Here is a 112,704-nt window from a genome sequence, read left to right on the forward strand (position 1 = left end):
CAAGATTAAATTCCGAAACCCCTATCTGCGTATGCAGGTAGGGGTTTTGTTTTGTCTGCAGGAAAACTGACCTGTAGGGTTTCTATGCAATGGCGCGGGGCATGGCTATCATGCGGGCCTCATTGTGAGGCGAGACTTGCATGCTGACATTGTTAAAGCTTCTTAAGGATGGCCGATTCCATTCGGGTCAGGCCCTTGGTATTGCCTTGGGTATCAGCCGTAGTGCCGTTTGGAAGCAGCTTCAGCATTTAGAAGCTGAGCTGGGATTATCCATTCATAAGGTGCGGGGTCGCGGCTATCAACTGGCTGCGCCATTAACGCTGCTTGATCCTGTCGAGATAAGAGAGCGGGCGCCTTCTTGTGATTGGCCCATCCTGGTTTTCGATTCAATTGACTCCACTAACGCCGAGGCTTTGCGTGCCATAGAGCGGGGGCAGGCGGCACCCTTTCTGGTACTTGCCGAACGGCAAACTGCAGGTCGCGGGCGGCGTGGACGTAAATGGGCAAGTCCATTCGCGGAAAACATCTATTACAGCCTCGTGCTGCGTATTGAAGGTGGAATGCGTCAGTTGGAAGGCTTGAGTCTAGTTGTTGGGCTCGCCGTCATGCAGGCCCTGCGTGAGCTTGGTATTTCGGGGGTTGGACTGAAGTGGCCCAATGATGTTCTGGTTGGTCAGAAGAAGATCGCTGGGATATTGCTCGAGCTGGTGGGAGATCCTGCTGATGTGTGTCACGTTGTGCTGGGTGTGGGAATTAATGTGAACATGCAGATTACCGATGAGGTAGATCAGCAATGGACGTCCATGCGGCTAGAGTCGGGCAAGGTGTTTGATCGAAATCACCTGGTCGGGGAGTTGGGCGCGATGCTCCAGGCATATCTGTGTCGTCATCAAGTCGAGGGATTTTCAGCTATCCAGACAGAGTGGGAGCAAAATCACCTCTGGCAGGGGCGGGCCGTTTCGTTGATCGCAGGTGTTAACCATATAGAGGGCGAAGTGCTGGGTATTGATAGTCAGGGTGCCCTGCGCTTGAAGGTGGGTGGTGTGGAAAAAGTCTTTAGTGGTGGTGAGCTCAGTCTGAGGTTGCGTGATGATTCTTGAGCTCGACTGCGGAAACAGTTTTATCAAGTGGCGTGTGCTCGATGCGGATGTTCGGCGGGTGGTTGGCGAGGGCGTCGTTGATTCGGATGTTGCTTTGTTGGAGAGCTTGAAAGCGCTGAAGGGTCTCACTCTCAAGTTTTGTCGGTTGGTCAGTGTCAGGACTGCCGATGAAACCAGTGCACTGATTTCTCAGCTGACAGCAGCTTTTGGTGTATCGGTGGTATGTGCGGCGCCGTCCCGCGAAATGTCCGGGGTTCGTAACGGTTATGAGGAGTTCGAGCGGTTAGGGCTCGACCGTTGGTTGGCGATGCTTGGGGGATTCCAGCTGGCTTCGGGTGCGTGCCTTGTGCTTGATTTTGGTACGGCTGTTACTGCGGACTTCATCTCCAGCGGTGGAGAGCACCTCGGAGGATTTATATGCCCGGGAATGCCTCTGATGCGAAACCAATTGCGTACCCACACCCGTAGAATTCGTTATGGTGATCTAGCAGCCGAGCGCGCTCTGGAAAGTCTCGTTCCTGGTCGGACAACTGTCGAAGCGGTCGAGCGGGGATGCTCATTGATGCTGAGAGGCTTTGTCCTGACGCAGCTAGAGTTGGCGCGTAGTTATTGGGGGGCTGATTTTGCTGTGTTCCTCACTGGAGGAGACGCAGACCTGGTTTCCGAGATCGTGCCTGAGGCCAGGGTGGTTCCTGATCTGGTGTTTGTAGGTTTGGCTATGGCGTGCCCCTTGTCCTGAGGTTTTTATGCGTTGGTTGTTTCTGCTGCTGCTTGTTCTCAATGTGTTCTATTACATCTGGCACCAACAAGAGGCTCCTCTGCGTGCGAAGGATGTAACCCCTTTGAGTTTGTATAAGGGGGCGCAGCAGGATATTCGCTTGTTGAGTGAGGCAACTGACGCGGCTCGTGATAAAGGAAAGTCTACCCAGACAGACGATGGTTGCCTCTATCTGGGCGGTTTTGCTCGTCAGGACGCAGCTCAGGCGGTCGAGCGGCGGTTGAGTGGCATGGAGATCAAGTTCGAGTCCTTGCTGAGGGCTCCCGCCGGGTCTGACGGTTACTGGGTGCGTGTGGCGCCAGAAAGCCGGCGTTGGCTGGATGACTCGCAGCTGAAAAACCTTTCTAGAGAATTCAATGAGTTAAAACATAAAATAATGCCGTGCGAGGGGGTTGCACCCGCCGAATAGTTTGCATAGAATGGCGCCCGCTTCGCAGTGAAGACCTTTAATGGTTAACACCGCAAAGTGATGTCAATGCAGCTAACCTCAGGTTTTTAATGAGAAAATGCTTGACAGAAGGCTGGCATGATATAGAATGCCGGCTCGCTTAGGAGGGGTTCCCGAGCGGCCAAAGGGATCAGACTGTAAATCTGACGTCTACGACTTCGAAGGTTCGAATCCTTCCCCCTCCACCATTTTTAGCGAGAGCTGCAAGCTCGCGGGTATAGTTTAGTGGTAGAACCTCAGCCTTCCAAGCTGATGATGCGGGTTCGATTCCCGCTACCCGCTCCAAGTTTGCAGATCCTGCATAGTGTTACGCTCTTGTAGCTCAGTTGGTAGAGCACACCCTTGGTAAGGGTGAGGTCAGCGGTTCAAATCCGCTCAAGAGCTCCATATAACAAGGCAGATATGAAAATATCTGCCTTTGTTTTAATGGCTTGTTTGACCTGCTCATTTCTTCTCCTAGGGGTGATTTTGATGGCTAAGGAAAAGTTCGAACGTAATAAGCCGCACGTCAACGTTGGTACTATTGGTCACGTCGATCACGGTAAAACTACTCTGACTGCTGCTTTGACCCGCGTCTGTTCCGAAGTTTTCGGTTCGGCAAAGGTTGACTTCGACAAGATCGATAGCGCCCCTGAAGAAAAAGCTCGTGGTATTACAATCAACACCGCTCACGTTGAGTACGATTCGGCCGTGCGTCACTACGCACATGTTGACTGTCCGGGTCACGCTGACTACGTAAAAAACATGATTACCGGTGCTGCACAGATGGATGGTGCGATTCTGGTTTGCTCGGCTGCTGATGGTCCGATGCCGCAAACCCGTGAGCACATCCTTTTGTCTCGCCAGGTTGGCGTTCCGTACATTGTTGTCTTCCTGAACAAGGCTGACATGGTTGATGATGCGGAGCTGCTGGAGTTGGTTGAGATGGAGGTGCGCGACCTGCTGAGCACTTACGATTTCCCAGGTGATGACACTCCGATCATCATTGGTTCGGCGCTGATGGCGCTGAATGGTCAAGACGATAACGAGATGGGCACTACGGCCGTCAAGAAGTTGGTTGAGACTCTGGATAGCTACATTCCGCAGCCTGAGCGTGCTATTGATAAGCCGTTCCTGATGCCGATCGAGGATGTTTTCTCGATCTCCGGTCGCGGTACTGTTGTGACTGGTCGTGTTGAGCGTGGCATTGTCCGCATTCAGGAAGAAGTTGAGATTGTTGGTCTTCGTGACACTGTCAAAACTACTTGCACTGGTGTTGAGATGTTCCGCAAGCTGCTCGATGAGGGTCGTGCTGGCGAGAACTGTGGTGTGTTGCTGCGTGGTACCAAGCGTGATGATGTTGAGCGTGGCCAGGTTCTGGTCAAGCCGGGCACCGTCAAGCCGCATACCAAGTTCACTGCTGAAGTTTACGTTCTGAGCAAGGAAGAGGGTGGTCGTCATACGCCGTTCTTCAAAGGCTACCGTCCACAGTTCTACTTCCGGACCACTGACGTGACCGGTAACTGCGAACTGCCGGAAGGCGTTGAAATGGTGATGCCAGGTGATAACGTCCAAATGACGGTCACTCTGATCAAAACCATCGCAATGGAAGATGGTCTGCGTTTCGCCATTCGTGAGGGCGGTCGTACCGTCGGCGCTGGTGTCGTTGCTAAGGTTATCGAGTAAATTGTTGTAATGTCTTTTTCGGGCCGGCATAATGGTCGGCCTGATTTTGTTTTAGGTCAGTAGCTCAATTGGCAGAGCGACGGTCTCCAAAACCGTAGGTTGGGGGTTCGATTCCCTCCTGACCTGCCAGATTCACTTGGTGTGTCTGGCTTTCTTTTCACAGGATCTTCATAGATGACTCCTAAAGCTGAAGCTCAAGGCTCTCGCTTCGATCTGCTCAAGTGGCTAGTAGTAGTCGCTTTGGTGGTTGTTGGCGTTGTTGGCAATCAGTATTACTCTGCTTCGCCGATCCTGTACCGCGTACTAGCTTTGCTCGCCATTGCTGCTGTAGCTGCCTTTGTAGGCCTGCAAACAGTCAAGGGCAAGTCTTTCTTTGTACTGGTTAAGGAAGCTCGCACCGAGATTCGTAAAGTCGTATGGCCAACTCGCCAAGAAACCACGCAGACCACGTTGATCGTTGTGGCTGTTGTACTGGTTATGGCGTTGCTGTTGTGGGGGCTTGATTCCCTGCTCGGTTGGCTTGTTTCCTTGATTGTCGGCTAAGGGTGTCCCGTGGCTAAGCGTTGGTACGTTGTGCATGCTTACTCCGGTTACGAGAAGCATGTCATGCGCTCGTTGGTAGAGCGCGTAAAGCTGGCTGGCATGGAAGATGGCTTTGGCGAAATTCTGGTTCCCACTGAAGAAGTGGTTGAAATGCGTAATGGCCAGAAACGCAAAAGCGAGCGCAAGTTCTTCCCAGGTTATGTGCTGGTTCAGATGGATATGAATGAGGGTACTTGGCACTTAGTCAAGGATACTCCTCGGGTGATGGGTTTTATCGGCGGTACTGCTGATAAGCCTGCACCTATCACAGATAAAGAGGCAGAAGCGATTCTGCGTCGCGTTGCTGATGGTAGCGACAAGCCGAAGCCGAAGACGTTGTTCGAGCCAGGTGAGTCGGTGCGTGTCAATGACGGTCCGTTTGCCGACTTTACTGGCACGGTCGAAGAAGTTAACTACGAGAAGAGCCGGATCCAAGTGGCAGTGCTCATTTTCGGTCGCTCTACTCCGGTAGAGCTAGAGTTCAGCCAGGTCGAAAAAGTCTAGCTGAGCAAGCATCCCAACCCCGCAGTCTAGGCTGTGGGGTTTTGTCGTCACTGGGATAAACGCGCAAGTAACCGGGGAGCCTTTCGAGGCGTTCGAACCCGTAATTGGAGTGCCTCATGGCCAAGAAGATTACCGCTTACATCAAGCTGCAAGTGAAGGCCGCTCAGGCTAACCCAAGCCCACCTGTTGGTCCTGCTCTGGGTCAGCACGGCGTGAACATCATGGAATTCTGCAAGGCTTTCAACGCCCGTACTCAGGGTATTGAGCCAGGTCTGCCGACTCCAGTGATCATCACTGTCTACAGCGACCGTAGCTTCACTTTCGAAACCAAATCCACACCTGCTTCGGTTCTGCTGAAGAAAGCTGCTGGTCTGACTAGCGGTTCCGCTCGTCCGAACACCGTTAAGGTTGGCACCGTTACCCGTGCTCAGCTGGAAGAAATCGCGAAAACCAAAAACGCGGATCTGACTGCAGCTGATATGGACGCGGCCGTGCGTACTATCGCCGGTTCTGCTCGTAGCATGGGCCTTAACGTGGAGGGTGTGTAATGGCTAAGTTGACCAAGCGTCAAAAGGCTATCGCCGGCAAAATCGAAGCAGGCAAGTCCTACAACTTTGTAGACGCAGCTGCTCTGCTGGCTGAGCTGTCGACCGTCAAGTTCAGCGAGTCGTTTGACGTTGCTGTAAACTTGGGTGTTGACCCGCGTAAATCCGACCAGGTCGTTCGTAGCGCTACTGTGCTGCCACACGGCACTGGCAAGACCGTTCGCGTTGCTGTGTTCACCCAGGGTCCAGCTGCTGAGGCCGCTTTGGCTGCCGGCGCTGACCGTGTAGGTATGGACGATCTGGCTGCTGAAATGAAAGGCGGCGACCTGAACTATGACGTAGTTATCGCATCCCCGGATGCAATGCGCGTTGTTGGTCAGTTGGGTCAGATCCTGGGCCCGCGTGGCCTGATGCCTAACCCTAAAGTCGGCACCGTAACGCCAGACGTAGCTACCGCGGTTAAAAACGCCAAGGCTGGTCAGGTTCGTTATCGCACCGACAAAAACGGCATCATCCACACCTCCGTTGGCAAGGTTGGCTTCGACGCCGTCAAGCTGAAGGAAAACGTTGAGGCCCTGATCGCTGATCTGAAGCGTATCAAGCCAGCTTCCTCGAAAGGTATTTACGTCAAGCGCGTTACCCTGAGCACTACCATGGGTCCAGGCCTGGTCATCGACCAAGGCTCGCTCGACGCGTAAGACACAGGTTGGCGCAAGTAATTGCGCCAATTGAAAAATTGGGGTCCCTGCCTGGCGGGGGCTATCCAAGACCGTAGGCGACGCAAGTCTTAAACCTCAAGCCTACGCAGATGGTGCTCCCGGTTCCTTACCGAATCAGACACCAAAACGACATCTGGCCTCGGTTGGATGAAACGGTAACAAGCAGGAGTTTTTCCCGTGGCAATTAAACTTGAAGACAAGAAGGCCATCGTCGCTGAAGTCAACAAGGCTGCCCAAGTTGCTCTGTCCGCTGTCGTGGCTGATGCCCGTGGCGTAACAGTAGGCGCTATGACCGGACTCCGTAAAGAGGCTCGTGAAGCTGGTGTTTACGTACGTGTTGTACGTAACACTCTGCTCAAGCGCGCCGTTGCTGGCACTCAGTATGACGTGCTCAACGACGTGTTCACCGGCCCGACCTTGATTGCATTCTCCAAAGATCATCCGGGCGCTGCTGCTCGTATCTTCAAAGAGTTCGCAAAAGGTCAGGATAAGTTCGAGATCAAGGCAGCTGCGTTCGAGGGCAAGTTCCTCGCAGCTAATCAGATCGACGTACTGGCAAGCCTGCCGACCCGTGACGAAGCAATTTCTCAGCTGATGAGCGTGATTCAAGGCGCAACCAGCAAATTGGCTCGTACTCTGGCGGCTCTTCGCGACCAGAAAGAAGCTGCCGCAGCCTAAGGCTGAGCGACTCCTTTCAGCGTTTATTGTTTATTTCGATGGCCGCGTAGGCTGTCACCCCAATACAGGAATTTATAGTCATGTCTCTGACTAACGACCAAATCATCGAAGCAATCGGCGAAAAATCCGTTCTGGAAATCGTTGAGCTGATCAAGGCCATGGAAGAGAAGTTCGGCGTTTCCGCTGCCGCTGCTTCCGCTGGTCCAGCTGCTGTCGCTGCCGTTGTTGAAGAACAAACTGAATTCAACGTCATGCTGCTGGAAGCTGGCGAGAAGAAAGTTAACGTGATCAAGGCAGTACGTGAGCTGACCGGTCTGGGCCTGAAAGAAGCCAAGGCTGTAGTTGACGGCGCTCCTGGCGTTGTTCTGGAAGCTGTTTCGAAAGACGCAGCTGACAAAGCAAAAGCCACTCTGGAAGAAGCAGGCGCTAAAGTCGAGCTGAAATAAGCATCGACTTTGCGTCTCCAGCCCGAGCGTTAAGCGAAAGGCTGATGGCTGGTGGCTCTTGCCACCGGCCTTTTTCCGTTATTGGCGGCCGACTGGGTCGGTGCTGATAGCGAGTTGTAACCACCCGATGCGGTGGCGCAAACCATGGGGTTTGCACGATTTTCTGGCTGCTCCCGTCGGGAGGGGCCAAACAAGCAGGTGACCAAGCTGGGGAACGCTGATGGCTTACTCATATACTGAGAAAAAACGTATCCGCAAGGACTTTAGCAAGTTGCCGGACGTCATGGATGTGCCGTACCTCCTGGCCATCCAGCTGGATTCGTATCGTGAATTCTTGCAAGCGGGAGCGACTAAAGATCAGTTCCGCGACGTGGGCCTGCATGCGGCCTTCAAATCCGTTTTCCCGATCATCAGCTACTCCGGCAATGCTGCGCTGGAGTACGTCGGTTATCGCCTGGGCGAACCGGCATTTGATGTCAAAGAATGCGTATTGCGCGGTGTAACTTACGCCGTACCTTTGCGGGTAAAAGTGCGCCTGATCATTTTCGACAAAGAATCGTCGAACAAAGCGATCAAGGACATCAAAGAGCAAGAAGTCTACATGGGTGAAATCCCCCTGATGACTGAGAACGGTACCTTTGTAATCAACGGTACCGAGCGTGTAATCGTTTCCCAGCTGCACCGTTCCCCGGGCGTGTTCTTCGACCACGACCGTGGCAAGACGCACAGCTCCGGCAAACTGTTGTACTCGGCACGTATCATTCCTTACCGCGGTTCGTGGTTGGACTTCGAGTTCGACCCGAAAGACTGCGTATTCGTGCGTATCGACCGTCGTCGCAAGCTGCCTGCATCGGTACTGCTGCGCGCGCTCGGCTATACCACTGAAGAAGTGCTCGACGCGTTCTACACCACCAACGTTTTCCACCTGAGCGGCGAAACCCTCAGTCTGGAACTGATTGCTTCGCGTCTGCGTGGTGAAATCGCTGTACTTGATATTCAGGACGAGAAGGGCAAGGTCATCGTTGAGGCTGGTCGCCGTATTACTGCGCGCCACATCAACCAGATCGAAAAAGCCGGTCTCAAGACCCTGGAAGTGCCTCTGGACTACGTCCTGGGTCGCACTACCGCCAAGGCCATCGTGCATCCGGCAACCGGCGAAATCCTGGCAGAGTGCAACACCGAGCTGAACACCGAGATCCTGGCAAAAATTGCCAAGGCCCAGGTTGTTCGCATCGAAACGCTGTACACCAACGATATCGACTGCGGTCCGTTCGTCTCCGACACTCTGAAGATCGACTCCACCAGCAACCAATTGGAAGCGCTGGTCGAGATCTATCGCATGATGCGTCCAGGCGAGCCGCCAACCAAAGACGCTGCCGAGACCCTGTTCAACAACCTGTTCTTCAGCCCTGAGCGCTATGACCTGTCTGCGGTCGGCCGGATGAAGTTCAACCGTCGTATCGGTCGTACCGAGATCGAAGGTTCGGGCGTGTTGTGCAAAGAAGACATCGTTGCCGTGCTGAAGACTCTGGTCGACATCCGTAACGGTAAAGGCATCGTCGATGACATCGACCACCTGGGTAACCGTCGTGTTCGCTGCGTAGGCGAAATGGCCGAGAACCAGTTCCGCGTTGGCCTGGTACGTGTTGAGCGTGCGGTCAAAGAGCGTCTGTCGATGGCTGAAAGCGAAGGCCTGATGCCGCAAGACCTGATCAACGCCAAGCCAGTGGCTGCGGCGGTGAAAGAGTTCTTCGGTTCCAGCCAGCTTTCCCAGTTCATGGACCAGAACAACCCGCTGTCCGAGATCACCCACAAGCGTCGTGTTTCTGCACTCGGCCCTGGCGGTTTGACTCGTGAGCGCGCTGGCTTTGAAGTTCGTGACGTACACCCGACTCACTACGGTCGTGTATGCCCGATTGAAACGCCGGAAGGTCCGAACATCGGTCTGATCAACTCCCTGGCTGCTTATGCGCGCACCAACCAGTACGGCTTCCTCGAAAGTCCGTACCGTGTGGTGAAAGACGCTCTGGTCACCGACGAGATCGTGTTCCTGTCCGCCATCGAAGAAGCTGATCACGTGATCGCTCAGGCTTCGGCCACGATGAACGACAAGAAAATGCTGATCGACGAGCTGGTAGCTGTTCGTCACTTGAACGAGTTCACCGTCAAGGCGCCGGAAGACGTCACCTTGATGGACGTATCGCCGAAGCAGGTAGTTTCGGTTGCAGCGTCGCTGATCCCGTTCCTCGAGCACGATGACGCCAACCGTGCGTTGATGGGTTCGAACATGCAGCGTCAAGCTGTACCAACCCTGCGCGCTGACAAGCCGCTGGTCGGTACTGGCATGGAGCGTAACGTAGCTCGTGACTCCGGCGTTTGCGTCGTGGCTCGTCGTGGTGGCGTTATCGATTCCGTAGACGCCAGCCGTATCGTGGTTCGTGTTGCTGATGATGAAGTTGAAACCGGTGAAGCTGGTGTCGACATCTACAACCTGACCAAATACACCCGCTCCAACCAGAACACCTGCATCAACCAGCGTCCGCTGGTGCGTAAAGGTGATCGGGTTCAGCGTAGCGACATCATGGCTGACGGCCCGTCCACCGACATGGGTGAACTGGCGCTGGGTCAGAACATGCGCATCGCGTTCATGGCCTGGAACGGTTACAACTTCGAAGACTCCATCTGCCTGTCGGAACGAGTTGTTCAAGAAGACCGCTTTACCACGATCCACATTCAGGAACTGACCTGTGTGGCACGTGACACCAAGCTTGGGCCAGAGGAAATCACTGCAGACATCCCGAACGTGGGTGAAGCTGCACTGAACAAGCTGGACGAAGCCGGTATCGTTTACGTAGGTGCTGAAGTTGGCGCAGGCGACATCCTGGTTGGTAAGGTCACTCCGAAAGGCGAGACCCAACTGACTCCGGAAGAAAAACTGCTGCGTGCTATCTTCGGTGAAAAAGCCAGCGACGTTAAAGACACCTCCCTGCGCGTGCCTACCGGCACCAAGGGTACCGTCATCGACGTACAGGTCTTCACCCGCGACGGCGTTGAGCGTGATGCTCGTGCACTGTCGATCGAGAAGACTCAACTCGACGAGATCCGCAAGGACCTGAACGAAGAGTTCCGTATCGTTGAAGGCGCAACTTTCGAACGTCTGCGCTCCGCTCTGGTCGGCCACAAAGCCGAAGGCGGCGCCGGTCTGAAGAAAGGTCAGGACATCACCGACGAAATTCTCGACGGTCTTGAGCATGGTCAGTGGTTCAAGCTGCGCATGGCTGAAGATGCTCTGAACGAGCAGCTCGAGAAGGCTCAGGCCTACATCGTTGATCGCCGCCGTCTGCTGGACGACAAGTTCGAAGACAAGAAGCGCAAGCTGCAGCAGGGCGATGACCTGGCTCCAGGCGTGCTGAAAATCGTCAAGGTTTACCTGGCAATCCGTCGTCGCATCCAGCCGGGCGACAAGATGGCCGGTCGTCACGGTAACAAAGGTGTGGTCTCCGTGATCATGCCGGTTGAAGACATGCCGCACGATGCCAATGGCACCCCGGTCGACGTCGTCCTCAACCCGTTGGGCGTACCTTCGCGTATGAACGTTGGTCAGATCCTTGAAACCCACCTGGGCCTCGCGGCTAAAGGCTTGGGCGAGAAGATCAACCGGATGATCGAAGAGCAGCGCAAAGTCGCTGAGCTTCGTAAATTCCTGGACGAGATCTACAACCAGATCGGCGGTCGTAACGAAGATCTGGATAGCTTCTCCGACCAGGAAATCCTGGATCTGGCGAAGAACCTGCGTGGCGGCGTTCCAATGGCCACTCCAGTGTTCGACGGTGCCAAGGAAAGCGAAATCAAGGCCATGCTGAAACTGGCAGACCTGCCAGAAAGCGGCCAGATGCAGCTGACCGACGGCCGTACCGGCAACAAGTTCGAGCGCCCGGTTACTGTTGGCTACATGTACATGCTGAAGCTGAACCACTTGGTAGACGACAAGATGCACGCTCGTTCTACCGGTTCGTACAGCCTGGTTACTCAGCAGCCGCTGGGTGGTAAGGCGCAGTTCGGTGGTCAGCGTTTCGGGGAGATGGAGGTCTGGGCACTGGAAGCATACGGTGCTGCTTACACTCTGCAAGAAATGCTCACAGTGAAGTCGGACGATGTGAACGGCCGTACCAAGATGTACAAAAACATCGTGGATGGCGATCACCGTATGGAGCCGGGCATGCCCGAGTCTTTCAACGTGTTGATCAAGGAAATTCGTTCCCTCGGCATCGATATCGATCTGGAAACCGAATAACACGTGACGCGAATCGAGAGCGGGGCAGGATTGCCCGCTCTCTGCTCCGCCAGGAGGAAAGGCCTTGAAAGACCTACTGAATTTGCTGAAAAACCAGGGTCAAGTCGAAGAGTTCGACGCCATCCGTATTGGATTGGCATCGCCTGAGATGATCCGTTCGTGGTCGTTCGGTGAAGTTAAAAAGCCGGAAACCATCAACTACCGTACGTTCAAACCTGAGCGTGACGGCCTGTTCTGCGCCAAGATCTTTGGCCCGGTAAAGGATTACGAGTGCCTGTGCGGTAAGTACAAGCGCTTGAAGCACCGCGGTGTGATCTGCGAGAAGTGCGGCGTTGAAGTCGCGCTGGCCAAAGTTCGTCGTGAGCGCATGGCGCACATCGAACTGGCTTCGCCAGTTGCCCACATCTGGTTCCTGAAATCGCTGCCGTCCCGTATCGGCTTGCTGATGGACATGACCCTGCGTGATATCGAACGTGTTCTCTACTTCGAGAGCTATGTCGTTATCGATCCAGGCATGACCACCCTTGAAAAAGGTCAGCTGCTCAACGATGAGCAGTACTTCGAAGCGCTGGAAGAGTTCGGCGACGATTTCGATGCCCGCATGGGTGCCGAAGCTGTCCGTGAGCTGCTGCACGCTATCGATCTGGAACACGAGATTGGCCGTCTGCGTGAAGAAATTCCGCAAACCAACTCCGAAACCAAAATCAAGAAACTGTCCAAGCGTCTGAAGTTGATGGAAGCCTTCCAGGGTTCCGGCAACCTTCCAGAATGGATGGTGCTGACCGTTCTGCCGGTTCTGCCGCCAGATCTGCGTCCACTGGTCCCGCTGGATGGCGGTCGCTTCGCGACTTCCGACCTCAACGATCTGTATCGTCGAGTGATCAACCGTAACAACCGCTTGAAGCGCCTGCTCGATCTGTCCGCTCCGGACATCATCGTGCGCAACGAAAAGCGTATGTTGCAGGAAGCCGTCGATGCACTGCTCGACAACGGTCGTCGTGGCCGCGCTATCACAGGTTCCAACAAGCGTCCTCTGAAATCCCTGGCTGACATGATCAAGGGTAAGCAAGGTCGTTTCCGTCAGAACTTGCTCGGTAAGCGCGTTGACTACTCCGGTCGTTCGGTAATTACCGTAGGTCCGACCCTGCGTCTGCACCAGTGCGGTCTGCCGAAGAAAATGGCTCTCGAGCTGTTCAAACCGTTCATTTTCGGCAAGCTGGAAATGCGTGGTCTCGCGACCACCATCAAAGCTGCCAAGAAGATGGTCGAGCGCGAGCTGCCGGAAGTTTGGGACGTTCTCGCTGAAGTCATCCGCGAACACCCGGTTCTCCTCAACCGTGCACCGACCCTTCACCGTCTGGGTATCCAGGCGTTTGAACCGGTACTGATCGAAGGTAAGGCTATCCAGCTGCACCCTCTGGTCTGCGCTGCGTACAACGCCGACTTCGACGGCGACCAAATGGCCGTGCACGTACCGCTGACACTGGAAGCCCAGTTGGAAGCGCGTGCGTTGATGATGTCGACCAACAACATTCTGTCGCCAGCCAACGGTGAGCCAATCATCGTTCCGTCGCAGGACGTTGTATTGGGTCTGTACTACATGACTCGTGAAGCGATCAACGCCAAGGGCGAAGGTCGCGTGTTCGCAGATCTGCAAGAAGTTGACCGTGTGTTCCGTGCCGGCGAAGCCGCACTGCACGCTAAAGTCAAAGTGCGGATCAACGAAACCGTTAATGATCGTGATGGTGGCAGCGTCAAGAACACCCGTATCGTCGACACTACCGTCGGCCGCGCGCTGTTGTTCCAGGTTGTTCCACCTGGCTTGTCGTATGACGTCGTCAACCAGCCGATGAAGAAAAAGGCGATCTCCAAGCTGATCAACCAGTGCTACCGCGTGGTTGGTTTGAAAGAGACCGTGATCTTCGCTGACCAGTTGATGTACACCGGTTTTGCTTATTCGACCATCTCCGGCGTATCCATCGGTGTTAACGACTTCGTTATCCCGGATGAAAAAGCCCGCATCATCAATGCTGCTACTGATGAAGTGAAAGAGATCGAAAGTCAGTACGCCTCCGGCCTGGTAACTCAGGGCGAGAAGTACAACAAAGTGATCGACCTTTGGTCCAAGGCGAACGACGAAGTTTCCAAGGCGATGATGGCCAACCTCTCGAAAGAGAAAGTCATCGACCGCCATGGCGTCGAAGTCGACCAAGAGTCTTTCAACTCGATGTACATGATGGCCGACTCGGGCGCACGGGGTTCTGCTGCGCAGATCCGTCAGCTCGCCGGTATGCGTGGTCTGATGGCCAAGCCGGACGGTTCCATCATCGAAACGCCGATTACTGCGAACTTCCGTGAGGGTTTGAGCGTACTTCAGTACTTCATCTCTACTCACGGTGCTCGTAAAGGTTTGGCGGATACCGCGTTGAAAACTGCGAACTCCGGTTACCTGACTCGTCGTCTGGTAGACGTGGCGCAGGATCTGGTTGTGACCGAGATCGATTGCGGCACCGAGCATGGCCTGGTAATGACTCCGCACATTGAAGGCGGTGACGTTGTTGAGCCGCTGGGCGAGCGCGTATTGGGTCGTGTCATTGCCCGTGACGTGTTCAAGCCAGGTACCGAAGAAATCATCGTTCCTGCCGGCACATTGGTAGACGAGAAGTGGGTCGAGTTCATCGAGCTGAACAGCATCGATGAAGTGATCGTGCGCTCGCCGATCAGCTGCGAAACCCGCTACGGCATTTGCGCCAAGTGCTACGGCCGTGATCTGGCTCGTGGTCACCAGGTGAACATCGGTGAGGCGGTCGGCGTTATCGCTGCCCAGTCCATCGGTGAGCCGGGTACCCAGCTGACCATGCGTACGTTCCACATCGGTGGTGCGGCAAGCCGGACCTCCGCCGCTGACAGCGTTCAGGTGAAGAATGGCGGTACCGTCCGTCTGCACAACCTGAAACACGTTGAACGAGTGGATGGTTGCCTGGTTGCTGTGTCCCGTTCCGGTGAGCTGGCGATCGCTGATGACTTCGGTCGTGAGCGCGAGCGTTACAAGCTGCCGTACGGTGCTGTGATTTCGGTTAAAGAAGGTGACAAGGTCGACGCTGGCGCAATCGTGGCCAAGTGGGATCCGCACACTCACCCAATCGTTACCGAAATGAAAGGTACCGTGACCTACGTGGGCATGGAAGAAGGCATCACGATCAAGCGTCAGACTGACGAATTGACCGGTATGACCAACATTGAAGTACTCGACGCCAAAGACCGTCCAGCTGCCGGTAAAGATATCCGTCCTGCTGTGAAGATGGTCGATGACAACGGCAAGGATCTCTTGTTGCCGGGTACCGACGTAATTGCTCAGTACTTCCTGCCTGCTAACGCCTTGGTCGGTGTAGCGGACGGTGCGAAAATCGCGATCGGTGATGTTATCGCTCGTATTCCGCAAGAGACTTCGAAAACCCGTGACATCACCGGTGGTCTGCCGCGTGTTGCCGACTTGTTCGAAGCCCGTCGTCCGAAAGAAGCCTCGATTCTGGCTGAAGTCAGCGGCACCATCGCGTTCGGTAAAGAGACCAAAGGCAAGCGCCGTCTGGTTATCACCCCGAACGATGGTAGCGATCCGTACGAAGAGCTGATTCCGAAGTGGCGTCACCTGAACGTCTTCGAAGGCGAACAGGTAAACCGCGGCGAAGTTATCTCCGACGGCCCGAGCGATCCACACGACATTCTGCGTCTGCTGGGTGTGAGTGCGCTGGCCAAGTACATCGTGAACGAGATCCAGGACGTTTATCGTCTGCAAGGCGTGAAGATCAACGACAAGCACATCGAGACCATCCTGCGTCAGATGCTGCGTAAAGTTGAAATCGCTGAATCTGGCGATTCCACTTTCATCAAGGGCGACCAGATGGAATTGACTCACGTTCTGGTAGAGAACGAGCGTCTGGCTGGCGACGAGAAATTCGTTTCCAAGTTCACTCGCGTGCTGTTGGGTATCACCAAGGCGTCGTTGTCCACCGAATCGTTCATCTCGGCGGCTTCCTTCCAGGAAACCACTCGTGTACTGACCGAAGCGGCGGTAACCGGCAAGCGCGATTACCTGCGTGGCCTGAAAGAAAACGTGGTCGTGGGTCGTCTGATCCCGGCTGGTACCGGTCTGGCTTATCACAGTGAGCGCAAGCGCCGCCGTGATGCTGACAAACCGTTGCGCGTAAGCGCCAGTGAAGTGGAAGCTGCACTGACCGAAGCACTGAACTCGAGCGGTAACTGAGTTCTGCGGTAAATGAGCGTAAGGCCCTGGCCATTCCGTTCATCGAATCGAGACAATTTGTCGAGGTTGGATGAGTGGGGAGGTCGGGGCCTTGCCTTGACTGGGGGCAAGATCCTCTTTAGACTCTTGTACCCCTAAATTTGGCGGGAATTCGTTCCTGCCATTTTGCTTTTCTTGCAAGACAATAGCGTCGCAAGACAACAGTGGAGCTAGTAGATGGCAACTATCAACCAGCTGGTACGTCAGCCGCGTAAGCGTATCGTCGAGAAATCCGACGTGCCTGCGCTGCAGAACTGCCCGCAACGTCGTGGCGTATGCACCCGTGTGTATACCACCACGCCGAAAAAACCTAACTCGGCACTGCGTAAAGTATGCCGTGTGCGTCTGACCAACGGTTTCGAGGTTTCCTCGTACATCGGCGGTGAAGGCCACAACCTGCAAGAGCACAGCGTGGTACTGATCCGCGGCGGTCGTGTAAAAGACTTGCCAGGTGTTCGTTACCACACCGTACGCGGTTCTTTGGATACTTCCGGCGTTAAAGGTCGTAACCAGGGTCGCTCGAAGTACGGTACCAAGAAGCCTAAGTAGTAGTGGCTTTTTGTAAAAACTGATTTTCTATTTTTCTGAGTCGATAAGAGTAAGGTCGGAGGCGTCCCGAAAGGGCACCGATTCCGAGCGAACCTGAAGACCGTTTGAGGGCTTATCCATGCCAAGAAGACGCGTAGCAGCCAAGCGCGAAGTGCTTGACGATCCAAAATACGGAAGCCAAATCCTGGCCAAGTTCATGAACCACGTTATGGAAAGCGGCAAGAAAGCCGTTGCCGAGCGTATCGTTTATGGCGCGCTGGAAAAGGTTAAAGAACGCAAGAACAGCGACCCCCTGGAAATCTTCGAGAAAGCTCTCGACGCCATCGCTCCGCTGGTCGAAGTGAAGTCGCGCCGTGTAGGCGGTGCTACTTACCAGGTTCCGGTCGAAGTTCGTCCGTCCCGTCGTAACGCCCTGGCAATGCGCTGGTTGGTAGACTTCGCCCGCAAGCGCGGCGAGAAGTCTATGGCTCTGCGTTTGGCTGGCGAACTGTTGGACGCCGCTGAAGGTAAAGGTGCTGCAGTTAAGAAGCGTGAAGACGTGCACCGTATGGCTGAAGCCAACAAGGCTTTCTCGCACTACCGCTTCTAATTTTAGCGTCACTAATTTTGCGAGGGCTTTATGGCTCGTACAACACCGATTAATCGCTACCGTAACATTGGTATCGTTGCTCACGTGGATGCTGGTAAAACCACCACCACCGAGCGCGTCCTTTTTTACACTGGCAAAAGTCACAAAATGGGCGAGGTGCATGACGGCGCCGCGACCACAGACTGGATGGTTCAGGAGCAGGAGCGTGGTATTACCATTACTTCTGCTGCCATTACCGCCTTCTGGCAGGGTTCCGAGAAGCAGCACAAAGACCAATACCGCTTCAACGTCATCGACACCCCGGGCCACGTTGACTTCACTATTGAAGTTGAGCGTTCCCTGCGTGTTCTCGACGGCGCGGTCGTTGTGTTCTGCGGTACCTCGGGTGTTGAGCCTCAGTCGGAAACCGTATGGCGTCAAGCCAACAAGTACGGCGTTCCACGTCTTGTTTATGTAAACAAGATGGACCGTGCTGGTGCGAACTTCCTGCGCGTGATCGGTCAGATCAAACAGCGTCTGGGTCACACCCCGGTGCCAATCCAGCTGGCTATCGGTTCCGAAGACAACTTCCAGGGTCAGATAGATCTGATGGCTATGGAAGCTGTTTACTGGAATGACGCTGACAAAGGCATGGTTCCAGTTCGCAAGCCTATCCCTGCTGAACTGCAGGAATTGGCTGACGAGTGGCGCGGCAACATGGTTGAGGCTGCGGCCGAAGCCAGCGAAGAGCTGATGAACAAGTACCTCGAAGGTGAAGAACTCACCAACGAGGAAATCAAGGCCGCTCTGCGTCAGCGTACTATCGCTGGTGAGATCGTTCTGGCTGTTTGCGGTTCTTCCTTCAAGAACAAGGGTGTTCCCCTGGTTCTCGATGCCGTTATCGACTACCTGCCTGCTCCAAGCGACATTCCTGCCATCAAGGGTACTGACCCTGATGACGAGACCCAGGAAATGGAGCGTCACGCAGACGACAGCGAGCCGTTCTCGGCTCTGGCGTTCAAGATCGCTACCGACCCATTCGTGGGTACCTTGACCTTCGTTCGAGTTTACTCGGGCGTGTTGGCCTCCGGCGACGGCGTGATCAACTCGGTTAAAGGCAAGAAAGAGCGCGTGGGTCGTATGGTGCAAATGCACGCAAACGCCCGTGAAGAAATCAAGGAAGTGCGCGCTGGTGACATCGCGGCCTTGATCGGCATGAAGGACGTCACCACTGGTGAGACTTTGTGCAACGCTGACAAGCCAATCATCCTGGTACGCATGGACTTCCCGGAACCGGTTATTTCGGTTGCCGTAGAGCCTAAGACCAAGGACGACCAGGAAAAAATGGGTATCGCTCTGGGCAAACTTGCTCAGGAAGATCCATCTTTCCGCGTCAAGACTGATGAAGAGACTGGTCAAACGATCATCTCCGGCATGGGCGAGTTGCACCTGGACATCCTGGTTGACCGGATGCGCCGTGAGTTCAACGTCGAAGCCAACATCGGTAAGCCTCAGGTTTCCTATCGTGAGCGCATCACGAAGAATTGTGAAATCGAAGGTAAGTTCGTTCGTCAGTCCGGCGGTCGTGGTCAGTTCGGCCACTGCTGGATTCGTTTTGCTCCTGCTGACGAAGGTCAGGAAGGTCTGCAGTTCGTGAACGAAGTAGTAGGTGGTGTGGTTCCTAAGGAATACATCCCGGCTATCCAGAAGGGTATCGAAGAGCAGATGAAGAACGGCGTTGTTGCCGGCTATCCGCTGATCGGCCTGAAGGCTACCGTGTTTGATGGTTCCTACCACGACGTCGACTCCAACGAGATGGCGTTTAAGGTGGCTGCTTCCATGGCGACCAAGCAACTGGCCCAGAAGGGTGGTGGTGAGTTGCTTGAGCCGATCATGGCGGTAGAGGTTGTTACGCCTGAAGACTATATGGGTGACGTGATGGGCGACCTTAACCGTCGTCGCGGCATGATCCTGGGTATGGAAGACACGGTTTCCGGCAAAGTGATTCGCGCCGAGGTTCCGTTGGGTGAGATGTTCGGTTACGCAACCGACGTCCGCTCCATGTCCCAAGGTCGCGCAAGCTACTCTATGGAATTCAAAAAATACAATACGGCTCCGTCGCACATCGTCGAAACCGTTACCAAAAAACAAGGCTGATTCAGCCCCTTTAGGCTAGGAGTTAATTGTCGTGGCTAAAGAAAAATTTGACCGTACCCTCCCGCACGTCAACGTTGGCACCATTGGTCACGTCGACCACGGTAAAACCACGCTGACCGCTGCTCTGACTCGCGTCTGCTCCGAAATTTTCGGTTCGGCCGTTGTTGCTTTCGACAAAATCGACAGCGCTCCGGAAGAAAAGGCTCGTGGTATCACCATCAACACCGCACACGTTGAATACAACTCGCTGATCCGTCACTACGCTCACGTTGACTGCCCAGGTCACGCTGACTATGTGAAGAACATGATCACCGGTGCTGCTCAAATGGACGGCGCTATCCTGGTTTGCTCGGCCGCTGATGGTCCGATGCCACAAACCCGTGAGCACATCCTGCTGTCCCGTCAGGTTGGCGTTCCGTACATCGTTGTCTTCCTGAACAAGGCTGACATGGTTGACGACGCTGAGCTGCTGGAACTGGTTGAGATGGAAGTGCGCGATCTGCTGAGCACTTACGACTTCCCGGGTGACGACACTCCGATCATCATCGGTTCGGCTCTGATGGCTCTGAACGGCCAAGACGACAACGAAATGGGTACCACCGCTGTTAAGCGCCTGGTAGAAACTCTGGACAGCTACATCCCGGATCCAGTTCGTGTTATCGACAAGCCGTTCCTGATGCCAATCGAAGACGTATTCTCGATCTCCGGTCGCGGTACTGTTGTAACTGGCCGTATCGAGCGCGGTATCGTCAAGGTTCAGGATCCACTGGAAATCGTTGGTCTGCGTGACACTACCGTCACCACCTGCACCGGTGTTGAAATGTTCCGTAAGCTGCTCGACGAAGGTCGTGCTGGCGAGAACTGCGGCGTGCTGCTGCGCGGCACCAAGCGTGACGACGTTGAGCGTGGCCAGGTTCTGGTCAAGCCAGGTTCGGTTAAGCCGCACACTACCTTCGAAGCTGAAGTGTACGTGTTGAGCAAAGAAGAAGGCGGTCGCCACACTCCGTTCTTCAAAGGCTACCGTCCACAGTTCTACTTCCGGACCACTGACGTGACCGGTAACTGCGAACTGCCGGAAGGCGTTGAAATGGTAATGCCAGGCGACAACATCAAAATGGTTGTCACCCTGATCAAAACCATCGCAATGGAAGATGGTCTGCGTTTCGCTATTCGTGAAGGCGGTCGTACCGTCGGCGCTGGCGTCGTAGCCAAAATCATCGCTTAATAAGTGATGACTTGAAAAAGCCCCCGCCTAGCGGGGGCTTTTTTATTGGGTTGACACTGTAGAAACCCGTCTATAGAATTGCGCCTCCTTTTAACGGGCGTATTGCGCTCGCTGGGAATAGCAGCCGGAGTCTGAAATCCAATGCAAAATCAGCAAATCCGTATCAGGTTGAAGGCTTTTGACCATCGCCTGATCGACCAATCCACCCAGGAAATCGTGGAAACCGCGAAACGTACTGGTGCTCAAGTGCGTGGTCCAATTCCACTGCCTACCCGTAAAGAGCGGTTCACCGTTCTGGTCTCCCCGCACGTCAACAAAGACGCGCGTGACCAGTACGAGATCCGTACTCATAAGCGCGTTCTGGACATCGTCCAGCCAACGGATAAAACCGTTGATGCTCTTATGAAGCTTGATCTTGCGGCCGGTGTGGAAGTGCAGATCAGCCTCGGCTAAGACTCGGTCTTAGTCGTGTAACGCTCTGAAATGGGCGGCCATAGCGGGTGAAAGCCCCGTACACTCATGAGGTTTACAACATGACTATTGGTGTAGTCGGTCGTAAATGCGGTATGACCCGTATTTTCACCGAAGAAGGTGTCTCCATTCCGGTCACGGTCATTGAGATCGAACCGAATCGCGTCACCCAGTTCAAAACTGAAGAGACCGATGGCTATCGTGCAGTGCAAGTCACTGTAGGTGAGCGTCGTGCTTCGCGTGTTACAGCTGCTCAAGCTGGCCACTTCGCTAAAGCGAACGTTGCCGCTGGTCGTACCGTAATGGAATTCCGTCTTGAAGAAGGCGAGTACCAGGCCGGCGATCTGATCAACGCTGAAATCTTCGCCGCTGGTCAACTGGTTGATGTAACCGGTCAGTCCAAGGGTAAGGGCTTCCAGGGTACGATCAAGCGTTGGAACTTCCGCGGGCAAGATAATACCCACGGTAACTCCGTGTCCCACCGCGTTCCAGGCTCTATCGGCCAGTGCCAGACTCCTGGTCGTGTATTCAAGGGCAAAAAAATGTCCGGTCATATGGGCGCTGAGCGCGTGACCGTGCAGTCCCTCGAAGTAGTGCGCGTGGACGCTGAACGCAATCTGTTGTTGGTCAAGGGCGCTGTTCCTGGCGCTACTGGCGGCAACTTGGTTGTACGTCCAGCAGCCAAGGCTCGCGGTTAAGGGGAAGCTGACATGCAATTAAATGTAAATGACGCTCAAGCGATCGAAGTTTCCGAACTGACATTTGGCGGCGAATTCAACGAGACGCTGGTTCACCAAGCAGTCGTGGCCTACATGGCCGGCGGCCGTCAAGGTAGCAAGCAGCAAAAGACCCGTTCCGACGTACGTGGTGGCGGTAAGCGCCCTTGGCGTCAGAAAGGTACTGGCCGTGCTCGTGCCGGTACTATCCGTAGCCCAATCTGGCGTGGCGGCGGTACCACTTTCGCAGCTCGTCCTCAGGATCACACCCAGAAGCTGAACAAGAAGATGTATCGCGCAGCAATGCGTTCCATCCTTGCTGAGCTGGTGCGTACTGATCGTCTGGTTGTTGTTCAGGACTTCGCTGTTGATGCACCGAAGACCAAAGATCTGCTGAACAAACTGACCGGCATGGGCCTGACTGACGTCTTGATCGTGTCTGAAGTGGTTGATCAGAACCTGTACCTGGCTGCTCGTAACCTGCCACACGTTGATGTACGTGACGTGCAAGGTTCCGATCCAGTTAGTCTGATCGCATACGACAAGGTGTTGATCACCGTGTCGGCCGTGAAGAAATTCGAGGAGCTGCTGGGATGAACCAGGAACGCGTATTTAAAGTTCTGCTTGGCCCGCACGTTTCCGAGAAGGCTACGGTTCTGGCTGACAAGAAAGGCCAGTTCGTTTTCAAGGTTGCAACTGACGCAACCAAGCTGGAAATCAAGAAGGCCGTCGAAAGCCTGTTCAGCGTGAAAGTAGAGCGTGTTACTACCCTGAATGTTCTGGGTAAGAGCAAGCGCACTGCTCGCGGTCTGGGCAAGCGTAATGACTGGAAGAAGGCAGTTATCTCCCTTCAGCCAGGCCAAGATCTCGATTTCAGCAGCAGTGCTGAGTAAGGAAGGGGTGCATCATGGCAATCGTTAAATGCAAACCGACTTCCCCTGGCCGCCGTTTTGTGGTCAAGGTGGTCAACCAGGAGCTGCATAAAGGCGCTCCTCACGCACCGCTGCTCGAGAAAAAATCGAAGACTGGTGGTCGTAACAACAATGGTCGTATTACCACTCGTCACATCGGTGGTGGCCATAAGCAGCATTATCGTCTGGTCGATTTCCGTCGCAACGACAAAGATGGCATCTCTGCCACTGTCGAGCGTATTGAATACGATCCAAACCGTACTGCTCACATCGCTCTGCTGCTGTACGCAGATGGTGAGCGTCGCTACATCATCGCCCCTAAAGGCGTGAGTGCTGGCGACCAGCTGATCGCAGGTGCTCTGGCACCGATCAAGCCGGGCAACGCTCTGCAACTGCGTAACATTCCAGTTGGTAGCACCGTACACGGCATCGAATTGAAGCCAGGTAAAGGCGCGCAAATCGCTCGTTCCGCTGGTGCTTCGGCTCAGCTGATCGCTCGTGAAGGTGTCTACGTGACCCTGCGTCTGCGTTCTGGTGAGATGCGTAAAGTGCTGGCTGAATGCCGCGCGACCCTGGGTGAAGTCTCGAACTCCGAGCACAGCCTGCGTTCGCTGGGTAAAGCTGGTGCCAAACGCTGGCGTGGCGTTCGCCCAACCGTTCGTGGTGTTGCCATGAACCCGGTTGACCACCCACATGGTGGTGGTGAAGGTCGTACCTCTGGTGGTCGTCATCCGGTATCGCCATGGGGCTTCCCGACTAAGGGCGCGAAGACTCGTGGTAATAAGCGTACCGACAAAATGATCGTCCGTCGTCGCAAGTAAATAGAGGGATACGACAGTGCCACGTTCTCTGAAAAAAGGTCCTTTTATCGATCTTCACCTACTGAAGAAGATCGAAGTGGCGGCGGAAAAGAATGATCGCAAACCGGTGAAAACCTGGTCGCGTCGTTCGATGATCCTGCCACAAATGGTCGGTTTGACCATCGCAGTACACAACGGTCGTCAACACGTCCCAGTTCTCGTTAACGAAGACATGGTCGGCCACAAACTGGGCGAGTTCGCCGGTACCCGCACTTATCGTGGGCACGTGGCAGACAAGAAAGCCAAGCGTTAAGGGGTTAGGAAATGGAAGTAGCCGCTAAGTTGTCGGGCGCTCGAATCTCCGCCCAGAAAGCCCGCTTGGTCGCCGACCAGATCCGCGGGAAGAAGGTGGGCGAAGCGCTCAACTTGTTGGCTTTCAGCAGTAAGAAAGCCGCCGAGATCATGAAGAAAGTGCTGGAGTCGGCCGTAGCCAACGCCGAGCATAACGAAGGCGCAGACGTTGATGACCTTAAAGTCAGCACCGTTTTCGTCAACGAAGGGCGTTCGCTGAAGCGCATCATGCCACGTGCCAAAGGCCGTGCTGATCGCATCGTCAAGCGGTCTTGCCATATCACTGTCAAGGTTGCTGACAAGTAACGGAGTCGAAGAGATGGGTCAGAAAGTACATCCCATTGGCATTCGCCTGGGAATCGTCAAGGAGCACACCTCCGTCTGGTACGCAGACGGTCGGACTTATGCGGACTATTTGTTCGCTGATCTGAAGGTGCGTGAGTATCTCCAAGACAAACTAAAAAGCGCGTCCGTAAGCCGTATCGATATCCATCGTCCGGCTCAGACTGCACGTATCACCATCCACACCGCTCGTCCAGGTATCGTTATCGGGAAGAAAGGTGAAGATGTTGAGAAACTGCGTCAGGACCTGACCAAGCAAATGGGTGTGCCTGTGCACATCAATATCGAAGAGATCCGTAAGCCGGAACTCGACGGTATGCTGGTTGCGCAGAGCGTAGCTCAGCAGCTGGAGCGTCGCGTAATGTTCCGTCGCGCTATGAAGCGCGCTGTTCAGAACGCCATGCGCATTGGTGCCAAAGGCATCAAAATCCAAGTGAGCGGTCGTCTCGGCGGTGCTGAAATCGCACGTACTGAATGGTATCGCGAAGGTCGTGTGCCTCTGCACACCCTGCGTGCCGACATCGACTATGCCAACTACGAAGCTCACACCACTTACGGTGTGATCGGTGTAAAGGTTTGGATCTTCAAAGGCGAAGTAATTGGTGGTCGCCAAGAAGAACTGAAACCACAAGCACCAGCGCCTCGTAAAAAAGCTGCTAAGTAAGGGGTACGCCAAATGTTGCAACCAAAGCGTACGAAGTTCCGCAAGCAGATGACAGGCCACAACCGTGGTCTGGCTCAGCGCGGTAGCAAAGTCAGCTTCGGCGAGTTCGCGCTGAAGTCTGTAGCTCGTGGTCGTCTCACCGCTCGTCAGATCGAGTCAGCGCGTCGTGCTCTGACCCGTCACGTTAAACGTGGCGGCAAGATCTGGATCCGTGTATTCCCGGACAAGCCTATTTCCAAAAAGCCACTCGAAGTTCGGATGGGTAAAGGTAAGGGTAGTGTGGAGTACTGGGTTGCCCAGATTCAGCCAGGCAAAGTCCTGTATGAAATCGAGGGTGTTACTGAAGAGCTGGCGCGTGAGGCTTTTGCCTTGGCTGCTGCAAAGCTGCCGCTCGCCACTGCCTTCGTTAAACGGACGGTGATGTGATGAAAGCGAACGAACTTCGTGAAAAAGACGCGCCGCAGCTTAACGAGCAACTGCTCGGCCTGCTGCGCGACCAGTTCAATCTGCGCATGCAGAAAGCAACTGGCCAGTTGGGGCAGTCTCACCTGCTCCGGCAAGTTAAGCGTGACATCGCTCGCGTGAAGACTGTGCTCAAACAGCAGGCAGGTAAGTAATCATGGCTGAAGCCGAAAAAACCGTCCGTACGCTGACTGGCCGTGTTGTCAGCGACAAAATGGACAAGACCATCACCGTTCTGATCGAGCGTCGCGTTAAGCACCCGATCTACGGTAAATACGTTAAGCGTTCGACTAAGCTGCACGCGCACGACGAAACCAATCAGTGCCACATCGGCGACAAAGTCACTATTCGTGAAACTCGTCCTTTGGCCAAGACAAAGTCTTGGGCGCTGGTTGATGTTCTCGAACGCGCTGTGGAAGTCTAAGGACTAGGGGTCGGAGAAATTATATGATTCAGACTCAATCCATGCTCGATGTGGCCGATAACAGCGGCGCTCGCCGCGTTATGTGCATCAAGGTGCTGGGTGGCTCCCATCGTCGTTACGCTGGTATCGGTGACATCATCAAAGTTACCGTGAAGGAAGCAATTCCTCGCGGTAAAGTGAAAAAAGGCCAAGTGATGACTGCTGTTGTAGTCCGCACTCGTCACGGCGTACGTCGTGCTGATGGCTCCATTATCCGCTTTGATGGCAACGCTGCTGTTCTTCTGAACAACAAGCAAGAGCCGATCGGCACCCGTATCTTTGGGCCAGTGACCCGTGAACTTCGTACTGAGAAGTTCATGAAAATCGTCTCGCTCGCCCCAGAAGTGCTGTAAGGAGATCCGACATGCAAAAGATTCGTCGTGACGACGAGATCATCGTGATCGCCGGCAAAGACAAAGGTAAGCGCGGTAAGGTGCTTAAGGTTCTCGCTGACGACCGTCTGGTCGTTGGTGGTCTGAACCTGGTCAAGCGTCATACCAAGCCTAACCCGGCGTCGGGCGTACAAGGCGGTATCGTCGAGAAAGAAGCGCCACTGCACGCTTCCAACGTTGCCATTTTCAACGGCGAAACCAACAAGGCTGATCGCGTTGGTTTCAAAGTAGAAGACGGCAAGAAAATTCGTGTCTTCAAGTCGACCCAAAAAGCGGTTGATGCTTGAACACTGCTAGGTAGAAGACCATGGCACGACTAAAAGAGATTTACTGGAAGGAAATCGCACCGAAGCTTAAGGAAGAACTTAAGCTTTCGAACGTGATGGAAGTTCCACGCGTTACCAAAATCACCCTGAACATGGGTCTGGGCGAAGCGGTCGGTGACAAAAAAGTCATCGAGCACGCTGTTGCCGATCTGGAAAAGATCACCGGTCAGAAAGTCGTTGTGACTTACGCACGGAAATCCATCGCTGGCTTTAAAGTCCGTGAAGGTTGGCCGATCGGCGTCAAAGTGACTCTGCGCCGTGAGCGTATGTACGAATTCCTGGATCGTCTGCTGTCGATCTCCCTGCCTCGGGTCCGCGACTTCCGCGGCCTGAATGCCAAGTCCTTCGATGGTCGTGGTAACTACAGCATGGGCGTTAAAGAGCAGATCATCTTCCCGGAAATCGACTACGACAAGATCGATGCTCTCCGCGGTCTGGACATTACCCTGACCACCACTGCCAAGAACGATGATGAAGGTCGCGCGCTGCTGCGTGCTTTCAAATTCCCGTTCCGCAACTGATTGGAGTAGGAAAATGGCCAAGATGAGCATGAAAAACCGTGAGCTGAAGCGTCAGCTCACGGTTGCCAAGTACGCCAAAAAGCGTGCAGCACTGAAAGCAATCATCGTTGATCTGAACGCAAGTCCAGAAGCACGTTGGGAAGCTACAGTAGCTCTGCAGAAGCAGCCACGTGACGCAAGCGCTTCGCGCATGCGTAACCGCTGCCGCCTGACCGGTCGTCCACACGGCGTTTACCGCAAGTTCGGCCTCGGCCGTAACAAACTGCGTGAAGCTGCAATGCGTGGTGACGTACCTGGTCTGGTTAAAGCCAGCTGGTAAGCACTATCAAAGTCTCGGTGTTCGGGATCGCAAGATCCTGACCGCCGGTGACCTTGAACTTGAATCAAGCCCCTTTTGGGGCTTGATTCATTTGTGGGGTGTGTCTAGAATACCCGGCTCGCCTGAGCCCGTGCTTTTTTCGCATGGATGAGCTCGGCGACAAGTAGTAGCCGCAAGGCTAATTTTTTTGTATTAGGAGCGTCTAGCCCATGAGTATGCAGGACCCGTTAGCGGACATGCTAACTCGAATCCGTAATGCCCAGATGGCTGAAAAGTCCGTCGTAAGCATGCCATCTTCTACTTTGAAGGTAGCTGTTGCCAAAGTCCTGAAGGACGAAGGTTACATTGCGGGTTATCAGATCAGCAGCGAAATCAAACCACTGCTGTCCATCGAGCTGAAGTACTTCGAAGGCCGTCCGGTCATCGAAGAAGTGAAGCGCGTTAGCCGTCCAGGCCTGCGTCAGTACAAGTCCGTCGATGATCTGCCAAAAGTTCGTGGCGGTCTCGGTGTGTCTATCGTCTCCACCAACAAAGGTGTGATGACGGATCGTGCTGCGCGCGCTGCCGGTGTCGGCGGCGAAGTTCTTTGCACTGTGTTCTAAGGGGGGATAAGCATGTCACGCGTCGCTAAGAACCCCGTTAAGCTGCCAGCCGGTGTCGAAGTAAAATTCGCAGGCCAACAGCTTTCGGTGAAGGGTGCCAAGGGCACTCTCGAACTGAACATCCATTCGTCCGTTGAGATCGTTGAAGAAGCTGGTGAGCTGCGTTTCGCTGCTCGCAATGGCGATCAACAAACTCGCGCAATGGCTGGTACCACTCGTGCGTTGGTAAACAACATGGTCCAAGGCGTAAGCCAAGGCTTCGAGCGTAAGCTCCAGCTGGTCGGTGTTGGTTACAAAGCGCAAGCAAAAGGCACAGTGCTGAACCTGGCTCTTGGCTTCTCGCACCCAGTGGATTATGAACTGCCGGAAGGCATCACCGCTGAGACTCCTAGCCAGACCGATATCCTGATCAAGGGCATCGATAAGCAGCTGGTAGGTCAAGTGGCCGCCGAGATCCGCGACTTCCGTCCACCAGAGCCGTACAAAGGCAAAGGTGTGCGCTACGCGGACGAAGTCGTCCGTCGTAAAGAAGCCAAGAAGAAGTAGGGCATAGCAAATGACCGACAAAAAAGTTACTCGACTGCGTCGCGCTCGCAAAGCACGCCTGAAAATGCACGAACTCGAAGTCGTGCGTCTCTGCGTGTTCCGCTCGTCGCAGCACATCTACGCCCAGGTCATTTCGGCCGACGGCAACAAAGTTCTGGCATCTGCCTCGACTTTGGATAAAGAACTGCGTGATGGCGCCACTGGCAACATCGACGCGGCCACTAAGGTTGGCCAGCTGGTCGCTACGCGTGCTAAAGCCGCTGGCGTCTCGCAGGTGGCTTTCGACCGCTCTGGCTTCAAGTACCATGGTCGCGTCAAGGCGCTGGCTGATGCTGCTCGTGAAGCTGGGCTGGAGTTCTAAGTTATGTCAAATAACGACCAAAAGCGCGACGAAGGCTACATTGAGAAGCTGGTTCAAGTTAACCGCGTAGCCAAAACCGTTAAAGGCGGCCGTATCTTCACTTTCACCGCGTTGACCGTGGTTGGTGATGGTAAAGGGCGTGTTGGCTTCGGCCGTGGCAAGTCACGTGAAGTGCCTGCTGCGATCCAGAAGGCAATGGAAGCTGCTCGCCGCAACATGATCCAAGTTGACCTGAACGGCACCACTCTGCAGTACGCAATGAAGTCCGGTCACGGCGCTTCGAAGGTGTACATGCAGCCTGCTTCTGAAGGTACCGGTATCATCGCTGGCGGCGCTATGCGTGCTGTCCTCGAAGTTGCTGGCGTTCAGAACGTTCTGGCCAAGTGCTACGGCTCGACTAACCCGGTAAACGTGGTTCACGCCACTTTCAAAGGTTTGAAAGCTATGCAGTCTCCTGAATCCATTGCCGCCAAGCGTGGCAAAAGCGTCAAGGAGATCTTCTGATCATGGCTACCGTTAAAGTTACGCTGATCAAAAGCATGACCGGCCGCATCCCTAACCACAAACTGTGCGTTAAGGGTTTGGGTCTGCGTCGCATCGGTCACACTGTAGAAGTACTTGATACTCCCGAGAATCGCGGGATGATCAACAAGGCTTACTACATGCTGCGTGTCGAGGGTTAATCGATGAAACTCAATGATCTGAGTCCAGCGCCGGGTTCCCGTCGCGAAAAGCATCGTCCGGGCCGTGGTATCGGTAGTGGTTTGGGCAAGACCGGTGGCCGTGGCCACAAAGGTCAGTCCTCCCGCTCCGGTGGCACTATTGCTCCAGGCTTTGAAGGCGGTCAACAGCCGCTGCATCGTCGCCTGCCGAAATTCGGTTTCGTTTCCCTGAAGGCCATGGACCGCGCAGAAGTGCGTCTGTCCGAGCTGGCTAAAGTGGAAGGCGACATCGTCACCGTGCAGTCCCTGAAAGATGCCAACGTGATCAACGTCAACGTACAGCGTGTGAAAATCATGCTGTCCGGTGAAGTTACTCGCGCTGTTACCATCGGAAAGGGAATCGGCGCCACCAAAGGTGCGCGTGCGGCTATCGAAGCAGCTGGCGGCAAGTTCGAGGAATAAATGGCTAAGCAAGGTGCTCTCTCTGCGCTCGGCAAAGGCGGTATGTCTGAACTCTGGGCTCGTCTGCGTTTTCTGTTCCTGGCGATTATCGTCTACCGAATAGGCGCACACATCCCGGTTCCAGGTATCAACCCGGACCGACTCGCGGACCTGTTTCGACAGAATGAGGGGACCATTCTTAGCTTGTTCAACATGTTTTCCGGCGGCGCGCTGGAACGGATGAGCATCTTTGCACTGGGGATCATGCCGTACATTTCGGCATCGATCATCATGCAGCTGATGACCGCCGTGAGCCCGCAACTGGAGCAGTTGAAGAAGGAAGGTGAAGCTGGCCGTCGCAAGATCAGCCAGTACACCCGCTACGGCACTGTCGTCCTCGCTCTCGTTCAGGCAATTGGCATGTCCATTGGTCTGGCAGGGCAGGGCGTTGCGTTCACTGGTGACTTTGGCTTCCATTTCGTCGCGGTATCCACTTTTGTGGCTGGTGCGATGTTCATGATGTGGCTGGGTGAGCAGATTACTGAGCGTGGTGTTGGCAACGGTATCTCGATGTTGATTTTTTCGGGTATCGTCGCCGGTCTTCCGAGAGCGATCGGGCAGTCTTTCGAGTCTGCGCGTCAGGGTGATATCAACATCTTCGCCCTGGTTGCCATCGGTTTGCTGGCAGTAGCGATTATCGGTTTCGTGGTGTTCATTGAGCGTGGTCAGCGTCGTATTGCTGTTCACTACGCCAAGCGTCAGCAGGGCCGCAAGGTCTTCGCTGCGCAGACTAGCCACTTGCCGCTGAAGGTGAACATGGCCGGCGTTATTCCGGCCATTTTCGCGAGCAGCATTTTGCTGTTCCCGGCTTCGTTGGGTGCCTGGTTCGGCCAGTCTGAAGGTATGGGCTGGTTGCAGGACATCTCGCAGTCGATCGCTCCTGGTCAGCCGTTGAATATTCTGCTGTTTAGTGCAGGGATTATTTTCTTCTGCTTCTTCTATACGGCGTTGATGTTCAATCCGAAAGACGTAGCGGAAAACCTGAAGAAGTCCGGTGCCTTTATTCCGGGCATCCGTCCAGGTGAGCAGTCTGCGCGCTACATTGATGGCGTTCTGACTCGCTTGACCATGTTCGGTGCTCTTTACATGACGGCCGTGTGCTTGCTGCCCCAGTTCCTGGTGGTTGCAGCAAACGTACCGTTCTACCTTGGCGGGACCTCGTTGCTGATCGTCGTCGTGGTTGTGATGGACTTCATGTCCCAAGTACAATCGCACCTCGTTTCGCACCAGTACGAATCCCTGATGAAGAAAGCCAACCTGAAGGGTTACGGCAGCGGCATGTTGCGCTGAGTACCCATAAGGTTCGAGGAGTTGGTGATGAAAGTTCGTGCATCGGTGAAAAAGCTGTGCCGCAACTGCAAAATTATTCGCCGCGAAGGTGTTGTTCGAGTAATTTGCAGCGCGGAACCGCGTCACAAACAGCGCCAAGGCTGAGTGTGATTGTGCTTCAAGCCCGGTAGCTAGTGCGCTACCGGGTTGATTATTTGTTATTACAGCGATATTATCTCGCGCCCTATTTCTTGGCTTCCGGGGCGTAGGTAGCTGTCAATTGGAGTCCCACTGAATGGCCCGTATTGCAGGCGTTAACATTCCAGATAACAAGCATACTGTTATCTCGCTGACCTACATCTATGGTGTTGGTCGCACTACTGCACAGAAGATCTGTGCAGTGACTGGGGTAAACCCAGCCGCAAAGATCAAAGATCTGAGCGACGAGCAGATTGAACAGCTGCGTGGCGAAGTGGCGAAGTTCACCACTGAAGGTGACCTGCGTCGCGAAATCAACATGAAAATCAAGCGTTTGATGGACCTCGGTTGCTATCGCGGTCTGCGTCATCGTCGTGGTCTTCCAGTGCGCGGTCAGCGTACCAAGACTAACGCGCGTACCCGTAAAGGTCCGCGTAAGCCGATCCGCAAGTAATCGCCCCAGCGAATCGACAGGAAATTAATCATGGCTAAACCTGCTGCTCGTCCTCGTAAAAAAGTCAAAAAGACAGTGGTTGATGGCATCGCCCACATCCACGCGTCTTTTAACAACACAATCGTGACCATCACCGACCGTCAAGGTAACGCTCTTTCCTGGGCTACCTCCGGTGGTTCGGGTTTCCGCGGTTCCCGCAAGTCCACCCCGTTTGCTGCTCAAGTAGCTGCTGAACGTGCTGGTCAAGCTGCGCTGGAATACGGCCTGAAAAACCTCGACGTCAACGTCAAAGGTCCAGGTCCAGGTCGTGAATCTGCAGTCCGCGCTTTGAACGGCTGTGGCTACAAGATCGCCAGCATCACCGACGTGACGCCAATCCCGCACAACGGGTGCCGTCCGCCGAAGAAGCGCCGCGTGTAATCCAGGAGATTGTAAAGAATGGCTCGTTACATTGGTCCAAAATGCAAACTCGCTCGTCGCGAAGGCACCGATCTCTTCTTGAAGAGCGGCGTGCGCGCGATCGAATCGAAGTGCAACATTGAAGCAGCACCTGGTATCCACGGCCAACGCCGCGGTCGCCAGTCCGATTACGGCACCCAACTGCGTGAAAAGCAGAAGGTCCGTCGTATCTACGGCGTTCTCGAGCGTCAATTCAGCGGCTACTACAAAGAAGCTGCTGGCAAGAAAGGTGCAACTGGCGAAAACCTGTTGCAACTGCTCGAATGCCGTCTGGACAACGTTGTATACCGTATGGGTTTTGGCTCTACTCGTGCCGAATCCCGTCAGCTGGTATCGCACAAATCCGTAAGCGTTAACGGTCAGACCGTAAACGTGCCGTCGTACCAGGTTCGTGCTGGTGACGTGGTCGCGATTCGCGAGAAAGCAAAGAACCAACTTCGCATTGTCCAAGCTCTCGATCTGTGTGCCCAACGTGGCCGCGTAGAATGGGTAGAAGTAGACACTGAGAAGAAGTCGGGCGTTTTCAAGAACGTTCCTGCTCGCAGTGATCTGTCCGCCGACATCAACGAAAGCCTGATTGTCGAGCTCTACTCCAAGTAAGGGCTAGAAAATAGGTGCATCCATGCAGATTTCGGTAAATGAGTTCCTGACACCCCGCCATATTGATGTGCAGGTTGTCAGTCCAACCCGCGCCAAGATCACTCTCGAGCCTCTCGAGCGTGGTTTCGGCCACACCCTGGGCAACGCGCTGCGCCGCATCCTGTTGTCCTCAATGCCCGGCTGTGCAGTAGTCGAGGCCGAGATTGACGGTGTACTCCATGAGTACAGCGCCATCGAAGGCGTACAGGAAGACGTAATTGAAATCCTGTTGAACCTTAAAGGTCTGGCTATCAAGCTGCACGGTCGTGACGAAGTTACGCTGACCTTGTCGAAGAAGGGTTCGGGGGTGGTTACCGCTGCCGATATTCAGCTGGATCATGATGTCGAGATCGTTAACCCCGATCACGTAATCGCTAACCTGGCGTCTAACGGCGCCCTGAACATGAAGCTCACCGTAGCTCGTGGTCGTGGTTATGAACCGGCAGACTCGCGTCAGAGCGATGAAGACGAAAGCCGCAGCATCGGTCGCTTGCAGCTTGATTCTTCGTTCAGCCCGGTTCGCCGTATCGCATACGTGGTGGAAAACGCCCGTGTCGAACAGCGTACTAACCTGGACAAGCTGGTTATTGATCTGGAAACCAACGGTACTCTGGATCCTGAAGAGGCTATTCGCCGCGCTGCAACCATTCTGCAACAGCAGTTGGCTGCGTTCGTCGACCTCAAAGGTGACAGTGAGCCAGTGGTTGTCGAGCAGGAAGACGAGATCGATCCGATCCTGCTTCGCCCGGTTGACGATCTGGAACTGACTGTACGTTCGGCTAACTGCCTTAAGGCGGAAAACATCTACTACATCGGTGACCTGATTCAGCGTACCGAAGTAGAGCTGTTGAAGACTCCGAACCTTGGCAAGAAATCCTTGACTGAAATCAAGGACGTTCTGGCCTCCCGCGGTCTGTCCCTCGGCATGCGCCTCGACAACTGGCCGCCTGCAAGTCTTAAGAAGGACGACAAGGCGACTGCCTGATCGTCGTAATCACCGAACGTTGTGTTTGGTAAGGAATGAACCATGCGTCATCGTAAAAGTGGTCGTCACCTGAGCCGCACTAGCTCGCACCGCAAGGCCATGTTTCAAAACATGGCAGTGTCGCTGTTCGAGCACGAGCTGATCAAAACTACACTGCCGAAAGCTAAAGAACTGCGTCGCGTTGCTGAGCCGCTGATCACTTTGGCCAAGACAGACAGCCTGGCTAACCGTCGTCTGGCTTTCGACCGTACTCGTTCGAAAGCTATCGTTGGTAAGCTCTTCAACGACCTGGGCAAGCGTTACGCTACCCGTGAGGGTGGCTACCTGCGCATCCTCAAGTGCGGTTTCCGCACTGGCGACAACGCGCCTATGGCGTACGTCGAGTTGGTTGATCGTCCTGCCGGTGGTGAAGCTGTATCCGCTGAGTAAGACGTCAGTCTGAAACGAAGAACCGGGCCTAGTGCCCGGTTTTTTGTGTCTGTAAGAAACGCGCTGTTTGTACAAGCTTCCCTGCGGTCTATGTCGTCATGATGCGAACGGGATTTCTTGTTAGTATTTTTCTATTGATCTCTGCGGATTAATGAATTTGTAGCCTAGTTGATCAATGGTCAATACTCCGTCCCAAGCCGATTAGCCGGCAGTTTCGAGACTGACAAAGGAAGAGATCGCATGAGCCAAAGTAAAACGCTTACCACCGCCAGTGGCGCTCCTGTCGCTGATAACCAGAATTCCCGTTCCGCCGGCCCTCGTGGCCCGCTACTGCTCGACGACTTTCACCTGATCGAGAAGCTTGCCCACTTCAACCGTGAAAACATCCCTGAGCGCCGCGTACACGCCAAAGGTTCGGGTGCTTACGGCACGTTCACCGTAACTCGGGACATCACCGAGTACACCAGTGCCAAACTGTTTGAATCTGTCGGCAAGCAAACTCCAACCTTTCTGCGGTTTTCCACTGTGGGCGGCGAGCGCGGTTCAGCTGATACCGAGCGCGATCCACGTGGTTTCGCGCTGAAGTTCTACACCGAAGAAGGTAACTGGGACATCGTCGGCAACAACACGCCAGTGTTCTTCATCCGCGATCCTTTGAAATTCCCGGACTTCATTCACACCCAAAAACGTCTGCCGCAAAGCAACCTGAAAAGCGCGCAAATGATGTGGGACTTCTGGTCGCACTCACCTGAGGCGTTGCATCAGGTCACCATTTTGTTCTCGGACCGTGGCATCCCCGATGGCTACCGCCACATGCATGGCTTCGGCAGCCACACCTATAGCCTGATCAATGGCAATGGTGAACGTCACTGGGTGAAATGGCACTACAAGACCAAGCAAGGGATCAAAAACCTGGCGCCAGCAGAAGCAGCACGCCTGGCTGGTACCGATCCAGATTACGCACAGCGTGATCTGTTCGGCGCGATCGAGCGCGGTGATTTCCCGAAATGGCGCGTGTGCATCCAGATCATGACCGAGGCTCAGGCCGCAGCGCACTACGAGAACCCGTTTGACGTGACCAAAACCTGGTCGCAGAAAGAGTTTCCGCTGATCGAGGTGGGCGAGCTGGAGCTTAACCGCAACCCGCAGAATTACTTTGCTGAAGTCGAGCAAGCGGCGTTTGGGCCAAGCAACATGGTCCCGGGTGTCGGCTTGTCACCTGACCGCATGCTGCAAGGTCGAGTGTTCGCTTACGCAGATGCTCACCGCTACCGCATTGGCACCAACCACCAGCAATTGCCGGTGAACGCGCCCCGCAGCCCGGTAAGCACCTATCAGCGCGACGGTTCGATGGCGTTTGGCAGCAATGGCGGTGGGACACCTAACTACGAGCCGAACAGCTACATCGAATCGCCGAAACAAGCCCCTCGCTATGCAGAGCCGGCGCTGGCGCTCAGTGGTGCGGCTGATCGTTACGATCATCGCGAAGATACTGACTACTACAGTCACGCCGGCGCACTGTTCCGCCTGATGAATGATGAGCAGAAAACCCTGCTGATCAACAATATTGCCGGCGCCATGGCGGGAGTTTCCGGTGACGTGGTTGATCGTCAACTGCAGCACTTCTTCAGGGCTGACCCTGCGTACGGAGAAGCAATCGCAAAGGCGTTGGGCGTACAGCTTAACGAAGTCTAAACGAGAAGCAGAACCGCCCTTATTTGGGCGGTTTTTGCGTTATTTAAACCATATTTCTCAGGATTTCTTCGCTTTTATCGCGCAAACGAAGTGACCAGGCAGCCGGCTTGGTTCAAACTACGGACTTTCAAGCAGGGAGATGTAGGGCGATGCAAGGCCACCCAGACGTAATCGATTACCTCAACACGTTGCTGACCGGCGAGCTTGCGGCGCGTGATCAATATTTCATCCATTCGCGGATGTACGAGGACTGGGGTTTCACCGAGCTCTACGAACGTATCAACCACGAGATGGAAGAAGAAGCGCAGCACGCAGACGCCTTGATGCGCCGCATTCTGATGCTCGAAGGCACGCCACGCATGCGTCCGGACGACCTGGATGTCGGCGCCACTGTGCCTGACATGCTTGCCGCGGACCTGCGCCTGGAATACAAAGTCCGCGCCGCACTCTGCAAGGGCATCGAGCTCTGCGAGCTGCACAAGGACTACGTCAGCCGCGAGATGCTGCGTATTCAGCTGAACGACACCGAAGAAGATCACACCTACTGGCTCGAGAAGCAGTTGGGTCTGATCAAGTTGATAGGTCTGGAGAATTACCTGCAATCGCAGTTTTAATTCCGCCGGCTACAAAAAAAGCCCCTGTCACCGATAAAGTGACAGGGGCTTTTTCGTGGGCCTGATTCAGGCCTTGTCGCGAGCCAGCAGTGGCTTGAGGTAGAAGCCGGTGTGGGATTGCTTCATCTCCGACACTTCTTCCGGCGTACCGACGGCAATGATCTGTCCACCCTTGGAACCGCCTTCCGGCCCGAGGTCCACCAACCAGTCAGCTGTTTTGATCACGTCGAGGTTGTGTTCGATCACCACCACAGTGTTGCCGTGGTCGCGCAATCGATGCAAAACGTCGAGCAGTTGCTGAATGTCCGCGAAGTGCAGGCCAGTCGTTGGCTCGTCGAGGATGTACAGCGTCTTGCCGGTATCGCGCTTGGACAGTTCACGGGACAGCTTCACCCGCTGGGCTTCACCCCCCGACAGCGTGGTCGCTGACTGCCCGAGCTTGATGTACGACAGACCTACATCCATCAGCGTTTGAAGCTTGCGCGCCAGGGCCGGCACCGCGTCGAAGAACACCCGCGCTTCCTCGATCGTCATCTCGAGGGTTTCGTGGATGCTCTTGCCCTTGTACTTGATCTCCAGGGTTTCGCGGTTGTAGCGCTTGCTCTTGCAGACGTCGCACGGGACATAAATGTCCGGCAGAAAGTGCATTTCCACTTTGATCAGGCCATCGCCCTGACACGCTTCGCAACGTCCGCCCTTCACGTTGAAGGAGAAGCGTCCAGGACCATAACCGCGGGAGCGGGACTCCGGCACACCGGCGAACAGTTCGCGAATCGGTGTGAACAATCCGGTGTAGGTCGCCGGGTTGGAGCGTGGCGTTCGACCGATCGGGCTCTGGTCGATGTCGACAACCTTATCCAGATGCTCCAGACCTTTGATGCTGTCGTGAGCGGCCGCTTCGAGCGTTGTCGCACCGTTCAAAGCTGTAGCGCTAAGCGGGAACAAGGTGTTGTTGATCAACGTCGACTTGCCTGAGCCGGACACACCGGTCACGCAGGTCAGCAGGCCGATCGGAATGTCCAGATCGACGTCGCGCAAGTTGTTGCCACGGGCACCCTTGAGGGACAGCGACAACTTCTTGTTACGCGGCGTGCGTTTGGCTGGGACTGCAATTTTCACCCGGCCCGACAAGTATTTGCCGGTCAGCGAATCTGGATGAGCCATGACTTCGGCGGGCGTACCTTCGGCGACGATGTGTCCGCCGTGTACACCTGCGCCCGGCCCGATATCCACCACGTAGTCAGCCAGGCGAATCGCATCTTCGTCGTGCTCGACCACGATCACCGTGTTGCCGATATCCCGAAGGTGCTTAAGCGTACCGAGCAATCGATCATTGTCTCGCTGGTGCAGGCCAATTGACGGTTCGTCGAGAATGTACAGAACGCCAACCAGGCCAGCGCCGATCTGGCTGGCCAGACGGATACGTTGCGCTTCACCACCGGACAACGTGTCTGCACTGCGATCCAGCGATAAATAGTCCAGGCCAACGTTGACCAGGAACTGCAGTCGCTCGCGAATTTCCTTGAGAATCTTGTCGGCAATTTCACCACGACGGCCGGTGAGTTTCAGCACGCCAAAATATTCACAGGCATCGCCAATCGGCAGATTGGTCACCGCCGGCAGCGTCTTCTCGCCCACCCACACATGCCGCGCCTCACGACGCAGGCGAGTGCCACGGCAATCCGGGCAAGGCTGGGTGCTGAGGAACTTGGCCAGCTCTTCACGCACCGAGGCGGACTCGGTTTCACGGTAGCGACGGTCCAGATTCGGCACGATGCCTTCGAACGGGTGCGAACGTTTGACGATGTCGCCACGGTCGTTCAGGTATTTGAAGTCGACGTTCTGCGAACCGCTGCCGTGCAGGATGAACTTCTGCTGATCGGCCGATAGTTCGTTGAACGGCACTTCCAGGCTGAACTTGTAGTGCGAAGCCAACGACCCGAGCATCTGGAAGTAATAGACGTTGCGCCGGTCCCAGCCACGAATCGCGCCCTCGGCCAGCGTCAGTTCACCATTGACCAATCGCTTGATGTCGAAGAACTGCTTCACCCCCAGACCATCGCAAGTCGGGCAAGCGCCAGCCGGGTTGTTGAAGGAGAACAGCTTGGGTTCCAGCTCGCTGATGGCATGACCGCAAATCGGGCAGGCGAAGCGTGCGGAGAAGATGATCTCTTCGCCGGGCTCGTCGTCCATCGGCGCGACCAGAGCGATGCCGTCTGCCAGCTTCAGCGCGGTCTCGAACGACTCGGCCAGACGTTGTTGCAGGTCGGCGCGCACCTTGAAGCGGTCGACCACCACATCGATCGAGTGCTTCTTCTGCTTATCCAGCTTCGGTAATTCGTCCAGCTCACAGAGCCTGCCGTTGACCCTGGCTCGCACAAAACCCTGGGCGCGCAGTTCTTCGAAGACCGAAAGGTGTTCGCCTTTACGCTCGCGGATCACCGGGGCCAGCAGCATCAGTTTGCTGCCCTCCGGTTGGGCGAGGACCAGGTCGACCATTTGGCTGACGGTCTGCGCTTCCAGCGGAATGTCATGATCCGGGCAACGCGGAATACCCACGCGAGCGTAAAGCAGGCGCAGGTAATCGTAGATTTCGGTGATGGTGCCGACCGTCGAACGCGGGTTGTGCGAGGTCGATTTCTGCTCGATGGAAATGGCTGGCGACAAACCTTCAATGGTGTCGACGTCAGGCTTTTCCATCATCGACAAAAATTGCCGCGCGTAGGCCGACAGCGATTCGACGTAGCGACGCTGGCCTTCGGCATACAGCGTGTCGAAGGCCAGGGACGATTTGCCGGAGCCGGACAGGCCGGTGATGACGATCAGTTTGTCCCGTGGCAGGGTCAGGTCGATGTTCTTCAGGTTGTGGGTTCGGGCCCCACGAATCAGGATCTTGTCCAAAGTGGCCTCGCTCGGCGGGCGTCGAAAACGTAGGAGTATACGGCCAAATACTGGATGGATGCACACTATCAAATGAGCGGGTTACAGCCTTACATGAAGAGTCTGTCAGCTGAGCGCGTCAAAGCGTCGCGATATACCCCGTCAATCGATGGGACTGGTAGAATCGCCGCCGGTTCACATGAGGTTTTTCCATGCACGATCCCCACAGCGAACGCATGAGTGGCAGTGAGACCCGCGCAGCAAGCGGTCTGGCCCTGGTGTTCGCCTTCCGTATGCTTGGCATGTTCATGGTGTTGCCGGTACTGGCGACCTATGGGATGGATCTGGCAGGAGCGACTCCGGCCCTCATCGGTCTGGCGATTGGCGCTTACGGCCTGACCCAGGCGATCTTCCAGATTCCTTTCGGCTTCATTTCCGACCGCATCGGCCGTCGTCCGGTGATTTACCTGGGGCTGATCGTCTTCGCGCTCGGTAGCGTGCTGGCGGCCAATGCCGATTCGATCTGGGGTGTGATCGCCGGACGAGTCCTGCAAGGCGCCGGGGCGATTTCTGCGGCGGTGATGGCGTTGCTGTCAGACTTGACCCGTGAACAGCATCGGACCAAAGCCATGGCCATGATCGGCATGACGATCGGTCTGTCGTTTGCTGTCGCGATGGTTGTAGGACCGTTGCTGACCCGTGCCTTTGGCCTGTCCGGGTTGTTCCTCGCCACGGGCGGCATGGCGCTGTTCGGCATCGTGATCGTGATGTTCATGGTGCCGCGCTCGACCGGGCCGTTGCAGCACCGCGAGTCCGGTGTTGCGCGTCAGGCGCTGATACCGACGCTCAAGCATCCAGACCTGCTCCGCCTGGACCTGGGCATTTTTGTGTTGCACGCGATGTTGATGTCGAGCTTCGTTGCGTTGCCTTTGGCGCTGGTCGAAAAAGCCGGGCTGCCCAAAGAGCAGCATTGGTGGGTATACCTGACCGCGCTGCTGATTTCCTTCTTCGCCATGATCCCGTTCATTATCTACGGCGAGAAGAAACGCAAAATGAAACGAGTTTTACTCGGCGCCGTCGCGACGCTGATGCTCACTGAGCTATTCTTCTGGCAGTTCGGCGATAGCCTGCGGGCTCTGGTGATCGGGACGGTGGTGTTCTTTACCGCGTTCAACTTGCTCGAGGCTTCTCTACCATCGCTGATCAGCAAGGTTTCACCGGCAGGCGGCAAGGGCACGGCGATGGGGGTTTATTCCACCAGTCAGTTCCTCGGTTCGGCACTGGGCGGCATCCTCGGCGGATGGTTGTTCCAGCATGGCGGTCTGTCGGTTGTGTTCCTTGGATGCGCCGGTCTGGCTGCCCTCTGGCTGGCCTTTGCTGTTACCATGCGCGAACCTCCCTACGTGACGAGCCTGCGCTTGCCGTTGTCGCCCGAGGCGATCCGCGAAGCGGGTCTGGTCGAGCGCCTGAAGGCCGTCGTAGGGGTAACAGATGCAGTGATCGTCGAAGATGAAGCGGCGATTTACATCAAATTGGACACAGAACTATTGGATCGCACCACCCTTGAACGCCTGGTGAACAACCCGGCCGGGGCAGCGTGCGTAGCCTAGGAGAACGTTATGGCCCGTGGGGTTAACAAAGTCATATTGGTCGGCACTTGCGGCCAGGATCCCGAAGTTCGCTACTTGCCTAACGGTAACGCCGTGACCAACCTGAGTCTGGCGACCAGCGAACAGTGGACCGACAAGCAAACCGGTCAGAAAGTCGAGAAGACCGAATGGCACCGTGTGTCGATGTTCGGCAAAGTTGCAGAGATCGCCGGCGAGTACCTGCGTAAAGGTTCGCAGGTCTACATCGAAGGCAAGCTGCAGACCCGCGAGTGGGAAAAAGACGGTATCAAGCGTTACACCACTGAAATCGTAGTCGACATGCAAGGCACCATGCAGTTGCTGGGCGGCCGTCCACAGCAGGGCGACCAACAAGGCGGGGGCAATAACTACCAGCAGTCCGCCCCGGCTCCACGCCAGCAGGCTCCGCGTCCGCAGCAGTCGTCGGCACCGCAACAGTCGCGTCCGGCTCCACAGCAGCAGGCCGCGCCTCAGCCAGCTCCGGATTTCGACAGCTTTGACGACGATATTCCGTTCTAAAAGCAGCGGTCCAGTCAGTGACAAAAAAAAGCGAAGCCATCTGGCTTCGCTTTTTTTGTTGGCGCTATTAACTGGATAACGTCGTCACGTTGGCCCGCGCCATGTGCAGTTTTTTGTAGCTGTCGATCAGGCGCAGGTGTCTATCGAGTCCTTCCAGTTTGATGCTGGTCGGCGTCAAACCATGGAAGCGGACGCTGCCATCGACCGAGCCGATCACTGCATCCATTCGCTCGTTGCCAAACATCCGGCGGAAATTGGTCTCGTAGTCTTCCAGTTCCAGGTCTTCGTCCAGCTTCATCTCCAGCACCGCGTTGACGGCTTGGTAGAACAAGCCGCGCTCAACCGTGTTGTCGTTGTACTGCAGGAACATCTCCACTGCCTCTTTCGCCTCTTCAAATTGCTGCAAGGAGAGATAAATCAGCAGCTTCAACTCCAGGATCGTCAGCTGACCCCACGCCGTATTGTCGTCAAATTCGATGCCGATCAGGCTGGTGATGTCGGTGTAGTCGTCCAGCTCACTTTCCACCAGGCGCTCAACCAGCGCTTGCAGTTCGTTGTCGTCCAGGCGATGCAGGTTCAGGATATCGGCGCGGAAGAAAAGCGCTTTGTTGGTGTTATCCCAGATCAGGTCGTCCACGGGATAGATTTCCGAATAGTCCGGCACCAGGATGCGGCATGCCGTCGCGCCGATATGCTCGTAGACCGCCATGTACACTTCCTTGCCCATGCCTTCGAGAATGCCGAACAAGGTCGCGGCTTCTTCGGCATTCGAGTTTTCACCCTGGCCGGAGAAGTCCCACTCCACGAATTCGTAATCGGACTTGGAGCTGAAGAAGCGCCACGACACCACGCCGCTGGAATCGATGAAGTGCTCGACGAAGTTATTCGGCTCGGTCACCGCATGGCCTTCAAACGTCGGCTGGGGCAGGTCGTTGAGGCCTTCGAAGCTGCGGCCCTGGAGCAGTTCGGTCAGGCTGCGCTCCAGCGCCACTTCCAGGCTTGGGTGTGCGCCGAACGAGGCGAACACACCGCCGGTACGCGGGTTCATCAACGTGACGCACATCACCGGGAATTCACCGCCCAGGGATGCATCCTTCACCAATACGGGGAACCCTTGCTCTTCCAGCGCCTGAATACCGGCCAGTATCCCGGGATACTTCGCCAGCACATCGGCGGGCACATCCGGCAGTGCAAATTCACCTTCGATGATTTCGCGTTTTACCGCACGCTCGAAGATCTCCGACAGGCATTGCACCTGGGCTTCGGCCAGCGTGTTGCCGGCACTCATGCCGTTGCTCAGGAACAGGTTTTCAATCAGGTTGGACGGGAAATACACCACTTCGCCGTCCGACTGGCGCACGTATGGCAGCGAGCAGATGCCGCGCTCTTCATTGCCCGAGTTGGTGTCGATCAGGTGGGAACCACGCAACTCGCCGTCGCGGTTGTAAACCTTCAGGCAGTACGCGTCGAGGATTTCGGCCGGCAGTTCATCTTTACGGCCAGGCTTGAACCAGCGTTCGTCCGGGTAATGCACAAACGGCGCGTTGGCGATCTCTTCGCCCCAGAACTGGTCGTTGTAGAAGAAGTTGCAGTTGAGCCGCTCGATAAACTCGCCCAACGCCGACGCCAGCGCGCCTTCCTTGGTAGCCCCCTTGCCGTTGGTAAAACACATCGGCGAATGCGCGTCGCGGATATGCAGCGACCACACGTTGGGCACGATATTGCGCCACGAGGCGATTTCAATCTTCATGCCCAGGTCCGCCAGAATGGCCGACATATTGGCGATGGTCTGCTCCAGCGGCAGATCCTTGCCCGCAATATACGTGCTCGCCTCTGAGGTAGACGCAGGCATCAGTAACGCTTGGGCATCGGCGTCGAGGTTTTCCACCTCTTCGATCACAAACTCAGGCCCGGCCTGGACCACTTTTTTCACGGTACACCGGTCGATGGAACGCAGGATGCCTTGGCGGTCCTTGTCGGAAATATCCGCCGGCAACTCGACCTGGATCTTGAAAATCTGGTTGTAGCGGTTTTCCGGATCAACAATGTTGTTCTGCGACAGGCGGATGTTTTCGGTGGGAATACTGCGAGTGTCGCAGTACAGCTTCACGAAATAAGCCGCACACAACGCCGACGAAGCCAGGAAGTAGTCGAACGGACCCGGTGCCGAGCCATCGCCCTTGTAGCGGATAGGTTGATCGGCCACCACCGTGAAGTCGTCGAACTTGGCTTCAAGTCGAAGGTTGTCGAGAAAGTTGACCTTGATTTCCATGGGGGATTACCAGAATAACGGCTAGACGATTTGGCCGCCATTATCCGGCTTTTCGGCCGTAAGTCTCAGAAAAAAGGCCAGTCACGTGCGCACGCGACTGGCCTTCTTTGTTTTGGGAACGTCGGATTGCAGCACCTGACGCAGAAGCGTTGATCAGTGATGCGCCGCCAGGAACTCGTCAGTGGACACTACGCTTGCATAGGCGAAGCCCAGAGCCGACATGAACGCGGCGTGCACATGGGCTGCCGGAACGGTGACGCCGTTGAACTCCAGGTCACGGGAGGCACAGGCGTCGTGAATCACGGTGACGCTGTAGCCAAAGTCCGCGGCGGCGCGGGTGATGCCATCGATGCACATGTGGCTCATGCTGCCGACGACCACCAGTTCCTTGATTTCTTGCTCGTCGAGGATCGATTTCAGATCGGTTTCGCGGAACGAGTTGACGAAGTGCTTGAGCACGACCGGCTCGTCGGCGCGGTTGAGGACTTTGGGGTGCAGCTTCGCGCCTTCGGAGCCCGGAGTGAAGAACGGTGCCGCGTCGGAGGCGAACTCGTGGCGGATGTGCACCACCGAATCACCCGCATCACGGAAGGCTTTGAGCAGACGAACGGCGTTGTCCGCGGCAGCGTCGGCGCCGACCAGCGGCCACTTGCCTTGGGGGAAGTAGTCGTTTTGGATATCGACTACGATGAGTGCTTGCTTGGCCATGACTGTTTCCTCGAAGTGCTTGTTAGTGTGGAATGAAGTATTGGGTCTCGCAGGCCGTCCGAGGATTGGCGGCACCGACAATAGAAGGGGGAAAACTGACAATGGACGCAGAAAGACCAATCGCCGAGTTGGGCGTGCTGATCTATCCCGGCGCGCAGATGGCGGCGGTACATGGGTTGACGGACTTGTTCGGGGTAGCGAACCGGATTGCCGCCGAGCATCAGGCGGCGCAGTTGCCGTTGCTGCGGGTCAGCCATTGGCAGGTTGAGGGCGATCAGGCGCCCGAGCGGGTCTACGACAGCCATCCCGCTCCGGACGGTGCGTTGGTGGCGGTGTTGATCCCGCCGTCGATTGGCGGTTTTTCCCAAGGCCAGGCACCGCAGGGGCTGATTCGCTGGCTGCGCCAGCAACATGCCAATGGCGCGACACTCGGCGGGGTTTGTGTGGGGTCGATTCTGTTGGCCGAGAGCGGCCTGCTCGACGGTCGCAGCGCCACCACCCACTGGACCTCGGCCAAAAACTTCGCCGAACGTTACCCAGCGATCAAGCTCAAGGCCGACACCCCCATCGTTGACGACGGCGACCTGATCACCACCGCCGGGTTGATGGCCTGGTCCGAACTGGGCTTGCGCCTGGTCAACCGTCTGCTGGGGCCGAGCATCGCCACCAGTACCGCGCGATTTCTGGTGGTGGAACACAGCGACAGCGCGAGTGAGTGCGGCAGCAACTTTTCACCGATACTCAGCCATGGCGATGCCTCGATTCTCAAGGTCCAGCATTGGCTGCAAAGCACCGGAGCGACCGATGTGTCGCTGGCGACGATGGCCGAGCGGGCAGGGCTGGAAGAGCGCACATTTCTGCGTCGATTTCGTGCGGCAACCGGACTCAAACCCACCGAGTACTGCCAGCACCTGCGGGTCGGCAAAGCCCGGGAAATGCTCGAGTTCACCAATGGCACCATCGATCACATTGCCTGGACGGTGGGTTATCAGGATCCGAGTGCCTTTCGGGCGACGTTCAAGAAAATTACTGGGCTGGCGCCGAGTGATTACCGGACACGGTTTGGGGTGGGAGCGAGTCAGGGCTGAGCGTCAGTCGTGCAAAATGCCGGAGTTGAAACCCTTGTCGTGCAGAATCAAACAGGCACGGAGCCATCATGTTTTTCGTAACTGGCTGATTTGAAAAACGTTTGTCTTTTGCGTCCCTTGGCCTGATCTCTGCACCCCTTCTACTACATTCATCAAGCGCAGATTGAAGGGGAACGCATGACCCCAGCAAGCCGCAAGAAAGTGGTGGTCGCCCACTCCGTGCGCCTCGAGGCTCCGTTGCACGAAGTGGAAACCAATCGTGCGCTGGCCCGTTGGCTGGCGCAGATCCTGGGGCTTAAATATGGCGGCAGTTTTGACCCCAGACTTCACAACGGTCGAGACCTCTATCTATTGCCGACCCAGACGCTTGTTGGCGTCGCTGCCGCTCGGCAATTAGGCGTTAACGGGCCGGACGATTTGTGGGGCGGTTACGTCGACCATGATTTCATCTGCACCAAAGCCATCAGTCACGGGTTGCACAACAAAAATGCTCACGCACCGGAAGGCTGGTCACCGTTGTTTTCCGAACGGGTGCGCAGCGTGGTGCTCGACGGCCTCAGTGTTTTTTCCATGGCCGATGCGCGTCCTGCGGCGGAGCATCTGCTCTACAGCGGCCCGATCCGCATCAAGCCGATTCATGCCTGCGCCGGACGCGGTCAGGAAGTGATCAAAAGCCTCGACCAGTTCGATGCCATCCTCGCCAGACCCGATGCCAAAGCGCTGTTCACCGAAGGTGTGGTGCTGGAACAAGACCTGGACAACGTGATTACCCACAGCGTCGGTCAGAGTTTTTTCGGCGACACGGTGTTGAGTTATTGCGGTGATCAATACTTGACCGAAGACGGTCAGGGCGAGCAGGTTTATGGAGGGTCCAACCTGCTGGTAGTGCGGGGTCACTACGATGATTTGCTCGAATTGGAATTACCGGACGATGTGCGGCTGGCGATCCGCCAGGCGCAAGTGTTCGACCGTGCAGCGGATGAGGCTTATCCCGGTTTCTACGCCTCGCGGCGCAACTACGACATCGCCCAAGGTGTCGACAGTAATGGCAAGCAGCGCAGCGGTGTGCTCGAGCAGTCCTGGCGGATGGGCGGTGCCAGCAGCGCCGAAGTCGCCGCCTTGCAAAGCTTCGTCAACGACCCCGGGATGCGCGCCATTCGCGTGTCTTCGGTTGAGACCTACTTCGACCAGCCGCTGCCGGCGGACGCCATCGAGGTGTATCGCGGGCCGGCGCAAAGCAGTGACTTTCTTCTCAAGTACGTAACGGTTAAATCCTATGACGGCTAGAAGCGAAACCATTCAAATCGACATCGACGATGAGCAGATGATTGGGACCTTTCTCAGTCCCAAATCGAAAGTCCCCGGCGTGCTCTTTGTGCACGGTTGGGGCGGCAGTCAGGAGCGGGACTTGGAGCGGGCCAAAGGTATCGCCGGCCTGGGTTGCGTGTGCCTGACGTTCGACTTGCGCGGACATACCGGCGGGGTCGGAATTGCGCTGAATCGAGTCACGCGCGAAGACAACCTGCGCGACCTGCTGGCGGCGTATGACCGCTTGCTCGCGCACCCGGCGCTCGATACATCGGCGATTGCCGTGGTCGGCACCAGTTATGGCGGTTACCTGGCCTCGATCCTGACGTCATTGCGTCCGGTGCGCTGGCTGGCGCTGCGGGTGCCGGCGCTGTATCGCGATGATCAATGGCACACGCCCAAACGTGACCTGGACAAGCTCGATTTACGTGATTACCGCAGCACGTTAGTGCGCGCCGACAGCAATCGGGCACTGCATGCCTGTTCGCAATTTACCGGGGATGTGCTGTTGGTGGAGTCCGAGACCGACGACTATGTGCCCCACGCCACCATCATGAGTTACCGCGCAGCCTGTCAGCAGACTCACTCGCTGACCCACCGGATTATCGACGGCGCCGATCACGCCTTGAGCGAACCTGTTTCGCAACAGGCATACACCTCGATCCTGGTGGGCTGGATCACCGAAATGGTGGTGGGCGAACGGTTGAGCATTATTCAGTCATCGTAAAAAGATCGTCCGAAGGCTGCGATCTTTTGATCTTGCTTCTAATCCCGAGGATTTTTCGCGATCCGCAACGACTTGGCCTTGGCTTCCACGATCAGGTACATCACCAGGGTAATCAGTAGCGGCAGGATGAAGTAGATCGCCCGATAGGCCAGCAATCCGGCCACCAGGCTCCCTCGGGACGCTTCATGTTGCAGCAGTGCCACGAACACCGCTTCAAGCACGCCGAGCCCGGCAGGGATGTGCGTAATGACCCCGGCAATCGCGCTGATCAGCAACACCCCGAGCACCAGCGGGTAATCCAGCTTGCTCGGCAGCAAGGTGAAAATCACCGCCGCCATCAGCGACCAATTCAGCGCCCCGAGGGCCAGTTGCAGAACCGCCATGCGCAGGGACGGCAGGTTGATTTCCACCCCGCGTATCGCCCACTCCCGTCGCTTGGAAAACTGACACGCTGCCAGATACCCCGCACTCACCAGCAGCAACAACACACCCACACCTTGCAAGGCGCCGCTGCTCAGCGTCCAGCCTGGCGGCATTCGCACCAATCCGCTGCTGAACACTGCACCGGCAATCACCATGTAACCGAACCAGTTTGTCGCGAGGCTCAACCCGAGAATTTTCGCGATGTTGCCCTTGCTCACCCCGAGTCGCGAATACAGCCGATAACGCATGGCAATGCCGCCGACCCAAGCGCTCAGGTTGAGGTTGAAGGCATAGCTGATAATCCCCACCGGCAGGATCTGCTTCCACGTCAGGTCCTGGCGAATGTAGGTACGGCCGATCAGATCGAAACAGGCGTACACCAGAAAACTCACCACGGTCAGACCGGATGCGATGATCAGCGTGCGCACCTTGAAATCTGCGAGGTTGTTGAACACTTCATCCCATTCGATGCGCTGTGCAAGCATCGTGAACAGCACGATCAGCGCCAGGAAAAACAGCATCGTCAACGGCCGTTTCCAGCGACTCCAGCGGGATTTGCTCGGGCTGTCGGTGTGGGTCGCCGGTTGTGTATCAGAGTGGCTCATCAGGTGTCACTCCCGGCGGAATGGGTAAAAGGTTTCAGGCGCGGTTTATGCGCCGGCAACCAACCTGCCCAGGCGGGGAAGTGCCGCAGAAAGTGAAACACCAGAAAACCGACGGTCATGTGCCAGACCCGCCCGCGCGGGGCCTTGTCTGCGCACATGGCCTTGCAGTGGTGGTTACTCAAGTCTTCGAGGCGCTCAAACAGGTCGCGGTTAAAGGCGCGATCGCGGATCAACACATTGGCTTCCAGGTTCAAGGACAGACTCAATGGGTCGAGGTTGCTCGAACCGACCGTGCACCAATCCTCATCCACCAGCGCGACTTTGCCGTGCAGCGGACGGTCGCAATATTCGTAAATCTGCACGCCGGATTTGAGCAGATAGTCATAGGTCATGCGCGCGGCGAGTTTGGCCGCCAGCATATCGGGCTGACCTTGCAGGATCAGCCGCACATCGACGCCACGACGCGCCGCGTTGCGGATCTCGCGCAGCAGGCGATAGCCCGGAAAGAAGTAGGCATTGGCGATCACCACTCGGCGCTGGGCACTGCGCAGCACCTGTCGGTAAACCTCTTCGATGTCGGTCGGATGCTCGCCGTTGTCGCGGTACACCAGGCGAACCTGGCCGTCATGATCGGTGAACGCCAGCTCCGAGCGCCGTTGCCTGCGTCGTTGCCACCAGTATTTGGCGCGAGCCGGGCGGCCGCATTGCAGCAAGGCGAAGTGATGGATGTCGGCCACCGCCGGGCCTTGCACTTCAACGGAATAGTCCTGCTTGGCCTCAGGGCCGAAGTCAGCCAGATGGTCGGCAGAAAAGTTGATGCCACCGATGAACGCAATCGTGCCATCGACCACCACGATCTTGCGGTGCAGGCGGCGGAACCAGTTGGTGCGGATGCCCAGATGTTTAGGCGCCGGGTCAAAAATCTGGATGCGCACGCCGGCCTCGCTCAGGGCAGTGAGGTATCCCGTACTCAGTTCGCCGCAGCCAAAGCCATCGAAACTGGCGGTGATCCGCACACCGCGTTGAGCGGCGGCGATCAGGACTTCCTGCAGCTCATCACCGACCTTGTCCTCAAACACAATGAAGGTTTCCAGCAGGATTTCAGTCTTTGCCTGCCGCATGGCCTCGAACACCCGAGGGAAATACGCTTCGCCGTTTTCCAGCAGCTCTAAGCGGTTGTTGCCTTGCCAGCCATATTCGACGTCGACCACGCCCGGTTCACGGATCGGCGGGGTTGTGGATAAGTGCTCCACATCGGCTTTATCCATCGACGGGCTGCTCATAGCTCGATCTCCACCGATAGCGGTGCATGGTCGGAAAGGTGTGACCAGGGCCGTGCGGCCAGCACTTGCGGATGACTGGCCTTGAGGTTGCGCACGTAGATGCGATCAAGGCGCAACGCCGGCAAGCGCGCTGGAAAACTGCGCGCCGGTTTGCCGTGGAGTTCGGCGAAAACCTCCCGCAGACCGCAGGGTTTGAGCAGTGCGTCGGCACGCTGGCGCCAGTCGTTGAAGTCTCCGGCAACGATCACTGGGGCATCGCTGGGCAGTTCTTCGAGACGTTGGGCCAGCAATTTGAGTTGTTCTGTCCGGTGGGTTTCGCGAAGACCCAGATGCACACAAATGGCATGCACTTCCTGGCCGTCACCGGGCAGGCGCATCACGCAATGCAAGATGCCGCGGTTCTCGTGACCGCTGATGGAGACGTCGAGGTTGTCGTGGCGAATGATCTGGAATTTCGACAGCAGCGCATTGCCGTGATCGCCCGCCGGATAAACCGCATTGCGCCCATAGGCGAACTGCGGCCACAGGGTGTCGGCGAGGAATTCGTATTGCGGCATCGCCGGCCAATTGCTGTAGCGCTGGGGGTGATGCTCGTGGGTGCCGTGGACTTCCTGCAAAAACACCACGTCGGCGGACACGCTGCGCACCGCTTCGCGCAATTCCGGCAGGATGAAACGCCGGTTGAGCGCGGTGAACCCCTTGTGCGTGTTGACCGTCAGCACGGTGAAGCGGCGCACGGAGGTGATGACGGGTTGCTGTTCGTCGGTGGTGCCGACCGGTTCGGAAATGCTCATGACAGCACTCCTTCGGCGGCCAGTTCACCGGGCCGGGTGGCGAGGTCTTTATCCAGATGAAAGCGCTCCAGCAAGCGGCGGGTGAGGACGGCAGCCTCTTCGGTGTTGTGGGTCCGCCCCTTCCGGTAGAAATCCCCCCGCCAGGGCGTGTAGCGCCAGCCTGAAACACCGATGTGGATCGCCGCCATGTCGCCTCCCGTCTAATGGTCCTCGGATTGCCCTGTCTTTTGATGACTGCGGGGAGGGCAAGAAAGTTTCTACGGGACTACGGACGGTTAATGCTCAACAGACCCACGCAAATCAAATGTGGGAGCAAGCTTGCTCCCACAGGGTTTAGTGACCGGCGACGATACGTTGTGAGCCTTCAGCAGGTTCGGCATACACCGGGCCCAACCGATCAAGACGCCCGCTCCACGCGGTCAGTGCCAATGCGACCAACACCACCAGACCGCCAATCCATGCGGTGTGGATCAGGCCCAGGTGCGCAACGATCAAGCCACCACCCCACGCACCACCGGCAGTGCCGAGGTTAAACGCGGCGATGTTCAGGCCCGATGCCACGTCCACTGCATGCGGGGTGTGATGTTCGGCCTGACGCACCACGTAAACCTGCAGGCCCGGCACGTTGCCAAACGCAACCGCGCCCCAGACCAACACGGTGGCCAGGGCCAGCCATGGGTTGCTGGCGGTAAAGGTCAGTACGAACAACACGGCAGCGAGCAGGGCGAAGATGATTTTCAGGGCGCTGATCGGGCCGCGTTTGTCCGCCAGTTTGCCGCCCCAGATGTTACCGACGGCCACCGAGATGCCATAAACCAACAACACCAGACTGACGGTGCTGGCGCTGAAGCCGGAAATGTCCTGAAGAATCGGGGCCAGAAAGGTGAACGCAATGAACGAGCCGCCGTAACCGACCGCGGTCATGGCGTACACCAGCAACAAACGCGGTTGCTTGAGTACCTGCAATTGCTGCAACAATGAGGCGGGTTTGCTGTGGGCAATGTTTTTCGGCACGTAAAGCAGGCTGCCGATGAACGCGATCACACCCAGTGCAGACACCGCGAGGAAGGTTTCACGCCAGCCGAAATGCTGACCAATGAACGTCCCCAACGGCACGCCGGTGACCAGTGCCACGGTCAGGCCGGTGAACATGATGGCGATCGCGCTGGCGGCTTTTTCCTTCGGCACCAGGCTGGTGGCGATGGTCGAGCCAATCGAGAAAAACACTCCGTGGGCCAGGCCGGTGACAATCCGCGCAATGATCAGCGACTCGTAACTCGGCGCTTTCCAGGCCAGCAGGTTGCCGAGGGTGAACAACACCATCAGCGACAACAGCAGCATTTTGCGCGGGACTTTGCCGGTGAGGGCGGTCAGCACCGGGGCGCCAATGGCAACGCCCAATGCGTACAGACTGACCAGCAGGCCGGCGGACGGCAGGCTGACGCCAAGGTCGGCGCCGATGGTAGGTAACAGGCCAACGATGACGAACTCGGTCGTCCCGATGGCGAAGGCGCTGAGGGTCAGCGCGAGCAAGGCAATGGGCATGGCTGCAACTCCGGTGGATTGATTGATGGAGCGCAGTGTCCGGGTTTGGGTTATGCGGAAAAATAGGGGGATAGGCATTTGATATTTGCGTGTAGATCAAATATCGAAAGGGTTAACAGTTTTTCAGCCGTACCGCAGACCTTGTAGCAGCTGGCGAAGCCTGCGTTCGACTGCGTAGCAGTCGTAAACCCTGAGTGCACGGTGAATCTGACACACCGCAGTGTCTGACATTACGACTGCTGCGCAGTCGAACGCAGGCTTCGCCAGCTGCTACATGGATTGCGTGATGGCCGCATTGTCTAACGGCCAAAACCGAACTTGCCTACAATTCCCCGATCAGTTCCTTACAGACCCTTTTGCAGGAGCGCCGCGTTTGTTCAAGTTCAAGACCGCGATACTACTGGGGGCATTGCTGATTCTGGGCAGCAACGAGCTGGAGGCTGCCGCACTGCCGGGTGTGCCGGCCACGACACCACTGGCCCACCCCGAACCGCTGGTACAGGGCGGTCTGCTGGGTGCCATCAGTTCGAGCATTGAGGACGTCCAGAGCAAACTCGATCTCAATGAGGACTTGCTCGACGCCTGGCGTCTGCGTGCAGACCGGGCGGCGGTTGAGGTGGATCGGCTGGTCAATCGTCCTTCGGCCCGTTCGAGCTGGAGCGTGGCGGGGGATTTTCTGCTGTTGTCCGGTGTGTGGATGGGCGTTTTTGCGCTGCTCTGGTTGCTTGGCGGGCTGCTCGCCAAACGTCTGTGCCAGAACCGTCTGCTGCTCACCCGCGAGCGCGGTCAGGCATTACTGGGTTATGTGTTGCCCTACACGGTTCCGGCGCTGATCAGCCTGCCCCTGACGCTGTATGTCAGCCACTTCCTGCAAGTGTCCGCCGGTCGGGCGCTGGCGTTGTGTTTCGCTTATGCCACCAGCAGCGGCATTTTTGCCGCGTCGTTGCTGTTGTCGCTGGTGGTGCTGTTCAACGCCGGCCACAAGCGCCGAGCGGTGCAGATTATTCGTCAATACAGCCCACGACCGCTGTTTTTGATGGGTTTCCTCGTGGCGCTGAGCGACGCCTTGACCAGCCCGCAGATCGCCCGCCTGCTCGGCGGCAATCTCACCAGCAGTGTTGCAGTGTTCACCGGGGTGGCGGCCTCGGTCACCTTTGGCATTTTGGTGATCAAGATGCGCCGTCCGGTCGCCCATTTGATCCGCATTTTGCCGTTGGCCCAGCGCCTCAGTCAGCCGGCCGTGCGTGAAATGCTGCGGGTCTTTTCCGGGCTCTGGTACTGGCCGATTCTGTTGATGGTGCTGGTGTCGGTGATCAACCTGATCGGCATTGGAGATGACAACCAGAAAGTACTGCGTTGTGCGCTGTTTACCACGGTGTTGCTGATTGCGATGGTGTTTCTCAGCACGTCGCTTCATCACCTGTTCAAGTCGCGCAGTGAGTTGGCCGTGCGCCGCAGCAGTGCCTACAAAGAACGCTTTCTCAGCCTTTCGCACGCGTTGCTGCGCATCGCCCTGGCGATTGTGTTCATCGATGTCCTGGGGCGCATCTGGGGTGTGTCGCTGTTTGAGTTTGCGGTGAGCAATTCGGTCGGCCGGGCGATCAGCGATTCCCTGAGCCGTATCGGTTTGATTTTCCTGGTGACCTGGATGGGCTGGGTGGTGTTGGACACGGCGATTCAGGAAGCCCTGAAACCACCCGTTAACAAACGCTCGGCGCGCCAACCCAGTACCCGAACCAAAACCATCCTGCCGCTGTTGCGCAATGCGATCAAAATCATTTTGGTGGTGATCTGCGCTATCACCACCATGGCTAACCTTGGGATCAACGTTGCACCCTTTCTGGCCGGCGCCGGAGTCGTGGGGCTGGCCATCGGTTTCGGTTCCCAGCAGCTGGTGCAGGACGTGATCACCGGGTTGTTCATCATCATCGAAGACACGTTGTCGATTGGCGATTGGGTGGTACTCGACTCCGGCCACGCCGGCACTGTCGAAGGCCTGACGATCCGCACCTTGCGCCTGCGCGACGGCAAGGGGTTTGTGCACTCGGTGCCGTTCGGTCAGATCAAGGCCGTGACCAATCAATCGCGGCAATTCGCCTATGCGTTCTTTTCGGTGCAATTCACTTACGACACCGATGTCGACAAGGCAATCGAGTTGATCCGCGAGGCCGGGGATTCCATCCGCGACGATGCGTTCCTCAAGTACAACCTGCAAGGGCCGCTGGATGTGTTTGGCGTCGACAAGATGGACCTCAACGGCGTGGTGCTGACGGCACAGTTCCGCACCGTGTCGGGTGGGCAATACGCCGTGAGTCGGGCGTTCAACCAGCGTTTGAAAAAGCTTGTGGATAACAGCCCGTGGGTGCATTTCGCGCAGACTTATCCACAGCAGGTCTTGATGCCCAGACAGACTGTTGAGCCGCCGCAAAGCGATGGGCTTGCATCGGAGCATTCATCGGTGTTCCTGCCGGATCAGCCGAGGACTCAATGATTTGTGTTGGGGCTGATGGCCTCATCGTCGGAACGCCGCCCGGACCAAGCTCGCTCCCACAATGATCTCTGGTGCTCTTCGGTTTTATATTCACAGAAAAACCTGTGGGAGCAGCCGGTCGACGCTCGATTGCTCGCGATGAGGCCGGTGCCGACAACATCAGTGTCGGGTGAGTTTGTTGTGCAGTTCGGCAGTTGATTGCTGATCCAGCTCCAGCCAGAAAGTCTGCTTGCCGGCGATCTCGGCGGCGGCGGGTAATCCATCGCGATACACCAATCGATTACTCGCTAACGCCGGCACCTTCGCCCCGGGTAAAAGCGTCCCGGCGAGGTTCAGCGGATCAACCCCGCACACGGCAATCAAACTTCCGTCATGCGGCCGTCGCCGCACCTCGCGCAGTAATGGAATGGCCTCGGGCAATGCAAACTGTTCACCGGCCAAGCCACTGACAAACCGCCCGCCGCGAATTTCGCCTCGAGCTTCCAGCCGATGGAAAGTGCGCAGCAATTCCCGCCAGCTCGGCAGCCAATCCGCTTCACGTTCCAGCAAGCGCCAGAACACCACGCCGTAGCGCCGGAGCAAGGTCATGGCGATATGTTCAAGGGTGTCGGTCGGCGTCGGTGCCGGACGTTTGTTATCCACAACCGGAGCCTGCGCGCCGCGTCGCAGCAAGGCCCAGCGCCCGGCATCGTCCATCCCGCCGACAAACGCTCCGCGCCCGCGTCGGCTGCTGCGATTCTGTCGCTTGCTGGCCGGGGTGATCAGCGCTCGCAGACCGGCGAAGCTGTCGGCATTCACCAACCCGGCACCGACCAATTCCTGCAAAGCGATTTCCAGTTCCGAGCGCAGCAGGTGGGCTTCGTGAGTCAGCTCATCGAAAAACAGTGCGCCGTGTTGGCTCAGTGCTTCGTAGACTTTTTGCGTTTTGGGCGAGAGTTCGCTGACCGGCGTCTGCTCGGTCAACCCGCTCCACAACCCGACCTGACTGCGCGGCAGCAGCAGAATCGGCGTGCTGCGCAGCGCCGTGCTGGCGCTCTTGTTGCGCGCGGTCAGACGAGTCCACACCAGTTTGCCGCTGCGGCACAGGTCATCCAGCCAACTCGCTGAATAGCCTTTGATCCGCGCCGGCAAAATATCGCTGTCCCAGGCTGAAGCAGCGGCGGGGTAGCCTTCGAACTGACCGACAATCGCGGGCAACACTGCGCTGCCCTGGCCTTGGGTCGCGCCAGACAGATGCTGCCAGTCGAACAGGAAACGCATGAAATCCTGTAACGCCACGGGCTCGATTTCCCGCCGCAGACGCTTGACGGTGTAGCGGTGAATCCGCGCCAGCAGATGCCGCTCGCACCATTCTTCCTCCGCCGTGCCGGGCGTGAATTGGCCACGCAGCACATAGCCTTCGCGTTCCAGTTGCGCCAACGCCTGGGTGACTTGAGTCGCCGCCAATCCGAGCGGTTCGGCAATCGCATTCAGCGGCAATGGACCGAACGCGCTGAGCCGCGCACGAATCACTTCCAGCACCGCTTCGTCCGCCGTCCAGATTTCATCGAACCCGGGCAACGCCTCCAGCGGTGGCTGCAAAATCGCCTGTGGATAAATCGCCTGCAAGTAAGTCAGCCGCTCCAGTGCCAACCATAGCGCTTGCCCGGCATTGACTTGCAAGCGGCTGGCGCGACCGCTGTCGGCCAGGGCATTCAGCCAGTCGAGCCAGTCTGGATAGGCCTGGGCCTCGACGTCACTGATGCACGCGAGGCTCATCAACGCCTCATGCATCTCATCGACGCCAGTCGGCGTTGGCCAGGCATCCTCGCGCACGGCTTGAATCGCGTCCGCATCAAGCGCACCGAGGTCGTCGGTGGATTGCGGATCGCTCCAGCGGCGGTTGAGTACCGCTTGAGTGCGGCGCTCTTCCAGCGGCGCATCGTCGAGAAAAGTGTAGGGTCGGGCACTGAGAATTTCCGCTGCCAGCGGCGAGGGCGCCGGCAGGTCGCGGCTGATCAGGCGGATGTCACCGCGCTCCATGCGCCGCAACAACGCCAGCCAGCCTTCGCTGTCCATGGCTTCGTGCAGGCAATCGTCGAGGGTTTGTTCCACCAGCGGATGGTCGGGAATTTCCCGTTCGCCGGCGAGGTTTTCCACACAGGCAATCTGGTCGGGAAACACGCTGGCGATCAGGTCTTCGCTTTTCATCCGCTGGATCTGCGGCGGGACTTTGCGGCCGCCACTGTAGCGCGGCAGCGCCAGAGCGACCCCGGCATTCCAGCGCCAGCGCACACCGAACAGCGGCGCCTCGAGCACGGCTTGAATAAGAGTGTGCTCGGCACTGTTGCTGTGCAGGTAGCGCCAGACATCATCGAGTTCAAAACTGTGGCTGGTGGACAGCGACAGAACGATGGCGTCTTCGCTGGCGGCGGCCTGCAATTCGAAGTTGAAGGTGCGGCAGAAGCGCTTGCGCAGGGCCAGGCCCCAGGCGCGGTTGATGCGGCTACCGAACGGCGTGTGGATGATCAATTGCGTGCCGCCGGACTCGTCGAAAAAGCGCTCCATCAGCAGCGTGTCTTGTGACGGCAGGGCGCTCAATGTCAGGCGCGCACGGGCCAGGTAATCGACCAATTGTTCGGCACTGGCCAGGTTCAGACCGAGGGTGTCGGTCAACCAGTCGATCGCGGGTTGCAAGTGACCGGGTGTGGCGCCGAGCAGTTCATCGAGTTGCGCTTGCAGGCGGGCCACGGCAAACGACAGTTCAGCACTGCGCCCCGGCGCTTCGCCGAGCCAGAATGGAATGGTCGGCGGTTGACCCTGAGCGTCTTCGACCCGGACCTTGCCGGTTTCGACCCGCAGAATCCGGTAGGAGGTGTTGCCCAATTGGAAGACATCCCCGGCGATGCTTTCCACTGCAAAGTCTTCGTTGACGCTGCCGATGTTCAGCCCTTGGGGTTCGAGTAAAACGCTGTAGTCGGCGTTGTCGGGGATCGTCCCGCCGCTGGTCACGGCGGTCAGTTTGGCGCCCCGGCGACCGCGCAGGGTGCGGGTCACGGCGTCGCGGTGCAAGTAAGCGCTGCGGATGCCCAGGCGACCGTTGTAGCCTTCGGCGAGCATCTGCAGCAGCGCTTGATAGTGTTTTTCGTCGAGTTCGCTGTAGGGCGAGGCGTTGCGGAACACCTCCAGCAGCGCCTGCTCCTGCCATTCCTGGCAGCTGACCTCGGCGATGATTTGTTGCGCGAGTACATCCAACGGTGCCTTCGGAATCTGCAAAGTGTCGAGTTCGCCGCGCCGCACACAGTCGAGCAGGGCGGTGCACTCGATCAGGTCGTCGCGGGTGGTGGCGAACAAACGGCCCTTGGGTGTGCCGCCGACCTGGTGCCCGGAGCGGCCGACCCGTTGCAGAAATCCAGCGATCGAACGCGGCGAGGCAATTTGGCAGACCAGGTCGACATCGCCGATATCGATCCCCAGTTCCAGGGACGCCGTGGCAATCAATACTTGCAGCTCACCGCGCTTGAGCCGCTGTTCGGCGTCAAGACGAAACTCCTTGGCCAGACTGCCGTGGTGGGCGGCCACCGCCTCCTTGCCGAGGCGTTCGCTCAAGTGACGGCTCAGGCGTTCGGCGAGGCGTCGAGTGTTGACGAAAATCAGCGTGGTGCGGTGTTCGCGGGCGAGGACGGCAAGGCGGTCGTAGACCAGTTCCCAGATGTCGTTGGCCATCACCGCCGACAACGGCACGGGCGGCACTTCGATGTCCAGATCCCGCGGGCGGGCGTGGCCGATGTCGATGATTTCGCACGCGCGATCACGGCCAACCAGAAATTGCGAGACGGCTTCGATGGGTTTTTGCGTGGCAGACAGGCCGATTCGCATCAGCGGTTGCACGCACAACGCTTGCAGTCGCTCGAGGCTCAGAGCCAGATGGCTGCCGCGCTTGCTGGCGGCGATCGCGTGAATTTCGTCGACGATCACCGTGCGGGCAGTGCTGAGCATTTGCCGGCCGGAGTCGGAGCCGAGCAGCACGTAAAGGGATTCCGGGGTGGTCACCAGGATATGCGGCGCGGTCTTGCGCATCGCCGAGCGGTCTTTTTGCGGTGTATCGCCGGTGCGCACGGCGGTGTTGATCTGCAGTTCGGGTAGGCCCATCGCGCGTAACTGCTCGGTGATGCCGGCCAACGGGTCTTGCAGGTTGATCTGGATGTCGTTGGACAAGGCTTTAAGGGGCGAAACGTAGACCACCAGGGTTTCATCCGGCAGATGACCGCCGTTGGCCATTGCGCGGTGGACCAGATCGTCGATGACCGCGAGGAACGCGGTGAGGGTCTTGCCGGAGCCAGTGGGTGCGGCGACCAGGGTCGAACGGTGCTGGCGGATCAACGGCCACGCCCGGGCCTGGGCGGCGGTGACCGTCGGGAAGGTGCTGCTGAACCAGGCGCTGACGGCGGGGTGGAAGCCTGCCAGGGCGCTGTCCGTGGGGATTGGCAGATTCATGTCCTGATTTATGCGGGCGGGGGGCTGAAGATGCAAGTACCGCTGGGGATCTGTGTTGATGCTTAGGGCCCCATCGCGAGCAAGCTCGCTCCCACTTGGATTTGTGTACGCCGCAGATCCCTTGTGGGAGCGAGCTTGCTCGCGATAGGACCGGAGCAGGCGCCGCCGTTCTTAGGTATCTACACTTTACGGATGACGGTTGCGCACTAAACCCGCAAAATGCAACGATTCCGGCAACTATCGACGGCATCGCCCACGAGCGGTGTCAATAAAGCCATTGTTTCAATCAGACTGGTCCTGCTGACTCTATGCGAATGCGCCTTATGTTACTGGGCGGCGGAAATGCCCTTGGGCAGGCGCTGATTCGCCTCGGTGCGGAGGAAGACATCGGCTTCCTCGCCCCCCGCCCACCGCAAGACGGCTGGGACGCCGCGAGCCTGACGCAACTGCTCGACGACACCCGTCCAGACGCGTTGATCAACCTCGCCTATTACTTCGACTGGTTTCAGGCGGAGACGGTCAGCGAACAACGTCTGGCCGGGCAGGAACGGGCGATCGAGCGTCTGGCCGAACTGTGCCAGCATCACAACATCGTGCTGCTGCAACCGTCGAGCTATCGCGTGTTCGATGGCTCCCGGGCGACGGCCTACAGCGAAAAAGACGAACCGGTGCCCTTGGGCCTGCGCGGTCAGGCTTTGTGGCGGATCGAACAAAGCGTTCGCGCCACTTGCCCGCAACACGTGTTGCTGCGCTTTGGCTGGCTGCTGGATGACAGCCCCGACGGCACCCTCGGGCGTTTCCTCGGTCGCGCCGAATTGCCTGAAGAATTGCTGATGGCTGATGACCGTCGGGGCAATCCGACGCCGGTGGATGACGCTGCGCGGGTGATTATCTCGGTCCTCAAGCAACTCGATTGCTCGGCGCCTCTGTGGGGCACCTACCATTACGCCGGGCATGAGGCGACCACGCCGCTGGCACTTGGGCAGGCGATCCTCACCGAAGCACGCGCGCTGCACCCGCTGGCCATCGAAGCGCCGACCGCCCAGGCTCACGCCGCCCGGCCCGATGCCGCCGAAGAACCGCAACACGCGGTGCTGGCCTGCAAGAAAATTCTGCACACATTCGGGATCAAGCCCCGCGCCTGGCGTGCGGCACTCCCGGGCTTACTGGATAGGTTTTATCGCCATGGCTGACGGCCCTGTTTTAATCACCGGCGGCGCCGGTTTCATCGGCTCGCACCTCACCGATGCCTTACTCGCCAAGGGCCATTCGGTGCGCATTCTCGATGACCTCTCCACCGGCAAACGCAGCAACTTGCCGCTGGACAATCCAGGTGTCGAACTGATCGTGGGTGATGTCGCCGATGCCGCGCTGGTAGCGCGAGCGATGGTCGGTTGCAGCGCTGTGGCGCACTTGGCCGCGGTGGCGTCGGTGCAGGCGTCGGTTGATGATCCTGTGAAGACTCACCAGAGCAATTTCATTGGCTCGCTGAATGTCTGCGAAGCCATGCGCCAGACCGGCGTCAAACGGGTGCTGTATGCGTCCAGTGCAGCGGTCTACGGCAACAATGGCGAAGGCGAGTCGATCGACGAAGACACGCCCAAGGCACCGTTGACGCCCTACGCGTCGGACAAATTGGCGAGCGAACATTACTTCGATTTTTACCGTCGCCAGCATGCTCTGGAGCCGGTAGTGTTCCGCTTCTTCAACATCTTCGGCCCGCGCCAGGATCCGTCCTCGCCGTACTCCGGGGTGATCAGCATTTTCAGCGAGCGCGCGCAGAAGGGCCTGCCGATCACGGTGTTCGGTGACGGTGAGCAGACTCGCGATTTCGTCTACGTCGAAGACCTGGTCGACTTGCTGGTGCAAGCCATCGAGAAACCGCAGGTCGAAGTCGGTGCGGTCAATGTCGGCTGGAACCAGGCCACGACCCTCAAGCAAATGCTTGAAGCCCTTGAAACGGTGGTCGGTCAATTGCCGCCGATAAGCTATGGCCCGGCGCGCTCCGGTGACATCCGCCACTCGCGAGCGAACAATCAGCGTTTGCTGGAGCGCTTTACCTACCCGGAGCAGACACCGATGCGTGTCGGCCTGGCGCGGTTGTTGGGGCGCTGAGGTTTCTGCAGTCATGAAAAAGGCGCCTGTCGAGGCGCCTTTTTTTGTGTGGCAATTTTAGAACTTGTAACCCAGGCCAACCATGTAGATGAACGGGTCTACGTCCACATCGACCTTGGCGCGAGTGCCCTGTGCCACTGCGTTATTTTGCACCGTCGCGGTGGTGTCGATGTCGATGTAGCGCGCTTGGGCGTTGATCATGATGTTGTCGGTCAGCATGTAATCGGCGCCGACCTGGAACGCCATGCCCCAGGAGTTATCTGCCTTGAAATTGCTGAAGCCGTTGGCGCTGGCTTCGCTCCCGACGTGCTCGTCGTAGATCCAGGTGTAGTTGATACCGGCACCGACATACGGCTGGAATGCGGACTTCGCGTCCAGTGGGTAGTACACAACGCTCAAGGTCGGCGGCAGGTGTTTCAGGGAGCCGAGTTTGCCGTTGGCCGCGCCCAGGGCGGTGCCTTTGATCTTCACGTCATGCTCGAACGGCGAGGCCGCCAGCAGCTCGATCCCCCAGTGGCTGTTGAGCATGTAAGCGAAGTTCAGACCCAGTTGCGTGTCGCTGCTCATGGTGGCCTTGCCACCCAGATCGGCACCCTTCAGCGGGCCTTGATCAACCTTGACGCTGGAGCTGTCGGCTTTCGGGTTGACGGTGATTGCACCGGCACGAACGATGATATCGCCGGCTTCGTGGGCGTAGGCTAGCGGTGCTGCGAGCGCGAGGGCAAACAGCGAAGCGCTGAGCAAAGACTTGTGCATGGAGAGCTCCAAAGGACGTTAAAAATATTCGATGTCCAATGGTACGGAGCCGTCTGATACGGCCTTTTGACTCAGCTCAATGAAACAGTGATGGCCCCAAAAGATCGCAACGGTAAGAAAAGTGACCGGATTCACTCCGGCAATTCATACACATAAATCTTGTCCGCCTCCATCTGATACCCGGCGTCGGCCAATTCGCTGCTGGATGCCTTGACCTGCAATGCCCCTTCGATCCAGTACGGCTGATACAACTCGTCGAGCTTCACACCCACCTCGCTTTTGACGTGCACGATCTGGTTCGACGGCGGTGGCGGCACGTGGATGCAGGCGCCGAAATATGGCACCAGCAGAAACTCGGTGGTGCGACCTTCTTCACTCACTTCCAGTGGCACGATGTAGCCCGGCAGCCGAATGTGCTGACCGTCGAGACTTTTCACCACCGGCGCATTGGGCATGTCTTGCTTGGCCGCGGGCGCCGATTCGGCGGCCAACGCGTTGCCCATCTGCGACAGGTCGTGCAGCGGCGTCATGTTCGGTACTTCAGGCGCGGCGTCCGGCGGGATCATTTGCGACCAGGTCAGGTCTTTCGGTTCAGCCGCCCACAGGGGCAAGGCGACCAGCATCAACAGCGCAAGCACAGCGCGGGGCATGTTCAACGTCCTCATAAACGGATCGACAGGCCATCGGCCAAGGATTGGCGATACGCACGCCAGGCCGGCACGCTGCCCATCAGCAACGCGGCGATCAGGATGCCACCGAGCAGCGTCCACTCATATTCGCTCGGCCATGCCAGCGGCAGGTACAAGCCGTAATTGGCCTGCACATAACCTTGGGCCAAGGCGATGCCCACATATAAAAGACCCACCCCGGCAATCACGCCCGACAGCGCCAAGGCAAACGCCTCCAGCACCAGCAATGTCGCGATGTGCCACGGCCGAGCCCCTACCGAACGCAGAATCGCCATCTCCCGACGGCGTTCGTTGAGGCTGGTAAGGATTGCCGTGAGCATGCCGATCAGCCCGGTCAGCACCACGAACAGCGAGACCACGAACAAGGCTTTTTCCGCGGTACTCATCAAACTCCACAGCTCTTGCAACGCCACGCCCGGCAGGATCGCCAGCATCGGCTCACCCAGGAATTCATTGATCTCGCGCTGCAGTGCGAAGGTCGAAATCTTGCTGTTGAGGCCGAGCATGAACGCGGTGATCGCTTGCGGCGTTAGGTCCATGTTGCGTGCCTGATCGGCACTGATCCGACCGTTGCCACGCGCCGGTACGCCGTTGTGCCAGTCGATGTGAATCGCTTCCATCCCACCGAGGCTGATGTGCAACGTGCGGTCCACCGGGGTGCCGGTGCGTTTGAGAATGCCGACCACGGTGAACGGCTTGTCGTCGTGCTTGACCAGGCTGATCACCGCCACGCCGTGGGCCAGCACCAGTTTGTCACCGAGTTTGTAGTGCAGCGCATCGGCCACTTCGGCACCGAGCACCACTTCGAACGGGTCAGTAGCAAAGGCGCGGCCGTCGGCCAGTTCCAGGTGTTGCTGATGACCGTACTGATAGTGTTCGAAGTACGCCTCGGTAGTGCCCATCACCCGGTAACCTCGATGCGAATCGCCGAGGGACATCGGGATCGCCCACTTCACTTTCGGGTTGTTGGCGAAGTGCTCGAAGCTGTCCCAACGGATGTTATTGGTGGCGTTGCCGATGCGGAACACCGAGTACAGCAACAGGTTCACTGAACCGGAGCGCGCGCCGACGATCAGGTCGGTGCCGCTGATGGTGCTGGCGAAACTGGCCTTGGCTTCGGTGCGCACCCGTTCCACGGCCAACAGCAGGCAGACCGACAGGGCAATGGCGAACGCGGTGAGGATCGCGGTGAAGCGGCGGTTAGCCAGGCTGGCCAGGGCTAGACGAAACAAATACATCTCAGACCTCGAACGGGGTGGCGGCGCGATTGAGATCGGCCAGCGACAGGTGGCGATCGAACAGCGGCGCCAGGCTCTGGTCATGGCTGACGAACAGCAGGCTCGATCCGGCTTCGCGGCATTCGGCGAACAGCAAGCGAATGAAGTTCTCGCGGGCGTCGTAATCCAGAGCCGAGGTTGGTTCGTCGGCGATCACCAATTCAGGCTGACCGATCAATGCACGCGCAGCGGCTACCCGTTGTTGCTGGCCGATGGACAGCGAATCGGCGCGGCGGCTGAGCAGGTTTTGATCCTTCAGACCCAAGTGGGCGAGGAGGGTGGCCGCCGCCTGAACGACGCTACCGTGGCGCTGGATCGCCCGTTGAGCGCGCACTTTGGAGAAGTGGCAGGGCAACTCAACGTTCTCGCGCACCGAGAGAAACGGCAGCAAGTTGAACTGCTGGAAGATGTAGCCGGTGTGATCGACCCGGAAGCGGTCACGAGCACCGGCCGAGAGTTCGGTCAGCTCCTGGCCCAGCAATCGGATGCTGCCGCGATCAGGCTTCTGCACACCGCCGAGCAGGCCGAGCAGGGTGGTCTTGCCGCTGCCGCTGGGGCCTTTGAGGAACAGGGTTTCGCCGGGTTCCAGGCGAAACGCCGGGATATCCAGCAGCGGCGGATGCCCGGGCCAACTGAAGCCCAGGTCGGACAGTTCGATGAGTGCTTGGGTCATGTGAGCCAATTTCTATGAGAGTGTCAGAGTTTCAGGGCGGCAGCCTTGGCCGTCACTTCAACCCCTTGCTGCCCGCTCGGGCTGATCAGTTGTACCTGAATCTTCTGGGTCGCCGGGAAGGTGTTGAAGATGTTCGCCAGGTCCAGGTTTTTCAGTGCGCCCGGTGCCGAGCAACTGAATTGATAATGGGCGTGGATTTCGCTGTGGTCGTGGTGATGCTCGTCTTTGGCATCTTTGTCGTGATCATCATCGGCATCGGGCTTGTCGCCGAACAATGGGCTTTCCAGTTCCTGAGTCGCGACCACGCAACCAGCGGCTTTCGGCAGGTTGAACAGCACCAGTGGTTTCTCTAGCTGCGCACGAACGGCGGCGACTTTGGCTTTGTCGGCGTCGGTGGTGGCGGCGTGTTCGAAACCCACCAGGTTCATCGCCGGGCTTTCCAGCTCCAGCTCCAGGGTCTGACCATCCAATGCTGCGTTCAGGCGACCGACACCATGTTCGTGGGCGCCGAGGCTGCCGTGCTCATGATCATGATCATGTTCATCAGCGGCGTGGGCGACGGTCAGCGGCAACAGGGCAAACGGCAGAGCGAGAAGCAGACGGCGCATGGCGGATCTCCGGAAAGTAAAATGAAGAATTTGTTATGTAATCTTATAACGTAAGTGGCGAGAGTTTGACCGCCTGCTTGGCGTTGCACAAGTCCCATGGGAGCATACAAGTCAGAAATGTGCAGGAGCAGACTCATGTTGCGTATACGCGGAAGCATCGGCGACTGGCCGGTGGATTTGACGCTGGAGATGGATGACGGCGACTGGGCACGGCTCGGTGCGCAATTGCAGGTGGTGAACCCCGAGGCCAGTGCTGCGCCGGCAAAACCGATCAATCAGGATGATGCGCTGTGGCAAATCGCCAAGGATTTGCTGCACAAGGCCGGGCAATTGAGCGGGCCGGATTTGCTGGATCAGTTGGAAGGATTGACCGGCAGCGCGGCGTCGGGCAAGCGGCTGCTGGTGCGTTTGCGCCACTGCGCTGATGTGAAGGTGACGAGCGGCGCAGATACGCCGCTCTACAGCTGGATCAACGCAGGTTAATACAGCGCAGCAAACAACTTGCGGCGGTACGTGGTCACCAGCGGGTGATCGTTGCCCAGCAGTTCGAACACCTGCAGCAAGGTCTTGTGCGGCAAGCCTTCGCTGTAGCTGCGATTGCGCACGAACAGCTTGAGCAACGCATCCAGCGCCGCGTCGTACTGCTGACGGGCCAGTTGCTGGATCGCCAGCTGATAAACCGCTTCATCGTCCTGCGGATTTTTTGCCAGGCGCGCTTTCAGGTCTGCCGCATCCGGCAAATCCTTGGCCTGGCCGAGAAACTGGATCTGCGCCTTGGCGCCGGCCAGGGCGGCCTTGTGCTCATCGCTCTTGACCGCGTCGAGCACGGTTTGCGCTTCACCCAGCTCTCCACGTTCGGTGAGGCAGCGGGCGTAGAGAATCAGCGCCTTGGCGTTGGTGTTGTCTTCGCCCAGCAGCACTTTCAGGGTGGCTTCGGCGTCGGCAAAGCGGTTGTCATCAAACAGCGCCTGAGCCTGTTCGAACGGGTCGGCAGCAGCCGGCGGCGGCATTTGCACGTGAGGCTCAAGCATCGCGCGCACGGCGGATTCCGGCTGTGCACCGGCAAAACCATCCACCGGCTGACCGTCCTTGAACAGCACCACCGTCGGCAGGCTGCGAATGCCGAAGCGCGAAACGATGTCCGGCTCGACGTCGCAGTTGACCTTGGCCAGCAGCAACTCGCCCTGATAGCTCTCGGCGATGGTTTGCAGCATCGGCATCAAGGCCTTGCACGGCGCACACCATTCGGCCCAGAAATCCACCAGCACCGGTTTGTGGAAAGAGTTCTCGATCACCGACTGCTCGAAATCGGCAGTCGTGGCGTCGAAGATGTACGGCGTTTCCTGACTCATGGGGGATCTCGTAAAAGCGTGAATGGGGCAACTATAAGGCTAGCCGCGCCGCGCGTGGTAGAGGCTCACATGCCGAAACTCTTCGGGCTCGGCCAGATCGGGTAAGGTCATCGCTTCCAGCATCTCGATACGTTGATACAACGGGTGGCGAAAATCCCTTACGCGCGAATCGGCCACCAGGGCTTCCTGGCCGCGACTCAGGAATTCATCGAGCAACGGCAGATTCGCCCGGTCGTACAGCACGTCGGCCACCAGAATCAGATCAAACCGATCCGCCTCGGCGAAAAAATCCGTCGAGTAGTTGAGGTGTACGTCATTGAGTTCGGCATTCGCCCGGCACGCGGCAATCGCCAGCGGGTCGAGGTCACAGGCGACGACTTCCAGCGCGCCGGCCTTCACCGCCGCAATCCCCGCCACCCCGGAACCGGCGCCGAAATCCAGCACCCGTTTGCCTTTGACCCACTCAGGGAATTCGGCGAGATAACGGGCGACCGCCAGCCCACTGGCCCAGCAAAAACTCCAATAAGGCGGTTCATGGAGAATCCGCCGGGTTTCTTCCGGGCTGAACGCGCGGTCCATGTTGTCGCCGTCGATCAGCCAAAGCTTCAGATCGGTGTCCGGCAATTCACAGGCAACCAGCTGCGCGTCACCGAGCAGTTCGCCTAACGCCTGTTGCAGGTAGAGCGGTGCAATCATGGCGCTTTGACGAATTGCAGCTGACCCAGCACTTGCGTCGTTGGCTGGCTGATGACTTGCGACGGCAGATGCAAAATCAGCTGGCCGGACTGGCTGGCGCGGCCCCGCAGTTCAACGCGGGCACCGACCGGGAAGGATTCCGGGTTGAAACGCAGGTGAAACGGCAGAATCTGATTGGTGCCGATCAGGCTGGAACTGGCCAGCAATTGTTGCGGGCGGCCCTTTTCGTCAATCACCAGCAGCGCCAGTTCGACTTCGGCGTCGGCCGGCACGCCTTGCAGGGTGCCGCTCAATTCACGCTGATAAGCGGGCAGCGGGCCGAGGTTTGCGGACTCTTTGGCTTTTTTCTGTGCGGCCTGTGGGGCAGGGCCTGGCGTCGGCGGCTGGGGCTTGGGCGCATCGCTGCTGCAGGCCACCAGCAGGCTGAAAAGACTGAGCAAAACGAGCGGTCTTAGGGACATTTTCGGCTCCAGCAAGGTGAAATCCATGGATCTAGCTCTATAGCCCGTCTGTATACCGCAAACCCTATGGCTTGTCTTGCCACGGGGATGCGCTACCATGGCCCTCCCTTTTTTTGTTGCCTGCCACCATGCACTGTCCCTTCTGCGGTGCCAACGACACCAAGGTCATCGACTCGCGTCTGGTCGCCGAGGGCGAACAGGTGCGCCGCCGGCGTGAATGCCTGGCCTGCGGCGAGCGTTTCACGACGTTCGAGACGGCCGAACTGGTGTTGCCGCGCCTGATCAAAACCGACGGCAGCCGCCAGCCGTTCGACGAAGAAAAACTCCGCGCCGGCATGCAGCGTGCGCTGGAGAAGCGCCCGGTGAGTGTCGAACGCCTCGAATCGTCGCTGGTGCACATCAAACACAAACTGCGCGCCACCGGTGAGCGAGAGGTTAAATCCCTTGTCGTCGGTGAACTGGTGATGGCCGAGCTGCAAAAGCTCGACGAAGTCGCCTACATTCGTTTCGCCTCCGTGTATCGGCGCTTCCAGGACCTCAACGAGTTCCGCGAAGAGATCGATCGCCTGGCCAGAGAGCCGGTGAAAGAATGACCACCTCTGTAGAACTTGCCATCCTCGACGCCCATTACATGGCCCGTGCCCTGGAACTGGCGCGCAAAGGTCATTACACGACACACCCCAACCCTCGGGTTGGCTGCGTGATCGTGCGTGACGGGCAGATTGTCGGCGAAGGCTGGCATGTGCGCACTGGCGAACCTCACGCCGAAGTCCACGCCTTGCGCGCCGCTGGCGACAAGGCTCGTGGCGCCACGGCATACGTGACCCTCGAACCGTGCAGCCATCACGGGCGGACGCCGCCCTGTGCCGATGCGCTGGTGAATGCCGGGGTCGCCCGGGTGGTTGCGGCGATGCAGGACCCGAACCCGTCGGTGGCCGGTCGCGGCATGGAGCGTCTGGCCCAGGCCGGCATCGCTACCGAAAGCGGTGTGCTGGAAGGCGAGGCGCGCAAGCTCAACGAAGGCTTCCTTAAACGCATGGAACACGGCTTGCCATTCGTGCGGGTCAAGTTGGCCATGAGCCTCGACGGTCGCACGGCGATGGAAAGCGGCGAAAGCCAATGGATCACCGGCCCAGCCGCGCGTTCGGCGGTGCAACGCCTGCGCGCTCAGGCCAGCGTGGTACTGACCGGCGCCGATACGGTGCTGGCAGATAACGCCCGTTTGACCGTGCGTGCCGCTGAACTGGGCCTGGACGCTGAACAAACGGCGTTGGCCATGAGCCGTCCGCCGCTGCGCGTGCTGATCGACGGCCGCTTGCGAGTGCCGCTGGATGCGCCGTTCTTCAAGGCTGGCCCGGCGCTGGTCGCCACCTGCATGGCGATCGAAGAGCAATACGCCAACGGCCCGGAATGCCTGATTGTGGCCGGCGAAGATGGCTTGGTCGACCTGCGCAAACTGCTGGTCGAACTCGCTCATCGCGGTGTCAACGAAGTGTTGGTCGAAGCCGGCCCGCGTCTGGCCGGTGCCTTTGCCCAGCAAGGTCTGGTGGATGAATTCCAGATCTTTATCGCCGGCAAGTTCTTGGGCTCGTCCGCGCGCCCATTGCTGGATTGGCCGCTCGCGCAAATGAAGGATGCGCCTGAACTCAAAATCACCGAAATTCGCGCGGTTGGCGATGACTGGCGAGTCATCGCCATTCCTTCGCCAGCGGCGAGCGTATAATTGCGGGCCTGCGCCACGCGACGGCCCTGTTCTCGAGGAGGACTCCATGTTTACCGGCATCATCGAATCCATCGGCAGTATTCGTGCATTGACCCCAAAAGGCGGCGATGTGCGGGTACATGTAGAAACCGGCAAGCTCGATCTGAGCGACGTCAAACTGGGCGACAGCATCGCGGTCAACGGCGTGTGCCTGACTGCGGTTGAGTTGCCAGGCAACGGCTTTGCGGCGGACGTCAGCCGCGAAACCCTCGACTGCACCGCCATGAATGACCTGAAAAGCGGCAGCCCGGTGAACCTGGAAAAAGCTCTGACCCCGACCACTCGCCTCGGCGGGCATCTGGTCAGCGGCCATGTCGATGGCGTGGGCGAAGTGGTTGCCCGTACCGAGAATGCTCGTGCTGTGGAGTTCCGCATCCGCGCACCGAAAGAGCTGGCCAAGTACATCGCCCATAAAGGCTCGATCACCGTCGACGGCACCAGCCTGACCGTGAACGCGGTCGATGGCGCCGAGTTCATGCTGACCATCATTCCGCACACCCTGAGCGAAACCATCATGGCGTCTTATCAGCCAGGTCGCCGGGTGAACCTCGAAGTTGACTTGCTGGCACGTTATCTGGAACGCCTGTTGTTGGGCGACAAGGCCGCAGAGCCGACTTCTGGAAACATCACCGAAAGCTTTCTAGCCGCCAACGGCTACCTCAAATCCTGACCCAAGGGGGTGCCTTGTGGCGCTCAATAGCATCGAAGAACTGGTTGAAGACATCCGCCAAGGCAAGATGGTCATCCTCATGGATGACGAAGACCGCGAGAACGAAGGCGACCTGATCATGGCCGCCGAGTGCTGCAAGGCCGAGCACATCAACTTCATGGCCAAGCACGCCCGTGGCCTGATCTGCATGCCGATGAGCCGCGAGCGCTGCGAACTGCTGAAGCTGCCCTTGATGGCGCCGCGCAACGGTTCCGGCTTCGGCACCAAGTTCACCGTGTCCATCGAAGCCGCCACCGGCGTGACCACCGGCATTTCCGCCGCCGACCGTGCGCGCACCGTGCAGGCCGCTGCCGCAAAAGACGCCAAGGCTGAAGACATCGTCAGCCCCGGCCACATCTTCCCGCTGATGGCCCAGGCCGGTGGCACCCTGGCTCGCGCCGGTCACACTGAAGCCGCCTGCGACCTGGCGCGCATGGCCGGTTTCGAACCGAGCGGCGTGATCTGCGAAGTGATGAACGACGACGGCACCATGTCCCGCCGCGCGGAACTGGAAGCGTTTGCTGCCGAACACAACATCAAGATCGGCACCATCGCCGATCTGATTCACTACCGGATGATCCACGAACGTACCGTTCAGCGGATTGCCGAGCAGCCACTGGACAGCGAACTGGGCCAATTCAACCTGGTGACCTATCGTGATTCCGTGGAAGGCGACGTGCACATGGCCCTGACCCTGGGCACCGTGTGCGCCGAAGAGCCGACCCTGGTTCGGGTGCACAACATGGACCCGCTGCGCGACCTGTTGATGGTCAAGCAGCCTGGCCGCTGGAGCCTGCGCGCCGCGATGGCCGCGGTTGCCGAGGCGGGCAGTGGCGTGGTGCTGTTGCTCGGTCACCCGCTCGATGGCGACGTGTTGCTGGCGCATATCCGCGAAACCGCGGAGCACGTACCGGCGAAAAAACCGACCACCTACAGCATTGTCGGTGCCGGTTCGCAGATCCTTCGGGACCTGGGCGTGCGCAAAATGCGCCTGATGAGTGCGCCAATGAAATTTAATGCGATATCCGGTTTCGATCTGGAAGTTGTAGAATACGTGCCCTCCGAATAATGACCGGTTGTTTCCAGTCCTTGATTCGCGGTTAACACATCACTGAGGGACGCGTAGAAAACGCGTCCCGGCTCTTTAAGAGATCTAACGAATGACCCTGAAGACCATCGAAGGTACCTTCATCGCCCCTAAAGGCCGCTACGCTTTGGTAGTAGGCCGTTTCAACAGCTTCGTCGTTGAAAGCCTGGTCAGCGGTGCAGTTGATGCCCTGGTTCGCCACGGCGTGAGCGAAAGCGACATCACCATCATCCGCGCACCTGGCGCCTTCGAAATCCCGCTGGTTGCGCAGAAAGTCGCTCAGAAGGGCGAGTACGCGGCAATCATCGCCCTGGGCGCGGTCATTCGTGGCGGTACTCCGCACTTCGAATACGTGGCTGGCGAATGCACCAAGGGCCTGGCCCAGGTGTCCATGGAGTTCGGCGTTCCAGTCGCATTTGGCGTGCTGACCGTTGACTCCATCGAGCAAGCCATCGAACGTTCCGGCACCAAGGCCGGTAACAAAGGTGCTGAAGCTGCCCTGTCCGCTCTGGAAATGGTCAGCCTGCTGGCGCAGTTGGAGGCCAAGTGATTAGCGACGAAAGCGATCGTTTCAACCCGCGCGATCCAAAGCCTGCGGATGCCGGCAAGCCATCGAAAAGCGTCAAGCGTCGCGAAGCCCGTCAGCTCGCGACTCAGGCGTTGTACCAATGGCACATGGCCAAGCAATCTTTGAACGAGATCGAAGCGCAGTTTCGGGTCGATAACGATTTCAGCGATGTCGATGCCGCTTACTTTCACGACATCCTGCACGGCGTTCCGGCTCACAAGCCTGAAATCGACGCTGCACTGACGCCGTGCCTGGACATCACCATCGAAGAGCTGGACCCGGTTGAACTGGCCGTTCTGCGCCTGTCGACCTGGGAACTGCTCAAGCGCGTCGACGTGCCGTACCGCGTTGTGATCAACGAAGGTATCGAGCTGGCGAAAGTCTTCGGTTCCACCGACGGCCACAAGTTCGTCAACGGTGTACTCGACAAGCTGGCCCCGCGTTTGCGTGAAGCTGAAGTGAAGGCGTTCAAGCGCTAATCGGCGCTTGAATACTTTGTCTCAGCCATGGGCGAGTTTGAGCTGATCCGCAATTTCTTCGCCGCCGCGCCCTGTGCGCAAGGCGGCGAAGGCGTTGCCCTTGGGATCGGTGACGACTGCGCCTTGCTGGCTGTTCCCCCCGGGGAGCAGTTGGCCATTTCCACCGACACGCTGGTTGCCGGTGTGCATTTCGCAGATCCTTGCGACCCGTTTCTGCTCGGCCAGCGCTCGCTGGCCGTGGCCGTCAGCGATCTGGCTGCCATGGGCGCCACTCCCGTAGCCTTTACCCTTGCCCTGACCTTGCCGACGGTGACCGCCGATTGGCTGGACGCCTACGCCCGTGGTTTGAATATCATGGCGCAGAACTGTGGTGTGGCGCTGGTGGGTGGTGATACCACCCGTGGACCGTTGAGCCTGACGATGACCGTATTCGGTCGTGTGCCGGCAGGTTTGGCGTTGACCCGAAGCGGTGCGCAGCCAGGCGATTTGCTGTGCGTTGGCGGTGAACTTGGCAACGCGGCGGGGGCATTGCCGCTAGTACTCGGTCAGCGGACGGCTGAAGCCGCCATCGCCGATCCACTGCTGGCACATTACTGGTCGCCGCAGCCGCAACTCGCGTTGGGCCAGGCGCTGCGCGGCAAAGCCACCTCGGCGCTGGACATCTCCGACGGCCTGCTCGCGGACTGCGGGCATATTGCCCTCGCGTCACAGGTCGGCATTCAGGTTGAACGGGACACGCTGCCATTGTCGAAAGCTTTAGTGGCCTTCCTCGGTCAATCGGGTGCCGAAAAAGCGGCCCTGAGCGGCGGTGATGATTACGTGCTGGCCTTTACCTTGCCGTCCGTCGAGTTGCCGCAATTGTTGAGCGACGGCTGGCCGATCCATGTGGTCGGCCGTGTTGTGACGGGGCAGGGCGTGGTGCTGCTGGACGCAGACGGACAAGACATCACCCCGCAAGCCCGGGGCTATCAACATTTTCGGGAGACACCGTGACAGATCATCCCAAACAGGTCCCGGCGGAATTCGTACCGCCCTCGGTCTGGCGCAATCCGTGGCATTTCCTGGCGTTCGGCTTCGGCTCGGGCACCTTGCCAAAAGCACCGGGCACCTGGGGTTCGTTAGTTGCGCTACCCTTTATCCCGTTGTGGCAGATGCTGCCCGATTGGGGTTACTGGCTGATGCTCGGCATCACCATGCTGTTCGGCTTCTGGCTGTGCGGCAAGGTTGCCGACGATTTGCGGGTACACGACCACGAAGGCATCGTCTGGGATGAAATGGTCGGGATGTGGATCACCTTGTGGCTGGTGCCGGAAGGTTGGTACTGGCTGCTGGCGGGGTTTGTGATGTTCCGCTTCTTCGACATCCTCAAGCCGTGGCCGATCCACTGGATTGACCGGCATGTGCATGGCGGCGTCGGGATCATGCTCGATGACGTGTTGGCCGGGGTGTTTGCGTGGTTGGGGATGCAAGGGTTGGTATGGATTTTCGCCTGAAGGGCGAAACAGGGGACTAGGGATGGCTGGACGCTGGTTGGCTGTGATGGTTTTCGCGATGTTTTGCTCGCTCGCCCAGGCGGGTGACGAGGCGACGACTCCGTCAGTGATTCATCTGGCCAGCGAAGATTGGGAAGACTACACCGCCGCCGATGGCCACGGTTTGGGCTGGGACGTGTTGCGGGAAGTCTTCGAGCCAGCGGGGGTCAAGCTGGACATCCGCAGCGAACCCTACGTTCGCTCCATGGGCCTGGCCCAGCGCGGCGAAGTGGATGCCTGTGTTGGCTCCTATCGTGATGAGTCCAGCGATCTGCTCTATCCGCGCTGGAACTTCGATACCGATCACATCTATGCCTTGGGTCTGGCCAGCAACCCCGCGCCGACCCCGGAAACCCTGGGCAACTATCGACTGGCCTGGGTCCGCGGCTACGACTTTCAGGATTACCTGCCCAACATACGCCGCTATAACGAAGTCATGCGGCGTACCGGGATTTTGTCGATGTTGACCCGCAACCGAGCCGATTTTTACATCGACGCACTGACCGAGGTCGACTATGTCCTCAGGTGGGCCAAGGATCCGTCGCAGTTCCGTCGCACCCACATTGCGGAATTACCGCTGTATCTGTGCTTTGCCAAGACCCCCAAGGCCCGGACACTGATGGCGCTGTTCGATCAACGCATGGAGCAACTGGTGAAAAACGGCCAGCTGAAACCGATCTTCGAGCGTTGGAAACAACCGTATCCGTTTGACCCGAACTGAACACGGCTCTATGGGTTGATGGTGAACCCTGTGGGAGCGAGCTTGCTCGCGATAGCGGTGTTTCAGTGACGAATATGCAGACTGACACACCGCTATCGCGAGCAAGCTCGCTCCCACAGGGTGAAGTGGCGCACCAGTGATCTAACTTTTTGATCGTTATGCCCCATAATTCAGCCTAAGCGTCTGTAGGAACGTGCTGTTACAATGCCGCGTCTGCGAATCTCCAGTACTTATTGATCAGGAGCACACCGGTGCCTGTCGTTTTTGTCGCCGCTTCCAAGCTGCCAACGCCTTTTGCGCAATTCACCATGCACGGCTTTCTCGATGAAGAAAACGGGCGCGAGCACGTTGTGCTGAGCCTGGGTGAATTCGACGACGGTGCCCCGGTACTCGGCCGGTTGCACTCCGAATGCCTGACCGGCGATGCCTTGTTCAGCCAGCGTTGCGACTGCGGCTCGCAACTTGAGGCCGCTTTGCAAGCCATCGCCCGTGAAGGTCGTGGCGTGTTGCTGTACTTGCGTCAGGAAGGTCGCGGCATTGGCCTTCTGAACAAGATCCGCGCCTATGAGTTGCAGGATGGCGGCGCCGATACCGTTGAAGCCAACGAGCGTCTGGGCTTTGCCGCCGACCAACGTGACTACGCCATGTGCTTGCCGATGCTGGAGCACCTGGGCGTGAAATCACTGCGTCTGATGACCAATAACCCACGTAAGGTCAAAGCCTTGACCGACATGGGCATCGTGGTTGCTGAGCGCGTGCCGCTGCACACCGGCCATAACCCGCATAACAAACTTTACCTGGCCACCAAGGCCAGCAAGCTCGACCACATGATGGGCAACGAGCACCAGGGTGAGGCAGACCGGGCGTGACCCGGGGTCAGGTTCGGCGGCGACTGTCCGTCAATTGGTGGCAATACCTGGCGCTGGCCTTGGTGCCGCTGTTCGTGATCAACGGCGTTTTTGGCCAGAGCGAGGCGATCCTGCCGGTGCTGGCGATGCCATTGTTCATCGCCGGTGTGGCGTCGATGTTTGTCAGCCTGAAATTCTTTGGCGGCTACAAACACGCGTTGATCGCCACTCAAAAAGCCCTCGACACCCCTGAAGAACCTGCTGCCTGGATCGCCTTGGCTGCCAAGCGTCGCACGGCATTCCTGGCTGCCGGCCTGCCGGCCTGGATCGGCGCGCTGGCGGTATTCGTCGGCCTCGAAGCCGTGCCGTTGATGCTGCTGTCGCTGTCGACCCTGGTGTTGTTTTACCTCTACCGTATCCCGCGTCAACTCGGCTGATGCGACCCGTCTGGCTGGCGGTTTTGCTGCTGGCCGTCAGCGGCCCGGCGGCTGCGGTCGAACGCGTTGTCAGCCTCGCGCCATCGCTCTCTGAAATCGTTGTTGAGCTGGGTTCAGCCGACCTGCTGGTGGGTGTGCTGGATGCCGGTGAGCGTCCTGCCGAGCTCAAAGACCTTCCTTCGGTTGGCCGCTACGGCCAGTTGGACATGGAGCGATTGCTCAGTCTCAAGCCCGATCTGCTGTTGCTCTGGCCCGGCAGCGTTGGCCCGGCCCAGCGTGAACAGCTCAAGCGGTTGAACATCCCGACCTACGTTGCCGAATCCCACAACCTCGAACAACTCACTTCACAGATCGAGGCGATTGCCTCACAGCTCGGCCGTCCAGAACGTGGCGTTTCACTGGCTGAAAAGTTGCGTCAGCGCCTGGATTCGCTGCGCCAGCGTTATCGTCGGGATGTGCCATTGCGGGTGTTTTATCAGGTCTGGGATCGACCGCTGTACACCGTTGGCGGCGGGCAGATCATCAGCGATGCGCTTGAAGTGTGCGGGGCGCGCAATGTGTTTGCCGACCTGAACCTGCCGGCGCCGCAGGTCAGTATTGAGGCGGTATTGCAGCGCAATCCAGACGTGATTCTGGCCAGTGATCAGGCGCAACTTGATGCATGGAAGTCGTGGCCGCAGGTGACGGCAGCGGCGCAGGGGCAATTGCTGCTGGTGACGGACAAGGGACTGGAGCGGCCGAGCGGGCAGATGATCGAAGCGACGGCCAAGCTTTGCCAAGTCATCGCGCCGGATCACTGATACCGAGGTGCGGCCATCGCGAGCAAGCTCGCTCCCACACTGGATTTGTGAACGACACAAAACCCCTGTGGGAGCGAGCTTGGTCCGGGCGGCGTTCCGACGATGGGGCCAGCCCAAACGCCGCTAACCTCAGGTCAGAGTTCTGGCGTCCAGGTCACCCCAAACATCCACGCTCGACCTTCCTCACGATACCCATACTGACTGCCGTCATGACTGTACAGCGCCCGGCTATAACCCTTGTCCAGCAGGTTATCGACCTTCAGCTCGAGCTTGATCTCACGATTCAATTCCCAGCTGCTGCGCAACCCCAGCAACGCATACCCGCCCAACGGCTGCTGATTGTTCTCATCGTCATAGCTGCTGCTCACTGCTTGCCAGCTGGCGCCGAGCCCTAGCCGGTCGAACTGCCGATCCAGATCCAGGCTCAAGGTCCGCCGCGCGCGACGAGCCAGGGTGTGGCCGCTATCGCGATCGCGCGGGTCGATGATCGCCACGCCGAGGCTGCTCTGCCAGCCGAACAGTTCCTGTTTCAAAGCCGCTTCGAACCCGTTGATGCGTGCCGAGGCGACGTTCTGCGGCCGTGAGTTGCTACCGAAAATAATCGCGTCTTCCAGGTCCGTACGGTACAGAGAAGCTTCCAGGCGAGCGGTGTCGGTCAGTTGACTGCGCCATTGCAGCTCGTAGCTTTTCGAGGTCTCGGGTTTCAGGTCTGGATTACTGAAGTCGGGGTAATACAGATCATTGAACGTCGGCGCGCGGAAGCCTTCGCTGTAGGTCAGCAGCACATCGTTGTCCGGATTCAGCGGCAGGGTGAAGGTGCCGCTCCAGCTGTTCTGGCCGCCGAACTGCTGGTTCTGGTCCCGGCGCAGGCCCAGTTCCGTGGAGAAGCTGTCCGCCTGGTAATGATGCTGAATGAACGCCGCACGGTTCCAGCGGCTGTCCTCGTCGAATGGCGTGCTGCTGTTGATCCGGTCCTCGTACCAGTCGCCGCCGAGGATCAGGCTGTTGCGCTCGTCGAGGGTCAGGTCGTTCTGCCAGTTCACCGAATCGCGATACGTATTGAACACGTTGCGTTCAGTGCTGAGCTTGTCGAGGGTCTTCTCGCGGTTTTCGCTGTGGCCGAACTCGACGCGGGTTTTCCACAGGTCATTGATACGCGCATCGACGTAACTGCTGACGCTGCTCACCGCGAAGTCGCTGTAGGGCTGCTGCTGGACTGACTCGAACGTGTCCATGTCGAAGCGGCCGAACGGATTGTCGAACTCGCTTTTGCCACGGTTATCCAGCAGGTTGGCGCCGATTTCGATGTCATCGGTGAGGGCGTGACTCAGGCTCAAGCTCACCGATTTGTTGCGGTATTCGTCATGATCGCCGTCGCTGGGATACGACTCGTGAGTGCGATTGATTCCGGCGGTTTCATCGAGGCTGGCACCGAGATTGAACCGGGTCTGCTCGTCGCCGCCGGACAGGCCGAGGCTGCGTTCCCAGGTCTGGTTGCTGCCAAAGCCCACGTGCATTCGTGGTTGCAGGCCGGGTTCGTCGCCGCGACGAGTGAAAATCTGGATTACCCCGCCAATCGCGTCGCTGCCATAAATCACCGAGCGGGAGCCGCGCAACACTTCCACGCGCTCGACTTGTTCGATGTTGATGTGTTGCAGGTTGCTGTCGCCCGAGGTGGCGTTGCCGATGCGCTGGCCGTCGACCAGCACCAGGCTCTGGGCCGACTTGGTGCCGCGGATGTAAATCCCCGGCAGACTCCCGCGCCCACCGGTTTGCCCGACCTGCACACCCGGCACACGACGCAGCAAGTCAGTCACGCTGCTCGGTTGCAGGCGATCGATGTCTTCGCGGGTGAACACGGTGTTGGCGGCGCTGCTGTCATTGCGCGCTTCGACCTGACGGTTAGCGCTGATCAGCACGTCGGGAAGCTTCAGGGCCTGGTCGCGTTCGAAGGTGTCGGCCAGCAGTTGGCCGGCCGGCAGCAGAGTCAGCGTCAGGGCGAGGCGGGAGAGTTTCATCGGCAGTCCGTAGGCTTTGTAGCGAGTACAGTTTTGAAAGGCATGAAAACCAATGTGGGAGCGGGCTTGCTCGCGATGACGGTGTGTCAGTCAACGAATATGTCGACTGTCAGACCGCTATCGCGAGCAAGCTCGCTCCCACAGGGTTTTGTATGTGTCTTTAGATGTTCAGCAGTTGCAACCGCTCACGCACCGACGCTTCGATCCCGGCCTCATCCAGCCCGCATTCGGCCAGCATTTGCGCAGGCTTGGCGTGCTCGACGTAACTGTCCGGCAAGCCCAGGTGCAGCATCGACTTGAGGATGTTTTCGCGAGCGAGAAACTCGCTGACGGCGCCACCGGCACCGCCCATGATTGCGTTCTCTTCGATAGTCACCAGCAGCTCATGGCTGCTGGCGATATCGCGAACCAGTGCTTCATCGAGTGGCTTGACGAAGCGCATGTCGACCACGGTTGCATCCAGCGTCTCAGCGACTTTCAGCGCCTCGGCCAGTTGCACGCCGAAGACCAGCAGGGCGACTCTGCTGCCCTGACGACGAACCACGCCTTTGCCGATTTCGATCGGCTCGAGGTTTTTCTCGATCGTCGCGTTCGGGCCAGAGCCGCGCGGATAACGCACCGCCGCCGGGCCGTTGAACAGGTGGCCAGTGGTGAGCATTTTGCGCAGTTCGTTTTCGTCGCTCGGGGTCATCACCAGCATGCCGGGGATGCAGCGCAGGAACGACAGGTCGAAGCTACCCGCGTGAGTCGGGCCGTCCTCGCCCACCAGACCGGCACGGTCGATGGCGAACAGCACGTCGAGGTTTTGCACCGCGACGTCATGAATCAATTGATCGTAGCCACGTTGCAGGAACGTCGAATAAATCGCCACCACCGGTTTCGCGCCTTCGCAGGCCATGCCGGCGGCGAGGGTCACGGCGTGTTGTTCGGCAATCGCCACATCGAAATAGCGCAGCGGGAAACGCTCGCTGAAGGCCACCAGATCGGAGCCTTCTTTCATTGCGGGAGTGATGCCCACCAAACGCGGATCAGACGCGGCCATGTCGCATAGCCATTCACCGAACACACCGGAATACTTCGGTCCGCCGGCTTTCTTCGGCGCGGCGGCCGGAGCGTCCAGCGGTTCGAGTTTGGTGATCGCGTGGTAACCGATCGGGTCGACTTCCGCCGGGGCGAAGCCTTTGCCTTTCTTGGTGACGACGTGCAGGAACTGCGGGCCTTTCAGATCGCGCATGTTGCGCAGGGTGGCGATCAGGGTCGGCAGGTCGTGGCCATCGATCGGGCCGATGTAGTTCCAGCCCAGCTCTTCAAACAGCGTGCCGGGGACCAGCATGCCTTTTGCGTATTCTTCGGTGCGACGGGCGATTTCCCAGGCGCCGGGCAGGCGCGACAGGACCTTTTTGCTGCCTTCACGCATGCTCGCGTAAGTGCGGCTGGAAAGGATTTTCGCCAGATAGTTCGACAGCCCGCCGACGTTGCGCGAGATCGACATGTCGTTGTCGTTGAGGATCACCAGCATATTGGCGTTCACTTCCGGCGCATGGTTCAGCGCCTCGAAGGCCATGCCGGCAGTCAGTGCGCCGTCGCCGATCACGGCGATCGCCTTGCGATCACTGTTTTGCAGGCGGGCGGCAATGGCCATGCCCAGCGCTGCGCTGATCGACGTGCTGGAGTGGCCGACGCCAAAGGTGTCGTACTCGCTCTCGGAACGACGCGGGAAGGCCGCGACGCCGTCCTTCTGGCGCAGGGTGCCCATGCGCTCGCGACGGCCGGTGAGGATTTTGTGCGGATAGGCCTGATGACCCACGTCCCACACCAGCCGGTCGTCCGGGGTGTCGAACACGTAATGCAACGCGATAGTCAGCTCGATGACGCCCAGGCCGGCCCCGAAATGCCCGCCGGTCTGACCGACCGTGTAGAGCAATTCCTGGCGCAATTCATCGGCCAGGGTTTCCAGCTCGGCTTCGCCTAACCGGCGCAGGCCGTCCGGCGTGTTGGCACGGTCGAGCAGGGGCGTGGTCGGGCGCTTGCGGGGAATCTCATGAAACGTCGTGGGCATCAGGCGAATCGTTATAGGTATAAAAGATGTGGCAGTTTACCTGATGCATCGCCCCCTGCCCACGCGTTGGACTTCTTTTGGCGGATACGCCGTCAGCTGCGCCGATCGACGATATAACGGGCCAGATCGCGCAACGGCTCGGCTGCCGCGTCAAACGGTCGCAGCGCGTGCAGGGCTTGATCGCGCAGTTCCAGCGCATAAGCCTTGGCCGCATCGAGGCCGAGCAGGGCCGGATAGGTCGGTTTGTCGCGGGCGATGTCGGCGCCCTGGCGTTTGCCGAGGGTTTCGGTATCGCTTTCGACGTCGAGAATGTCGTCCTGCACCTGGAACGCCAGGCCAATGGCCTGTGCATAAGTCTGCAAAGACTTCAGTTCGTCCTTCTCCGCACGGCCGCTGGCCAGGGCGCCGAGTTTGACGCTGACCTCGATCAGCGCGCCGGTCTTGTGCCGATGCATGGTTTCGAGGGCTTTTTGATCGAGCTTCAGACCGACCGAACCGAGGTCAATGGCTTGACCGCCGACCATGCCTGCCGGGCCTGCGGCCAATGCGAGAGCACTGACCATTTGCAGGCGGATTTCAGCGTCAGAGTTGCTCAGGCGAGGGTCGAGCAGGGCGCTGAAGGCCAGGCTCTGCAAGCCGTCACCGGCCAGAATCGCGCAGGCTTCATCGAATTTTTTGTGAGTGGTCGGCTGGCCGCGACGCAGATCGTCGTCGTCCATGGCCGGCAAATCGTCATGCACCAGGGAATAAGCGTGAATCAGTTCAACTGCGCATGCCGCGCCGTTGGCTTGCTCAGCCTTGCCGCCCAGCGCTTCGCACGCGGCGTAGGCCAGCAGCGGGCGGACCCGTTTGCCGCCATTCATCACGCTGTAGCGCATGGCTTCGTACAGACGCGCGAGCTCAGGGCTTGGCGCGTTGAACAGGGTTTCCAGTGCAGCATTGACGCGGGCCTGGCTGGTCGCCGAATACGCTGCAATCATTCTGGCTGATCCGCGTCGAAGGGTTCCTCGGCCAGCTCGCCATCACGCTCGAGCAGCACCTGAACCTTTTGCTCGGCCTGGGCCAGCGCCGCCTGGCAATCGCGGGTAAGACCGATGCCTTGCTCGAAAGCCGTCAGCGAGTCTTCCAGCGACAATTCGCCGTTCTCCAGACGCTCCACCAGCGTTTGCAGGTCAGCGAGAGATTGTTCGAAATCCAGTGCAGCTTTTTTGCGGGCCATGGCGGCTATTTCCGGTTGACGTTAAACCGGCGCGACACTAGCAGACATGGGGGTTATGGGCAAATGAGCGGGGTGTTTCGGCCACTGGTTTCAGCTGCTACAAATCGCAATACGGTTTTACGGTGCGGGTTATTCGGCTCATTTGGTGAGCCGAATAACCTCGCTATTCGGCTCACGCCCAACAATCACCGTGAATCCCACCGCGAAAATAGATGTATCCGATTGTTAAAAATCCGTCGAATGGCTAATCTTCGCGCCTTCTACGACCCGATAGTCATGGGTCTTTCTGACGAAACGCAGTTTTTGGATCTGTAACGCGCCGAGGATCAGGCGCAAGGTTTCGTTATGCATGGCAGGAGGCGTCACATGCGTTCATTTCTTCTATTGTTGATGGGGCTCGTCTGCGCGACCTCTGCCTGGGCCGAGCCTTCGGCCGAGGTGTCGGAACCGGTGGGTGGCTGGCGTTATTCCGGCCTGCTGGACCGCAGTGAAAATCCTCAAGTCGCCTATCCCACGCCACCCATCGATCGCGGTGTGCAGCGCAATCGCACCATGATCCAGGGCCAGCTCAAGGCCATCGGCACCCAGCGAGGGCCGCACACCCTGGCCGTCAACGGCAATCCTTTGAATCTGTACACCGACGACCAGGGGCGTTTCGCCCGGCCGTATGCGTTCGGCGCCGGCTCCAATAGTGTCGAAGTGCGCAGCTCCGAAGGCCAATCGCTCAAGCGCGTTCAATTCTATGAAGCCAATAACCTGCGCACCCCGGCGCGGATTCGCGTGGTGCTGGGTTGGGATGACCCGAAAGCCGAACTCGATCTGCACATCATTACCCCCGATGGCCAGCACGCGTTCTGGGCTCACTCAGCGCTGACCAACGGCGGCGGTCTAGACCCGGACGGCGTCGATGGCCCCGGCCCGGAAATGTTCACCATGACCGCACCGATGCATGGCACCTATCTGGTTTACGTGAACTATTGGGGCAACTTCGGCAGTGGCGGCTATAACTTCGATGAGACCAGCAACCAGAACGAGGTGATCACCTCGCAGATCAACCTGGTACTCAACGAAAACACCGTCGACGAAAAACGCGAGACCTTCATCGTGCCCCTGCGGGCCATCGGTGACCTGCTGCTGGTCAAGACTTTCAACTATTAAGCATCCCGCTCCACGGATGACATCGGGTTTTGTGAACATGAGCGATAACACTGTTTCTCCGGCCGCCGAAACGCCAGCAGCCAAAACTCCTCGCCGCTGGCCGGTGCTGCTGGTCGGGCTGCTTCTGGTGGCTGGCGTGGCGGGCGGTTTGGGCTGGTTCATGCACAAACCCAAGGCGCCGCCAGCGGCGTTGGCCAGCGACAAACTGGGCATGAGCCGGCCGGACGGTCTGCTCGAAACCCACTCCTTGAGCCAGTTGCCCAAGGATTTGCTGGCGGTGCCGTTCCTCAAGGAAACCCTGACTGAAGATTTCGTCTTCTATTACGAAGCGCACGCCGATCGCCTCGGTTTGATCGGCAGTCTGCGGCGGATCATTTACGAACATGACCTGAAATTGCAGGACAGTTTGATCGAGCAGCTCTTCGAGCAACCGGCAGACGTGGCGCTGTGGCGTGGGGCGGATGGTCGCCTGAAAGACTTTTTGTTGGTGATGGATCGCGGTGGTCTGGCCAAGGTGCTGGAGCCGCTGGCGAAAGTGGCGCTGGATGATTCGCAGCTGACCCAGGTCGGCTCTGTGAAAGTCGGCGCCGACGACGTGGCGCTTTATCAACTGACCTACAACGCCACCAAAGCGCTGTTGTTCGCTTCCCATGGCGACAAACTGGTGGTGCTGTCGAACCCGGCCAAGCTCTACGATGCGGACAATGGCGCCGCCGAAGAGTCGGGCAGCGTCTCGACCAAGTCCATCGCCGCATTGCTCAACGGCGACAAACTGTTCCCCGAAGCCTTCGGCCTGCCGCCCCGTGCGCCCGAGGTGAAACAACGCCTGTCGGTGAATTCCAGCGTCCTGGCCATGGGTTATCAGCGCTTCATCCCGAACTTCGCCGGGCTGCGTTTCGACATGGACGACAAGGGTTGGCACAGCTTCCTTGCCATGGATGAACTGGACAACCAGCCGGACTTCGATTTCAAACCGATCTGGCAAGCCATGCCGATGGGCGCCAGTGCTTGCGTAGCGTTGCCGCTGGCGGCTGAACAACAGAAACCGCTGCTGGTAAAACTCGGCGCCGACGAAAAAGTCGCCGAGGCCCTGACCGAACACATGGCCGGTGCCGCCGGCCTGTGCTGGTACGCCGATTCGCGGTTGTACACGCCGTTGCTGGTGGCCAGCCTGAACGATGATGACAGCGCCAAACTCGACGGTGATCTGGGCAATCTGTTCGGCTCGATGGTCGGCGCCTACGAAGGCAACGTCGAAGAGCACGCATTCCCGGTGGTCGAGAAACAAGAAGGCGAAAATCACCAATGGCAGCGTCAGGTCAGCTCCAACTTCGGCCCTTACAAAGCCAAGGATGCCGAGGACCCGGATGCGATCACCGGCAAGGCGTTCATGAAAGTCAGCCTGGCGCGCCACGGATCGACGCTGCTGTTTTCCCTCGACGACAAGCTGGTGGACAAGGCCCTCGGTACTCTCGACAAACGCTTCCCGCCGATGGCCGACGTGGTACCAAAAGACTTGCTGATGCCGGTCTACTTCGGCCCGGATTCCATGGCGCAACTGATGCAGCAGGAAACCCTCGACAGCCTGCCGCAAGACATGGAGCCGGTGTTCTACAACGCCGCGCAGACCTACCTGATCCCGAAACTGCGCAATCTCGGCGGTTACGGCAAGTACGCCCTGACCTTGCCGGAAGGCAGCGAACCCGACGGCCACTGGCAATGGCTGCCGCTGGAATGGAAAGCCCTGTGACAGCACTCATCCGAGGCCTCGGCCTGCTGGCGATGTTGCTGGGGACCCGGGCATTTGCCACTGAGGCGCCGCCGCTGGACGTGCAGCAATCCCAGGTGTTCCGTGCCTGGTTCGTACGCATCACCCAGGAACAACTGACCCAAGGTCCGAGCCCGCGCTGGTATCAGCAGGACTGCGCGGGCCTGGTACGTTTCGCCGCCAACGAAGCGCTGAAAGTCCATGACGACAAATGGCTGCGCAGCAATGGCCTGTCCAACCGTTATCTGCCTCCAGAGCTGCAACTGAGCGAGGCTCAACGCGGCCTCGCCCAGCAATGGCAGCAGGGCGGCGGCAAGGTCGGGCCGTACGTCAACGCGATCAAACTGATTCAGTTCAACAGCCATCTGGTCGGCCGCGATCTGGCGCAAGCCCGGCCCGGCGATCTGATGTTTTTCGATCAGGGCGACGACCAGCACCTGATGATCTGGATGGGCCGCTACATCGCCTATCACACTGGCACCACCACCCCCACTGACAACGGCATGCGCTCCGCAAGCCTGCAGCAACTCATGACATGGAAGGACACCCGATGGATACCCGACGCAGCCAACCCCAACTTCATCGGCGTCTATCGACTGAACTTTCTCTCCCAATGATCGGTGCCCGCATGTTGCGTTTACTGCCTCTGCTGTTGGTTTTAGTGCTGCCTTTTTCGGCGGCCAACGCCGAAGACACCGTCGAGCCGAGTGGCTACACGCCGGTGGCCGGTGAAAGCTTTTTCCTGCTGGCCGACAGCAGTTTTGCCAGCGACGAACAGGCAATGGTTCGCCTCGAAGCGCCGGGTCGCGATTATCGTCGGTTCCGCATGGAGCCTTACGGCGGCGCCGACATTCGCGTGTACCGCATCGACAAGCCGCTGGATTTCCTCAAGCGCCAGAAGAACCTGCACCGTGTGGTCAGCGACGGCCAGTTCAAGGGCGAAGGCCTGTCGAACACCCTCGCGTACCTGTGGGACAACTGGTATCGCAAATCCCGTCGCGTGATGCAGCGGGCGTTTTCCTACGAATCGCGTAAACAAGTCACCGAAGAAGTGCCGGAACTGAAGATGGGCACCGCGATTGCCGCGCCAACGCCCTACGACGCTCAGCCGCAATTCGCGCTGATCCCGGGCTTGCCAGTGGTCAGCCAATTCCGTTATCCGCTGTGGCAAGCCAAACCGATCCAGCCGCCTGAAGGCGTGAACCTGGCCGGGTCTTCCAGCGAGTTCGTCAGCGTTGCACCGGGCAACGTGTACATCCCGTTGGGCAATCTGAAGCCGGGTCTGTATCTGGTGGAAGCGCTGATCGGTAAGTACCGTGCGACCACCATGGTCTTCGTCTCCAACACCGTGGCCGTGAGCAAGATTGCCGGTGATGAATTGCTGGTGTGGGCTGCACGCAAACACGAAGGCAGTTCGGTGCCGAAGGTCAACGTGCTGTGGACCGATGGCCTGGGCGTGATGAGCAGTGGCGCCACCGATGCCGATGGTTTGCTGCGCTTGAAACACGTCAGCCCGGAGCGTTCGTTCGTGATCGGCGAGGACGAAGAGGGCGGGGTGTTTGTCTCCGAAAACTTCTATTACGACAGCGAAATCTACGACACCAAACTCTATGCTTTCACCGACCGGCCGCTGTATCGGCCGGGGGATTGGGTGTCGCTGAAGATCGTCGGTCGCGAGTTCAAGAACGCCCGCGACTCTGTGCTGCCGACCGCTGCCGACGTCAACGTGACCGTGCTCGATGCCACCGGCACGGCGCTGCAATCGCTGGCGCTGAAACTCGATTCCAAGGCTGGCACTCAAGGCCGTTTCCAGTTACCGGATAACGCCGTGGCCGGTGGTTACGAGCTGCGTTTCAGCTACAAGGATCAGGCCTACAGCAGTGCTTTCCGCGTGGCCGAATACATCAAGCCGCACTTCGAGATTTCCCTGAACCTGGCCAAGCAGGATTACCGCACCGGCGAGCCCGTGAAGGGCAGTCTCGTGCTGCTGTACCCGGACGGTAAACCGGTGGCCAACGCCAAGTTGAGCCTGAGCCTGCGCGCCCAACAACTGTCGATGGTCGACAACGAACTGCAATACCTCGGGCAATTCCCGATTGAGCTGACCAGCACCGAACTGACCACCGACTCCAAGGGCAACGCGACGCTGGATCTGCCGGCTGCCGAGAAGCCGAGTCGCTACATGCTCACCGTGTTCGCCAGCGATGGCGCGGCGTATCGGGTCAAGACCACCAAGGAAATCCTCATCGACCGCGGCGCGGCGAGTTTCAGTCTGCGCGCGCCTCAGCGTTTCAGTGCGGTGGGTGACAAGGTTGCGTTCAGTTATTTGAATGAAGGCGGCAGCGAGCAGAGCAAATCGGTTACGCCGAGCAGTTATAGCTGGGTGCGCCTGGAAGACCAGACGGTTGGCGAAGGCAAACTCGCCGCGAAAGACAAAGGCTTCACCTTGGCCTTCGACCGTCCGGGCACTTACAACCTGACGTTGAAGGATGACCATGGCCGCGTCGTCGGCGCCACCGGTCATTCGGTCACGGGCGAAGGTGTCAAAGCCGTGCCGGGCACCGTGGAAATCGTCCTCGACAAACCCGAGTACAAGGCCGGCGACGAAGCCCTCGCATTGATTACGTTCCCTGAGCCGATCAGCGATGCACTGCTGTCGCTCGAACGCGACAAGGTCGAGGCCACAGCGCTGCTGTCCAAGGGCGGCGACTGGCTGAAGATGGAAAAACTCAGCGAGACCCAATACCGCGCGCGGATCCCGGTGAAGGACAATTTTGCGCCGAACCTGACCTTCTCCGTGCTCTACACCAAGGGCGGTCAGTACAGCTTCCAGAACGCCGGTATCAAGGTGATCGCGCCGCAAATCGACGTGGCGATTGCCACAGACAAAGAGGCGTATCAGCCGGGCGATACCGTGTCGGTGGACTTGACCACGCAGTTCGCTGGCAAGCCTGTTCCAGCGCACCTGACGGTCAGTGTGGTGGACGAAATGGTCTACGCGCTGCAACCGGAAGTCGCGCCGACCATCGACCAGTTTTTCTACCACCCGCGCCGCAACAACGTGCGCACCAGCGCCAGTCTGTCGTTCATCAGCTACGACGTGGCATTGCCGGGCAGCCCTGGCGCACCGGGCAAAGCTAACCGTAGCGAGCGGGGCGTGAAAGTGCTTGAGCGGCCGCGTCGTGAGGACGTCGATACCGCCGCGTGGCAGCCGGAATTGATCACCGACGCCAACGGCAAAACCCGCTTCACCTTCAAGATGCCGGACTCGTTGACCCGCTGGCGCATCACCGCCCGGGCCATCGCCGATGACGGTCAGGTCGGGCAGAAGAAGCAATTCGTGCGCTCGGAAAAACCGCTGTACCTGAAGTGGAGCGGACCCACCAAATTCCGCACAGGCGACAAACCGGATCTGGGTGTGTTTGCTTTCAGCCAAGCAGAAAAACCGGCCAAGGCTGAGTTGGTGATTCATTTCGGCGGTGCCGAACAACGCGTCCCCGTGACGCTGAACAACGGGATCAACTACATCGCCCTGCCGGCGTTTGCGCTGGTCAGTGGCGAGTGGACGGCTGAGCTGGTGCAGGACGGTAAAACGGCTGATGCCTTGGCTGTGCAACTGACCGCGACCGGCGAAGGCTGGCAAGTGACCCAAAGTCAAAGCCTGGACGTGGCCAGCGGTGATACGCCGCTGACCTTGCCAGCGGACGCGACGGACATTCGCCTGCGTCTGGACGACAGTCCGCAAGCGCTGTTCCGCTCGGCACTCGACGATCTGTTGAGTTATCCGTACGGCGGCGTCGAACAAACGGCCAGTCGTTTGCTGCCGCTGAGCATTGCGTATCCGACCTTGTCGTCGAACCCGCAAATCCGCGATCGCTTGCGTTTGATCATGCAGAACAGCCGTCTGCGCCTGGTGCAAATGGCCGGGCCTTCGGCGAGTTTCACCTGGTGGGGCATGGACGGTGAGCCGGATGCGTTCCTCACCGCTTACGCCTACTACGCCGACTGGCACGCCAGCAAAGTGCTGGAGTTGAGCCTGCCGCCGGAGCATTGGCAGCGGGTGCTGGAGGTCTATTCGAAGCAGGCCAAAAACACGCCGCTGTTGCAGCGGGCGCTGATCCTGTCGTTCGCCAAACAGATGCAATTGCCGGTGAACACCTTGCTCAGCGGTTTGATGGATGATCTGTCGAAAGCGGGCGAGGGCAATGCGGCGAACCTGATGGACGATGGCGAAGACAGCATCGTCATGAGCGATCCGGATTCGGCGCTCGGTCTGGCTGCTGCTCGTGCGTTGACGGCCTCGTTGGCTAAGCAATCGAAGGTGACTCTGCCGGACGCATTCAGTCGTCAATTGCCAGATGCGCAACAGCGTTTGGCCGTCAGCTCTCAGCCGTTTGCCGAAGCGTTAAACCTGTCGTTGCAAGCCTTCGATCAGGCTCACGCGCAAGCATTGTTGCAACGTCTGCTGCCACAGCAATCGACCCTGGAACGTGCGCTGGCGCTGACCTGGTTGCGACGCAGCATCGAGCAGGCTTCGCCCACCATCGCACTAGCACCGGGTGAAGGCTGGAAGAAAAAATACGGTGATACCGGGGAAACTTATTGGACGTGGCAGGGGGCTGCGCCCGTGCCTGCAGTGCTGTCGCTGACCGGTGAGCAAGAGCGCCCGTTGCGAGCGGCTTTGAGCTTCCAGACCAAGCAACCGCTGGTAGATCCGATGGCCGTGACCATCACCCGTCGCCTGTCGCGTCTGGTGCCGGGCGACGAAGCCTTCACCTTCAAACTGGAGGCGGTCGGCACCAAGCCGTTGTCCAGCGACAGCCTGTACCTGGACGAAGTGATCATCACCAGCAAAGCCGCGAAACCGCTGCGCTACGGCATGCTCGAAGTGCCGCTGCCACCGGGCGCCGATGTCGAGCGCACCACGTGGGGCATCAAGCTCATGGGCAAGGCCGGCACCGAACCGTCCGCGTTGGAGAAGGCGCGTTTCGAGCCGGGGCAGATGGCCTACGCCATTCCGGTCGATGCCTTGAGTGGTGAATTGCGTCTGCGTCATTTGGTGCGTTTCTCGCAGAAAGGCCAGTTCAACCTGCCGCCGGTGCGTTTCACTCAGGTCTATGCGCCACAGCATCAGGCGCAAGAGCAAAAACCGGCCCTCGGCCAGGTCACGGTCAACTGACATGACCCGACCTCTGGTCTGGTGGCTCCTGTGCTTGATCCCTGCGCTGGCGACAGCGCAGGAGGAGCCGCTGCGACTGGCTTTTAAAGGTGAGTTGCTGTCGTTGAGCCGGACTCAGGTGATCGCGCGCGAGCCGTTGCCTGCTGATGTGCAGACTCCGCTGGGCAGTGTGTGGAAGTTGTTCGTCTACGGCTGGTTAGTGGATAGCGGCGCTCATGAGCCGGCTTACGAGTGTCGCGGTCAGTCGAAAGATGAAGTTTACTGCTGCACGGCGGGCGGCAGGATTGAGCGCGATCAGGCGTTGGTAAAGTCTTGTGGTTTGTATTTTGAGCCTGCGCGGTTGGGTATTTCTGATGCTGGTTGGCGGGAGTATTGGCAGGCACGTAAGGCACCGGATTGGTTGCTGAACTTGCCTTCGTTGCAGTCTTCCACGCGAGTATCGGTGGCTGAATTGCTTAAGGTGCTGGCCGTGATGCCGGCGCAGGATCAAGCGCGGCGGGTGTTGCTGGATGTGGTGTTGAATGCGGCTGACGGCAATGTCGTGGGCGAACTCGGTGGCCGGTTGCGGGTGAAAACCTGGAGCTGGTTGGGGGATCAGGATCCGTCGTCGCGTCAGGGTGGTTTTGCCGGGTGGACAGTGGATGGCACACCGGTTTGGGCGGGTGGGCGTGGGACCAGTCAGATGGTCTTGCGTAACTACGGTGGGGCCTTGGCTTCGGTGTTGCCGGTGGATTGGCCTTTGGATGCGGGACGTTGTGTCGAGGTGGGGCTGTTTTCACGCTATCCCATTGGGCGCGTTCTGGCGGGGGATCGTGTTGTTGAGTCCGGGCCCTTGCTGGGCGATTACCGCGTCGAATTCACCAACGGCAACCAACTCGATATCCACAGCGACGGCGAACTGTTTTTGCTGAAAGACAAACTGATCGCCCGTCTGGACCGCGAAGAATATGTCGCCCGAGTCCTCCAGCGCGAAGCCAGACCCGAACCCGCCGAAGCCGCCAAAGCCCTGACCGTCGCGATCCGCACGTACCTGCTGCAAAACGCCACCCGCAACGGCGACTGCCTGAGCATCGACGACAGTAGCAGCCGCCAACGCGTCGCCCCACGCCCGGCCACCGCCGACTCACGCAACATCGCCGCCTGGACCAGCGATCTGGTCCTCGCCGGCAGCACCGTCACCTACCACTCCGACCAGCCCGGCCCGGACAAACTCTCCTGGCAGCAGGCCGTCGAGCAGGCCAACGCCGGCCAACGCTACGACGCCATCCTGCTCCACGCCTACCCGCGCGCAAGCCTCAGCCGCTGGGACAACCCCGTCGCCTCCTGCGAGACACTCCCCGCCGCGCAAGACTGGTTGCAACACCAACGCCGCGGCTGGCGTCCGCGGTTGGAAAGCGAGGTTGGCTACAACGAAGTCAGCACCTTCGCCGTCTGCCGCCTGGCCTTCGGCCGCCCCTATGTCGACCGCGAACGCCAGCGCATTTACGTGCGCGGCGTGTTGTCGCTGCAAGACCGCCTCGACCTGACCCACGAATACCTGCACCTGGCCTTCGAAGCACACCCCAACGGCCAGGATGAAACCTACATCGAAGGGCTCGCCCGCCACCTCTTGCTGGAATAGGCCATGAAACTCCGTTATCCACAGGTCCTCCTGTTCCTTTGCTCCTTTTGCGTCTGGCCGACGACGTTCGCCGCCGAAAGCGCCGCCAAACTCGATACACCCGTTGGCGGTTGGCGCACCGGCGCGTCAGAGGGTGAAGGCGAAAACTTTCGCCAGATCGTTAACTACCCGGCATCCTCGGTGAACACCCCGGTGGGGCAGGCCAACACTGCACGCATCACCGGCCAGATCAAAGCCACTTCCAAGTCCACTGAACCCGGCCGGCTGATCGTCAACGGCGTCAGCATGCCACTGAAAATCGATCCTGCCGGCCGCTTTGATCGTCCGTTCTCATTCCCCAATGGCAGCAACAGCGTCGAAGTCCGCAGCCCCGATGGCCAGCAACGGCATCGCACGCAGTTCCTGAACGCCAGCGGCGGGGCGACTCCGGCGAAGTTGCGGGTGCTACTGGCTTGGGACAGTGATGGCACCGACCTCGACTTGCACCTCATCACCCCCGACGGCGCGCACATATGGTACGGCGATCGTGTTGCGCCCAATGGCGCAGCGCTCGATGTTGACGTGACGACCGGCTACGGCCCGGAAATCTTCGCCATGCCGGCGCCGATCAAAGGCCAATACCTCGTCTATTTGAACTACTTTGGGGGTGGGTATCGCAGTGATGAGGAGGGGCAGGAGGAGGCGGTTCAGCCGCTGACGACGGCGCAGGTGACGGTGATTACGGAGGAAGGGACGCCGAACGAGAAGATGGAGACGTTCCTGGTGCCGATGCGGGCGGTGGGGGAGTTGACGTTGGTTAAGGGGTTTAGTTATCCGTGAGGGCGAACTGTCGTAGCAGTGCTACCAGCTTTTTACGGGTAAGGGTAAATTCTCGCTTCACGAATTCAGCTCCGATTGATGGCCGAATTTTATCGCATTTGGCGAGGGACATGCGAATTCGGCCCTACCTACAATGTCGATCGATATCTGGCTGGAAATTGGTGAAGCTGATGTTCATCCGGTAATCGATTTGCTTCCCAGTTTGATGTAGAGCTTGACCGCTCTGATGCGGTCTTCGTATGAATACATGAACTACCTCCAGGTAGTCCAAGATTTCTACCGCACCCCCAGTTGCCGAGATGTCACTGACCCAGCCTGTTCCTCGCGAACCATTGCCTTTGTTGGATTTGTGCAAGTTTGGAGGTGGGGCAGTCTTGCATCAGCATGTGGGTCAATTCGGCGTCGGCGTCAACACCTCTGGAATGAAAAGGCTGAGGAATACCGCTGTCCGGCCGGTAATGCATTGCGCAGCGAATGGCGAGCCTTCAAGAACGAGCGTTCGCACGTCACCAAAGCCAACACCATCATCTTCCGCTCCCGGCAGAATTACTGCGTTGCCTGTCCGATGGAAGCCAAGTGCTGCCCGAACACTGCGTTCCGCAAGATCGCTCGTAGCGTCCATGAAGCCGCGCGTGATGTGGCTCGGTGTATTGCAGCAACGACGGTGTATCAGCGTTCTCGCCACGAACGTAAGAAGGTCGAAATGTTGTTTGCCCACCTCAAGCGCATCCTGAAATTGGATCGCCTGAGACTACGTGGCATGAGTGGCGCGACTGATGAATTCACGCTGGCCGCTGCGGTGCAGAACCTACGACGGCGGGCCAAATTTACCTCTCAAGGGCCACCGGTCACGGGATAGGTGCGTCTACACTAAGCAAAAAACCTCAAACCAACCCAATAACAGAGCAGCAAAGGCCAACGAAGAGCCGGAAAACCACTCAATGTGGTGAGTAGGTTCTCCGGTGGTGGTTGTGCCTGAGTTCAGGCCAGCTGAAAATCCGACTTTTTCAACAGAATCGATCGAAAGCCGCCCGTCATGAACGCCGACGGCTTACCCCATAAGCCGGAGCATCGCCATGGAGGTGAAAACTTTACCGCCGCACTAACGCTTTTAATCCGTCATCCCGTCACGGAGTCATAGCGTTAGCGCGTAGCAGATCTCAGAAATACACCAGCGCTTCCACAGTTCCGGTCAGTTGGTTTCGCGCATCACCATTGCCAAACGGGCGAGCATCGTCGCGCCCATTGAACCAGTCGTAGCGCAGCTCCGGACGCAGCGACAGGTACTTATTGAAGTCGTAGCGCAGGCCCGTTGTCAGCGCATTGAACGCGCCTCGTGACGTGGAGGATGGGAACAGAACGTAACCGTCCGGATCGTCGAAATGCTCGGCCCGCACAGAGAACGACAAGTCCTTGCGTTGCTGGTAGGTCAACACCACGTTGGCTCCCCACCAGTGTGCCCCATCAAAACCGGGACCGGTGACGATGTCGACGGTCGAGGCTTTGCCGTCGCCCGCTTGACGGCCGTAGACCATTTCCCCGCCCATTGACCACTTTTCATCGAGCCGATGCCAGCCATTGAGCGAGTGCTGCTGCTTGAACTGGCCGTCGCTGGAAATCAGACGACCGCGAGGTGTTTGTATGTCGTTGCGGCTGTCGTTTTGTGAATCACCGACGAGAAATTCATAGTCGATCCAGGTGTTCATGTCGGGCGTACGCCAGCGTAGTGCTCCCAGCAAGGCCTTGCTGTCGTTGTTGTCGCGCAGATTGCCCTGGCCCTGAATCACGCCTAACTCGGCGCCGAGCAACATGCTGGAGTTATTGACCAGACGTTTGCCCAGCAGGAATCCGGAAACCGTGCCGGACTCGGTCATAAAGGCGTAGGAACGGCTGGCAAACGGGTTGCGCGCCGCACGCACGTTGGGTGGGATTTCGTAGCCGAGCCCTGATCCAAAGATGCCGGCGATTGCGGTAAAGCCGCCGGCATACGGCAGGTAAGCCGTGGCGGCGATGTTAGGTACGGCGAGGAAGTTCTGTTTGTCGCGTCGGGCCTTATTCGGATCGTCGTCACCTGGAGAGTTGATGCCCCAGTGCATGTCCCAGCCGTAAGTGCGGGCCTGCTGCGCATTGCGACCGTAGGCGGCCTCGAGCGTGAAGCCGAAAGAGGCATCAGTGGGTGCCGGGCCGGGCAAGGGCGTGACGCGCGGGATGAAATTGGCCTTCAGCGCTTTGTCGGAAAACAGGTGAAGGGTGCCGAGTTCAAAGCCTTCGTCGCCGAATCCGGCCACGGGGGTGTTGGTCTGTCCGGACTCGCGATCCTCCTGGGATGAGTTGTTGTTGCGAGAGTAACCGGCGTCCAGCAGGCCGGACACCTTGATGCCATAGTCGTGCTCCAGCAAGTCACCGAAAATGCTGCGAAACACAGTGCCTTCGCCGACATCGGCCGGTTGGCCTGCCAGGCAATGACCCGTGGTGAGGGCGAACAGAACCGCACCAAACGATTTGACGTTGATGTTCTTCATGGGATTTCTCTTGTTTTTATCGGGATGCGGCCATCCGCTGGCCGCGGTGCGGAATGCTTAGTTGATGACCGGTACAGCCGTCGTCCGATTCAGGCGCCAGAAGCCGATGATGCCGATGGCGGCGATGCTGGCAGGAATGGCGGCGGCCACCAGCAGGTCACTCGTCGACCACTGCAGATTCAGCAGAGTCGCGCCGATGAAAGGACCACAAATGCCCCCCAGGCGACCGATTCCCAGCGTCCAGCCAGTGCCGGTGGCCCGCAGTGCAGTCGGATAAAAGGTAGAGGTCATGGCGTTCAGTGCCGCTTGGCCGCCGAGGGTGCCGAAGCCGGCGATCGCAATGGTCACGTAAGCCAGGTTGATCGAGGTGTAGTACTGACTGAACAAAACGATGGCCGCGGCAGAGACAATGAATGTGGGGACGAGCACGGCGCCGAAGCCGCGTCGGTCGACAAACCAACCCAAGAGCCAGCCGCCCGCCAGACCACCCAGCCACATGGACGTGCCCGCCAGTACCGCCTGCGACGGTGAATGGCCCGCGCCACTCATTAGCACCGGTGTCCACGACGCGAGGAAATACACGCAGAGCATATTCATGAAGTTGATCAGCCACAGCAGCAAAGTGCCGGGCAGCCTGCCATCGGCAAACAAGTGAGCGAGCGACAGGCCTTTCTTGCGCGGTTCACCGATCACCAGGGTCGTTTGTTCGCTAATTTGAAGGCTGGGCTCTATACGGGTCAGGATGGCCCTGACGCGGTCTAGTTGGCGTCCGCGCAGAACGCACCATTGCAGCGATTCGGGGAGTGCAAAGCACATCAGCACACCCACACACAGTGGGGCGACGGCACCCAAATAGAAAACCGCTTGCCAGCCATACTGCGGAATCAGTGCGGCAGCGAGGGCGCCGCCGACGAGACCTCCCACGACCATTCCCGATGACACCAGCGTCAACAGCATCACACGGTTGTGTCGGGGGGCATATTCCGTCACCAGGGTGGCGACGTTAGGCACGATTGCACCCATGGCGATCCCGGTAAGAAAGCGTAGTGCCAATAGTCCGTCCACCGTCGTGGTGTGAGCGGTGAAGTACATCAGAACCGCCATCACTAACGAGGCGGTCACCAATACTGGCCGGCGACCGATACGGTCGGCTATCGAGCCCAAAGCGAGCGAACCTATCAACATGCCTAGCATGCTGATGCTGAACACCGGCCCCAGGTTGGCTTTGGGAATGCCCCATTCAGTGATGAGGCTGGGCGCGGCATAGGCCATAGCTTGAATGTCGAACCCATCGACGACCATGCATAGGAAGCACTGTACGAGCACAAGCACCTGAAAGGCGCCCAAGCGACTCCTTTCGACGATCGCGCAGATGTCGAGTTGATTGTTCACGAGTGAATACCTCTGTTGTAATTATTTTCGGTAGTGGTGCTGTTCGGGACACAAGGTCAAAGCGGTTCCCGGGTGCGGGAAAATCTCTGTTGTGAAGTGGGCGATAGCGGGTTATTAGTCAGCGAGCCACGCGCTGGCCTCGGTCCGCATGGTCAATTCAAGGTCGCTGCCGCGGGTGGCGAATACCCGATTGAGCGGGAAGCCGCTTTTTTCCAGAAGGTAGGCAAGCGGCGCGTATTCGCGCGGGTAGCGCGCCACGGTTTCACGATCGATCTCGACCAGGCCTTGGGGGAGCGTGAAGCTGCCCATGTCGTAGATGCTCTGGCGCTTGACCAGCTTCCAGACGCCTTGGCGTTTTTCGACCAGGTCATAGAAGCGGTTGTGCACGCTGCAACCCAGGTTCAGCCGTACGTTATCGGCAACGATCACCGCGTTGGTTTCCACCACAGCCTTGTTGCCGTTGAAACTGACCACGGGGGTGCCAATCAGGTGTTTGGTGCGCAAATCGGATTTGCCCATGCGCTTGGAACCTTCGACGAATTCGGCGAAAGGACCTTCAAACCAAGTGATTTCGATGACCCCGTCCGGGTGCGCCAGATTAGCCAGTTGCTCCCACTGGCCCAGATCACGGTGAATCCAGCCCGTGATCAAGTCGGTAATTTGAAGTCGGTCTTCCAGGTAACTCTGCATGATTGTCCTCGGCAGGGGTGTGTTGTCGGACTCAGCATCTGCTGCTGGACAATGAACTGCAAATAGATTGATATGAACGATTGATCATTAAATCTGATGGGGCTGGATGTTCATGGATCTGCGTCATTTGCGGTACTTCCTGGCGGTTGCAGAGGAGGGTCATTTCGGTCGGGCGGCCCAGCGTTTGCACATCGTACAGTCGGCGCTGAGCATGCAGATTCGCGCGCTGGAAGAAGAACTCGGTGGTCCTTTGTTCTTGCGCACGAGTCGTCGCGTGGAACTCACGGAAGCCGGTGTGTTGTTGCGAGCCGAAGCACAGCGCACCCTCGATCAGGCGGCGCATGCCCAGCGTGTGGTACAACGCTCGCTACGTGGAGAGATGGGCAGCGTGCGAATCGGCTTCGCCGGCAACGCCGTGTTCAGCGGCCGGTTGATGGCTGACGTTCGCGCCTTTCGCGCGGCTTACCCGGATGCGGAAGTCATCCTCCGCGAGCTCGCGCCACAGCTACAGGTCGAAGCCATTCAGAGCGGTCAATTGGACCTGGGTTATGCACCGAGTCATGGCGGTCAGGCCCTCGACAGCGCCTTGTTATTTGAGCGCATCGGCACTTGGCCCTTAGTGGTTGCATTGCCCGAAGACCACCCGTTGGCGAACCAGCCAACGTTGCGCGTGCCGATGCTGGGCGCGGAGTCGTTGATCATTTATGCCGCTCATGGTGCAGATGAATACATGCTGGCCGGATTGCGCAAGGCATTGGGGCGCGAGCCGAAGGTTCAACGGACCACCAGCACGTTAAGCGTGCTCGCGCTGGTTGCTTCCGGCATGGGGGTAGCGATGGTGCCGGCGCCGTTGATGCAGGTCAGCATTCCGGGCCTGACCTACCGAACATTCGACGACGTAGAACCTCACACCGACTTGCTACTCATCAGCCGCATCAGCGAAACCGGCGGTGCGGTGCGCGCATTTTTGAGGGTTGCGCATCAAGGCGCAGTGGCGCCAGCAATGTTGTGATCGTTGGCGCGGGAGCAATGAAGCCGGCTCGCCGTCGACCCTCCGGGCCTCAAGCCAGGGAGTGTCCAATGGCGTAGCGGTAGCCTTGATTTGAACGGCAACCTCAATCGTGCCAGCAGCGATACCAACCGTTGCTCTCGGTGATTTGTAGCCTGGTCTGATACAGCTCCGACAAGTTTTTACTCGTCAGAATGTCGGGTTTTGGGCCGTCAGCAATAATTTGTCCTCGGTTGATCAGCACCACGCGGTCAATTTCGGGAATGATCTCGTCAACGTGGTGAGTGGTGATGATCAATGACCGGTCCTCACTGCAGAAGCTGCGCAACAGCGTCAGCATGGCCACGCTGGCGCCCATGTCCAGGCCATTGGCGGGCTCATCGAAAATCAATGCCTCGGGATGATGAACAAGTGCTCGGGCGAGCAGGAGACGCCGCTTCTGGCCGGTGGAAAGGCGCTGAAACATGCAGGCCTCATCCTGCGCAATTCCGAGTCTGGTCATCATTGCCCGCGCCTGATCGATCTGGATATTCGTCGGTTGAAAATGTTCATGACTGCCAATCGCACCGAAAAAACCGGAAACGACAACCTCTAATGCCGTGGTATAGGGCGTGTAGTTCTCTTGCAGGTCGTGCGAAACAAAACCGATCCTGTCCCGCAACTGCCAAAGATGAATGGTTTCGCTGTCAAAAAGCTTCAGGTAGCTGCCTTCCTGCGCAACGGGATACAGCTCCCGGTTTATCAGTTTAAGCAGGGTGCTTTTACCCGCGCCGTTGGGGCCTAGGATTGCCACGCGCTCGTGCGGCTCAATCTTCAACGACAACCGATTGAGCACAAGTGTCTGTTGCTGGTACGCGATGACTTGGTGGAATTCGATCATGTATAAAACCTCGCGCAAAGAATGCTGAACGCCCGAGCTAGAGGCGAAACCTGTTGATGTGTCCGCGCAGGCCCGTGGCCAGGAGCGACAGTTCTTCGCTGGTCGAATGAATCTGTACCGCGCCCGCCGAGGTTTGCACCGACAGATCACGAATGCTGATCAAGCTCCGGTCAATTTCCCGAGAGACTTGGGCTTGCTGCTCCGACGCACTGGCGATGACGATGTTCATTTGACTGATTGACTCGACTGCAATGGTTACCTGTTGCAACGCCGAATCCGCCTCTTGAGCAAGGCCTAAGGTTGAGTGGACACGATCCGTGCTCAGTTGCATAGACGACAATGTTTGCGCCGCCACGCTGCTTAGCTCGCTGACCATCAGTTCAATCTCACCCGTAGATTGTTGCGTCTGAAAAGCTAATGCCCGCACTTCCTCTGCGACGACAGCAAAACCTCTACCTGCTTCCCCCGCCCGGGCGGCTTCAATGGCTGCATTAAGCGCGAGGAGGTTAGTCTGCTCGGCAATAGACCGTATTACCTCAAGCACCCGGTTAATGCCGGACACGCTGCTTGCAAGTGCTTCTACGCGATCTGCGGTAATGGAAATGCGCTCTGCTAATAGTGAGAGCGACTCAAGTGTTTCGACGACACGAGCTTTACCAGTTTGTGCCGCGACATCCGTGGTTCGTGAAGCGTGTGCCGTTGCCGATGCATTTCTCGCGACTTCATCGACCGCAGCGGTCATTTCATTCACGGCCGTGGCGGCTTGCTCGATTTCCCTGTTCTGTTCCTGAAGCCCGCTCGTAGCGATCGCTATTACTGAATGAAACTGCTGCGAGGACGAAGCCAGCAGGGTGGAAGAGTCCGTTATACGCAGAACGGTGTCGTGAAGATTGCCCTGCATGGCCCTCAATGCTCGAAGCAATAAGGCTGGCTCATCGTTCCCCGTATCGTCGATTGAAGAGGTCAAATCACCTTGCGCAATGTTCTCCGCTACCTTAAGAGCGTCGAGCAGTGGCTGGTTGATACTTCTGGTGTAGAGCGTCGCCAGCAGTACAGTCAACAGGGCGGCCAGTGCCATTGCCGCAATGACCCCCGTCACGACACGATCACGTGTCTGCTGTTCGTTTTCAGCCGCCTGATGGTAATGCTTCAGATAAAAATCCAGCAGCTGCCCTGAGCTGACGCCCAGTTTCATGGAAAATTTATCGATGGGGCCGTTCAGTATCTCAATAGCCGATGCCGTTTGCCCACCTGCTGCGAGCCGGATGACTTCGAGTCGCTCATGACTGAAAGCCTTGTAGGCCTGAAGGTAGCGTTCGAAGATTTCCTGCTCCGACTTTTCGTGCAGGTGCGCGGCAAAATCATCTTGCTGCTGTCGAACGCTTTCGAGTACTTGCTTCAACGCTGTCTGATTGGCGGCCAAGGCAGAGGGGTCCTGTAGAACAACCATCCTAAAGGTCATTATTCCGGCTCGACCCTCCGTTGTGTTCAACGCTGCAAGCCGGATGATTGCGGGGACCCAGACTTCTCTGATGGCTTCGGACTGCACACTCATTTGCTTGACCATACTCAATGAGAACAGGCCAAGCAGCAGGACGACCAAGCCAATCAAACCAAAGCCGAAAATTGAGCGCGGTGCCAACTTCATTTTTCTGAAAAACAACGGATTTGTCCTCAAAGAAGGGGATCGCAGCGTGCGCATTGATGGGCGCTTTGTTTTGTTGCCGCTGTCTTAGCGAACATCAGACGAGACGGCGCCGGCTTGTGGCCGGCGCCTTACTTCGATGAAACGCTCAAGGGATAAATCAGTGCCGGGCGATCGTGGCGCCTGGCGCTGGCACGCTCGTCGTGTGCGTGGCGCGGGAGAGCTGTTCTTGCGAACAAACAATCCCATTCCGACCTCCTGTCGCTCCCCAAGTGGGGAGTGAATTTTGTTAAACGCTGTCGATGCCTTCGCCCCCAGGCTCGGCCACTCTGGCGGGTGCGGTTTCACGTAAACAGGTCGCGACCAGCAACCCGACCACCACCGCGCCGAGTGCCAGATACATCGTGTTTTCGATTCCGTGATGCTGTGCGATATAACCCGCGATAGCCGGCGCGACACCGCCGCCAAAAATCTCACCAATGCCCACCACCAACCCGGTAGCGGTAGACGTCAGCGCGGCCGGCACCGATTCACTGGTGAGTGGGCCGACCGTCATGCAGATCATGCTGAAGTTGAAGAAAATCGTCAGAAACAGTAGCGCGAACAACTTGACCGGCTCGGCACCAGTCCCCATCAGCAACCAAAGAAATGCGCCGGTGGCGACGAACGAAATGAGCACCACCGGTTTACGGCCGATGCGGTCTGACACAGCAGGCATGATCAATTGCCCGAGAAAACCACCCAGGCCGATGGCCGACATGACGAAGCCCATCTGCTGTACTTCTAGGTGCAAATAGTCCATCAGGTAGTTAGGCATCATCACGCTGATCACGAACAGGCAGGTCAGCATGCAGAACATGCCGACGATGTTCAGCAGCACGTTGCGGTAGCGCAGGGCATCCAGCCAGCTCGGGTGGTCTACTACGGCACTGGCTTCAGCTTTTTTCGGAGTGGCTGCGCGCGTTTCCCGCAAGTAACGGTACATCGCCAATGCCAGCAGGAAACCCGGCAGCGAAACGATTGCGAACACCCAGCGCCACGAAGGCACGACGAGTAACAGCTGTGTGGCCAGAATGGGCGCGAGACCCAAGCCGAGGATCGGGAAAAACGCCTGCTGAATGCCGATGTTCATCCCGCGCCGGCGAGGATGCGATGACTCTGCCGTGGCCGCCAGGGCTGTTGGGGTGAAAGCGCCTTCGGAAATGCCCATGATCGCGCGGATCAGCATCAACCCGCCGATGCCGGTCGCCAAACCGGAAAGGCCTGCGAGCAGCGAAAACACCAGCACGGCCGGAATCAGCACTTTGCGTCGACCTATGCGATCGGACAGCCGCCCCATGAAGATCGAGGAAATGCCCCAGGCCAAGCCCAGTATCGCCGTCACGTTGCCCAGATCCTGATAGTTCAGGCCCAGGTCTTTCATCATCACCGGGAATAGCGGCAGGATGATAAACCGGTCCAGGCCCACGAGGCCGAAGCCCAAGGCCAGCAGGGCTACCGCTTTGAATTCGTAACGCACATCCCACGCATGCTTATTGTTATTCATGGTTGTTACTCGGATGGAGTTGAGGGTTAGCGGCCGTATGCAAGCCCGGCCGCCAATGGCTTAGAAATAGAACAGCGCTTCAACTAGGCCGGTCATCTGCGTGCTGTTGCGACCCGCGCCAAACGGGTGATCGTCGGCATTGCCATCGAACACGTCGTAACGCACTTCAGGGCGCAACGAGACGTACTTGTTCAGGTCATAGCGCAGGCCCGCAGTGAGGGCATTGAAATTGCCGCGAGCGGTAGAAACCGGCAGCAGGATGAACCCGTCGGGATCGGCAAAATGTTCGGCGCGCACCGAGTAGGAGAGGTCCGGGCGTTGCTGGTAGGTGAGCACCGCGTTGGCACCCCACCAATGGGCGCCATCGAAACCAGGACCGTTGATAATGTCGACGGTTGTGGCCTTGCCGTCACCGTCCTGACGGCCATAAACCAGTTCGGCGCCCATCGACCAGTTTGAGTCGAAACGATGCCAGCCGTTGAGCGAGTGTTGTTGTTTGAACTGACTTTGTGGTGACACCAGGCGCGACGTTGGAGCCTGCACATCGCTGAAGCTGTCGTTCTGTTCATCGCCGAGGATGAACTCATAGTCCACCCAGGTCTGCATGTCTGCAGTACGCCAACGCAAGGCTCCCATCACCGACTTCTGATCGTTGTTGTCGCGCAGGTTGTTCCAGCCCTGGACTACCCCCACTTCGGCGCCGAGAATCGACGATTCGCCGTTGTACAATCGCGTACCGAGCAGCACGCCACTTACGGTTCCCGGCTCGCTGACGAAGGCGTAGCTCTTGCTGGCAAACGGGTTACGAGCAGCGCGAATGTTGGGCGGGATTTCGTAGCCCAAGGCCGGGCCGAATACCCCGGCCATGGCAGTTATTCCAGGGCCGTAAGGCAGGTAGGCGGTGGCGGCGATGTTGGGAATGGCAAGGAACTTCTGCTTGTCGCGCTGGGCCTTGGCGAGGTTGTCGTCACCAGGAGAATTAACGTCCCAGTGCATGTCCCAACCGGTGGTACGGGCGAACTGGGCATTACGCCCGTAGTTCACTTCGAAGGTAAAACCGAAGGAGGCTTCGCTCGGCGCAGGACCTGGCAACGGTGTGATACGTGGCACCATGGTGCCCTTCAGGGGCTTGTCGACGAACAGATGCAAGCTACCCCATTCCAGGCCCTCGTCGGCGAAACCAACAACCGGGAGATTGCTCAACCCATCCTGACGCTCATCGTGTGTCGAACGATTATTGCGAGAGTAAGCGACGTCAAAAAGGCCAGAGACTTGAATCCCGTAATCCTTTTCCAGCGTGTCTCCAAACAAGCTACGAAATAGCGTGCCTTCACCCGTTTCAGGGGTTTCGGCGGCATGTGTGTTGAGTGTTGCGAAGGCGGCCAAAACCGCACCAAGCGTTTTCGCCTTGATGTTGATCATTATCTGTCTCTTGTTTTTGTTGTCAGAGTTTTAGAGGGCGGGAGCATCCATGCCCCCGGAAAATCGTGTCAGGCGTGGCAGGCCTTTCCACCATTGACGACATGGGGTTGGCTGCTGTGCTGCAATTGCTCTCGCAGGGAGTTGAGTAATTTTGGCAGTGCAGACAGCTCTGCGACGCCGCCATAGCAGTAGTAGTCGGGGCGCACGATGAGGGCTTTGAGTCCGGCTTCGGCCATGAATTGCAGGTATTTGCCAGAGACATCGCGATAGATGCCTTTGCTGCTGTCAGCCGTTTCCGCGAGCCGAACGACTTTCACGTCGTAGTCACGAATGAATGCCAGCTGTTCCGGGTCGAGCACCGCCAAAGGATTCTCGTCACCTCTCACCAGCAAGTGGAAGCTGCGTCCGATGACATCGTCGTAGCGGCTGACCTTGCCACCGATTTCGATCGAACCGTGCACCCCAAGAATGCCGCGCAATTGGCCCTCCTCCTGCAATAGACCATCGGTTAAACCCGGGAACGGCGGCAGTGGTGCGACGTTGCCGCTCAAATAGGCTGCATCGCGCTCGGCGGCCTTCACCGGGTCCGATACGCAAACTACTTTACCCATGGCCATGGACGCTTCGATCACGGCGCGGATCTGCGGTTTGCGCTCCAGTGTGTAGCTGTCCAATAGGCTGTCGTCAGCCAAACCGCGGAGCAGCAAATCGAGACGCCAGGACAGGTTCCATGCATCCCGGATCCCCGAGCACATGCCTTGGCCCATGAACGGTGGCATCACGTGGGCCGCGTCGCCGGCCAGCATTACCCGACCGCTGTGCCAGTTCGAGGCAATGCGTGAACGGAACTGATAGACCGCGTGGCGCACCAGGTCAGCGGTGTCCGGCGTCACCCAGCGCGACAGCAGCGACCAGACCTTGTCGGTGTCTTGCAAGTCTTCGATGGTTTCATGGGGCAGGCGCATGAATTCCCAGCGGCGATAACCGGGACCACCAGGGACCATGGTGGTCGGTCGCTCGGGGTTGCACCATTGGCCGATGTCCGGCACATCCAGTTGCACACCGGGCTTGGGTTGCAAGTCGACCACCAGCCAGTCTTCCTGAAAGCCCAGATCCTGCCATTCAACTCCCAGCGACTGGCGCACGAAGCTGTTGGCGCCGTCGGCACCGATCACATAACGAGCCCGGACACTTTGCTGCTCTTCACCGAGTGAAAACTTGCCGTCTTTGCGAATGATCCGATTGAGGGCCATGTCACAGCCTTGAATGTCTTGTTTCAGTGCAGTCGCTTCCCAGCCCTGATGGACCTGCACGTTGCCGATGCTCTTGGCTTTGCGGTCCAGTGCGGCTTCCAGCGATGGCTGGTTGAACAGGTAACCGAACGGCCCGTCACTGATGGATTCAGCCGACCAATCGATCTCTACCAGGACTTTCCAGTCAGCGTTGAACCACTGGTAGCGTGCCGACGGCTGGGAAATTTTCGCCAGTTCTTCGCCAAGGCCCATGGAGAGGAAAATTCGGCGAATCTCATGGTCGTAAAATACTGCTCGCGGGAGCGGGTAAAGCGCTGGCCAGCGTTCGAAGACGGCGACTGAATAGCCCATTTGGCCCAATAGAATGGCCAGGGTCTGGCCCACAGGGCCGTAACCGGCAATGGCGACATCGACTGTAGTGTGCTGGTTCATGATCTGTGCCTCGTGTACTTCGCAATGATTTCCGGGCATGGCCGGGCCTGTCGCACGAACCGGGGAGGCTCGCGCAATGCAGGAATTCCAGTTTTTTAAACAATAAGCGGCAGGCGACTCAGGCAGGTGCCGGGGTATCAACTTCAGTGTTGAAAATGAAGTTGTCCGGCACGTCTGGGCCCCACAGGTACAGTGAGTTTTCCGGTGGGTAATCGCCGGCAGGCCATTCGCTGCCTTCGGAAATGTAGTCCATGTCTGCCGAGTACTCGCAGAACGAACCCCACGGATCCTGCACGTAATGAAAGTAGTTCGAACCCAAGCAATGACGGCCCGTGCCCCAGCCTTTCACGTGTCCCGCTGCCGCCATTTGCGAAGCGCCCGCGCCGACTTCATCAATGCTGTCGACTTCCCACGCAGCGTGGTGCCAGCCCTTGGCGCTGCTCTTGGCGAACGCCACCAGATGATGGTCGCAACCGTGGGCGGCATGACTGAAGGCGATAATGTCCATCGACTTGTCGGAGAGCTTCAAGCCCAGGGCCTGTTGGTAAAAGTGCAGCGCGCCAAGCACATCGGGGGTAAATAACAGGACATGGGACAAGCGGCGAGGGCGGACCTGCGCCATGGCGTCGCGGGTCGTCGCGCCGCGACTGTTAGGCGGGGTAATGCTGTTGTGGTGGTCGGACTTTTGATCGGGCATGGTTTTTTCGCCGACCTTCACGTGCAACAGGTTGCCGTCCGGGTCGCGAAACCAGAGTCCGGCTTCGGGACGATCTTCGAACAGCCCGCCAGCGGTTTCGATCTGCTGGCGCAAGGCAGCGTAATCCTGCTCGTAGCAGTTGAAGCTCAGATAGGCGAGGGACTTGGAGGCCGCAGGGAGAATTTTTGCCCAGACATGGCCGTCGGCTGCTCGTAAGAGGAGTTGATTTGGTTCGCGTTGAACCTCGAGGCCGAAGCTTTCAAAGAATTGGAAGGCTTCGTCCAGAGATGGGACGTTCAGCGCGTAATGATCGATTGAATGCACACCATGGGACACGCTCATGATTGCCTCCATTTAATTATTCTTGTTGTGGGGCGCAGGGCGAGGTCGGCTCTGCGCCGAGTTTGAAGCTGTGTCTATGATCAGACTTCGTCGACGACAGGGTTGACCAGTTTGCCAATGCCCTCGATCGATACTTCGACCACATCACCAGCTTTCAGATAAACCTTGGGATTCATGCCAAAACCAACGCCAGCCGGGGTGCCACTGACAATCACGTCGCCGGCTTCGAGAGTAACCGCTTCACTCAGCGTAGAGATGATGGTGGCTACATCGAACAGCATGTCGTTGGTATTGGCCGATTGTACGACTTTGCCGTTGACACGCGTTTCCAGCAACAAGCCTTTGCCTCCCGCAGGCAACTCATCTGCGGTCACCAATACCGGCCCGAATGCGCCGGTGTCGTCGAAGTTTTTGCCAACAGTCCACTGAGGTGAGATGAATTGGTAGTCACGCACCGAACCTTCGTTGAACAGCGCGTAACCAGCGACATGGTTGAGCGCATCTTCTTTGCTGATGTGACGACCGCCGCTTTTCAGAACCACAGCCATTTCACCTTCGTAGTCGAGGGTGTCGGAGATGCGCGGACGAATCAGCGGTTTGTTATGGGCTGTCAGGCTGGAATTCCAGCGAGGGAATAAGGTGGGGTAGGTGGGTTGAGCGTAGGGGGACTCTTTGGTGTGATCGGCGTAGTTCAGACCTACGCAAACAATTTTAGTCGGACGCTCCATCAATGGCAGGTATGCGTCTTCGTCGATTTCGACGATAGCACCATTGGTACCTTGGGCATGAGTGGTCAGATCGACACCTCGCGCTAACAACGACTCAAGCGTTTCGGTTCCTAGTACGCGTACGCCGTCGGCAGTGACGACACCCAGAACAGGTTGACCTTGATTGAGGAAGCGGACGTAGCGCATGACAGGTTTCTCTTGTTGATTTGATGGGCGCCGGTGGTGAAGGGCAGTACCGACTGCGTGTTTACAAAGCTAGAGCCAAAAAAATATACCGTCAACAAAAAAATATATATTTCAGGAAGAGTGAGAAATTATTCATTCTGTGTATGATTCGCGCAGACAAGCGAAAAAATGGAGTCGACCTTGAATTCCCCTCTGATCAACTGGCAATCGGCCGAGCCCACCGAAAAGCGCACCATGGCTTCGCAGCTGGAAGAGCGGATTCGCCAGGACATCATCGATGGCCAATTGGCTCCGGGCAGTCGCCTGCGTCTCAAAGAATTGTCCGAAGCCTACGACGTCGGTGTGATTCCGCTGCGTGAAGCCTTGTCGCGCCTGGCCAGCAGTGGCTTCGTATCTGCCGCCGATCAGAAAGGTTTCAGTGTCGGCCGTATCTCTGCCTCAGAAATCGCCGACATCACTGCTGCGCGATTGCACATTGAATGCAAGGCACTAGCCGATTCGATTCGTCAGGGTGATGTGGAGTGGGAGAGTCGTGTTCTTGCCGCTCACCACCGACTGGATCGCCTGACCATCGTCGAAGGCCCGGAGCGACTGCTAAAACCCGAGTGGGAAAAAGCTCACGAAGTATTCCACCAGGCGCTGATCTCCAGCTGCAATTCACCGACATTACTGCGGCTGTGCTCGTCACTGCGAGACCAGACAGCGCGCTATCGTTTTTTGTCGATGCACTATGCCGACAGCAGCGCACGTGATGTGCCCAACGAACACCGCCAGTTGATGGATGCCGCGCTTGCCAAAGACATCGACAAGGCTTGCGAATTGCTGTCCAGTCACTATCAGACCACGACCGACTCGGTGCTCAAACACGCACTGCTGGGATAGCGGTGACGCTCTCTCGATCAAATTTCGTTGCGAAGCCTGGCGTGCCACAGGTTGCGTAGATAAAACTAAATGACCCACATTGTTCATTTGTGAGTGACCGTTTTTTGCCGTTTTCTGCCTATCCCGAATGACCGGTTTGGATTGCCATTCCTGATGCGCAACTGCATGGCAGCTATGCGGGGCATTGATCCGGCGCTGGAGGAGGCTGCGAAGATGCTTGGTGCATTGCCGCTACGAATGTTCCGAGAAGTCGTGCTGCCACTTGCTGCTGGTGGGATTTCGTCCGGTGGGATTGCAGGCGCAATGTAAGGGACAGGCATCACACCTTGGCTTGCGAAATACGCACAGACGATCAGGGCCCGGGCAGTCCCTGCACAACCGGTTCGATTAACCGCATCAGCCCTTTGGCCAACGGGATAACCAAACCGCTGACGTTAGTCGTCTTCGTATCATCACATGCACAGACGACGGGTCAGATCATTCAGAAGCCATCGGCCTGCTTTCCCTAAAGAGCGATTCTGCATGTGCGCTGCGTAGATCGTAAGTGTGTCTGGTGTGCGCTGAAGTTCGGCGGTTAACTCAAGCGGTAGGAGGCGTCCTGAAGCCAGATGATCCGCAATCAAATGCTCTGGCATTCGGCACCAACCGAACCCGGCGAGCAAAAAATCCAGCCGTCGTGCCAAATCTACAAACCGCCACTGGTGACTGCCCGTCACCCCATAGCTAGGGCCGTCGGGAAAAACCGGATCGGAAAGTACCAGTTGCACATAAGGCTTGAGGTCTGCACTTGTCGCCCGACGGCCTAACATAGCCAGGGGATGCCCGCTGGCTACTACTGGCCTCAAGTCGACGCTGAGCAGCGGCAGCGCGGTGACATCGTCGGGCACTATCGGAATCAATGTGCAAAGCGCCAGTGCCGCATCGCCGTTGCGTAATCGGCGCTCTGCGCCGCCTAAGCCTTCTGTAGAAAAACTCACTGCCAGATGCGGAAAAGCCTCGCGGATAGCGCGGAGGCTTTCGATGAGCGGTGCGCTAGGGACTAAAGGGTCTATGGCGAGAGCCAACTCCGGCTCAACCCCTGCTGCCGTACTTGCGGCCATTGCTTCAAACTGGTCAGCGCTTGCCAGCACTGCGCGCGCTTGAACCACTAGCACTCTACCTACCTCAGTGAGAGTTGGACGATGGCCGCTCCGATCAAACAGCCTCACACCTTGAACTGACTCAAGTGTGGCAATCGACTGGCTAATGGCAGATTGAGCACGCCGCAGGTGACGTCCCGTTGCCGAGAAACTGCCTGTATCAGCAATGGTTACAAGGATCAGCAGCTGATCCAAGCTCAGATTTCCGATCATGACCAATCACTTAAACAGATTGACTCAATCATATTTACATCACTCCTGCTTAGAGATCGCATTGGGTAGAGTGTGTCGCACATCGCCTAAAGCGACAACGCAAAACATACCGCCGCGTCACCGCGCAGGAGTTACTTTCATGTCCAGGCTTCTCACCATTGAAACCAGCCCACGTGGGGATACTTCAATCTCCCGGCAGCTCACTCGCCGATTTGTGGCCGCGTGGGAAGCTGCACACCCTCGGGGCGCCATCAAAATACGGGATCTAACGGACACTCCGCTTACGTTCGTGACGGCCCCCTGGTTACAGGCTTACTTCACCCCGGAAACCCAACATTCGCCTGAAATGAAAACCGTGTTGCAGTTATCCGATGAGCTTGCGGCCGAGTTGCTGGAAGCCGATCACGTGGTTATTTCAACGCCGGTCTACAACTATAACGTCCCTGCGGCGCTCAAGGCGTGGGTGGATCACGTGGTACGTAAAGGCCTGACCTTGGGCTTTGATGGTAAAGGGCTGGTGACCAGTAAAAAGGCAACGGTGCTGCTCGCCTCGGGAGGTGTATACACCAATGACTCCCCGATTAGAGACCGTGACATTGCGACCCAATATTTGAAACTGATCCTGAACGTCCTAGGTATCACTGATGTCACCTTTATTGCGGCCGGCGGCGCTAAAGCTGTAGATCTCGGAGAAATCAGCATGCACGATTTTCTAGAAACATTTGATCATCAAATTCAAAAGTCGCTGGTTTAGACAGCATTTCTCCTAGCCCATACGATTCTGCTCTATCGACTTCGTGCTTCAACGGGCATCCACTTATGCGACAGTAACTGATCGATTTCACTTGCTCGCTGTGTCGCAGACTCGTGAGAACATCCTTCAAATAGGCATACGGATCATGCCCATTGAGCCGCTCCGACGGGATTAAGCTCATGATCGCTGCTGCCCGTTTTCCGCTGTGTAGCGACGCTGCGGACAGCCAGTTCTTGCGTCCCAACGCCCATGGCCGGATCTGGTTCTCGGCCCAATTGTTGTCAACGGGTACGGCCCGTCATCGAGGTAGCGCGACAACGCTGCCCAGCGTTTCAGGCTGTAATCCAATCGGCGATGACGGGACGCTGTGGGGTAGACTTGGATAGACTCGCTTTGTTGGCTTCATGGTCCAAAGCCCGGGGCGCACCTGTAAATCTGCACGCTCGAAGCCGATTGTCAGACTCCTGAAAGAATTGGTCTGAGCAATGAGGACAGCGGAGAGTTTAATTTTTTACCTGTTCAGCAGGTTGCTTTGATAAGCATGCCACTGACCCAGTATCAGCGTGCTGCTCGTGCCTCCATGGAGGAGTTGGAAAGCTTTTAAGTCAAAACGCAGGTATTAAAAAGCCGGCTTGTGGCCGGCTTCTCGGGGACTGGCTTAGTTCATTTTTGGTAAACCGCGCCAGCCTTCAAAACGTACACCCGGATCTTGCGTCCGGCTGTGGGACTTGGCGAGAAAATCATCTGCCTTGTCGGTGCGATTCTCCGCCGCGGGGCGGGTCGATGCGCAAATGTGGGGCGCAGCATACTGATTTTTTGGGGGAATTCCCAGCGTGGTGTGCGACCTAGAGCTATCCCGGGACTTGTAGCAGCTGGCGAAGCCTGCGTTCGGCTGCGGAGCAGTCGTAAAACCATGCAACGCTGAGAATCAGGCAGACCGTGCCTGCAGGATTGACGACTGCTCCGCAGCCGGACGCAGGCTTCGCCAGCTGCGACAAAGTTATGTGTTTACAGAAAAGGTACGGGCGGCCTGCGTTTATTCAGGGTCGACCACCAGAACACCCATCCCAGAACCCTTATTTGTTGTTCTTCGATTTGCGGAGGTCTGAAGACTTCATCCGGATATTCGGAGCTGTTGTGGCTGCGCATGCGTATCGCGTTGCCTGGTACCCGGCTCAGGTATTTGATGCGCAACATGCCGTCGTGCTCGATTGCGTAAATCTCTCCGTCGACAATTTGCGTGAGCCCGCGGTCGATGGCGACGATGGAGCCATCTTCAATTTTTTCGGCCATGCTGTTGCCAACCATGCGGGCGCAGATGGCATCGGAGTGGTTGATTTCCAGGGAGTCAAGATCGCTGCGCGGCAGGCGGATCGATTCGCTGGGGTCTTTGATGACATGGTTTTTGTCGGAGCCGGGGGCAGTGGCCGCTTCTTTGTAAAAGGGTAGTTCGATATCGACTGGGTCGATGACCCGATAGGTGCCCCGGATTGACTGGGCGTCGAAGGTGTTGCCGGATGCGTCGATCAGATGCAATTCCCTGGCGTCTTGCGGTCCTTCGCCGGTTTTCAGCCATTCAGTATTCACGGACAGTCTTCTGGCGACATCTTCCATGCGGTAGTCAGGAACTCCGCGGGTATACCAGTTATGGACAGTTTGAGGGTCGGAAATACCCAGGAATTCGGCAAATCTCGTTGTCGTGATTTGTAGCTCTTTCAGGAGCATTCTGAATCGTGGGCCGCAGGATTTGTTCTTTTTCATAAACACGAGTCTAGCCGTGCGGCATAAGGCTTTGATTCAACAAAACGTTCAAATCTGGCGTGAAATTTAAGTCCTGATGTAAGACGTCTTTTGTAAAAATTAAACAAGAAAAAACCGGTTTGCCTGCCAGTTAAATGTGCTGTTGAACATGATATTCAAACGCCCACAAAAAACCCCGGATCAACCGGGGTTCTTCGTTATAGCAGCTCGTGAGAAGCGGCTATCAGCCTTTATAGGCAGCAACCGACTTCATGATCTCGGTGCGAGCGGCTTCGGAGTCGCCCCAACCTTCGATCTTCACCCATTTGCCTTTTTCGAGGTCTTTGTAGTTCGCGAAGAA

110 protein-coding genes, 4 tRNA genes and 2 pseudogenes (1 of these 116 only partly in view) are annotated in these 112,704 nt (G+C 58.0%); 81 read left to right on the top strand and 35 right to left on the bottom strand.

Going from position 1 to position 112,704, the window contains the following annotated elements; all coding sequences use genetic code 11:
- Positions 1-140 precede the first annotated feature (140 nt).
- The 50 genes from birA (at position 141) to bfr (ending at position 36,713) form a co-directional block, all read left to right on the top strand.
- Positions 141-1,100, top strand: a complete 960-nt coding sequence (gene birA, locus MO767_RS08100) for a bifunctional biotin--[acetyl-CoA-carboxylase] ligase/biotin operon repressor BirA (protein WP_282480102.1) — start codon at positions 141-143, stop codon at positions 1,098-1,100.
- A complete protein-coding gene (locus MO767_RS08105; protein ID WP_282480103.1) occupies positions 1,090-1,839 on the top strand; it encodes a pantothenate kinase in 750 nt (249 codons plus the stop codon). The genes birA and MO767_RS08105 overlap by 11 nt, the downstream gene beginning before the upstream one ends.
- A 7-nt stretch (positions 1,840-1,846) precedes the next feature.
- The gene (locus MO767_RS08110) at positions 1,847-2,287 is read left to right on the top strand and encodes a hypothetical protein (RefSeq protein WP_282480104.1); all 441 of its coding nucleotides are present in this window, start codon (positions 1,847-1,849) and stop codon (positions 2,285-2,287) included.
- Between the two features lie 142 nt (positions 2,288-2,429).
- A tRNA-Tyr gene (locus MO767_RS08115) sits at positions 2,430-2,514 on the top strand.
- A 23-nt stretch (positions 2,515-2,537) separates the two neighbouring features.
- Positions 2,538-2,611: transfer RNA gene (locus MO767_RS08120), tRNA-Gly, on the top strand.
- Between the two features lie 26 nt (positions 2,612-2,637).
- A tRNA-Thr gene (locus MO767_RS08125) sits at positions 2,638-2,713 on the top strand.
- Between the two features lie 84 nt (positions 2,714-2,797).
- Entirely contained in the window at positions 2,798-3,991 is a 1,194-nt protein-coding gene (tuf, locus tag MO767_RS08130; RefSeq protein ID WP_007896619.1) for an elongation factor Tu, read from the top strand.
- A gap of 53 nt (positions 3,992-4,044) precedes the next feature.
- Positions 4,045-4,120 (top strand) — tRNA-Trp (locus tag MO767_RS08135).
- Between the two features lie 45 nt (positions 4,121-4,165).
- Positions 4,166-4,534: a preprotein translocase subunit SecE gene (gene secE, locus MO767_RS08140; RefSeq protein ID WP_008145488.1), complete on the top strand. Its 369-nt coding sequence runs from the start codon at positions 4,166-4,168 to the stop codon at positions 4,532-4,534.
- 9 nt (positions 4,535-4,543) lie between these two features.
- Positions 4,544-5,077 carry a transcription termination/antitermination protein NusG gene (nusG, locus tag MO767_RS08145; RefSeq protein ID WP_007896622.1) on the top strand — a complete coding sequence of 178 codons (534 nt, stop codon included), beginning with the start codon at positions 4,544-4,546 and terminating at the stop codon, positions 5,075-5,077.
- Between the two features lie 116 nt (positions 5,078-5,193).
- Positions 5,194-5,625, top strand: a complete 432-nt coding sequence (gene rplK / locus MO767_RS08150) for a 50S ribosomal protein L11 (RefSeq protein WP_003210097.1) — start codon at positions 5,194-5,196, stop codon at positions 5,623-5,625.
- Complete coding sequence (gene rplA, locus MO767_RS08155) at positions 5,625-6,320, top strand: 50S ribosomal protein L1 (protein ID WP_007896626.1); 696 nt, start codon at positions 5,625-5,627, stop codon at positions 6,318-6,320. The genes rplK and rplA overlap by 1 nt, the downstream gene beginning before the upstream one ends.
- Positions 6,321-6,518: 198 nt before the next feature.
- On the top strand, positions 6,519-7,019 hold the full coding sequence (rplJ, locus tag MO767_RS08160; protein WP_008145489.1) for a 50S ribosomal protein L10: 501 nt from the start codon (positions 6,519-6,521) through the stop codon (positions 7,017-7,019).
- An 80-nt stretch (positions 7,020-7,099) separates the two neighbouring features.
- The gene (gene rplL / locus MO767_RS08165; RefSeq protein ID WP_008145490.1) at positions 7,100-7,465 is read left to right on the top strand and encodes a 50S ribosomal protein L7/L12; all 366 of its coding nucleotides are present in this window, start codon (positions 7,100-7,102) and stop codon (positions 7,463-7,465) included.
- A 220-nt stretch (positions 7,466-7,685) separates the two neighbouring features.
- Positions 7,686-11,759 carry a DNA-directed RNA polymerase subunit beta gene (gene rpoB, locus MO767_RS08170; protein WP_046053257.1) on the top strand — a complete coding sequence of 1,358 codons (4,074 nt, stop codon included), beginning with the start codon at positions 7,686-7,688 and terminating at the stop codon, positions 11,757-11,759.
- Between the two features lie 64 nt (positions 11,760-11,823).
- A complete protein-coding gene (gene rpoC / locus MO767_RS08175; protein WP_111451230.1) occupies positions 11,824-16,023 on the top strand; it encodes a DNA-directed RNA polymerase subunit beta' in 4,200 nt (1,399 codons plus the stop codon).
- A 216-nt stretch (positions 16,024-16,239) separates the two neighbouring features.
- A complete protein-coding gene (gene rpsL, locus MO767_RS08180) occupies positions 16,240-16,611 on the top strand; it encodes a 30S ribosomal protein S12 (RefSeq protein ID WP_002555494.1) in 372 nt (123 codons plus the stop codon).
- 118 nt (positions 16,612-16,729) lie between these two features.
- Positions 16,730-17,200 carry a 30S ribosomal protein S7 gene (rpsG, locus tag MO767_RS08185; RefSeq protein ID WP_002555493.1) on the top strand — a complete coding sequence of 157 codons (471 nt, stop codon included), beginning with the start codon at positions 16,730-16,732 and terminating at the stop codon, positions 17,198-17,200.
- Positions 17,201-17,230: 30 nt separating this feature from the next.
- The gene (fusA, locus tag MO767_RS08190) at positions 17,231-19,336 is read left to right on the top strand and encodes an elongation factor G (protein ID WP_282480105.1); all 2,106 of its coding nucleotides are present in this window, start codon (positions 17,231-17,233) and stop codon (positions 19,334-19,336) included.
- A gap of 31 nt (positions 19,337-19,367) precedes the next feature.
- Positions 19,368-20,561, top strand: coding sequence for an elongation factor Tu (tuf, locus tag MO767_RS08195; protein WP_046047317.1), 1,194 nt, complete (start codon positions 19,368-19,370; stop codon positions 20,559-20,561).
- 141 nt (positions 20,562-20,702) lie between these two features.
- Complete coding sequence (gene rpsJ, locus MO767_RS08200) at positions 20,703-21,014, top strand: 30S ribosomal protein S10 (RefSeq protein WP_003186070.1); 312 nt, start codon at positions 20,703-20,705, stop codon at positions 21,012-21,014.
- An 80-nt stretch (positions 21,015-21,094) separates the two neighbouring features.
- Positions 21,095-21,730: a 50S ribosomal protein L3 gene (gene rplC / locus MO767_RS08205; protein ID WP_003186059.1), complete on the top strand. Its 636-nt coding sequence runs from the start codon at positions 21,095-21,097 to the stop codon at positions 21,728-21,730.
- Between the two features lie 12 nt (positions 21,731-21,742).
- Entirely contained in the window at positions 21,743-22,345 is a 603-nt protein-coding gene (gene rplD / locus MO767_RS08210) for a 50S ribosomal protein L4 (RefSeq protein WP_007896707.1), read from the top strand.
- Positions 22,342-22,641 (top strand): 50S ribosomal protein L23, encoded by a 300-nt coding sequence (gene rplW / locus MO767_RS08215; protein WP_002555488.1) that lies wholly within the window; start codon positions 22,342-22,344, stop codon positions 22,639-22,641. Before rplD ends, rplW begins: the two co-directional genes overlap by 4 nt.
- 14 nt (positions 22,642-22,655) lie before the next feature.
- Positions 22,656-23,480 (top strand): 50S ribosomal protein L2, encoded by an 825-nt coding sequence (gene rplB / locus MO767_RS08220; protein ID WP_003176423.1) that lies wholly within the window; start codon positions 22,656-22,658, stop codon positions 23,478-23,480.
- 16 nt (positions 23,481-23,496) lie between these two features.
- Positions 23,497-23,772 carry a 30S ribosomal protein S19 gene (gene rpsS / locus MO767_RS08225; protein WP_002555486.1) on the top strand — a complete coding sequence of 92 codons (276 nt, stop codon included), beginning with the start codon at positions 23,497-23,499 and terminating at the stop codon, positions 23,770-23,772.
- A gap of 11 nt (positions 23,773-23,783) precedes the next feature.
- Positions 23,784-24,116: a 50S ribosomal protein L22 gene (gene rplV, locus MO767_RS08230; protein ID WP_003103908.1), complete on the top strand. Its 333-nt coding sequence runs from the start codon at positions 23,784-23,786 to the stop codon at positions 24,114-24,116.
- Between the two features lie 13 nt (positions 24,117-24,129).
- Entirely contained in the window at positions 24,130-24,816 is a 687-nt protein-coding gene (rpsC, locus tag MO767_RS08235) for a 30S ribosomal protein S3 (protein WP_003176422.1), read from the top strand.
- Between the two features lie 12 nt (positions 24,817-24,828).
- Positions 24,829-25,242 carry a 50S ribosomal protein L16 gene (rplP, locus tag MO767_RS08240; RefSeq protein ID WP_008145497.1) on the top strand — a complete coding sequence of 138 codons (414 nt, stop codon included), beginning with the start codon at positions 24,829-24,831 and terminating at the stop codon, positions 25,240-25,242.
- A complete protein-coding gene (gene rpmC / locus MO767_RS08245; RefSeq protein ID WP_008030901.1) occupies positions 25,242-25,433 on the top strand; it encodes a 50S ribosomal protein L29 in 192 nt (63 codons plus the stop codon). Before rplP ends, rpmC begins: the two co-directional genes overlap by 1 nt.
- 2 nt (positions 25,434-25,435) lie before the next feature.
- A complete protein-coding gene (gene rpsQ / locus MO767_RS08250) occupies positions 25,436-25,702 on the top strand; it encodes a 30S ribosomal protein S17 (protein ID WP_003176419.1) in 267 nt (88 codons plus the stop codon).
- A 23-nt stretch (positions 25,703-25,725) separates the two neighbouring features.
- The gene (gene rplN / locus MO767_RS08255; protein WP_002555479.1) at positions 25,726-26,094 is read left to right on the top strand and encodes a 50S ribosomal protein L14; all 369 of its coding nucleotides are present in this window, start codon (positions 25,726-25,728) and stop codon (positions 26,092-26,094) included.
- Between the two features lie 11 nt (positions 26,095-26,105).
- Complete coding sequence (rplX, locus tag MO767_RS08260) at positions 26,106-26,420, top strand: 50S ribosomal protein L24 (protein ID WP_033059465.1); 315 nt, start codon at positions 26,106-26,108, stop codon at positions 26,418-26,420.
- A gap of 20 nt (positions 26,421-26,440) precedes the next feature.
- On the top strand, positions 26,441-26,980 hold the full coding sequence (gene rplE / locus MO767_RS08265; RefSeq protein WP_003176415.1) for a 50S ribosomal protein L5: 540 nt from the start codon (positions 26,441-26,443) through the stop codon (positions 26,978-26,980).
- A 13-nt stretch (positions 26,981-26,993) separates the two neighbouring features.
- The gene (gene rpsN, locus MO767_RS08270; RefSeq protein WP_003176414.1) at positions 26,994-27,299 is read left to right on the top strand and encodes a 30S ribosomal protein S14; all 306 of its coding nucleotides are present in this window, start codon (positions 26,994-26,996) and stop codon (positions 27,297-27,299) included.
- A gap of 209 nt (positions 27,300-27,508) precedes the next feature.
- On the top strand, positions 27,509-27,901 hold the full coding sequence (gene rpsH, locus MO767_RS08275; RefSeq protein ID WP_003186040.1) for a 30S ribosomal protein S8: 393 nt from the start codon (positions 27,509-27,511) through the stop codon (positions 27,899-27,901).
- A gap of 12 nt (positions 27,902-27,913) precedes the next feature.
- Positions 27,914-28,447 (top strand): 50S ribosomal protein L6, encoded by a 534-nt coding sequence (rplF, locus tag MO767_RS08280; protein ID WP_003176412.1) that lies wholly within the window; start codon positions 27,914-27,916, stop codon positions 28,445-28,447.
- Positions 28,448-28,457: 10 nt separating this feature from the next.
- Entirely contained in the window at positions 28,458-28,808 is a 351-nt protein-coding gene (gene rplR, locus MO767_RS08285; protein ID WP_003186037.1) for a 50S ribosomal protein L18, read from the top strand.
- A gap of 3 nt (positions 28,809-28,811) precedes the next feature.
- Positions 28,812-29,312, top strand: a complete 501-nt coding sequence (gene rpsE / locus MO767_RS08290) for a 30S ribosomal protein S5 (protein ID WP_007943782.1) — start codon at positions 28,812-28,814, stop codon at positions 29,310-29,312.
- Between the two features lie 2 nt (positions 29,313-29,314).
- Positions 29,315-29,491: a 50S ribosomal protein L30 gene (gene rpmD, locus MO767_RS08295; protein WP_003186033.1), complete on the top strand. Its 177-nt coding sequence runs from the start codon at positions 29,315-29,317 to the stop codon at positions 29,489-29,491.
- Positions 29,492-29,494: 3 nt separating this feature from the next.
- On the top strand, positions 29,495-29,932 hold the full coding sequence (gene rplO / locus MO767_RS08300) for a 50S ribosomal protein L15 (RefSeq protein ID WP_007896782.1): 438 nt from the start codon (positions 29,495-29,497) through the stop codon (positions 29,930-29,932).
- The gene (gene secY / locus MO767_RS08305) at positions 29,933-31,261 is read left to right on the top strand and encodes a preprotein translocase subunit SecY (protein ID WP_003228718.1); all 1,329 of its coding nucleotides are present in this window, start codon (positions 29,933-29,935) and stop codon (positions 31,259-31,261) included.
- Positions 31,262-31,288: 27 nt separating this feature from the next.
- Positions 31,289-31,405: a 50S ribosomal protein L36 gene (gene rpmJ, locus MO767_RS08310; RefSeq protein WP_002555468.1), complete on the top strand. Its 117-nt coding sequence runs from the start codon at positions 31,289-31,291 to the stop codon at positions 31,403-31,405.
- Positions 31,406-31,535: 130 nt separating this feature from the next.
- Positions 31,536-31,892 carry a 30S ribosomal protein S13 gene (gene rpsM / locus MO767_RS08315; protein ID WP_003186020.1) on the top strand — a complete coding sequence of 119 codons (357 nt, stop codon included), beginning with the start codon at positions 31,536-31,538 and terminating at the stop codon, positions 31,890-31,892.
- A gap of 30 nt (positions 31,893-31,922) precedes the next feature.
- Complete coding sequence (gene rpsK / locus MO767_RS08320) at positions 31,923-32,312, top strand: 30S ribosomal protein S11 (protein WP_002555466.1); 390 nt, start codon at positions 31,923-31,925, stop codon at positions 32,310-32,312.
- Between the two features lie 18 nt (positions 32,313-32,330).
- The gene (gene rpsD, locus MO767_RS08325) at positions 32,331-32,951 is read left to right on the top strand and encodes a 30S ribosomal protein S4 (RefSeq protein ID WP_003210056.1); all 621 of its coding nucleotides are present in this window, start codon (positions 32,331-32,333) and stop codon (positions 32,949-32,951) included.
- Positions 32,952-32,973: 22 nt separating this feature from the next.
- Positions 32,974-33,975 carry a DNA-directed RNA polymerase subunit alpha gene (rpoA, locus tag MO767_RS08330; RefSeq protein WP_003186012.1) on the top strand — a complete coding sequence of 334 codons (1,002 nt, stop codon included), beginning with the start codon at positions 32,974-32,976 and terminating at the stop codon, positions 33,973-33,975.
- Between the two features lie 42 nt (positions 33,976-34,017).
- On the top strand, positions 34,018-34,404 hold the full coding sequence (gene rplQ / locus MO767_RS08335) for a 50S ribosomal protein L17 (protein ID WP_008145500.1): 387 nt from the start codon (positions 34,018-34,020) through the stop codon (positions 34,402-34,404).
- 240 nt (positions 34,405-34,644) lie between these two features.
- On the top strand, positions 34,645-36,099 hold the full coding sequence (locus MO767_RS08340) for a catalase (RefSeq protein ID WP_282480106.1): 1,455 nt from the start codon (positions 34,645-34,647) through the stop codon (positions 36,097-36,099).
- Positions 36,100-36,248: 149 nt separating this feature from the next.
- Positions 36,249-36,713 (top strand): bacterioferritin, encoded by a 465-nt coding sequence (gene bfr, locus MO767_RS08345; RefSeq protein ID WP_282480107.1) that lies wholly within the window; start codon positions 36,249-36,251, stop codon positions 36,711-36,713.
- A gap of 66 nt (positions 36,714-36,779) precedes the next feature.
- Here the strand turns inward: bfr and uvrA are convergent, their stop codons facing one another.
- Entirely contained in the window at positions 36,780-39,614 is a 2,835-nt protein-coding gene (gene uvrA, locus MO767_RS08350) for an excinuclease ABC subunit UvrA (RefSeq protein WP_282480108.1), read from the bottom strand.
- 191 nt (positions 39,615-39,805) lie between these two features.
- On the opposite strand from uvrA, the gene MO767_RS08355 reads away from it, so the two are divergent.
- Positions 39,806-41,203 (top strand): MFS transporter, encoded by a 1,398-nt coding sequence (locus MO767_RS08355; RefSeq protein ID WP_282480109.1) that lies wholly within the window; start codon positions 39,806-39,808, stop codon positions 41,201-41,203.
- A gap of 9 nt (positions 41,204-41,212) precedes the next feature.
- Complete coding sequence (locus MO767_RS08360) at positions 41,213-41,740, top strand: single-stranded DNA-binding protein (RefSeq protein ID WP_017341065.1); 528 nt, start codon at positions 41,213-41,215, stop codon at positions 41,738-41,740.
- A 67-nt stretch (positions 41,741-41,807) separates the two neighbouring features.
- On the opposite strand, the gene MO767_RS08365 is transcribed toward MO767_RS08360, so the two are convergent.
- Together MO767_RS08365 and MO767_RS08370 are read right to left on the bottom strand one after the other, a co-directional pair.
- On the bottom strand, positions 41,808-44,012 hold the full coding sequence (locus MO767_RS08365; RefSeq protein ID WP_282480110.1) for an OsmC domain/YcaO domain-containing protein: 2,205 nt from the start codon (positions 44,010-44,012) through the stop codon (positions 41,808-41,810).
- 153 nt (positions 44,013-44,165) lie between these two features.
- Positions 44,166-44,720, bottom strand: a complete 555-nt coding sequence (locus MO767_RS08370) for a cysteine hydrolase family protein (RefSeq protein WP_282480111.1) — start codon at positions 44,718-44,720, stop codon at positions 44,166-44,168.
- A gap of 101 nt (positions 44,721-44,821) precedes the next feature.
- Here MO767_RS08370 and MO767_RS08375 point away from each other — a divergent pair, with 101 nt between their 5' ends.
- From MO767_RS08375 to MO767_RS08385, 3 genes are all read left to right on the top strand, one after another.
- Positions 44,822-45,808 carry a GlxA family transcriptional regulator gene (locus MO767_RS08375; RefSeq protein WP_282480112.1) on the top strand — a complete coding sequence of 329 codons (987 nt, stop codon included), beginning with the start codon at positions 44,822-44,824 and terminating at the stop codon, positions 45,806-45,808.
- 177 nt (positions 45,809-45,985) lie between these two features.
- On the top strand, positions 45,986-47,095 hold the full coding sequence (locus MO767_RS08380) for a DUF3182 family protein (protein ID WP_282480113.1): 1,110 nt from the start codon (positions 45,986-45,988) through the stop codon (positions 47,093-47,095).
- Positions 47,085-47,843 carry an alpha/beta fold hydrolase gene (locus MO767_RS08385; protein ID WP_282480114.1) on the top strand — a complete coding sequence of 253 codons (759 nt, stop codon included), beginning with the start codon at positions 47,085-47,087 and terminating at the stop codon, positions 47,841-47,843. Before MO767_RS08380 ends, MO767_RS08385 begins: the two co-directional genes overlap by 11 nt.
- A 38-nt stretch (positions 47,844-47,881) precedes the next feature.
- Here the strand turns inward: MO767_RS08385 and MO767_RS08390 are convergent, their stop codons facing one another.
- The 5 genes from MO767_RS08390 to MO767_RS08410 all read right to left on the bottom strand — a co-directional run bounded on the left by MO767_RS08390 (position 47,882) and on the right by MO767_RS08410 (position 52,493).
- Positions 47,882-48,871 (bottom strand): lysylphosphatidylglycerol synthase domain-containing protein, encoded by a 990-nt coding sequence (locus MO767_RS08390; protein ID WP_282480115.1) that lies wholly within the window; start codon positions 48,869-48,871, stop codon positions 47,882-47,884.
- A complete protein-coding gene (clsB, locus tag MO767_RS08395; RefSeq protein WP_282480116.1) occupies positions 48,871-50,154 on the bottom strand; it encodes a cardiolipin synthase ClsB in 1,284 nt (427 codons plus the stop codon). The genes MO767_RS08390 and clsB overlap by 1 nt, the downstream gene beginning before the upstream one ends.
- Positions 50,151-50,948 carry an endonuclease/exonuclease/phosphatase family protein gene (locus MO767_RS08400; RefSeq protein WP_282480117.1) on the bottom strand — a complete coding sequence of 266 codons (798 nt, stop codon included), beginning with the start codon at positions 50,946-50,948 and terminating at the stop codon, positions 50,151-50,153. Before MO767_RS08400 ends, clsB begins: the two co-directional genes overlap by 4 nt.
- Positions 50,945-51,136 (bottom strand): hypothetical protein, encoded by a 192-nt coding sequence (locus tag MO767_RS08405; protein ID WP_282480307.1) that lies wholly within the window; start codon positions 51,134-51,136, stop codon positions 50,945-50,947. The genes MO767_RS08400 and MO767_RS08405 overlap by 4 nt, the downstream gene beginning before the upstream one ends.
- Before the next feature lie 145 nt (positions 51,137-51,281).
- The gene (locus MO767_RS08410; RefSeq protein ID WP_282480118.1) at positions 51,282-52,493 is read right to left on the bottom strand and encodes an MFS transporter; all 1,212 of its coding nucleotides are present in this window, start codon (positions 52,491-52,493) and stop codon (positions 51,282-51,284) included.
- Positions 52,494-52,866: 373 nt separating this feature from the next.
- Between MO767_RS08410 and MO767_RS08415 the strand changes: the two genes are divergently transcribed.
- A complete protein-coding gene (locus tag MO767_RS08415) occupies positions 52,867-54,984 on the top strand; it encodes a mechanosensitive ion channel domain-containing protein (RefSeq protein WP_282480119.1) in 2,118 nt (705 codons plus the stop codon).
- A 159-nt stretch (positions 54,985-55,143) separates the two neighbouring features.
- Here the strand turns inward: MO767_RS08415 and MO767_RS08420 are convergent, their stop codons facing one another.
- Positions 55,144-59,460, bottom strand: coding sequence for a DEAD/DEAH box helicase (locus MO767_RS08420; RefSeq protein ID WP_282480120.1), 4,317 nt, complete (start codon positions 59,458-59,460; stop codon positions 55,144-55,146).
- A 308-nt stretch (positions 59,461-59,768) separates the two neighbouring features.
- Between MO767_RS08420 and MO767_RS08425 the strand changes: the two genes are divergently transcribed.
- Complete coding sequence (locus MO767_RS08425; protein WP_046047341.1) at positions 59,769-60,653, top strand: sugar nucleotide-binding protein; 885 nt, start codon at positions 59,769-59,771, stop codon at positions 60,651-60,653.
- A complete protein-coding gene (locus MO767_RS08430; RefSeq protein WP_282480121.1) occupies positions 60,646-61,575 on the top strand; it encodes an NAD-dependent epimerase/dehydratase family protein in 930 nt (309 codons plus the stop codon). The genes MO767_RS08425 and MO767_RS08430 overlap by 8 nt, the downstream gene beginning before the upstream one ends.
- Before the next feature lie 57 nt (positions 61,576-61,632).
- Here MO767_RS08430 and MO767_RS08435 read toward each other — a convergent pair whose 3' ends face one another.
- The 5 genes from MO767_RS08435 to MO767_RS08455 form a co-directional block, all read right to left on the bottom strand.
- Positions 61,633-62,331, bottom strand: a complete 699-nt coding sequence (locus MO767_RS08435) for an OmpW family outer membrane protein (RefSeq protein ID WP_282480122.1) — start codon at positions 62,329-62,331, stop codon at positions 61,633-61,635.
- Between the two features lie 131 nt (positions 62,332-62,462).
- Positions 62,463-62,981: a DUF3299 domain-containing protein gene (locus tag MO767_RS08440; RefSeq protein ID WP_282480123.1), complete on the bottom strand. Its 519-nt coding sequence runs from the start codon at positions 62,979-62,981 to the stop codon at positions 62,463-62,465.
- Between the two features lie 11 nt (positions 62,982-62,992).
- Positions 62,993-64,258: an ABC transporter permease gene (locus MO767_RS08445; protein ID WP_282480124.1), complete on the bottom strand. Its 1,266-nt coding sequence runs from the start codon at positions 64,256-64,258 to the stop codon at positions 62,993-62,995.
- Between the two features lies 1 nt (position 64,259).
- The gene (locus tag MO767_RS08450; protein WP_282480125.1) at positions 64,260-64,970 is read right to left on the bottom strand and encodes an ABC transporter ATP-binding protein; all 711 of its coding nucleotides are present in this window, start codon (positions 64,968-64,970) and stop codon (positions 64,260-64,262) included.
- Between the two features lie 23 nt (positions 64,971-64,993).
- On the bottom strand, positions 64,994-65,578 hold the full coding sequence (locus tag MO767_RS08455) for a DUF2796 domain-containing protein (RefSeq protein ID WP_282480126.1): 585 nt from the start codon (positions 65,576-65,578) through the stop codon (positions 64,994-64,996).
- 135 nt (positions 65,579-65,713) lie between these two features.
- On the opposite strand from MO767_RS08455, the gene MO767_RS08460 reads away from it, so the two are divergent.
- A complete protein-coding gene (locus MO767_RS08460; RefSeq protein WP_282480127.1) occupies positions 65,714-66,061 on the top strand; it encodes a hypothetical protein in 348 nt (115 codons plus the stop codon).
- On the opposite strand, the gene trxA is transcribed toward MO767_RS08460, so the two are convergent.
- The 3 genes from trxA to MO767_RS08475 are packed head-to-tail and all read right to left on the bottom strand — an operon-like array spanning position 66,058 to position 68,087.
- The gene (gene trxA, locus MO767_RS08465; protein WP_129440809.1) at positions 66,058-66,930 is read right to left on the bottom strand and encodes a thioredoxin; all 873 of its coding nucleotides are present in this window, start codon (positions 66,928-66,930) and stop codon (positions 66,058-66,060) included. The two genes, MO767_RS08460 and trxA, sit on opposite strands and share 4 nt — an antisense overlap.
- 39 nt (positions 66,931-66,969) lie before the next feature.
- Positions 66,970-67,626, bottom strand: coding sequence for a 50S ribosomal protein L11 methyltransferase (locus MO767_RS08470; protein ID WP_282480128.1), 657 nt, complete (start codon positions 67,624-67,626; stop codon positions 66,970-66,972).
- A complete protein-coding gene (locus MO767_RS08475) occupies positions 67,623-68,087 on the bottom strand; it encodes a hypothetical protein (protein ID WP_282480129.1) in 465 nt (154 codons plus the stop codon). Before MO767_RS08475 ends, MO767_RS08470 begins: the two co-directional genes overlap by 4 nt.
- Positions 68,088-68,215: 128 nt before the next feature.
- Here MO767_RS08475 and nrdR point away from each other — a divergent pair, with 128 nt between their 5' ends.
- The 12 genes from nrdR (at position 68,216) to MO767_RS08535 (ending at position 77,030) form a co-directional block, all read left to right on the top strand.
- Entirely contained in the window at positions 68,216-68,680 is a 465-nt protein-coding gene (gene nrdR / locus MO767_RS08480) for a transcriptional regulator NrdR (protein WP_003228656.1), read from the top strand.
- The gene (gene ribD, locus MO767_RS08485) at positions 68,677-69,810 is read left to right on the top strand and encodes a bifunctional diaminohydroxyphosphoribosylaminopyrimidine deaminase/5-amino-6-(5-phosphoribosylamino)uracil reductase RibD (RefSeq protein WP_282480130.1); all 1,134 of its coding nucleotides are present in this window, start codon (positions 68,677-68,679) and stop codon (positions 69,808-69,810) included. Before nrdR ends, ribD begins: the two co-directional genes overlap by 4 nt.
- A 46-nt stretch (positions 69,811-69,856) precedes the next feature.
- Complete coding sequence (locus tag MO767_RS08490; protein ID WP_282480131.1) at positions 69,857-70,519, top strand: riboflavin synthase; 663 nt, start codon at positions 69,857-69,859, stop codon at positions 70,517-70,519.
- A gap of 16 nt (positions 70,520-70,535) precedes the next feature.
- Positions 70,536-71,627, top strand: coding sequence for a bifunctional 3,4-dihydroxy-2-butanone-4-phosphate synthase/GTP cyclohydrolase II (ribBA, locus tag MO767_RS08495; RefSeq protein WP_282480132.1), 1,092 nt, complete (start codon positions 70,536-70,538; stop codon positions 71,625-71,627).
- A 91-nt stretch (positions 71,628-71,718) separates the two neighbouring features.
- Entirely contained in the window at positions 71,719-72,195 is a 477-nt protein-coding gene (gene ribE, locus MO767_RS08500) for a 6,7-dimethyl-8-ribityllumazine synthase (RefSeq protein WP_003185938.1), read from the top strand.
- A complete protein-coding gene (nusB, locus tag MO767_RS08505; RefSeq protein ID WP_008153530.1) occupies positions 72,192-72,692 on the top strand; it encodes a transcription antitermination factor NusB in 501 nt (166 codons plus the stop codon). The genes ribE and nusB overlap by 4 nt, the downstream gene beginning before the upstream one ends.
- Positions 72,693-72,719: 27 nt before the next feature.
- Positions 72,720-73,685 carry a thiamine-phosphate kinase gene (gene thiL, locus MO767_RS08510; RefSeq protein WP_282480133.1) on the top strand — a complete coding sequence of 322 codons (966 nt, stop codon included), beginning with the start codon at positions 72,720-72,722 and terminating at the stop codon, positions 73,683-73,685.
- Entirely contained in the window at positions 73,682-74,185 is a 504-nt protein-coding gene (locus MO767_RS08515) for a phosphatidylglycerophosphatase A (protein WP_282480134.1), read from the top strand. The genes thiL and MO767_RS08515 overlap by 4 nt, the downstream gene beginning before the upstream one ends.
- Before the next feature lie 22 nt (positions 74,186-74,207).
- Positions 74,208-74,945 (top strand): transporter substrate-binding domain-containing protein, encoded by a 738-nt coding sequence (locus tag MO767_RS08520; protein ID WP_282480135.1) that lies wholly within the window; start codon positions 74,208-74,210, stop codon positions 74,943-74,945.
- 251 nt (positions 74,946-75,196) lie between these two features.
- Positions 75,197-75,814, top strand: a complete 618-nt coding sequence (gene ribA / locus MO767_RS08525; protein ID WP_045057501.1) for a GTP cyclohydrolase II — start codon at positions 75,197-75,199, stop codon at positions 75,812-75,814.
- A complete protein-coding gene (locus MO767_RS08530) occupies positions 75,811-76,230 on the top strand; it encodes an MFS transporter (protein WP_095131408.1) in 420 nt (139 codons plus the stop codon). Before ribA ends, MO767_RS08530 begins: the two co-directional genes overlap by 4 nt.
- The gene (locus tag MO767_RS08535; protein WP_282480136.1) at positions 76,230-77,030 is read left to right on the top strand and encodes a cobalamin-binding protein; all 801 of its coding nucleotides are present in this window, start codon (positions 76,230-76,232) and stop codon (positions 77,028-77,030) included. The genes MO767_RS08530 and MO767_RS08535 overlap by 1 nt, the downstream gene beginning before the upstream one ends.
- 134 nt (positions 77,031-77,164) lie before the next feature.
- Here the strand turns inward: MO767_RS08535 and MO767_RS08540 are convergent, their stop codons facing one another.
- The 4 genes from MO767_RS08540 to MO767_RS08555 all read right to left on the bottom strand — a co-directional run bounded on the left by MO767_RS08540 (position 77,165) and on the right by MO767_RS08555 (position 82,326).
- Positions 77,165-79,048, bottom strand: coding sequence for a TonB-dependent receptor (locus tag MO767_RS08540; protein ID WP_282480137.1), 1,884 nt, complete (start codon positions 79,046-79,048; stop codon positions 77,165-77,167).
- A gap of 160 nt (positions 79,049-79,208) precedes the next feature.
- Positions 79,209-81,107, bottom strand: coding sequence for a 1-deoxy-D-xylulose-5-phosphate synthase (gene dxs / locus MO767_RS08545; RefSeq protein WP_282480138.1), 1,899 nt, complete (start codon positions 81,105-81,107; stop codon positions 79,209-79,211).
- Positions 81,108-81,199: 92 nt separating this feature from the next.
- A complete protein-coding gene (gene ispA / locus MO767_RS08550; protein ID WP_282480139.1) occupies positions 81,200-82,087 on the bottom strand; it encodes a (2E,6E)-farnesyl diphosphate synthase in 888 nt (295 codons plus the stop codon).
- The gene (locus tag MO767_RS08555) at positions 82,084-82,326 is read right to left on the bottom strand and encodes an exodeoxyribonuclease VII small subunit (protein WP_007894317.1); all 243 of its coding nucleotides are present in this window, start codon (positions 82,324-82,326) and stop codon (positions 82,084-82,086) included. The genes ispA and MO767_RS08555 overlap by 4 nt, the downstream gene beginning before the upstream one ends.
- Before the next feature lie 366 nt (positions 82,327-82,692).
- Here MO767_RS08555 and MO767_RS08560 point away from each other — a divergent pair, with 366 nt between their 5' ends.
- The 7 genes and pseudogenes from MO767_RS08560 to MO767_RS08590 all read left to right on the top strand — a co-directional run.
- Positions 82,693-83,484, top strand: a complete 792-nt coding sequence (locus tag MO767_RS08560; RefSeq protein ID WP_123367661.1) for a DUF2135 domain-containing protein — start codon at positions 82,693-82,695, stop codon at positions 83,482-83,484.
- 37 nt (positions 83,485-83,521) lie between these two features.
- Positions 83,522-85,234 (top strand): DUF2138 domain-containing protein, encoded by a 1,713-nt coding sequence (locus MO767_RS08565; RefSeq protein ID WP_282480140.1) that lies wholly within the window; start codon positions 83,522-83,524, stop codon positions 85,232-85,234.
- A gap of 32 nt (positions 85,235-85,266) precedes the next feature.
- A complete protein-coding gene (locus MO767_RS08570) occupies positions 85,267-85,869 on the top strand; it encodes a DUF1175 family protein (protein WP_282480299.1) in 603 nt (200 codons plus the stop codon).
- Positions 85,866-90,431, top strand: a complete 4,566-nt coding sequence (locus MO767_RS08575; protein WP_282480300.1) for an alpha-2-macroglobulin — start codon at positions 85,866-85,868, stop codon at positions 90,429-90,431. Before MO767_RS08570 ends, MO767_RS08575 begins: the two co-directional genes overlap by 4 nt.
- 1 nt (position 90,432) lies before the next feature.
- Complete coding sequence (locus tag MO767_RS08580; protein ID WP_282480141.1) at positions 90,433-92,052, top strand: DUF2300 domain-containing protein; 1,620 nt, start codon at positions 90,433-90,435, stop codon at positions 92,050-92,052.
- Between the two features lie 3 nt (positions 92,053-92,055).
- Positions 92,056-92,871, top strand: a complete 816-nt coding sequence (locus MO767_RS08585; protein WP_282480142.1) for a DUF2135 domain-containing protein — start codon at positions 92,056-92,058, stop codon at positions 92,869-92,871.
- Positions 92,872-93,283: 412 nt separating this feature from the next.
- A pseudogene (locus tag MO767_RS08590) lies at positions 93,284-93,730 on the top strand (transposase); the annotation flags it as partial.
- A gap of 301 nt (positions 93,731-94,031) precedes the next feature.
- Here the strand turns inward: MO767_RS08590 and MO767_RS08595 are convergent.
- The 3 genes from MO767_RS08595 to MO767_RS08605 all read right to left on the bottom strand — a co-directional run bounded on the left by MO767_RS08595 (position 94,032) and on the right by MO767_RS08605 (position 97,475).
- Complete coding sequence (locus MO767_RS08595) at positions 94,032-95,393, bottom strand: outer membrane beta-barrel protein (RefSeq protein ID WP_282480143.1); 1,362 nt, start codon at positions 95,391-95,393, stop codon at positions 94,032-94,034.
- A 57-nt stretch (positions 95,394-95,450) separates the two neighbouring features.
- The gene (locus MO767_RS08600; RefSeq protein ID WP_282480144.1) at positions 95,451-96,785 is read right to left on the bottom strand and encodes an MFS transporter; all 1,335 of its coding nucleotides are present in this window, start codon (positions 96,783-96,785) and stop codon (positions 95,451-95,453) included.
- Between the two features lie 114 nt (positions 96,786-96,899).
- On the bottom strand, positions 96,900-97,475 hold the full coding sequence (locus MO767_RS08605; RefSeq protein WP_282480145.1) for a nuclear transport factor 2 family protein: 576 nt from the start codon (positions 97,473-97,475) through the stop codon (positions 96,900-96,902).
- A gap of 112 nt (positions 97,476-97,587) precedes the next feature.
- Between MO767_RS08605 and MO767_RS08610 the strand changes: the two genes are divergently transcribed.
- Entirely contained in the window at positions 97,588-98,487 is a 900-nt protein-coding gene (locus MO767_RS08610) for a LysR substrate-binding domain-containing protein (protein ID WP_282480146.1), read from the top strand.
- A 103-nt stretch (positions 98,488-98,590) separates the two neighbouring features.
- Here MO767_RS08610 and MO767_RS08615 read toward each other — a convergent pair whose 3' ends face one another.
- From MO767_RS08615 to MO767_RS08645, 7 genes are all read right to left on the bottom strand, one after another.
- Positions 98,591-99,364: an ATP-binding cassette domain-containing protein gene (locus MO767_RS08615; RefSeq protein WP_282480147.1), complete on the bottom strand. Its 774-nt coding sequence runs from the start codon at positions 99,362-99,364 to the stop codon at positions 98,591-98,593.
- Between the two features lie 37 nt (positions 99,365-99,401).
- Positions 99,402-101,066 (bottom strand): methyl-accepting chemotaxis protein, encoded by a 1,665-nt coding sequence (locus MO767_RS08620; RefSeq protein WP_282480148.1) that lies wholly within the window; start codon positions 101,064-101,066, stop codon positions 99,402-99,404.
- Positions 101,067-101,298: 232 nt separating this feature from the next.
- Positions 101,299-102,555, bottom strand: a complete 1,257-nt coding sequence (locus MO767_RS08625) for an MFS transporter (RefSeq protein ID WP_282480149.1) — start codon at positions 102,553-102,555, stop codon at positions 101,299-101,301.
- Positions 102,556-102,615: 60 nt separating this feature from the next.
- Entirely contained in the window at positions 102,616-103,977 is a 1,362-nt protein-coding gene (locus tag MO767_RS08630) for an outer membrane beta-barrel protein (RefSeq protein WP_282480150.1), read from the bottom strand.
- A 68-nt stretch (positions 103,978-104,045) separates the two neighbouring features.
- Positions 104,046-105,662 carry a bifunctional 3-(3-hydroxy-phenyl)propionate/3-hydroxycinnamic acid hydroxylase gene (locus MO767_RS08635; RefSeq protein ID WP_282480151.1) on the bottom strand — a complete coding sequence of 539 codons (1,617 nt, stop codon included), beginning with the start codon at positions 105,660-105,662 and terminating at the stop codon, positions 104,046-104,048.
- Between the two features lie 118 nt (positions 105,663-105,780).
- A complete protein-coding gene (locus tag MO767_RS08640; protein WP_282480152.1) occupies positions 105,781-106,701 on the bottom strand; it encodes a VOC family protein in 921 nt (306 codons plus the stop codon).
- Between the two features lie 80 nt (positions 106,702-106,781).
- A complete protein-coding gene (locus MO767_RS08645) occupies positions 106,782-107,615 on the bottom strand; it encodes a fumarylacetoacetate hydrolase family protein (protein ID WP_282480153.1) in 834 nt (277 codons plus the stop codon).
- 180 nt (positions 107,616-107,795) lie between these two features.
- Between MO767_RS08645 and MO767_RS08650 the strand changes: the two genes are divergently transcribed.
- Complete coding sequence (locus tag MO767_RS08650; RefSeq protein ID WP_282480154.1) at positions 107,796-108,497, top strand: FCD domain-containing protein; 702 nt, start codon at positions 107,796-107,798, stop codon at positions 108,495-108,497.
- A 452-nt stretch (positions 108,498-108,949) separates the two neighbouring features.
- Here MO767_RS08650 and MO767_RS08655 read toward each other — a convergent pair whose 3' ends face one another.
- Positions 108,950-109,849: a LysR family transcriptional regulator gene (locus MO767_RS08655; protein ID WP_282480155.1), complete on the bottom strand. Its 900-nt coding sequence runs from the start codon at positions 109,847-109,849 to the stop codon at positions 108,950-108,952.
- A gap of 139 nt (positions 109,850-109,988) precedes the next feature.
- Between MO767_RS08655 and MO767_RS08660 the strand changes: the two genes are divergently transcribed.
- Entirely contained in the window at positions 109,989-110,603 is a 615-nt protein-coding gene (locus MO767_RS08660; RefSeq protein WP_282480156.1) for an NAD(P)H-dependent oxidoreductase, read from the top strand.
- A 32-nt stretch (positions 110,604-110,635) separates the two neighbouring features.
- Here MO767_RS08660 and MO767_RS08665 read toward each other — a convergent pair.
- The 3 genes and pseudogenes from MO767_RS08665 to ppa all read right to left on the bottom strand — a co-directional run.
- Positions 110,636-110,957, bottom strand: a pseudogene (locus MO767_RS08665) (transposase); the annotation flags it as partial.
- A 654-nt stretch (positions 110,958-111,611) separates the two neighbouring features.
- On the bottom strand, positions 111,612-112,364 hold the full coding sequence (locus MO767_RS08670) for a S24 family peptidase (RefSeq protein ID WP_282480157.1): 753 nt from the start codon (positions 112,362-112,364) through the stop codon (positions 111,612-111,614).
- Between the two features lie 223 nt (positions 112,365-112,587).
- Positions 112,588-112,704, bottom strand: partial view of an inorganic diphosphatase gene (ppa, locus tag MO767_RS08675; RefSeq protein WP_123367670.1) — the 3' end only. Its footprint extends 411 nt past the window's final position; 117 of the gene's 528 nt are visible here — the last part of the coding sequence; its start codon lies off the right edge, out of view — the gene reads right to left on this strand; the stop codon is at positions 112,588-112,590.

It is taken from the genome of Pseudomonas sp. UYIF39 (assembly GCF_029963765.1).
In the GTDB taxonomy this organism is placed as follows: Bacteria; Pseudomonadota; Gammaproteobacteria; order Pseudomonadales; family Pseudomonadaceae; genus Aquipseudomonas.

Excerpts from the sequence above, each read along its gene's own strand:
- rplL (WP_008145490.1), top strand. The coding sequence starts at position 7,100 with ATGTCTCTGACTAACGACCAAATCATCGAAGCAATCGGCGAAAAATCC.
- MO767_RS08450 (WP_282480125.1), bottom strand. The coding sequence starts at position 64,970 with ATGACCCAAGCACTCATCGAACTGTCCGACCTGGGCTTCAGTTGGCCC.
- MO767_RS08645 (WP_282480153.1), bottom strand. The coding sequence starts at position 107,615 with ATGCGCTACGTCCGCTTCCTCAATCAAGGTCAACCTGTTCTGGGTGTC.
- MO767_RS08435 (WP_282480122.1), bottom strand. The coding sequence starts at position 62,331 with ATGCACAAGTCTTTGCTCAGCGCTTCGCTGTTTGCCCTCGCGCTCGCA.
- rpoA (WP_003186012.1), top strand. The coding sequence starts at position 32,974 with ATGCAGATTTCGGTAAATGAGTTCCTGACACCCCGCCATATTGATGTG.
- MO767_RS08425 (WP_046047341.1), top strand. The coding sequence starts at position 59,769 with ATGCGAATGCGCCTTATGTTACTGGGCGGCGGAAATGCCCTTGGGCAG.
- thiL (WP_282480133.1), top strand. The coding sequence starts at position 72,720 with ATGGGCGAGTTTGAGCTGATCCGCAATTTCTTCGCCGCCGCGCCCTGT.
- rplW (WP_002555488.1), top strand. The coding sequence starts at position 22,342 with ATGAACCAGGAACGCGTATTTAAAGTTCTGCTTGGCCCGCACGTTTCC.
- MO767_RS08610 (WP_282480146.1), top strand. The coding sequence starts at position 97,588 with ATGGATCTGCGTCATTTGCGGTACTTCCTGGCGGTTGCAGAGGAGGGT.
- MO767_RS08420 (WP_282480120.1), bottom strand. The coding sequence starts at position 59,460 with ATGAATCTGCCAATCCCCACGGACAGCGCCCTGGCAGGCTTCCACCCC.
- rpsC (WP_003176422.1), top strand. The coding sequence starts at position 24,130 with ATGGGTCAGAAAGTACATCCCATTGGCATTCGCCTGGGAATCGTCAAG.
- MO767_RS08470 (WP_282480128.1), bottom strand. The coding sequence starts at position 67,626 with ATGATTGCACCGCTCTACCTGCAACAGGCGTTAGGCGAACTGCTCGGT.
- rplQ (WP_008145500.1), top strand. The coding sequence starts at position 34,018 with ATGCGTCATCGTAAAAGTGGTCGTCACCTGAGCCGCACTAGCTCGCAC.
- MO767_RS08430 (WP_282480121.1), top strand. The coding sequence starts at position 60,646 with ATGGCTGACGGCCCTGTTTTAATCACCGGCGGCGCCGGTTTCATCGGC.
- MO767_RS08390 (WP_282480115.1), bottom strand. The coding sequence starts at position 48,871 with ATGAGCCACTCTGATACACAACCGGCGACCCACACCGACAGCCCGAGC.
- rplX (WP_033059465.1), top strand. The coding sequence starts at position 26,106 with ATGCAAAAGATTCGTCGTGACGACGAGATCATCGTGATCGCCGGCAAA.
- rpsQ (WP_003176419.1), top strand. The coding sequence starts at position 25,436 with ATGGCTGAAGCCGAAAAAACCGTCCGTACGCTGACTGGCCGTGTTGTC.
- rplO (WP_007896782.1), top strand. The coding sequence starts at position 29,495 with ATGAAACTCAATGATCTGAGTCCAGCGCCGGGTTCCCGTCGCGAAAAG.
- rplF (WP_003176412.1), top strand. The coding sequence starts at position 27,914 with ATGTCACGCGTCGCTAAGAACCCCGTTAAGCTGCCAGCCGGTGTCGAA.
- MO767_RS08475 (WP_282480129.1), bottom strand. The coding sequence starts at position 68,087 with ATGTCCCTAAGACCGCTCGTTTTGCTCAGTCTTTTCAGCCTGCTGGTG.
- rplE (WP_003176415.1), top strand. The coding sequence starts at position 26,441 with ATGGCACGACTAAAAGAGATTTACTGGAAGGAAATCGCACCGAAGCTT.
- MO767_RS08655 (WP_282480155.1), bottom strand. The coding sequence starts at position 109,849 with ATGATCGGAAATCTGAGCTTGGATCAGCTGCTGATCCTTGTAACCATT.
- rpsJ (WP_003186070.1), top strand. The coding sequence starts at position 20,703 with ATGCAAAATCAGCAAATCCGTATCAGGTTGAAGGCTTTTGACCATCGC.
- MO767_RS08580 (WP_282480141.1), top strand. The coding sequence starts at position 90,433 with ATGACCCGACCTCTGGTCTGGTGGCTCCTGTGCTTGATCCCTGCGCTG.
- rplV (WP_003103908.1), top strand. The coding sequence starts at position 23,784 with ATGGAAGTAGCCGCTAAGTTGTCGGGCGCTCGAATCTCCGCCCAGAAA.
- rpsL (WP_002555494.1), top strand. The coding sequence starts at position 16,240 with ATGGCAACTATCAACCAGCTGGTACGTCAGCCGCGTAAGCGTATCGTC.
- rpsE (WP_007943782.1), top strand. The coding sequence starts at position 28,812 with ATGTCAAATAACGACCAAAAGCGCGACGAAGGCTACATTGAGAAGCTG.
- MO767_RS08555 (WP_007894317.1), bottom strand. The coding sequence starts at position 82,326 with ATGGCCCGCAAAAAAGCTGCACTGGATTTCGAACAATCTCTCGCTGAC.
- MO767_RS08660 (WP_282480156.1), top strand. The coding sequence starts at position 109,989 with ATGTCCAGGCTTCTCACCATTGAAACCAGCCCACGTGGGGATACTTCA.
- MO767_RS08595 (WP_282480143.1), bottom strand. The coding sequence starts at position 95,393 with ATGAAGAACATCAACGTCAAATCGTTTGGTGCGGTTCTGTTCGCCCTC.
- rpsD (WP_003210056.1), top strand. The coding sequence starts at position 32,331 with ATGGCTCGTTACATTGGTCCAAAATGCAAACTCGCTCGTCGCGAAGGC.
- ribD (WP_282480130.1), top strand. The coding sequence starts at position 68,677 with ATGACCACCTCTGTAGAACTTGCCATCCTCGACGCCCATTACATGGCC.
- bfr (WP_282480107.1), top strand. The coding sequence starts at position 36,249 with ATGCAAGGCCACCCAGACGTAATCGATTACCTCAACACGTTGCTGACC.
- birA (WP_282480102.1), top strand. The coding sequence starts at position 141 with ATGCTGACATTGTTAAAGCTTCTTAAGGATGGCCGATTCCATTCGGGT.
- MO767_RS08380 (WP_282480113.1), top strand. The coding sequence starts at position 45,986 with ATGACCCCAGCAAGCCGCAAGAAAGTGGTGGTCGCCCACTCCGTGCGC.
- rplD (WP_007896707.1), top strand. The coding sequence starts at position 21,743 with ATGCAATTAAATGTAAATGACGCTCAAGCGATCGAAGTTTCCGAACTG.
- MO767_RS08540 (WP_282480137.1), bottom strand. The coding sequence starts at position 79,048 with ATGAAACTCTCCCGCCTCGCCCTGACGCTGACTCTGCTGCCGGCCGGC.
- clsB (WP_282480116.1), bottom strand. The coding sequence starts at position 50,154 with ATGAGCAGCCCGTCGATGGATAAAGCCGATGTGGAGCACTTATCCACA.
- MO767_RS08455 (WP_282480126.1), bottom strand. The coding sequence starts at position 65,578 with ATGCGCCGTCTGCTTCTCGCTCTGCCGTTTGCCCTGTTGCCGCTGACC.
- rpmJ (WP_002555468.1), top strand. The coding sequence starts at position 31,289 with ATGAAAGTTCGTGCATCGGTGAAAAAGCTGTGCCGCAACTGCAAAATT.
- rpsM (WP_003186020.1), top strand. The coding sequence starts at position 31,536 with ATGGCCCGTATTGCAGGCGTTAACATTCCAGATAACAAGCATACTGTT.
- MO767_RS08565 (WP_282480140.1), top strand. The coding sequence starts at position 83,522 with ATGAGCGATAACACTGTTTCTCCGGCCGCCGAAACGCCAGCAGCCAAA.
- MO767_RS08560 (WP_123367661.1), top strand. The coding sequence starts at position 82,693 with ATGCGTTCATTTCTTCTATTGTTGATGGGGCTCGTCTGCGCGACCTCT.
- rplB (WP_003176423.1), top strand. The coding sequence starts at position 22,656 with ATGGCAATCGTTAAATGCAAACCGACTTCCCCTGGCCGCCGTTTTGTG.
- MO767_RS08340 (WP_282480106.1), top strand. The coding sequence starts at position 34,645 with ATGAGCCAAAGTAAAACGCTTACCACCGCCAGTGGCGCTCCTGTCGCT.
- MO767_RS08520 (WP_282480135.1), top strand. The coding sequence starts at position 74,208 with ATGGCTGGACGCTGGTTGGCTGTGATGGTTTTCGCGATGTTTTGCTCG.
- rpsN (WP_003176414.1), top strand. The coding sequence starts at position 26,994 with ATGGCCAAGATGAGCATGAAAAACCGTGAGCTGAAGCGTCAGCTCACG.
- MO767_RS08410 (WP_282480118.1), bottom strand. The coding sequence starts at position 52,493 with ATGCCCATTGCCTTGCTCGCGCTGACCCTCAGCGCCTTCGCCATCGGG.
- rplP (WP_008145497.1), top strand. The coding sequence starts at position 24,829 with ATGTTGCAACCAAAGCGTACGAAGTTCCGCAAGCAGATGACAGGCCAC.
- rplR (WP_003186037.1), top strand. The coding sequence starts at position 28,458 with ATGACCGACAAAAAAGTTACTCGACTGCGTCGCGCTCGCAAAGCACGC.
- MO767_RS08385 (WP_282480114.1), top strand. The coding sequence starts at position 47,085 with ATGACGGCTAGAAGCGAAACCATTCAAATCGACATCGACGATGAGCAG.
- rpoB (WP_046053257.1), top strand. The coding sequence starts at position 7,686 with ATGGCTTACTCATATACTGAGAAAAAACGTATCCGCAAGGACTTTAGC.
- MO767_RS08400 (WP_282480117.1), bottom strand. The coding sequence starts at position 50,948 with ATGAGCATTTCCGAACCGGTCGGCACCACCGACGAACAGCAACCCGTC.
- trxA (WP_129440809.1), bottom strand. The coding sequence starts at position 66,930 with ATGAGTCAGGAAACGCCGTACATCTTCGACGCCACGACTGCCGATTTC.
- MO767_RS08635 (WP_282480151.1), bottom strand. The coding sequence starts at position 105,662 with ATGAACCAGCACACTACAGTCGATGTCGCCATTGCCGGTTACGGCCCT.
- MO767_RS08370 (WP_282480111.1), bottom strand. The coding sequence starts at position 44,720 with ATGGCCAAGCAAGCACTCATCGTAGTCGATATCCAAAACGACTACTTC.
- MO767_RS08605 (WP_282480145.1), bottom strand. The coding sequence starts at position 97,475 with ATGCAGAGTTACCTGGAAGACCGACTTCAAATTACCGACTTGATCACG.
- MO767_RS08490 (WP_282480131.1), top strand. The coding sequence starts at position 69,857 with ATGTTTACCGGCATCATCGAATCCATCGGCAGTATTCGTGCATTGACC.
- fusA (WP_282480105.1), top strand. The coding sequence starts at position 17,231 with ATGGCTCGTACAACACCGATTAATCGCTACCGTAACATTGGTATCGTT.
- MO767_RS08355 (WP_282480109.1), top strand. The coding sequence starts at position 39,806 with ATGCACGATCCCCACAGCGAACGCATGAGTGGCAGTGAGACCCGCGCA.
- ispA (WP_282480139.1), bottom strand. The coding sequence starts at position 82,087 with ATGATTGCAGCGTATTCGGCGACCAGCCAGGCCCGCGTCAATGCTGCA.
- secE (WP_008145488.1), top strand. The coding sequence starts at position 4,166 with ATGACTCCTAAAGCTGAAGCTCAAGGCTCTCGCTTCGATCTGCTCAAG.
- MO767_RS08640 (WP_282480152.1), bottom strand. The coding sequence starts at position 106,701 with ATGAGCGTGTCCCATGGTGTGCATTCAATCGATCATTACGCGCTGAAC.
- rplN (WP_002555479.1), top strand. The coding sequence starts at position 25,726 with ATGATTCAGACTCAATCCATGCTCGATGTGGCCGATAACAGCGGCGCT.
- MO767_RS08360 (WP_017341065.1), top strand. The coding sequence starts at position 41,213 with ATGGCCCGTGGGGTTAACAAAGTCATATTGGTCGGCACTTGCGGCCAG.
- MO767_RS08625 (WP_282480149.1), bottom strand. The coding sequence starts at position 102,555 with ATGAATAACAATAAGCATGCGTGGGATGTGCGTTACGAATTCAAAGCG.
- MO767_RS08670 (WP_282480157.1), bottom strand. The coding sequence starts at position 112,364 with ATGAAAAAGAACAAATCCTGCGGCCCACGATTCAGAATGCTCCTGAAA.
- MO767_RS08630 (WP_282480150.1), bottom strand. The coding sequence starts at position 103,977 with ATGATCAACATCAAGGCGAAAACGCTTGGTGCGGTTTTGGCCGCCTTC.
- rpsG (WP_002555493.1), top strand. The coding sequence starts at position 16,730 with ATGCCAAGAAGACGCGTAGCAGCCAAGCGCGAAGTGCTTGACGATCCA.
- secY (WP_003228718.1), top strand. The coding sequence starts at position 29,933 with ATGGCTAAGCAAGGTGCTCTCTCTGCGCTCGGCAAAGGCGGTATGTCT.
- MO767_RS08365 (WP_282480110.1), bottom strand. The coding sequence starts at position 44,012 with ATGGAAATCAAGGTCAACTTTCTCGACAACCTTCGACTTGAAGCCAAG.
- MO767_RS08375 (WP_282480112.1), top strand. The coding sequence starts at position 44,822 with ATGGACGCAGAAAGACCAATCGCCGAGTTGGGCGTGCTGATCTATCCC.
- MO767_RS08440 (WP_282480123.1), bottom strand. The coding sequence starts at position 62,981 with ATGCCCCGCGCTGTGCTTGCGCTGTTGATGCTGGTCGCCTTGCCCCTG.
- rpsK (WP_002555466.1), top strand. The coding sequence starts at position 31,923 with ATGGCTAAACCTGCTGCTCGTCCTCGTAAAAAAGTCAAAAAGACAGTG.
- nrdR (WP_003228656.1), top strand. The coding sequence starts at position 68,216 with ATGCACTGTCCCTTCTGCGGTGCCAACGACACCAAGGTCATCGACTCG.
- rpsH (WP_003186040.1), top strand. The coding sequence starts at position 27,509 with ATGAGTATGCAGGACCCGTTAGCGGACATGCTAACTCGAATCCGTAAT.
- dxs (WP_282480138.1), bottom strand. The coding sequence starts at position 81,107 with ATGCCCACGACGTTTCATGAGATTCCCCGCAAGCGCCCGACCACGCCC.
- MO767_RS08445 (WP_282480124.1), bottom strand. The coding sequence starts at position 64,258 with ATGTATTTGTTTCGTCTAGCCCTGGCCAGCCTGGCTAACCGCCGCTTC.
- MO767_RS08615 (WP_282480147.1), bottom strand. The coding sequence starts at position 99,364 with ATGATCGAATTCCACCAAGTCATCGCGTACCAGCAACAGACACTTGTG.
- rplC (WP_003186059.1), top strand. The coding sequence starts at position 21,095 with ATGACTATTGGTGTAGTCGGTCGTAAATGCGGTATGACCCGTATTTTC.
- rpmC (WP_008030901.1), top strand. The coding sequence starts at position 25,242 with ATGAAAGCGAACGAACTTCGTGAAAAAGACGCGCCGCAGCTTAACGAG.
- MO767_RS08585 (WP_282480142.1), top strand. The coding sequence starts at position 92,056 with ATGAAACTCCGTTATCCACAGGTCCTCCTGTTCCTTTGCTCCTTTTGC.
- MO767_RS08620 (WP_282480148.1), bottom strand. The coding sequence starts at position 101,066 with ATGCGCACGCTGCGATCCCCTTCTTTGAGGACAAATCCGTTGTTTTTC.
- MO767_RS08105 (WP_282480103.1), top strand. The coding sequence starts at position 1,090 with ATGATTCTTGAGCTCGACTGCGGAAACAGTTTTATCAAGTGGCGTGTG.
- MO767_RS08405 (WP_282480307.1), bottom strand. The coding sequence starts at position 51,136 with ATGGCGGCGATCCACATCGGTGTTTCAGGCTGGCGCTACACGCCCTGG.
- MO767_RS08575 (WP_282480300.1), top strand. The coding sequence starts at position 85,866 with ATGATCGGTGCCCGCATGTTGCGTTTACTGCCTCTGCTGTTGGTTTTA.
- tuf (WP_007896619.1), top strand. The coding sequence starts at position 2,798 with ATGGCTAAGGAAAAGTTCGAACGTAATAAGCCGCACGTCAACGTTGGT.
- MO767_RS08570 (WP_282480299.1), top strand. The coding sequence starts at position 85,267 with ATGTTGCTGGGGACCCGGGCATTTGCCACTGAGGCGCCGCCGCTGGAC.
- rplK (WP_003210097.1), top strand. The coding sequence starts at position 5,194 with ATGGCCAAGAAGATTACCGCTTACATCAAGCTGCAAGTGAAGGCCGCT.
- ribE (WP_003185938.1), top strand. The coding sequence starts at position 71,719 with ATGACCCTGAAGACCATCGAAGGTACCTTCATCGCCCCTAAAGGCCGC.
- rplA (WP_007896626.1), top strand. The coding sequence starts at position 5,625 with ATGGCTAAGTTGACCAAGCGTCAAAAGGCTATCGCCGGCAAAATCGAA.
- MO767_RS08460 (WP_282480127.1), top strand. The coding sequence starts at position 65,714 with ATGTTGCGTATACGCGGAAGCATCGGCGACTGGCCGGTGGATTTGACG.
- rpmD (WP_003186033.1), top strand. The coding sequence starts at position 29,315 with ATGGCTACCGTTAAAGTTACGCTGATCAAAAGCATGACCGGCCGCATC.
- MO767_RS08110 (WP_282480104.1), top strand. The coding sequence starts at position 1,847 with ATGCGTTGGTTGTTTCTGCTGCTGCTTGTTCTCAATGTGTTCTATTAC.
- MO767_RS08535 (WP_282480136.1), top strand. The coding sequence starts at position 76,230 with ATGCGACCCGTCTGGCTGGCGGTTTTGCTGCTGGCCGTCAGCGGCCCG.